Here is a 112678-nt window from a genome sequence, read left to right on the forward strand (position 1 = left end):
CCGCGGCCCGCGGAGCCGATGCCGATGTCGTCGCCGTCGTCACGCCGGCGCAGGCCGCGGCGTTCGGCGCCGCGGGGTTCGAGCTGTTCGAGGGCAAGGAGGCGACCGCCGAGCGCGCCTACGACTGCCGCGCCTTCGTGTGCCGCCTGCCGGTGAGCGATCCGGCCGCGGTCTCGCGCGCACGGTGAGCGCCCCTCCCCGGCGCAGCGCTGTGCATTCTGCCTACCGCGCGGCGTCCGTCTGCCCGTCGAGTGCGCGCGATGCGCAGCTTCGAGTGCACGGTTTGCCCAGCGCCCGCGATCCGTTCTAGGGTGACGCGACCCCTCTCGGATCACAGCAAGGATGCTCTGACGATGACTCTCTCCGCCCGCGCCGGTCTCGACGCCGTGCCCGCCTACCGACAGGGGCGCTCCGCCCCGGCCGGTGCCTCCAAGCTCTCCTCGAACGAGTCCCCGCATCCGCCGCTGCCCTCCGTCGTGCGCGCCGTGCAGGACCGGGTGGCCAGCATCCACCGCTACCCGGACATGAGCGCCTCCGCGGTCCGGGAGGCGCTCGCCGCCCGGTACGCCGTTGACCCGGCGCAGGTGACCGTCGGCGCGGGCTCGGTGGAGATCGCCGCCCAGCTCATCCACGCGGTCGCCGGCGAGGGGGACGAGGTCGTCTTCGCATGGCGGTCCTTCGAGGCCTACCCCTCGCTCGTCCGGATCGCGGGCGCGACGCCCGTCGCCGTGCCGCTGGATGCCGATCACGGACACGATCTCGACGCGATGCGCGCCGCGATCACCCCGCGCACACGTCTCGTGTTCGTGTGCAACCCCAACAACCCGACCGGCACGGTCGTCGACGCCGAGGCCCTGGAGCGCTTCGTCGCCGCGGTGCCGCACGACGTCCTCGTCGTCATCGACGAGGCCTACGTGCACTTCGACCGCACGGAAAGCCGCGGCGCCGGGATCGAGCTGTTCCGTCGCCACCCGCACGTCGCGGTGCTGCACACGTTCTCCAAGGCGTACGGCCTGGCCGGGCTCCGCATCGGCTACGCGATCGCCCCCACCGCGATCGCCGAGGCGCAGCGCAAGGTGGCCGTGCCGTTCGGGGTCACCGACCTCGCCCAGGCCGCGGCCCTCGCCTCGCTCGCCGCGGAGGACGAGCTCGCCGTCCGCATCGACGAGGTCGTGGCGCAGCGCGATCGGCTGTACACCGTGCTCACCGCCGCCGGCTGGCCCGCCGTCCGCTCGCAGGCCAACTTCGTCTGGGTCCCCGCGGGGGAGCGCACCGCCGAACTCGACGCCCTCCTGCATGCCGGCGACGTGGTCGCCCGCGCCTTCCCCGGCGAGGGCATCCGCATCTCGTCCGGCTCCGCCGCCGACATCGACCGGGTGGAAGCCGCCCTCGAGACCGAGCTCGCCGAGGTGAACGCATGACCAACGATCCCGTGACCGAGGTCCCCGTCACCACGACGACCACGAAGGGCCTGCACCCGGGCCTCACCCGCCGCCAGATCTCCATGATGGGGCTCGGCGGCGCGATCGGCGCGGGGCTGTTCGTCGGCTCCGGGCAGGCGATCAGCATCGCGGGACCCGCCGTGCTCATCTCCTACCTCGTCGCGGGCGGCATCGTCGTGCTCGTGATGGCGATGCTCGCCGAGATGGTGGCGGCCCGCCCCAGCTCCGGCGCCTTCAGCTCCTACGCCCAGAAGGCCATGGGGCGCAGCGCCGGCAGCGCGGTGGGCTGGCTGTACTGGATCCAGCTCGTCGTCGTGATCGCCGCCGAGGCGACCGGCGCGGCCGGGATCGTGGCGAACTGGGTACCCGGGATCCCCGCGTGGGTGTGGGTGCTCGTGTTCGTCGTGGCGCTCACCGCGGTGAACCTCTTCGGCGTGCGCAACTACGGCCGTTTCGAGTTCTGGTTCGCGGCGATCAAGGTCGCCGCGATCATCGCCTTCCTCGTCGTCGGCGTGTGCGCCATCGTCGGACTCATCCCCGGTGTGCCGGCGACCGGCATCTCGAACCTGGTGGATGAGGGCGGCTTCGCCCCGCACGGCATCACGGGCATCGCCGCGGCGCTCCTCATCGTCGTCTTCGCGTTCGGCGGCACCGAGGTCGTCGCGATCGCGGCCGCCGAGTCGGACGACCCCTCCCGCAACATCCGCCGGATCGTGCGCGAGGTGCTGGTGCGCATCCTCGTCTTCTACGTCGGCTCGATCTTCGTCATCGTCGCGGTGCTCCCGTGGGACGACCCCGCCGTGCAGGCCGGTCCGTTCTCGGCGGTCCTGGACACCCTGAACGTGCCGGGCGTCGGCCTCGTGATGGACCTCATCGTGGTGATCGCGCTGCTCTCGGCCATGAACGCCAACATCTACGGCGCCTCCCGGATGGCGTACTCGCTGGGGGAACGCGGGCTGGCGCCGCTGTCCGTCACCCGGACGAGCCTCAAGGGCGTGCCGTTCGTCGCCGTCCTCGCCTCGGTGGCCTTCGGCTTCGTGACCGTCGGACTCAACTGGGCCTTCCCGGACGTGGTGCTCCCGGCGCTGCTGAACGTCGTGGGGTCGACCCTGCTGGTGATCTGGACGGCGACGGCGATCTCGCAGATCGTGCTGCGCCGGCGGGCCGACCGTGCCGGCGAGGCGATGCCCATGCGGCTCTGGGGCTTCCCCTGGGTGTCGTGGCTGTGCCTCGTGCTGCTCGCCGCCGTGATCGCGCTCGCGATGATCGACCCGGCTGCGCGCATCCAGCTGCTGCTCACGCTCGGGCTCACCGCGGTGTTGCTCGTCGTCGCCCGCCTGACGCGGGGTGTCTCCCGCCCCGGCATCGTCAAGGAGTGACGTGCGGATCGATCGCCTCGACGCCGCGCTGATCCGGCTGCTGACGGAGTCGCCGCAGCTGCCCCTCCTGGAGTGCGCGCGCCGGCTGGGCATCGCGCGGGGGACGGCCACGAGCCGTCTCGCGCGCCTGCACGAGGGTGGGGTGATTGAGGCGATCGTGCCGCGCATCGACCCCGCCGGCTTCGGGTACGGCGTCGTGGCGTTCTGTCTCGTCGAGATCGATCAGAAGGTGGGGCATGACGACGTCGCGACCGCCCTCGCGGACGCGGTGCCGGAGATCGTCGACATGCACACGGTGACCGGCGCGAGCGACATGCAGCTTCGGCTCGTCGCCCGCGATGCGACCCGCCTCCAGGAGGTGCTGGACCGGGTCGCCCTCGTGCCGGGGGTCGCGCGGACCGCGTCCTCCATCGCGATGCGCACGCATCTCTCGGGTCGCGTGCTCCCGCTCGTGGAGCACGTGGCCGACGAGGTTTCCTGACCCGGGCTCGGAGTCCGGTCGGTCAGACGCCGGTCAGACCCAGCCCGGCAGCCAGTTGTGCAGGCGCCAGAAGTCGTAGGGAACGCTCATCCCCGTCCACAGCGGCAGGAAGAACGCCGAGACGAGGACGACGACGACGAGGAAGATCAGGACGGTCCGCTGTCCCGACTGGCGGCGCGGGAGCGGGTCCTCCCGGCGCCCGGCGATGATCCGCAGTGTGGCGGTGAGTGCGAGCACGAGGAACGGCATCATCACGACCGTGTAGAACTGGAAGATCGTCCGGTCGGGGAACATCAGCCAGGGCAGATAGGTCACCGCGAGCCCCACGAGCGGGAGGCTGAGCGCCGGGCCGACCGGCTGCCGCGTGATCCACCCGCGGATGAGGCGGTAGAGCAGGTACACGCTGGCCGCGACGCCGCCGTACCAGATGAGCGGGTTGGGGATCGCCGAGATCACGCCGATGCAGTGGTCGACGCCGCAGCCGGTGGGGTCGCTGTCGACCCACACCGCGGTGGGGCGGAGCAGGAAGGGCCACTCCCACGCCGGGCTCGCGTACGGGTGCCCGCGGGTGAGGCCCACGTGGAACCCGAGCATGGCCTCGTGGTAGTTCCATAGGGCGATGAGCGGGTTCGGGTCGCTGCCGCGGTCGTAGCCGTTCGCCGTCACCAGCCATCCGGTCCAGCTCGCGAGGTAGACCGCGAGGGCGGGCACGACGAGGAGGACGAACGACACCGGCCCCTGCCGGAAGACCGCGGACGCCGGCCACACGACGACCCCGCCGCGGCGCCGGGCGAGGGCGTCGGTGATGACGACGAAGAGTCCGAAGCCCGCGAGCACGTACAGCCCCGACCACTTCACCGCCGAGGCGGCGCCGAGTGCGAGCCCCGCGGCGACGAGCCAGGGACGGCGCCAGAGGATCGGTCCCCACAGCGGGTGCTCGTCGTCGGGGTTCCGACGTTCGAGCAGGGGGATCGTGTGCTGGCGGTCGATGAGCACGAACAGCACGCCCAGCAGCACGAAGAAGGTGAGGATGCCGTCGAGCAGCGCGATGCGGCTCATCACGATGCTGAGGCCGTCGATCGCGAGGAGCGTCCCCGCCACCGTCGCCGCCACGACGGAGCCGGTCAGGCGTCGCGCGATGAGGAAGACCAGCAGCACCGATCCCGCACCGAGGACGGCGGTCGCCAGACGCCAGCCGGCGCTGTTGTCCGGGCCGCCGATGGCCATGCCCAGCGCGATGAGCCACTTCCCGAGCGGCGGGTGCACGATGAAGGCGCCCTTGTTCGTCAGCGGGAGCTCCTGCAGGGTGATGAAGGCGTCGTTCGCGTTTTCGCCCCACACCCCCTCGTACCCGAGGCTCCACAGCGACCAGGCGTCCTTGACGTAGTAGGTCTCGTCGAAGGCGAGCTGGTGCGGATGTCCGACGTTCGCCAGGCGCAGCACCGCCGCGAGGGCCGTGACCAGCAGCGGGGCCAGCCAGCCGATCGCCCGGCCCCAGTCCGGAGCCTGCAGCACGCGGTCGCGGAGTCGCTCGTAGCGCGTGAGCCGCTCCTCGGGGAGGGGCAGGAGGGGCTCGGGCGCGGTCACCGGTCCAGTCTAGACACACTCCGCCCTGTGCTCCCGGTATGCCGGCTCCGGTCCCGCTGCCGGTCCACGCCTAAGCTGGGCGGGTGATCATCCTCGCCGCGACCCCGATCGGAAACCTGGGCGATGCGTCGCGGCGACTCGTGGAGGTGCTGGAGAACGCGGAGATCGTCGTGGCGGAGGACACCCGCACGACGCAGCGCCTCCTGCAGGCCCTCGCGATCGACAACCGGCCCCGCTTGATCGCGCTGCACGACCACAACGAGAAGCAGAAGGCCGCGGAATTGGCCGCGCTCGCCGCGGAGACCGACCTCGTGGTGCTGAGCGATGCGGGCATGCCGACCGTGAGTGACCCGGGATACGGCCTCGTCGCCGAGGCGGTGGCGCAGGGGGTCACGGTGACCGCGATCCCGGGGCCCAGCGCGGTGCTCATGGCCCTGGCGATCTCGGGGCTGCCGACGGACCGCTTCACCTTCGAGGGGTTCCTGCCGCGGAAGCCGGGGGAGCGCCGGGCGACCCTTTCCGCCCTCGCCGCCGAGCCGCGCACGATGGTGTTCTTCGAGTCGCCCTCGCGCCTGGCGACGACCCTGACCGACATGGGGGCCGCTTTCGGCGCGGACCGCCGGATCGCCGTGTGCCGGGAGCTGACCAAGCTGTACGAGGAGGTCCGTCGTGGCACCGCGTCCGAGCTCGCCGCCTGGGCCGCCGACGGGGTGAAGGGAGAGATCGTGGTGGTCGTCGAGGGGGCGCCGCGGCGGGAGGCCTCGCCGGAGGACGCCCTCGCCCAGGTGCAGGCCCTGGTCGCGGACGGCACCCGCCTGAAGGATGCGGCCTCCGAGGTCGCGGCCCTGACGGGCTTGTCCTCCCGGGATCTGTATCAGGCGGCCCTGGCGGCGCGGTCGCGGTGACCCCCGTCGCAGATTCGCACCCCGGTTGCGGGGATGCGGGGGGCGGCTGCGGCATGAGCCCGGATCTGCGGCCTCCCGCGGGACAGGACCCGGTCGCGCGCGCCTACGACGCGAGGGCCGCGGAGTACCGGGAGGTCGCGGGAGACCTGGGACTGATGGATCCCCGTGACCGCGAGCTCATCCGGCGGTGGCGCGAGGAGACCCCGGGGCGGCTGCTCGATGCGGGCTGCGGCCCCGGGCACTGGATGGCCTTCCTGCACGGGGGCGAGGGGCGGGACGTCGAGGGGATCGACCTCTCCTCGGCTTTCATCCACGGGGCGCGGGCGCAGTATCCGCACCTCTCGTTCCATCACGGGTCGTTCCGGACGCTGCCGCAGGCATCGGGCACCGTCGGCGGCGTCCTCGCGTGGTACTCCGTGATCCACACGCCTCCGGCCGAGCTCCCGGACGTGTTCGCCGAGTTCGCCCGGGTGCTCGCCCCCGGCGGGAGCCTGCTCCTCGGCTTCTTCGTCGGCGAACCCCGGGTCGCCTTCTCCCATGCCGTCGCCCCCTCCTTCTTCTGGACCGCGGAGGCCCTGTCCCCGCTGCTCGCCGCGGCCGGCCTCGAGCTGCACTGGTCCGAGACCCGCGAGCGCGAACCCGGCGAGATCAGCTCCCGCCCGCACGGAGCCCTCCGCGCCCTCCGCTCCTGACCCGCCCGTCCACGCACGCCCTCGCAGGTCTGCACCGTGTCGCAGACCTGCACCGTGTCGCAGAGACTGGCCCCATCCCTGCGACACCGACGCGAATCTGCGCCCGCGCGCGGGAGGGGAAGGGGACACCGGGGGAGACTGTCCTACGCTGACAGGACCAGGACCAGGACCAGGACCAGAACCAGAACCCGCGAGCGAGAGGAGTCCGCGTGAGCAAGGCCGCGACGGTGTACGACGTCGCCGACCGCGCCGGAGTGTCGATCGCGACCGTGTCGCGGGTGTTGCGCTCGCCGGAGGCCGTCCGTCCGGTGACCCGGGAGCGGGTGCTCGACGCGGTCGCCGCGCTGGGGTACGTCCCCAGTGGGAGCGCGCGGGGTCTCGCGGAGCGCCGGACCGGGGTGCTGGGGCTGTACTTCCCCGGATTCGACGCCGCCGAGGACGCTCCGCCCCTCGACGTGCTGTCCGCCGCCGCCCGCCCGCCGTTCACGGTCGTGTCGGACGAGCAGGACGCGCCGCACTCCTCCATGCTGTTCCTCGACGAAGTCCTCCGCGGCGCCGAGCTGGAGGCGTGGAAGCAGGGGTTCGTGCTCATGGTGGGCGTCGGCCGCGACGATCCCGACCGCTCCACCGTCCGCGACATGGCCGGCCGCGTGGACGGGCTCATGGTGCTCGCCCGCAGCGTGCCGGACGCCGTGCTCGCCCGGCTGGCCCGCCGTATCCCGGTGGTCGTGCTCTCCGGACCGCCGCGGGGCGATGCCTACGACCACGTCACGGTGAGCAACGTCGAGGCGATGGGGGAGCTGACCCGTCACGTGCTGTCCCAGGTCGGGGAGGGGGAGATCGCGTTCCTCGCCGGCCCGGCCGACTCGCCCGACGCCGAGCAGCGGTGGGAGGGCGTGTCGACCGCGCTCGCCGCCGCGGGGCGCGATCCGGCAGCGGTACGCATCCTCCGGGGCGATTTCACCCGCGCCTCCGGACGTCGGGCGGGGGAGCGGCTCGCGCACGAGGGCGTGCCCGCCGCGCTCATCGCCGCCAACGACCAGATGGCCCTCGGGGCGATGGACGTGTTCCGCGGGGCGGGCGTGCGGGTGCCGGACGACGTCCTCGTCACGGGGTTCGACGGCATCGAGGCGGCGACCCTGGTGTCGCCGCCGCTGACCACGATCCGGCAGCCGATGATCGAGCTCGGACGCGCGGCGGTGCAGGTGCTCGCGCGACGGCTGGAACAGCCGGACGCCCCGCCGCTCACGACGCGCCTGCCCCTCCAGATCCTGCTTCGCGAGAGCTCCACGCGCCCGGCCTGAGCCGACGCGACCGCACCGCCCCGGACGACCCCCTGGCTCATCACGGGGTTGCCGATTCAAAATGTATGCGCTTACAATCTCGTGTACGGCTTCGGCCGGCAGGACTCCCCACCCCCCGGGGCGCCCTTCATGACAGAGACGACATGAGGTCATCCAGTGGCAGAGACGCACACCTTCCGACGCTGGCGCCGCGCCGCCGTCGTGGGGCTCGCGGCCGCAGCGGTCGCGCTCAGCGGCTGCAGCATCCAGATCAGCTCGCAGCCCGACCCCTCGATCGGCGACGACACGATGCTCATCAACGCCGACAAGGGCAACCCGTTCTTCACGCAGAACTTCAACCCCTACCTCACGAACACCCGGACGGCCTCGCGGTGGATCTACGAGCCGCTCATCCTGGTGAACCCGCTCGACGGTGAGCTCACCCCGTGGCTCGCGTCCGAGTGGACCCAGCCCGACGCCCGCACGATCGTGATGACGGTCCGCGACGGCGTGGAGTGGAGCGACGGCGAGCCTTTCACCCCGGAGGACGTGGCCTTCACGTTCCAGCTCATCAAGGACGAGCCTTCGCTCGACATCAAGGGCGCGTGGCAGCACATCGACCGCATCGAGGTCGACGGCGACGACGTGGTGTTCCACCTCCAGGGCGAGGACGCGCCGTCGCTCTCGATCCTCGGGCAGACCATGATCGTCCCCGAGCACCTGTGGGCCGACGTGGAGGACCCGGCCACCTGGCGCAACGAGGAGCCGGTCGGCACCGGCCCGTTCGTGCTCGGGAACTACAACGACCAGCAGTACTCGATGGACCGCAACCCCGACTACTGGCAGGCGGACAAGATCGAGATCGAGCACATCATCCTGCCGGCCACGAACACCCAGCTCGACACCGTGACCCGCGGTTACGACTGGGGCTACTCCTTCATCTCCGACGTCGAGGGGACCTGGGGGGCGGCGAGTCCCGACAACACCTGGTGGTTCCCGCCGGGCGGCGTCATCTCGCTCGTGCCCAACCTCGAGGTCGCCCCGTTCGACGACGTGAACGTCCGTCGCGGCATCGCGCTCGCGCTCGACCGGGAGGAGATCGCCGAGACCGCCTCCGAGGGGTACATGCAGCCCGCAGGGCAGACCGGCCTCATCCTGCCCAACCAGGAGAAGTACCTCGACCCGGAGATCCCGGACCAGGGCATGCTCGCGCAGGACCGCGACGCCGCGCTCGCGGCGTTCGCCGAGTCCGGGTACACCCTGCAGGGCGATCAGCTCGTCGGCCCGGACGGCGGGCAGCTCGCGTTCTCGCTGACCACGGCCAACGGATACTCCGACTGGACGCGCGCCGCCCAGACCGTGCAGCGCCAGCTCGCGGACGTCGGCGTCAAGGTGTCGCTCAAGCTCCCGCAGCCCGCCGGCTACCAGAGCGCGATCGGCACCGGCGACTTCGAGATGGCGATCGGCGGCATGGGCAACGGCGACGTGTACCAGGCCTACAACAGCCTGCTCTCCAGCGACTTCTACGTGCCGGCCGGCGAGGTCACGACCAACAACTTCGAGCGCTACCGCTCCCCGGAGGCCGACGCCCTGCTGGAGGAGTACCGCGCCACGATCGATCCCGACCGCCAGACCGAGATCGTGCACGAACTGCAGAGCATCGTCTACGAGCAGGTCCCCGTGATCGGCCTGTACTACGGCGGGATCTGGGGTCTGTTCAACGACGCGAAGTTCACCGGCTGGCCCTCCGCGGACGATCCGTACATGATCCCGCAGAACTACGACTCGGCACCGCTGGGCATCTTCACCCACCTGAAGCGCACGGACGGGGGAGACCAGTGAAGTACGTCCTCCAGAAGATCGGCTTGTTCCTGCTCACCCTGTGGGCCGCGATCACCCTGAACTTCTTCCTCCCGCGACTCATGCCCGGCTCTCCCGCCGACGCCGCGATCGCGAAGCTCTCCCAGAACGGTCCGGTCTCCGACGCCACGCGCGCCGCGATCGAGGCGCAGCTCGGAGTGCCGACCGGATCGATGTGGGACCAGTACGTGGCCTACCTCGGCCAGGTCGTGCGACTCGACTTCGGCGTCTCGTACACGTTCTACCCGCAGACCGTGTCGAGCATGGTCTCCACCGCGCTGCCGTACACGCTCGGCCTCGTCGGCATCGTCACGATCCTCGCCTTCGTGATCGGCACCCTCATCGGCGTGATGGCCGCCTGGAGGCGCGGCACGTGGCTGGACTCCCTGCCGACGCTGACCGGGTCGTTCCTCAGTACGTTCCCGTACTTCTGGACGGCGCTGCTGCTGCTGTTCTTCCTCGGCTACGTGCTGCACTGGTTCCCGACCACCGGCGCCTACTCGGCGACGACCACCCCGGGCTTCACCTGGGACTTCATCGTCGACCTCGTCCGGCACGCGTTCCTGCCGGCGCTGACGATCCTGCTCACCTCCCTCGGCGGCTGGATCATCGGCATGCGCAACGCGATGATCAATACCCTCGGCGAGGACTACATCACCTTCGGCGAGGCGAACGGCCTCCGCGGCCGCACGATCGCCCTCCGCTACGCGGCCCGCAACGCGATCCTGCCGAACCTCACCGGCTTCGGGCTCACGCTCGGCGGCGTGGTGGGCGGCTCGATCCTCGTCGAGCAGGTGTTCGGTTATCCGGGCATCGGCTACCTGCTGTTCAACGCCGTGATCGGGCAGGACTACCCGCTCATGCAGGCGCTCTTCCTGATGATCACCGTGAGCGTGCTCATCGCCAACTTCCTCGTGGACATCCTCTACGGGGTTCTCGACCCGAGGACTCGCCGATGACGACCCCGAACCCCACCCCCAGCACCGTGACCGTCAAGGTCCCCACCGCCCGCATCGCGGCGCCCAGCCCGTGGCGCGCCTTCGGCCGCATGGTCGGCACCCTGTGGTCCAACGGCAAGGCCCGCATCGGCCTCTGCCTCCTCGCGTTCTTCGTGCTCGTCGCCGTGTTCGCCCCGCTCCTGGCTCCGTACGGCCCGAAGGAGAACGGGTTCCCGCGCAACGCCGACGCCTCGTGGGAGCACTGGCTCGGCACGACCGCGGCCGGGGAGGACGTGCTCAGCCAGCTCATCTACGGTGCCCAGGTCAGCCTCCTCGTGGGCTTCGCGGCCGGGCTCCTCTCCACGATCGTGGCCGTGCTGATCGGTCTGAGCTGGGGCTACATGCGCGGCTTCGCGGGCGAGGTCGTCGGGTTCATCGTGAACCTCTTCCTCGTGATCCCGGGCCTGCCGCTGATGATCGTGATCGCGGCCTACCTGCAGAACGGCGGCATCCTCATGATCATCGCCGTGATCGTCGTGACCGGCTGGGCCTGGGGTGCCCGCGTGCTGCGCAGCCAGACCCAGTCCCTGCGCGGCAACGACTTCGTCACCTCGGCGCAGTTCTCCGGCGACAGCAGGGCGCGGATCGTCTTCCGCGAGATCCTGCCGAACATGACGTCGATCATCGCCGGCACCCTCTTCGGGGCGGCGACGGCGGCGATCCTCGCGGAGGCGGGGCTGGAGTTCCTCGGTCTGGGCGACTCCAGCATCGTCAGCTGGGGCACGATGCTCTACTGGGCGCAGAACTCGAACTCCCTGCTCACCGGCCAGTGGCTGCTGCTGTTCGCGCCCGGTCTGTGCATCGCGCTGCTCGCCCTCAGCCTCACACTCATCAACTTCGGCGTGGACGGCATCTCCAATCCGCGCCTGCGCGAAGGGAAGGGCCGATGAGCGCCATGGAGCACGACGACATCCTCCTCGACGTCCAGTCACTGTCCGTGGAGTACGCCTCCCCGGGGCAGGAGCCGGTGCCGGCCGTGCGCGACGTGTCGTTCGCGCTCCGGCGCGGCGAGTTCGTCGGGCTCGTCGGCGAGTCCGGGTCGGGCAAGTCCACGCTCGGCTTCGCGCTCACGCGGCTGCAGAAGCCGCCGGCGCGCATCAGCGGCGGCCGCATCCTGTTCGACGGCCGCGACATCCGCGAGCTCGACGCCGAAGAACTGCGGCGTCAGCGGCAGGGCGGCTTCGCGATGGTGCTGCAGTCCGGCATGAACGCGCTGAACCCCGTGCGGACCGTGGGCAACCACTTCCGCGACATCTTCGCCGCGCACGGTCATGTGCCCGCCGAGCAGCGCCAGGCCAGGGCGCGGGAGCTCGTCGGCAAGGTGGGGCTCAAGCCGGAGGTGCTCGACCGATACCCCGGTGAGCTCTCCGGCGGCATGCGCCAGCGCGCGTCGATCGCCCTCGCCCTCTCGCTCGAACCCCAGCTGATGGTGTTCGACGAGCCCACCACCGCGCTCGACGTGCTCGTCCAGCACGCGGTCATGGACACGATCCAGGAGCTGCAGCGGTCCGAGCGCTTCACGGCGATCCTCATCAGCCACGACCTCGGGATCGTCCTCGAGGCGACCGACCGGGTGATGGTCATGCACGAGGGCCGCATCGTGGAGGACGCCCGCAGCCAGGACATCCTGCACCGCCCGCAGGACGAGTACACCCGGATGCTGCTGAGCCACTACGCCGACCCGCGCGCCGAGAAGATCGAGATCTCCGGGTTCGTCGATCTCGGCACCCGTCGCCGGGAGGGACGCAGCCGTACGGACGTCACCGAGACCCTGCCGACCGTGTCTCCGCGGGACGCCCGGCGGGCCGACGCCGCGATCGTGGTGGAGGGCGTGACCAAGCGCTATCCGGCACCGCGCCGCGGCCAGGATCCGGTCGTCGCGGTCGACGACGTGTCCTTCCGCCTGGAGCCGGGGGAGGCGCTGGCGCTGGTCGGTGCCTCCGGCTCGGGCAAGTCGACGATCGCGAAGATGCTCACCGGGGTCGAGAAGCCGACCTCGGGCCGCATCCGCTTCGGCGATGTCGATGTCGCGGCCCTGAAGCGCCGAGGACTCCGCGACCTCCGCAAGGACGTGCAGATGGTGTTCCAGGATCCGTACGCGGCCCTGAACCCGCTGCACACCGTCGAGTACGCCCTGACCCGTCCCGTCGTGAACTACACGAGGCTGCGCGGGGCGGAGGCCAGGGCCCGGGTGCTCGAACTGCTGGAGACGGTGGGCCTCACGCCCGTCGAGCAGTTCGCCGCCAAGCTGCCGCACCAGCTCTCCGGCGGGCAGCGGCAGCGCGTGGTGATCGCCAGGGCGCTCGCGAGCGACCCGCAGGTGCTCATCGCGGACGAGCCGGTGTCGATGCTCGACGTGTCGCTCCGCGCCGGCGTGCTCGCGCTGCTGGAGGACCTCCGCGAACGGTGGGGCATCAGCATGCTCTACATCACCCACGATCTGCTGAGCGCGCGGCTCGTCACCGAGAACATCCTCGTGCTCAACAGCGGCCGCGTCGTCGAGCGGGGCGAGACCTCGCAGGTGCTGCAGCATCCGGAGGACCCGTACACGGTCGAACTGCTCGACGCCGTGCCGAACCCCGCCCGCGCCCGCTGACGCGCACCGAACGACTGCAAGAAAGAGAGAGGAGCGCATCCGTGCTCGCATTCCCCGACGGCTTCCTCTGGGGCGCCGCGACCGCCGCCCACCAGGTGGAGGGCAACAACACCACGAGCAACTGGTGGGCGATGGAACACGCCCCCGACTCGCCCATGGTCGAGCCCTCCGGTGACGCCGCCGACCATTTCCACCGCTACCCGGAGGACATGCGGCTGCTCGCCGAGGCCGGGCTGAACTCCTACCGGTTCTCGGTCGAGTGGGCGCGGATCGAGCCGGAGCGCGGGTTCGTCTCGCGGGCGATGCTCGACCACTACCGCCGGATGATCGACACCGCCAGGGAGAACGGGCTGGACCCGACGGTCACCCTCATGCACTTCACGGTGCCGCAGTGGTTCCAGAAGGACGGCTTCTGGCGTGCCGGCGACGCCGTGGACCTGTTCTCCCGCTACGTGGAGTCCGTGCTGCCGATCCTCGACGGCGTGCGCTACGTGTGCACCATCAACGAGCCGAACATCGCGGCGATGCTGGCCGGAGGCGAGGACGCGGCGAACCTCGTCGCCTACGGCCTGCCGAATCCGGACCTCGGCGTCGCGGACACCCTGCTGACGGCCCACCGGCGCGCGGCCGAGATCCTGCACACGGTTCCCGGGGTGCAGGCGGGCTGGACGATCGCCACCCAGGCCTTCCACTCCACCGGCGAGCCCGGCGCCGACGAGATGCTCGCGACGTACGGCGACCCGCGCGACCACTGGTACCTGGAGCAGTCCGCCGGAGACGACTTCGTGGGCGTGCAGGCCTACACCCGCACGTTCATCGGTCCGGAGGGGCCACTGCCGGTGTCGCCGGACGTGGAGACGACGCTCACGGGCTGGGAGTTCTTCCCCGAGGCCCTCGAACTGGGCGTCCGGAGCGCGTGGGAGCGCAGCGGCGGCGTCCCCGTGCTCGTCACGGAGAACGGCATCGCCACGGCCGACGACACCCGGCGCATCGCCTACACGCAGGGCGCGCTGGAGGGGCTGCACCGCGCCATCAGCGACGGCATCGAGGTCCGCGCCTACCAGCACTGGAGCGCGCTGGACAACTACGAATGGGCGAGTGGATTCCGGCCGACGTTCGGTCTCATCGGCTTCGACCACGAGACCTTCGAGCGGTTCCCGAAGCCCTCGCTGGCCTGGCTCGGCGAGGTCGCCCGCCGCAATGGGCTCTGACGAGCCGCACGGCGTAACCACGGGCATGGGGGCACCTAGAATTGTCCCCATGCCCGCTGGCGACTCCTTCTACATCACCACGCCGATCTACTACCCCTCCGATGTGCCGCACATCGGTCACGGGTACACGACGGTGGCCGTCGACACGCTCGCACGGTGGCACCGCCAGGCGGGCGACGACACCTGGATGCTGACGGGCACCGACGAGCACGGTCAGAAGATGCTGCGGGCCGCGGCCGCCAACGGCGTCACCCCGCAGGAGTGGGTCGACAAGCTCGTCAGCGAGAGCTGGTTCCCGCTGCTGAAGACCCTCGACGTCGCGAACGACGACTTCATCCGCACCACGCAGGAGCGGCACGAGACGAACGTGCAGACGTTCTTCCAGCGGCTCTACGACCGCGGGTACATCTACGCGGGCGAGTACGAGGCGCTCTACTGTGTGGGCTGCGAGGAGTTCAAGCCGGAGTCGGAGATCGTCGACGGCACCGGTCCCTTCGAGGGGCTGAAGGTCTGCGCCATCCACTCCAAGCCGCTCGAGCTGCTGCAGGAGAAGAACTACTTCTTCAAGCTCAGCGAGTTCCAGGACCGCCTGCTCGAGCTCTACAAGACCGAGCCCGACTTCGTGCGGCCCGATTCGGCGCGCAACGAGGTCGTCTCCTTCGTGAGCCAGGGCCTCAAGGACCTGTCGATCTCCCGCTCGACCTTCGACTGGGGCATCCCGCTGCCGTGGGACGAGTCGCACGTCATCTACGTGTGGGTCGACGCGCTGCTCAACTACGCCACGGCCGTCGGCTACGGCTCCGACGAGGAGACCTTCGCGCGCCGCTGGCCCGCGTACCACGTGGTCGGCAAGGACATCCTGCGCTTCCACGCCGTGATCTGGCCGGCGCTGCTGATGGCGGCCGGGCTCGATGTGCCGAAGGGCGTCTTCGCGCACGGCTGGCTGCTCGTGGGTGGCGAGAAGATGTCGAAGTCGAAGCTCACCGGCATCGCGCCGACCGAGATCACCGACGTCTTCGGCTCCGACGCGTACCGCTTCTACTTCCTGTCGGCGATCGCGTTCGGCCAGGACGGCTCGTTCTCCTGGGAGGACCTCTCCGCGCGGTACCAGGCCGAGCTCGCGAACGGCTTCGGCAACCTCGCCTCGCGCACGACCGCGATGATCGAGAAGTACTTCGAGGGCATCGTGCCGCCGGCGGCCGAGTACACCGAGGCCGACCTCGCGATCCAGCGGATCGTCGCGGACGCCGCGACGAAGGCGGACGGCGCGATCGGCCAGTTCCGCATCGACGAGGCGATCTCCGCGATCTGGACCATCGTCGACGCGCTCAACGGCTACATCACCGAGAACGAGCCGTGGGCGCTCGCCCGCGACGAGGACCAGCGCGAGCGTCTGGGCACCGTGCTCTACACGTGCGCCGAGGGGCTGCGGGCGCTGGCCGTGCTGCTGTCGCCGGTGATGCCGCAGTCGACCGAGAAGCTGTGGATCGCGCTCGGCGCCGCGGAGGCCCTGGGGCGGCTGCAGGACCAGCCGATCCGCGAGGCGGGGGCCTGGGGCGTGCTGAAGCCGGGCACGAGCGTCAACGGCCTCGCGCCGCTGTTCCCGCGCGTGGAGTCCACGGCCTGACATCCGGGCAGGACACCATGGCGGAGACCTACGTGCGCGAGCGCTCGGGCGACGGGCGCAAGGACCGGACCTATCCGGCGGCCCCGGAGCCCCTCGCGGTGCCCGTGTACGACAACCACGCGCACCTCGAGATCGCCGATGGTGACCAGCCCATGTCTCTCAAGACCCAGCTCGACCGGGCGGAGGCCGTCGGTGTCATCGGCGTCGTGCAGGCGTCCGGAGACATCGAGTCGTCCCGCTGGGCGGTCGAGGCCGCCGCGTCCGACCCCCGGGTCCTCGCCGCGGTCGCCATCCACCCGAACGATGCCCCGACGTACGCGGAGGAGGGGCGCCTCGACGAGGCGCTCGCGGTCATCGACGAGCTCGCCGCCCATCCGCGCACGCGCGCGATCGGCGAGACCGGGCTCGACTTCTTCCGCACCGAACCGGAGCGCCGTGCGCCGCAGTTCGCCTCCTTCGAGGCGCACATCGCGCTCGCGAAGAAGCACGGCATCGCGATGCAGATCCACGACCGGGATGCGCACGAGGCCGTGCTGGAGACGCTGACGCGGGTCGGGGCCCCCGAGCGCACCGTGTTCCACTGCTTCTCCGGCGACGAGGCGATGGCTCGGGTGTGCGCCGACGCGGGCTACTACCTGTCGTTCGCCGGGAACGTGACGTTCAAGAACGCGCAGAACCTGCGCGACGCGCTGAAGGTCACCCCGCTCGATCGCCTCCTCGTCGAGACGGACGCTCCGTTCCTCACGCCGGTCCCGCTGCGGGGCCGCCCGAACGCGCCGTACCTCGTGCCTCTCACGGTGCGCTTCCTGGCCGCGGAGCTCGACCTGGACGTGGAAGAGCTCTCCGCGCAGCTCGCCGAGAACACGCTGCGGGTCTACGGCTCGTTCGCCGGCTGACCCTCCCGATCGACGTCCTCGGGCCCGGTCTCGGCGACGGGCTTGGCACTGACGATGTGCGAGATGGGCTTCCACACCAGCACCAGGGTGATCGCCGCCCCGCCGAAGGCGAACCACCACGGTGCCGTCAGGCCCCAGGTCTGCGCGATGACGCCGCCGAGGGCCTGACCGACGATCATGCCGCCGAAGACGCCGACCATGTTGACCGAGGCCACGCGCCCCTGGAGGGAAGCGGGGACGAGGCGCTGCCGGACGGTCGTGGAGATCGTGCCCCACACGAAGGCGTACGCCCCGAAGAAGAACATGATGACGAGGGCCACCGTGCCCGTGGTGGTCAGCGCGAACGCGAGATGCATGAGCACCTCGAGCGAGAGGACGATGCGCATCAGGCTCGCGAACGACACGTGCCGTTCCAGCCAGCCGAAGCTCAGAGTCGCGAGGATGCCGCCCGCCGCGGACGCCGTGGTGAGCGCGCCGTAACCCACGGGCCCCATCTGCAGGTGCTCGGTGGCGTAGAGCACGAGCACGCCCCACGGCGCGGCCCAGGTCACGTTGAAGACGAGGATGATGAGCACGAGCATGCGCACCGGCGGATTGCGCCACAGCCAGCGCAGACCCTCCGCGATGTCGGTGTGCACCGGCGGGTGGCTCTCGGTCTCCCGCGGCGGGACGGGCGTGCGGGCCATGCGGGAGATGAGGACGATCGCGAGCGTCACGCACAGCACCTCGACGAGGAACGGCCATGCGCTCCCGGCGGCGAAGAGGAACGCGCCCAGCGGCGGCCCGGCGAACTGGTTGGCGACGAGATACCCGGCCTGCAGGCGCGCGTTCCCGATACCGAGGTCTGCCGGCTTCACGAGCATCGGCAGCAATGTGCTCCCCGCGGTGTCGACGAAGACCTCGGCGGTGCCGTAGAGGAACGCGACGGCGAGGACGATCCCGATGTTCGCGGTTCCCGTCACGAGGAACACGCAGAGGGCCGCGAGCACGACGGCGCGCACGGCGTTGGCGGTCATCACCAGGCGCCGCCGATCGAAGCGGTCGGCGATGGCCCCTGCGTGCAGTCCGAAGAGCAGCCACGGTAGGAACTGCAGGATGGCGCCGGAGGCCACGAGGATCGGCGACGACGTCATCGACGCGATGAGCAGGGGAGCGGCGGCCAGCGCCACACCGTCTCCGATGTTGCTCGTCCACGACGACGCGAGCAGCCAGCGGAAATCCCTGCCCAGGCGCCGCGGAGCGATCAGTTCACCGAGGGAGGGCACCTCCGAAGGATAGCGATGATCACGGACATCACCCAGGAACCGGGCACGGCCCGTCATCCGGGAGAATGGGACCATGACCGTCACCTTGCTCGGGGCCACCGAGATCCGCCGTCTGGCCGCCGAGCTCGATGTCACCCCCACCAAGAAGCTCGGACAGAACTTCGTCGTCGACGCGAACACCGTCCGCAAGATCGTCCAGGCCGCCCGTGTACAGCCGGGGGAGCGGGTGGTCGAGGTCGGACCGGGACTCGGGTCGCTGACCCTCGCGATCCTCGAGGCGGGGGCCGCCGTCACCGCCGTGGAGATCGACCACCGCCTGGCCGCCCGCCTGCCGCAGACCGCCGACGAGCACGGCGTCCCGGAGGGGATGCTCACGGTGGTCGACGCGGACGCCCTCCGCGTGACGGAGCTGCCCGGCGAGCCGACCGTCCTCGTCGCGAATCTGCCGTACAACGTGTCGGTGCCGGTCCTGCTGCACTTCCTGGAGACGTTCCCGTACCTGCAGCGGGGCGTCGTGATGGTGCAGGCGGAGGTGGCCGAGCGGCTCGCCGCGAAGCCGGGGTCGAAGATCTACGGCTCGCCGAGCGTCAAGGCCGCCTGGTACGGCGAGTGGAAGCTCACCGGGAACGTCTCCCGCCAGGTGTTCTGGCCGGTGCCGAACGTCGACAGCCTCCTCGTCGGCTTCGACCGCTCCGAGGGCGAGCGCGGCCCGGTGGAGGAGCGCCGGCGCACCTTCGCCATCGTCGACGCGGCCTTCAACCAGCGGCGCAAGATGCTCCGGCAGGCCCTCTCCGGCCTCTTCGGCAGCTCCGCCGCGGCAACCGAGGTGCTCACCGCCGCCGGCGTCGCGCCGACCGCCCGCGGGGAGGACCTCACGGTCGACGACTACCAGCGGATCGCCCAGCACGCAACGGCGATCGAGGGTTCCGGCGTCAGCGGCTAATCTGGCACGGTGACCGACTCCCCCCGCTTCCGCCCCGACGTCCCCGAACTGCACCGTCCGTACGCCGCCGACGAGGGCCGCTACGGACGGTTCGCCTACCGTCAGGTGGGCGCCTCCGGCCTCTACCTGCCCCCGATCTCGCTCGGGCTCTGGTGGAACTTCGGCGACAACATCCCGCTCGACAACCAGCGGGCTCTCCTGCGTCACGCGTTCGACAACGGGATCACGCACTTCGACCTGGCGAACAACTACGGCCCGCCGTACGGCTCGGCCGAGAAGAACTTCGGCCGCATCTTCGCGGAGGACCTACGTCCGTACCGCGATGAGCTGATCATCTCGTCGAAGGCCGGCTGGGACATGTGGCCCGGACCGTACGGCGACTATGCGAGCCGGAAGTACATCCTCGCGAGCGCCGAGCAGTCGCTCACCCGCATGGGGCTGGACTACGTCGACATCTTCTACTCGCACCGCGTCGACCCGGTCACCCCGATCGCCGAGACGGTCGGCGCGCTCGACACCCTGGTGCGCCAGGGCAAGGCGCTGTACGTCGGCATCTCCTCGTACAGCGCGGAGCGCACGGCCGAGGCCGTCGCCGTGGCGAAGGAGCTGGGGACGCCCCTGGTCATCCACCAGCCCGCGTACTCGATCCTCAACCGCTGGATCGAGGACGGCCTCACGCAGACCCTGGAGGAGTCGGGCCTCGGCGCCATCGCCTTCACCCCGCTCGCCCAGGGGCTGCTCACCGACAAGTACCTCGGCGACGGCACGGCCGAACGCGCACAGCAGCGCGGTTCGCTGCCGAACGGCAAGCTGTCCGAGGACGCGGTCCAGACCCTCCGAGCGCTGAACGAGGTCGCGCAGGGCCGGGGGCAGTCGCTCGCGCAGCTCGCGCTGCAGTGGACGCTGCGCACCCCGGTCGTCGCCTCGGCGCTCATCGGCGCCTCCCGGACGGAGCAGCTCGACGAGAATCTCGCCGCCCTCGACGGTCCCGCGTTCACCGACGAGGAGCTCCGCCGCATCGACGAGCTCGCCGGCGCCATCGACGTGAACCTGTGGGCGACCTCCTCGGACCTGTGACCCGCTCATGAGCCTCGCCGCGTCCTCCGGGTCCGTGCACGTGCGCGCGCCGGGGAAGATCAACGTCTACCTCGGTGTCGGCGGGCGCCATGACGACGGCTATCACGCCCTCGCGACGGTCTTCCAGGCGGTCTCGCTGTACGAGGACGTGATCGCCAGGGACGCCGACGACTTCTCGATCACGGTGACCGGGGTGGAGGACGACGGCTCGGTTCCGCTCGACGACCGGAACCTCGCGATGCGGGCCGCCAAGCTGCTGGCGACGGCGACGGATCACCCCGGAGGGGTCGCGCTGCAGATCCGCAAGAGCGTCCCGGTCGCCGGCGGTATGGGCGGGGGCTCCGCGGACGCCGCGGCCGCCCTGGTCGCCTGCGACGCCCTGTGGGGCACAGGACTCTCGGCTGCGCGGCTGCACGACCTCGCCGCGCGACTCGGTGCCGATGTCCCCTTCGCGTTGCACGGCGGCACCGCCGTGGGCACCGGTCGCGGCGATCAGCTGAATCCGGCTCTCGCCCGCGGGCGCTTCGACTGGCTGCTGGTGACCAGCGACGAGGGGCTGTCCACGCCAGCCGTGTACACCCGGCTCGACGAGCTGCGCGAGGAGGAGGGGGCTCTCGCCGACGATCCGCCGCTCTCGCTCGACGTGCCGATCCCGGTGCTGCAGGCGCTGCGCACCGGAGACGCCTGGCAGCTCGCCGACGCACTCCACAACGACCTTCAGGCGGCCGCGCTCGACCTGCGACCGGATCTGGCGCAGACCATCGAACGCGGGGTCGCGGCCGGTGCGCTGCACGGTCTCGTGTCCGGCTCGGGGCCCACCGTGGCCCTCCTCTGCGCGGATCCCGAGTCCGCGCAGGCGGTGCAGACGGCCCTCCGCGAGGACGGTCTCGATCCGCTGCACGTGCACGGCGCCGTCCCCGGAGCCCGCATCATCGGCTGAGTCTGCCCGATTCCCTCGCGTCCGAGCGGCGAGGAGCGTACGCACGGTCGAGGTGCACCCGGCGGGTCATCGCAGACATAATGAAGTAGTCATGTGACCGTGCACACGCGAGGAGGCTGGATGTCCACCTCCTCCGAGCGTGCCCGTATGCCGAGCATCCGCGACGTCGCCCGTCTCGCCGGCGTCTCGCATCAGACCGTCTCCCGGGTGCTCAACGATCACCCCAGCATCCGCCCGGAGACCAAGGCGAAGGTGCTCGACGCGATCGCCGTGCTCGACTACCGTCCCAATCTCGCGGCGCGCGCGCTCGTGACGAGCAAGTCGAACATGCTCGGCATCCTCTCCGCGACGATCGGGGAGTTCGGGCCGACGTCGTCGATCGCCGGCATCGAGGACGCGGCGCGCGAGGAGGGGTACTCGGTCTCCACGCTCAACCTCCCCGCGACCACGCCGGAGGCGATCGGCAACGCCGTGCGCCAGCTCAAGCGCGAGCAGGTGGACGGCATCGTCGTGCTCGCCCCGCAGGTCCGCGTCTTCCATGTCCTGCGCGGCATGAACGTCACCATGCCCTTCGTGACCCTGCAGACCGCCTCGGGATCGGACGGCGTCAGCCTCTCCGCCGACCAGGTGGCGGGGGCGAAGGCGGCGACCGAGCACCTGATCGCGCTGGGCCACAGCGACATCCTCCATCTCGCCGGGCCGCAGGACTGGATCGAGGCGGAGTCCCGGATGCGCGGGTATCTGGATGCGCTCCGCGACGCCGACCTGCCGACGTTCCCGCCGATCCGCGGGGACTGGACGGCCGACTTCGGCTATTTCGCCGGCAAGGAGCTCTCGCTGCGGCGCGACTTCACGGCGGTGTTCGCGGCGAACGACCTCATGGCCATCGGACTGCTGCACGGCTTCCGCGACGCCGGGCTGCGCGTGCCGCATGACGTGAGCGTGATCGGCTTCGACGACATCCCGGTCGCGGCGCACGTGGCGCCGACGCTGAGCACGGTGCACCAGGACTTCCCCGAGCTCGGGCGGCGCGCCGTGCGCATCCTCCTCGCCGAGATCCGGGGCGAGAAGACCCCCGCGTTCGGCCCGCTGCAGACCCTCCTGCGGGCGCGCGAATCCGCTGCATCACGGTAGCGACACGAAAACACGCCGCGGACTTGACACCGCTCCCGCGGAAGACGACGATATACCGATGTGAACGGTCACATCGAAGGTGACCGCACGTCGCGAGGAAGATCCGTGAGCACCACAGCAACGTTGCCGACCGTGTCAGGCCCGATCCTGGAGATGCGCCGCATCACCAAGGAGTTCCCGGGAGTCAAGGCGCTCGCCGACGTCTCGATCACCGTCCGCGCCGGCGAGATCCACGCGATCTGCGGCGAGAACGGCGCCGGGAAGTCGACGCTGATGAAGGTCCTCTCGGGGGTGTACCCGTACGGCACGTACGACGGCGAGATCCTCCTGTACGGCCAGGAGCAGCGCTTCAAGGACATCGCGGCCAGCGAGCAGGCCGGCATCGTCATCATCCACCAGGAGCTCGCGCTCATCCCGGAGCTCTCGGTCACCGAGAACATCTTCCTCGGCAACGAGATCCGTCGCTTCGGCCGCATCGACTGGCAGGCGCAGAAGGAGCGCACCATCGAGCTCCTCGCCCGCGTCGGCCTGGACGAGGACCCGGACGTGCCGATCAAGACCCTCGGCGTCGGCAAGCAGCAGCTCATCGAGATCGCCAAGGCGCTGAACAAGGACGTCAAGCTGCTCATCCTCGACGAGCCCACCGCCGCGCTCAACGAGAACGACTCGCAGCACCTCCTCGACCTGATCCTCGGGCTCAAGGCCAAGGGCATCGCGTCGATCATGATCAGCCACAAGCTCAACGAGATCGAGCAGATCGCCGACGAGATCACGATCATCCGCGACGGCCGCACGGTGGAGACGCTGGACATCTCCCGCGGCGAGATCAACGAGGACCGCATCATCCGCGGCATGGTCGGCCGGTCGCTGGAGAGCCGCTACCCGGACCGCACGCCGGAGATCGGCGAGGTGTTCTTCGAGGTCAAGGACTGGTGGGTGCAGCACCCGACCGTCCCGGAGCGCATGGTCGTGAAGGGCTCGAGCATCAACGTCCGCCGCGGCGAGGTGGTGGGCATCGCCGGCCTCATGGGCGCCGGCCGCACCGAGCTGGCGATGAGCATCTTCGGCCGCTCCTACGGCACGTTCCTCTCCGGCACGCTCGTCAAGGACGGCCAGGAGATCGAGCTCCCCGACGTCGCCGCCGCGATCAAGCACGGCCTCGCGTACGTGAGCGAGGACCGCAAGGTGCTCGGGCTCAACCTGCTCGACACCATCAAGCGGTCCATCGTCGCGGCGAAGCTCTCCAAGATCGCGCACAACGGCGTCGTCGACTCCCGCGAGGAGTTCTCGGTGGCGGAGCGCTACCGCAAGACCCTGCGCATCAAGACCCCGTCGGTGGAGGAGGGCGTCGGCAAGCTCTCCGGAGGCAACCAGCAGAAGGTCGTCCTGGCGAAGTGGATGTTCACCGACCCCGACCTGCTGATCCTCGACGAGCCCACCCGCGGCATCGACGTCGGCGCCAAGTACGAGATCTACGCGATCATCAACGAGCTCGCCGCCCAGGGCAAGGGCGTGATCGTGATCTCCAGCGAGCTGCCCGAGCTGCTCGGCATCTCCGACCGCATCTACACCGTGTTCGAAGGCCGGGTCACCGACTGCATCCCGGCCGACCAGGCGACCCCCGAAGACCTCATGCGCAGCATGACCTCCGCGACCCAGAAAGCATCCGCATGACCACCGACTCGACCACCGCGAAGCGCGGCTTCCACTTCAAGGACATCACGAAGATGTTCGGGGGAGGGCAGTCGACCCTCCGTCAGTTCGGCATCCTCGGCAGCCTCGTCGTCATCCTCGTCGTCTTCCAGGTGCTGACCTGGATCTTCAAGGGCACCGGCCTCACGCTGTCCTCCGGCAACCTCATCAACGTCGTCAACCAGTACTCGTACATCCTGATCCTGGCGATCGGCATGGTGATGGTCATCATCATGGGGCACATCGACCTCTCGGTCGGATCCGTCGCCGCGTTCACGGGCATCGTCGTGGCGAAGGCCATGCAGGACTGGAACCTCCCCTGGCCGCTGGGCATCCTCCTCGGTCTCGGTGTCGGCGTGCTTGTCGGCGCCTGGCAGGGATTCTGGGTCGCCTACGTCGGGGTGCCGGCGTTCATCGTGACGCTGGCCGGCATGCTGTTCTTCCGCGGTGCGAACCAGGCGGTGGGCGACTCGCAGTCGGTGCCCGTGCCGGAGGGCTTCAAGATCATCGGCGCCGGCTACCTGCCGGAGATCGCCCTGCCGCTTCCGTTCAACATCCCGACCATGCTGCTGGCGCTCGCCGGCGTCGCATGGATCGTCTTCTGGGAGATCCGCACCCGGCGCATCCAGCGCAAGATGGGCTCCGACATGGCGCCGCTGTGGGTGAGCGTGACGAAGGTCGTCCTCATCTCGGCCGTCATCCTCGTCGCCGGCTGGCTGTTCGCCACCGGACGCGAGGGCACGAGCTTCCCGATCTCGGGCGTCATCCTCCTCGCTCTCGTCATCCTCTACTCGTTCATCACGAACAACACCGTCTTCGGCCGTCACATCTACGCGGTCGGCGGCAACCGCCAGGCGGCGCGCCTCTCGGGCGTGAAGGACCGCTGGGTCGACTTCTTCGTGATGATGAACATGTCGGTCCTCGCCTCGCTCGCCGGCATGATCTACGTCGCCAGGGCGACCGCGTCCGGCCCGCAGGACGGCAACGGGTGGGAGCTCGACGCGATCGCCTCCGTCTTCATCGGCGGCGCGGCCGTCTCCGGCGGCATCGGCACGGTGATCGGGTCGATCATCGGTGGTCTCGTGATGGCGTTCCTGAACAACGGACTCGCGCTGCTCGGCGCCGGTGCCGACGTCGTCTCGATGATCAAGGGCCTCGTGCTCCTCTTCGCCGTCGGCGTCGACGTGTGGAACAAGCAGCAGGGCCGTCCGTCGATCATCGGCTTCCTCACGCGCCGTCTCGGCCGCAAGCAGTATCCGGCCACCGACACGTTCGATCCCACGAAGACGAACTACCCCACCAGTCAGAAGTACGAAGCCCCCGCCGTCGAGGAGACGCGCGGAAAGTAAGGGCCGCGTCGCGCAACGCAGGCGCGACGGGACCTGCACACACCAGAGAAAGAGATCACATGAAGAAGATCCTTCTGTCGGCGACAGCGCTTGTCGTCGCGGGCGCATTCGCCCTCACCGGCTGCTCCTCGGAGCGCGGCGGTGACTCGGGTTCGGGGTCGGGCGATGAGGCCGCCTCGGGCTTCGACGCCGGCTCCACGATCGGTGTCGCTCTGCCCGACAAGACCTCGGAGAACTGGGTCCTGGCCGGTCAGCTGTTCACCGACGGTCTCGAAGAGGCCGGCTTCAAGGCGGACGTGCAGTACGCGCCCGCCAGCAACACGGTCGCCGAGCAGCAGAACCAGATCCAGGCGATGGTCACCGGTGGCGCCAAGGTCATCATCATCGGCGCCAAGGACGGCAAGCAGCTCACCACGCAGGTGGAGGCCGCGCGCGACGCCGGTGTCGCGGTCATCGCCTACGACCGTCTCATCGAGAACACCGACGCGGTGGACTACTACGTCGCCTTCGACAACTTCGAGGTCGGCAAGCTCCAGGGCCAGGCGCTGCTCGACGGGCTCGCCGAGCGCGCGGATCACGAGGCGCCGTACAACATCGAGCTGTTCTCGGGCTCGCCGGACGACGCCAACTCGGCGGTGTTCTTCAACGGGGCGATGGAGGTGCTGCAGCCGAAGATCGACGACGGCACGCTGAACGTCGTCTCCGGGCAGACCGAGATCTCCCAGACGGCGACCGAGGGCTGGAAGCCGGAGAACGCCCAGCGCCGGATGGACTCGATCCTCACGTCGAGCTACGGCTCGGAGACCCTCGACGGCGTCCTGTCCCCGAACGACACCCTCGCCCGCGCCATCATCACCTCGGCGCAGCAGGCCGGCAAGCCCGTCCCGGTGGTCACCGGTCAGGACTCCGAGGTCGAGTCGGTGAAGTCGATCATGGAGGGCGTGCAGTACTCCACGATCAACAAGGACACCACGCTGCTCGTGGAGCAGGCCATCAAGATGGTCGGTCAGCTCCAGAAGGGTGACGAGGTCGACGTCAACGACACCGACCAGTACGACAACGGCAAGAAGGTCGTCCCGGCCTACCTGCTCCCGCCGGTCATCGTGACCAAGGAGAACGCGGCCGAGGCCTACGCCAACGTCCCGAGCCTCCTCGAGATCGTGAAGTCGTACGAGTAAGCCGTAGCGCGAACATCCGGGTTCCCAGAGAACATCGGACACGACGAGCCGTCCGGACCCTCGGGTCCGGGCGGCTCGTCGCCGTTGCGGCGCGTCACCGTCCTGCCTTCAGTCGACGGGCTGCCATCGCCGCGTCGCCAGGGCGAGGAGGAGCGCGGCCATCGTCAGCGTGGCCGCGAGAGCGACGGGGGAGAGCGCGCCCGCCCCGCTCGCGAGGGTCCACGCTCCCGACGCCGGTCCGATCACAGCGCCGATGTTCAAGGCCGCGGTGGCGTAGGACCCTCCCATGGTCGGGGCGCCGGAGGCGGCATACAGCACCCGGGTGATCAGTGTGCTTCCGACGCCGAACGAGGCCATGCCCTGCGCGAAGACGAGGAACAGCAGGGGTATCGGCTGCGTCGCGACCGCCGCCAGGACGATCCAGCCGCCGAGGAGCAGCGGGCCGCCGACCGCGAGGAGGACACCGGCATGTCGATCGGCGAACCGACCCGCGATGGTCACGCCGAGGAACGAGCCGATGCCGAACAGGACCAGCGCGAGCGGGACCGCAGCGTCGGGCAGGCCCGCGACCTCGGTGACGATCGGCGCGAGGAACGTGAAGACCGCGAAGGTCCCCGCGTTCACCAGGGCCGCCAGGGTCATCGCGAGGGCCAGGCGCGGTGTCCCCAGGAGCGCGAGCTCCGTGCGGAGGGCCGGTTCCTTCCGGGGGAGTGGTGCCGGGGCGGGGTCAGGCTCCGTGCCCGGGATCGTCGTCGGCACGCCGCGGAGGATTCCGAGCAGCGCAGGGAGGCAGAGGAGCGCGACAGCGGCGAAGGTCGCCCGCCAGCTCAGCGCGGTGCCGAGGATGGCGCCCACAGGGACGCCGACGATGGTGGCGACGGTCGTCCCGGAGAGCAGCACCGCGAGCGCTCGTCCGGTGCGCTCGCGGGGGACGAGGAGGGTCGCCGTGCGCAGGGCGACGGCGAGGAAGCCGGCGTTCGCGAGGGCGCTGAGTACGCGCGTGACGAGCAGAAGCTCGAACAGGGACGTCACCGCGCCGACGGCATGGCAGGCGGCGAAGAGCACGAGGCAGGCGACGAGTGTGCGGCGTGGGGGCCAGCTGCGCGCGAACGCGGCCATGGCGGGTGCGCCGATGACCATGCCGACCGCGAAGGCGGAGGTGAGGAGGCCCGCCGTGCCGACCGGGACGTCGAGCTCGTGCGCGATCGCGGGGAGGAGTCCCGCGAGCATGAATTCGGAGGTGCCCATGACGAAGACCGCCAGGGCAAGGGCATAGAGGGGGAAAGGCATCGAGTGCTCCGAGGTGAGAGGGAAGAGGAATGCTTCTCGTCACCACGGTCAGCGCCCGGGTCACCGGCGCGCGCCCGCCGGCAGGGCGGACGAAGGGATCAGCGGTTCGCGGGGCTGACGGTGTGACCGGCAGCCCCCGACCTGTCTGATTCGGGGCTCGACATGCCCTCCACTCTAGGGCTGACGGCGGGAGACCACGGAGGTTCCTCGGCGAAGGTGACGGTGTGCGGAGGCGGCGGTCGGTCGATGTAGGTCCGGCCGGTGGGGCTCGTCCACTCCAGAACGCCGCCCGGCCCCTGCTCGACGTGCCACGGGGAGTGGTGTTTGAGCATGTGATGTCGTCGGCAGAATGTCGCGAGGTTGTCGTGCGCGGTCTCTCCGCCGAGCGCCGCATCGTGATTGTGATCGAGGTCACACTTCCGCGGTGCGAGGCCGCAGCCCGGGAAGCGGCAGCGTTGATCGCGGGCCCGCAGGTGTCGGCGGAGGTCTTCGCTCGGGCGATACCGGTCGACGGCCAGCAGCGCCCCGCTGATCGGGTGGGTGAGCACCCGGTCCCAGCCGCTCGCCGCGCCGGCCAGACGGCGGGCCGTGGCCGGATCGATCGGGATGACCCCGTCCAGCTCGGCGGCGAGGATCCGAGTGCCCTCTGTCGTCCGTTCCTGCTCGCCGTGCATCAGTTCGCCGTGCATCAGCGTCAGCACCGGCACGGTGACCTCGACGCGCGCCCGAAGCTCCGAGAGCAGTCCCTCTTCCGAGTCATGGCCCGCCGGAGCGCCGGTCAGGACGAGGTCGGCGAGCAGATCCGCGCGCAGCTGATCCACGGTCCTGTCGTCGAGGATGCTCTCCTCCGCCTCCCGACGCCGTGCCTGCGCGTTCTCCTCCCGCACGGCATGCGCCATCTGGGAGAGCCGGTCGTACATCCCGTGCACGAGCGCCGCGGGGCCACGCGCGCCGAGCTCGGCCATGCCGTCCTCGAGATCGGTCACCCAGACGCGGCGCAGCTCCCTGGCGTCACGATGTCGCTCGACGAGGGTCCGCTCCCGGAACCGGTCGGCCAGTCGGCGCACGAGTCGGCGTATCCGGTTCGGAGATTCCGCAGCGGCCACCTCGATCGCCTCCGCCGCGAAACGCGAACGGTCGTCCGGGTCATGGAGGTGAGCCCCCGCCTCCACGATCACGCGTGCATGCGCGGCGCTGATCCGCCCGGCGCCCTGAGCCTCCCAGACGGCGGGGAACCGTTCGACCAACCAGGACGCATCGGACATCCGCCGCTCGATCGTGCGGTCGCTGACGCGCTGTGCGGCCCCGATCTCCGCGGCGACCGTGCGGATCGCCATGTCGCCGCCGTCCGGATGCCGAGCCTGCCGGGCGATGTCGACCGCCAGTCGCCCCGCCATCGCGAGCAGTCCGTCGCGGGCCGCCTGCATGCTGCTCAGCGTCTTCTCCGCCGCTTCCAGCCCCTCCACCAGATCGGCGAGCATCGCCATCTGGGAGTCGGTCGCGTCGAGCAGTGCGGGCATGACGGCAGTCCATCACCGACCACCGACATTCGAACGAAGATTCGAAGGATTCTGGCCGAAAGTCGTATCACGAAAGGATAACGACCGTGGTTGACTGGCTCCGTGCTCCTGAACGTCATCGAAGCCGGGGAGGGCGACCGCGTCGCCGTGCTGCTGCACGGCATGATGGGGTCCGCCGAGAGCTGGCACCGCGTGGTCCCGCTGCTCGTGGAACGCGGCTTCCGCGTGCTCGCGCTCGATCTGCCCGGCCACGGCCTCTCTCCGCGTGACCCGGAGCTCACGATCGAGACGGCGGCCGATGCCGTCGTCGCCACGCTCGCGCAGACGGCGCTCCCTCCGGGGGCAGGTTCCGCAGCGGGGGACGGGGCGGCCTCGCCGCTCGCCGTCGCCGTCGGGCACTCCTTCGGCGCCACCGTGCTCGCCGCCGCCGCGCCCCGCCTCGATCCGAGTCTCGCGGTCTACGTCGACGCGCCGCTCGCCCTCCAGGGCGGCCAGGACCGCGCCTCTCTCATCTCGCAGTACGAGCACGACCGCCGCGCGCGCATGTCGCCCGCCGAGCTCCGCCGGCTCCGGCCCTTCTACTCCGTCGACGATGCCACGGTCGAGGCGCGGGCGGCCGAGCGCTTCGATCCGCCGACCGCGGCCTCCGTCTCCTGCGGGGAGGACGGTCATTGGACCGCCGCCCCCGGCTCCATCGTCGTCCGCGCGGAACCCAGTGCCTGGGTCACCGACGAGGACGCGCGGCGGTTCGAGCATGGCGGGGTCACGGTGCGCAGCATCCCCGGGGCCGCTCACACCGTCTGGTACAGCCACTTCGAGGTCTTCACCGCCGCGCTGCCGGAGCTCTTCGCCCCGTCGCTGGTCTGACCGGGAGACCGTCCGACGCGGCGCGACTACCCTGGAGAGGACATGGCACATCTTCTCGGGGCCGAAGCCCTGCACCTCGAATACCCGACCCGCGTCGTCTTCGACGCCGTGACCCTCGGCATCGAGGAGGGCGACCGCATCGGCATCGTCGGCCGGAACGGCGACGGCAAGTCGAGCCTTCTCGGCATGCTCGCCGGCACGAAGCAGCCGGACTCCGGTCGGGTGACCGTCCGCGGCGGCACCCGCATCGGCGTGCTGGACCAGGCCGACACCCTCCCCGACGACATCACGATCGGCGCCGCCGTGGTCGGCGACATGGCCGAGCACGAATGGGCCGGTGACGCCCGCGTCCGCGACGTGATCGAGGGGCTGCTGACCGATCTTCCCTGGGACGCGCAGGTCGGCTCCCTCTCCGGCGGTCAGCGCCGCCGCGTGTCGCTCGCGAATCTGCTCACCGGGGACTGGGACGTCATCGCTCTCGACGAGCCGACGAACCACCTCGACGTCGAGGCGATCACCTGGCTCGCCGGGCACCTCAAGAAGCGCTGGCCCGCGAACGCCGGAGCCCTCCTCGTCGTGACCCATGACCGGTGGTTCCTCGACGAGATCTGCACCGAGACGTGGGAGGTGCACGACCGCATCGTGGAGCCCTTCGAGGGCGGCTATGCGGCGTACATCCTGCAGCGGGTCGAGCGCGACCGCATGGCGGCGGCGACCGAGGCGAAGCGGCAGAACCTCGCCCGCAAGGAGCTCGCCTGGCTGCGCCGCGGTGCCCCGGCCCGCACCAGCAAGCCCAAGTTCCGCATCGATGCGGCCAACGAGCTCATCGCCGACGTGCCCGAGATCCGCGACAAGGTCTCGCTGCAGTCGCTCGCCGTCTCGCGGCTGGGCAAGGACGTCGTCGACCTGCTCGATGTGGGGGTGACGTACCCTTCGACAGGCTCAGGGACCCAGGCTTCGGCAGGCTCAGGGACCCAGGCGGGATCCGGAACCGGTGGGAAGACCGTGCTGAAGGATGTGGAGTGGCGGATCGCCCCGGGCGAGCGCACGGGCATCCTCGGCGTGAACGGCGCCGGGAAGTCCACACTCCTGGGGCTCATCTCCGGCACGGTCGAGCCCACCGAGGGGCGGATCAAGCGGGGGAAGACCGTGCAGGTGCGCACGCTCACGCAGCGCCTCGACGAACTCCTCCCGCACTGGAACGACCCCGTGCGCGTGGTCATCTCGGGTCTGCGCACGTCGTACACGCTCGGCGCCGGGTCGAAGGCGCAGGACCTCACACCAGGACAGCTCCTGGAGCGGCTCGGGTTCTCCTCGGCTCAGCTCTCGACGCCGGTGAAGGATCTCTCCGGCGGTCAGCAGCGCCGGTTGCAGCTGCTGCTCGTGCTGCTCGACCAGCCGAACGTGCTCATCCTCGACGAGCCCACGAACGACATGGACACCGACATGCTCGCCGCGATCGAGGACCTCCTCGACTCCTGGTCGGGCACCCTCCTCGTCGTGAGCCACGACCGGTACTTCCTGGATCGGGTGACGGATCAGCAGTACGCGATCCTTCCCGGTCCGGACGGCGCGGGGCGCCTGCGCCATCTCCCGGGCGGCGTCGACGAGTACCTTCGTCTGCGGCAGCGCGTCGAGAGCGCCTCGACGACCTCGACGGCGGCATCGGCCCCCGCAGCGAGCGGTCTCGACGGCGCGGCTCTCCGGGCGGCGCAGAAGGAAGCCGCCGCCCTCGAGCGTCGCATCCAGAAGCTCACGCAGCAGGTCGACGCGGCCAAGCACGCCCTCGCCGACCACGACCAGTCCGACTATGCGGGCCTCGGCGAGCGGATGAAGGCGATCACGGCGCAGGAGGCCGAGATCGAGGAGCTGGAGCTGCGCTGGTTCGAACTCACGGAGCAGATCGGCTGACGGAGGAATATCCTTCTCCCACGACTGTTGGGAGTAGCGATGGAAGGCCTCGAAGTAACCGTCCTGCTCGGACTCACGATCCTCGCCGGAACCCTGATCGCCCCGCGCGTGCGTCTCGCGCTGCCCCTCGTCCTCGTCATCCTCGGACTGTTGCTGGGATTCATCCCGCCGCTGCGCGAGGTCCAGCTGCCGCCGGAGACCGTCCTGCTGCTGTTCCTGCCGGTGATGCTGTTCTGGGAGAGCCTCACGACATCGCTGCGGTCTATCCGCCGCGACTTCCGCTACATCGTGCCGATGAGCACGCTCCTCGTCGTCGCCTCCGCGTTCGCGGTGGCCGGCATCGGCGTGCTGTTCGGCATGCCCTGGGAGATCGCCCTCATCCTCGGGGCCGCGGTCGCGCCGCCCGACGCCACGGCCGTCGCCGCCCTCGGCCGGCTGCTGCCTCGTCGGATGTTCATGAAGCTCAAGGCCGAGAGCCTGACCAACGACGGCACCGCGCTCGTGCTCTACGCCATCGCGGTGTCCCTCGCGCTGGGCGGCCAGGTCACGCCGCTCTCGGTCACCTGGGACGTGCTGGTGTCGTACGTGGGCGGGATCGCCGCGGGGATCGTCGTCGCGGCCCTGGCCACGCTGCTGCTGCGCCGCATCTCCTCCACCATCGTCATCAACGTCACGCTGCTGCTCGTGCCGTTCTCCGCGTTCCTGCTCGCCGAACTCGTCCACGCGTCCGGGGTGCTCGCCGTGGTCGTGGCCGGACTCATCGTCGCCTGGGTGTCGCCGCGCGTGACGACGGCGGCCTCGCGCCGACAGGCCGACGCGGCCTGGCCGTTCGGCGTCTTCCTGCTGAACGGGGCGCTGTTCGTGCTCATCGGCCTCGAGGTGCAGTTCGTCGCCCACGAGATCTCCGCCGCCGCCATCGGCCGCCTGGTGCTCGTGACGCTCGCCGTGTGGGCGACGCTCTTCGCCGTGCGGTACGTGTTCCAGCTCCTCAACGTGCTGTTCCAGCGCCGCCCGGCCGAACGCCCGCCGCGCGGCGCCCGCTCCCGCGCCCGACTCGTGTCCACGGTCGCCGGCATGCGCGGCGCGGTGTCGCTGGCGATCGCGCTGTCGGTGCCGACCGGTGTCTCCGCAGGGAGCATGGTGGGCGGGCGTGACGAGATCGTCTTCGTGACCGCCGGGGTGATCCTGCTCAGCCTCCTCGTGCAGGCGCCTCTCCTTCCGGCGCTCGTGCGCTGGGCGCGATTCCCGGTCGACCATGCCGAGGACGAGGAGTACGAGCTCGCCGAGCGGGCGATCTCGGGTGCGGCCCTGGCCGCGCTCGACGACCTCGCCGCGGAGCACGGCATCGGCCAGGAGGTGCGCGATCGGGTGCGCGCCGAGGGGTACCAGGCGCTGGAGTTCGCGAACGCCCGGACGCTCGCGCGGGAGCAGGCGCTCATCGACGCCGAGGCCGACGCCCTGGACGAGATGCTCGGCGCCCCCGATCCCTACGGCACCGGGGGAGAGGCGCGCAGCCGCGAGGACGATGACGAGGACGCGGGTAACGTGGCGGTGTCGGCAGGGACCGCCCCCGACCCCGAGGCGACGGACGGCACGACGCTGCAGATGATCGCGACCTCCGCCGACGTGGACCTCGCCCAGCGCTCGCCGCTCGTGCGGCACGAGGAGCACACCCGGCTCAAGCTCGCGCTGCTCGACCGCAAGCGCGAGGTGCTGCTCGGGCTCCGCGGCGCCGGCACCGTGGACGACATGGTGGTCCGCCGGATCTCCGCCCGTCTCGACCTGGAGCAGGTGCGTCTGCAGGGCATCGAAGAGTTCGACTGATCCGATCCCGCACGGCTGTGACGCCGTGTGACATCCCGATTCCGCGACAGCGCGCCCTCCTGCCTAACGTTGTCGAGTCCCGCCAGGAAGGAACCCTCATCATGTCCCGCCGCACCACCTCCGCCCTCGCCGCGCTCGCCGTGGTCCCGCTGTTCGTCGCCCTCGCCGGGTGCGCCACCTCGTCCGACGCGGGTTCCGGCGACGGCGGCTCCGAGAACGAGACCGTCAAGATCGGTGTCGTCGGGAAGGGCGACGCGCAGTGGGCGCCCTTCGTCGAGGCCGCCGCCGACGAGGGCATCACGGTCGAGCTCGTCGACTTCGGGTCCTACGAGCAGCCGAACCCGGCGCTGACCGAGGGCGAGATCGACCTCAACCAGTTCCAGCACATCGTGTACCTCGCGGAGTACAACAACGCCTCGGGTTCCGACCTCACGCCCATCGGCTCGACCGCCATCTACCCGCTCGGCCTGTACTCGACGAAGTACGACGACGTCGACGACATCAAGAAGGGCGACACGGTCGCGGTTCCCGACGACGCCTCGAACCAGGCACGCGCGCTCAACGTGCTGCAGCAGGCGGGCCTGCTCGAGCTCAAGAGCGGCGGCACGCCGTACTCCGACCTCGCCGACATCGATGCCGACAAGTCGAAGGTGAAGGTGACGGCCCTCGAAGGTGCGCTCATCCCGACCTCGCTCCCGGACGTCGCGGCCGCGATCATCAACAACGACTTCGTCGAGGACGCCGGACTGACGTTCGACGACGCGATCGCGCAGGACGACCCGGAGGACCCGAACGCCCTCCCGTACGTCAACATCTTCGCCGCGCGCGCGGAGGACGCGGACAACGAGACGTACCAGAAGCTCGTCGAGATCTTCCAGACGAACGAGGATGTGCAGGCGGGGCTGCTCGAGTCCTCCGGCGACACCGCGGTGGCGCTGCGCACGCCGGTGGAGGACCTCGTGGCCTCGCTGGAGAAGGTCCAGAAGGACGCCGCAGAGAAGTAGTCGGCCGCGGGGCGTCATCTGCCCCCTGTTCGATGAGGGAGAATCGGGTGGCGCTTCGTGCGCCGCCCGATTCTCCGTTTCCCGAGAACCAGACCGGAGCACCACATGCCGATCGTCACCCTGACGAACGTCTCCAAGACCTACCCCTCCCGCAGCCAGGGCGATCGCGAGATCGTCGCCGTCGACGACGTCACCCTCTCCATCGACAAGGGCGACGTCTTCGGCATCATCGGATACTCCGGTGCGGGGAAGTCGACGCTCGTGCGTCTCATCAACGCGCTCGAGCCGGCCACCCGCGGCACCATCACGGTGGACGGAGTCGACATCACGGCGCTCAAGGAGAGCGAGCTGCGCGCCGTGCGCGGCGGCATCGGGATGATCTTCCAGCAGTTCAACCTGTTCTCCTCGCGCAGCGTCAAGGCCAACATCGCGTACCCGCTCAAGCTCGCCGGCTGGTCGAAGCCGGACATCGAGGCGCGCGTCGCCGAGCTGCTGTCGTTCGTGGGGCTCGCCGACAAGGCGAAGGCATACCCGGAGCAGCTCTCCGGTGGACAGAAGCAGCGCGTCGGGATCGCCCGCGCGCTCGCCACCAAGCCCGCCATCCTCCTCGCGGATGAAGCGACGAGCGCGCTCGATCCGCAGACCACGCACGAGGTCCTCGACCTGCTCAAGCGCGTCAACGAGGAGCAGGGCGTCACGATCGTCGTCATCACCCACGAGATGGATGTGATCCAGACCATCGCCACCCGCGTCGCCGTCATGGAGAACGGGCGGGTCATCGAGCAGGGCGACGTCTTCGATGTCTTCTCCGCCCCGCGGAATCCGGCGTCTCAGCGGTTCGTCGGCACGGTGGTGAAGGGGGTGCCCTCGCCGTCGGAACTCGCGGTGCTGCGGGACCGGCATACCGGACGCCTGGTGACCCTGTCGTTCCGCGACGGCGACTCGTCGCAGGCCCAGGTGTTCCTCGACCTCGCCTCGGCGGGTCTCGACTTCGAGCTCGTCTACGGCGGGATCAACGACATCCGGGGTCGTGCGTTCGGCCACCTCACGCTCGCCATCCGGGGTGACCGCGCGGCGATCGACAGGGCCCTGGCGCGTATCGCGGAGCGTGTCGAAGTCACCGTCATCGCTGGAGAGGAGGGTCGCTGATGGATCGTCTGAACGAACTGTGGCCGGAGTTCTGGCAGGCCGCGCTCGAGACCCTGTACATGACGTCGTTCGCGCTCGTGCTCGGGGGGATCCTCGGGCTGGCGGTGGGCGTCCTGCTGTACGTGACGCGCCCCGGCGGACTGATGCCGAACCGCGTCGTCTCCGGGCTCATCAACTTCGTGGTGAACTTCTTCCGACCGATCCCGTTCGTCATCTTCATGGCGGTGGCGCAGCCGTTCGCGCGCCTGGTCGTCGGCAGCGGCATCGGCACCACCGCCGGAGCCTTCATCATCGGTCTCGCGGCGGCGTTCGCGATCGGCCGCATCGTCGAGCAGCATCTCGTCTCCGTGTCGCCGGGCGTGATCGAGGCGGCGCGGGCGATGGGCGCCGGGCCGTGGCGGATCCTCTTCACCGTCGCGATCCCCGAGTCGCTCGGCCCCCTCATCCTCGGTTACACCTTCATCGTCGTCGCGCTCATCGACATGACCGCGATGGCCGGGCTCATCGGCGGCGGCGGGCTCGGTGCCTTCGCGCAGATCTACGGTTTCCGGCAGTTCGAGCCGCTCGTGATGTGGGCGGCGATCATCCTCATCGTGGTGTTCGTGCACCTCGTGCAGCTCCTCGGCACCCGGCTCGCGCGGAAGGTCATGCGCCGCTGAGGCCGATCAGCGTGCCGGGGCCTCCTGCAGGCTCCGGCGCGTGGTGAACGTGCGCTCCTGCCCGTTCAGCGGATCGGTGAACCGGAGCTCGCGTGCGAGGAGCTGGAGCGGGCGGGTGAAGTCGTCCGGACGCTCCGGCTGCAGCACGGGGTAGAAGCCGTCGTGGAGGATGCCGAGGCCCAGCGCGGCGAGGTGCACGCGGAGCTGGTGCATCTTCCCGCTGTGCGGACGGAGAAGCGTGTGCACGACGCGATCGTCGGCGGCGATGACCTCGATGAGCGTCTCGGAGTTCGGCTCGCCGTCCTCATCCACCTGCACGCACACCTGACCGCGGAGCTTCTCGATCCGGTTGCGGTAGACGAGGGGGAACCGCGACGGATCCCAGTCCGCCGGGCGCGCGGAGACCGCCTCGTACACCTTCTCCACACGACGGTCCTCGAACAGCAGCTGGTAGGCGCCGCGGGTGGCAGGGCGGGCGGAGAACATCAGCAGCCCCGCCGTGGCCCGGTCGAGGCGGTGGATGGGCGTGAGATCCGGGTTGCCGAGGCGATTGCGCAGCCGGACGAGGGTGGAGTTCTGCAGGTACTTGCCGCCCGGCGTGGTGGGGAGGAAGTGCGGCTTGTCCACCACCACCAGATGCTCGTCCTGGTGCAGGATCTCCTCGGTGAACGGGATCTCCTTCTCGACCGGAGGCTCCCGGTAGTACCAGACGAACTCCTCGGCGCCGAGAGGCGTGTCCCGGGAGAGCGGCCGGCCATCGCGCGCGACGATCTCCTCGCGGTCGAAGCGCACGAGCAGCCGCTCCGGATCGAGGTGGAAGAACCGCTCGACCATGTAGGCGGCGATGGTCGGCCACGCACCCGTCATCGGCACGTGCAGCCGGGTCGCGCCGACCCCGTCGCGCACGGGAAGCGGGGAGGGCATGCCCATGTCTCGGCCTTCGGAGCGGGGGTCGCGGGGCTGCGACCGGGTGCTCCCAGCCTAGGCGACCGCTCGGGCAGGGTCCGTGGGCCGCGGCCACTCCTGCCTCGGTTGCACGATCCCGTTGCGCCTGCACGACCGTTCCGGGGTTCTCGTCCCACGTCTCAACCCTGGTCGTGCATTCGGAGCGAGGGGGCCGGACAGGAGGCCCCGGAACCGGCGGGGTGTCAGCGGGTTTCGGCGGCGAGCCAGTCGTCGAAGGTCGTCGCCGCCGTGCGCGCGTCGTCGCCGGGAAGCAGCACCTCACCCGCGAACTCGACGCCGAGTGCGGCACCCTCCCACGCGGCGCGCAGCGGAAGGTCGCGACCCCACGCCGCGAGAGTGCGGCGCGCCATGTCGACGGCGTCCTCCGTGCGGGGTCCGGCGATGTCGAACGAGCCGCCGAGCGCCGGCGACTCCGCCGCGTCGACGAGGGTGACGGCCACGTCCGCGGGCGCGATGGGCTGCAGGAGCAGCGGGGGCACGACGCCCTCGCCGTCCTCGATGCTCCACTCGGCGATCATCGCGGGGAAGTCGTGGAACTGCGTCGCCCGCACGATGGTGAACGGAACGGGGCCACGAGTGACCTCTCGCTCCTGGGCGCGTTTGCCTGCGTAGTGGGGGTTCCCGCGCACGCGATCGAGCGCCGCGATCGAGAGGGCCACGTGGTGGTCAACCCCGGCTTCGTCCTCGGCGGCGAGCAGCGTGCGGCTGAGCGTGGTGAACACCCGCTCGGCCTCGGCCACATCGGATACCGGGGGATTCGTCGCGTCGACGACCGCGTCCACTCCGCGCAGCAGCGTCGCGAGACCTTCGCCCGCGGTCAGGTCGACCCCCTCGCTGCGGCTGAGCGACAGCGGATCGTGGCCCCGACGCCGGGCCTCCTCGACGACCAGTCGCCCGATCCGGCCCGTTCCTCCTGCGACCGCGATGCGCATGCCCACTCCTTCAATCATGGATATTGTGTGTCCACAATAGGGCGCCCGGATACGATGGGCAAGTGAAACTCCCGGAGACCTCGGAATGGGTGCTGCACACCGTCGCGGTGATCGCTCAGCTCCCCGCGGGGTCGACGGTGTCCGGAGCACAGCTCGCCGAGCACTTCGGCGTGCCGGGGCCGTACCTCTCGAAGCAGCTCGCGAAGCTCGTCCGCGCCGGCATCCTCACCGGGAGCACGGGGCCCCGCGGCGGCTTCCGCCTGGCCAGGGAGCCCGAGAGCATCACCATCCTCGACCTCGTCACCGCGGTGGACGGCGCCGCCGACCCCTACATCTGCCGCGAACTCCGTCAGCAGGGGAGAGGGGCCGCCCGTCCGGAGGACTGCGCCGCGCCGTGCGGACTCGCCGTCGTCATGCGCCGTGCCCACGAGGCCTGGCGGGCTTCTCTGGAGGCGGTGTCGATCGCGGAGGTCGTCGGCACGCTCCCCGACACCGTCCCGGCCAAGAACCGGCGCCTCCTCCTCGGACCCTGACCTGCCCGTTCGCACGATCCGTGCCGGGTCGGTCCTGCGACGCCTGCACGACCCGGGTCCGGATGCACGACCAGGTGACCACTTCTCCCGGGCAGCCGTGCGCGGATCGTGCGGGCGGAACAGGCCGGACGGAACAGACGGAACGGACCGATCCGGACCGAACCACACAGGGTGCGGGTCAGGTGTCGAAGCTGAGACTCAGCTTCCGCAGCAGGGCGGCCAGTCGGTCCCGGTCGGCGCGGGAGAGGGCGCGCAGGAGGTCGGCCTCGGCGTCCACGAGCCGGGTGATCGCGGCGTCCACCCGGACCCGGCCGTCGTCGGTCAGGGTCACGAGCACGCTGCGGCCGTCCGCCGGGTCGGCTTCACGGCGAACGAAGCGACGGCCGACGAGACGGTCGATGCGGTTGGTCATGGTGCCGCTCGACACGAGGGTCTGCTGCAGGAGCTGCTTGGGGGAGAGCTGGAACGGCGACCCGGCCCGGCGCAGCGCCGACAGCACGTCCCACTCCCACGGTTCGAGGTCGCTTCGGCGGAACACCTCGCGGCGCGCGCGGTCGAGGTGTCGGGAGAGGCGGTCCATGCGGGACAGCACCTCGAGGGGGGAGAAGTCGAGGTCGGGGCGCTGCGTGTTCCACGCGCCGACGATCCGATCGACCTCATCCGCCTCGCTCATCCGTTCATTATCGCGTGCGGCGAGATCGTGGCCGCGGAGGACGCGGGGAGGAGCATCGTGAGGAACGCGCTGTGCGGGTCGGGGAGGTAGGAGCCGAACGGGGCGCCCTCGCGGAACCCGGCGGCGGCGTACATCGCGCGCGCGGGGGCGAAGAAGGGGTCGCGGCCGGTCTCGAGTGAGAGCCGCCGGACGCCCCGCGCGTCGGCGTCGTCGAGGAGATGACCGAGCATCGTCCGCCCGAACCCGCGTCCGCGGAAGGCGGGATCGGTTCGCATCGACTTCAGCTCCTCATGTCCGTCCTCCACGACCGCGAGGGCGCCCGTCGCAGCGATCCGTCCGTCGACCCGTCCCGTGAAAAACCGGACGCGCGGAGTCAGCAGCCGGTCGAGCGGGAGCGCATGCTGGCTCTCGGGTGGAGCGGTGCCGTCCATCTCCGCGTGGTGGGCGGCGACGAAGGCCGCGATCTCGGGGGTGGCGACGGTGACACGGTCGATCACGAGGCTCATCGTCCCAGCATCGCAGAGCGGTGTTTCGGGCGGATGACGGGCCGGTGCGACGCGGGTCGCACACACAGGAACGGACACCGGGACGTGGCAGACTTATCGGGCGGCGCCCCCGGGGTGCCGCGGTCCGCCGTGGTGTAATGGCAGCACGACAGCCTTTGGAGCTGTGAGGTCTAGGTTCGAGTCCTGGCGGCGGAGCATGACTGGGAACAACCTCGCCATCGTCGTCCTCGCCGCGGGCCAAGGCACGCGCATGAAGTCGCGCCTGCCGAAGGTGCTGCACCGGATCAGCGGGCGGCCTCTGGTCGGACACGTGCTGACGACGGCCACGCGTCTGCAGCCGGCGCACATCGAGGTGGTCGTGCGTCATGAGCGCGATCAGGTCGTGGCGGCGCTGCGCGAGGACTACCCGGACGCGGTCTTCGTCGACCAGGACGACGTGCCGGGCACGGGCCGCGCCGTCCAGGTCGCGGTCGACGCGCTGCCCGCGGACTTCGACGGCGATGTGCTCGTGCTCTCCGGCGACTGCCCGCTGGCCGATGCCGAGACGCTCTCCACGTTCCTCGACGAGCACCGCGCCTCCGGAGCCCCGGCCACCCTCATGACCGCCCTCGTCGACGACCCCACCGGCTACGGGCGGGTCATCCGCGACGCCGACGGCACGGTCGACCGGATCGTCGAGCAGAAGGACGCCACGGCGGAGGAGGCGGCGGTCAGCGAGATCAACGCCGGCATGTACGTGTTCCGCGCCGCCACGCTGCGCACCTACCTGCCGCGGATCGGCGTGGACAACGCCCAGGGCGAGATGTACCTGACCGACGTGCCCGGCCTCGTGCGTCGGGACGGCGACCGGGTCGCGGCGTCGATCGTGTCGGACGTCGAGGTCACGTTCGGGGTCAACGACCGCGCCCAGCTCGCCGAGGTCGGCCGTCGTCTGAACGCCCGCATCGTCCGTCGCTGGCAGCTCGAGGGCGTCACGATCGTCGACCCGGCGACCACCTGGATCGACGACGACGCCACGCTCGCCCCCGACGTCACGATCCTGCCGAACACGCAGATCCTGCGCGCGACGACGATCGCCGCGGGGGCGACGATCGGTCCGGACACCACGCTCGTCGACTGCGAGGTCGGGGAGGATGCGGTCGTCCGCCGGACCGACGCGACCCTGGCCGTGATCGGCGCCGAGGCGACCGTCGGCCCGTTCTCCTACCTCCGCGCCGGCACCGTGCTCGGCCCGAAGGGCAAGATCGGCGCTTACGTCGAGACGAAGAACGCGGAGATCGGCGAGGGCAGCAAGGTCCCGCACCTGTCGTACGTCGGTGATGCGACCATCGGCCGCGGGGTGAACCTCGGGGCGAGCACAATCACCGCCAACTACGACGACGTCAACAAGCACCGCACGGAGATCGGCGACGAGGTGCACACCGGCTCGCACACGGTGCTGGTCGCGCCCGTTAGGCTTGGTCCTGGTGCGAAGACCGGCGCCGGCGCCGTCGTCCGCAAGGACGTCCCGGCCGGTGCCCTGGCCATGAGCGTGGCCCCCCAGCGCAACATCGAGGGGTGGGTCGAGAAGAACAGAGCAGGGACGGGCGCGGCGGATGCCGCGGCCCGGGAGAATTCGGCGGAATAGGCGGAGCATGGCCCGGAAGAAGAAGACGGTCGACCTGGATCGCGACAACGGCGTGGCCCCCGGCCTCGTCGCCAAGACGAAGAAGCGTCTGGTCATCGCGGGTGGTCGATCGCATCCTGAGCTGACGGCGGCCGTCGCCGCGTCGCTCGGCACCGAGATCGCTCCGGTCGAGCACCGCACCTTCGCCTCCGGCGAGATCTACGCCCGCTTCGAGGTCTCGATCCGCGGCTGCGACCTCTTCCTCGTGCAGACCTTCGGCGAGCCGGTCAACGAGTGGCTCATGGAGACGCTCATCATGATCGACGCCGCCAAGCGCGCCTCGGCGAAGCGCATCACCGTCGTCGCCCCGTACTATCCGTACTCGCGTCAGGACAAGAAGGGCCGCGGCCGCGAGCCCATCAGCGCCCGCCTCGTCGCCGATCTGCTGAAGACGGCGGGCGCCGACCGCGTCATGAGCGTCGACCTGCACGCCGCCCAGATCCAGGGCTTCTTCGACGGCCCCGTCGACCACCTGTTCGCCAAGCCGGTGCTCCTCGACCACTTCGAGCGCACCCTCACGCCGGAGGACCGGGAGATCCTCACGGTGGTCTCCCCGGACATGGGCCGCGTGCGTGTGGCCGACACCTGGTCGGACAGCCTCGGTGCGCCGCTCGCGATCATCCACAAGCGCCGCGACCCGAAGGTCGCCAACCAGGTCTCCGTGCACGAGATCGTCGGCACCGTCGAGGGGCGCACCTGCCTCCTCGTCGACGACATGATCGACACCGGCGGCACGATCGTCAAGGCCGCGCAGGCGCTGAAGGCGAACGGCGCGCACCGCGTGATCGTCGCGGCGACCCACGCGATCTTCAGCGACCCGGCCTCCGAGCGGCTGCAGGACGCGGCGATCGACGAGGTCGTCGTCACGGACACCATCCCGCTCTCCGCGTCGCGTCGTTGGGAGAACCTCACGGTGCTGCCGATCGCGCCGCTGCTCGCGCGGGCGATCCATGAGGTCTTCGAAGACGGCTCCGTCACGAGCATGTTCGGCGGGGACGCGTAACTCATCGGGACGGCACAGCCCGCGCATAGCCCTGGTGCTTACGGTCGAGTCATCGACGGAAGAGTCGACCGACGACGACCACGGAGGACCCCATGATCCGCACGACCGTTCCGACCTCTGTCCGCACGGGCTCCGCCCTTCTCGGGATCGCGGGGCTGTTCGTCCTCGCCGGATGCTCGTCGACCGGCGACGCCGCAGACACCTCGACCGGCACCGACGAGACCGCGGGGTCGAGCACCTCGTCCTCGTCGAGCGGGGGTGACGCATCCGGCACCTACACCGACGGCACGTACACCGCCGACGGCTCGTACCAGACCCCGGAGACGGTGGAGGAGATCACCGTCACGCTCACCCTCGCCGACGGCGTCGTGACGGAGGTCGAGGTGACCGGAGACCCGAAGGCTCCGGAGACCGAGCGGTACCAGGGCGAGTTCATCGACGGGATCGCCGACGAGGTCGTGGGAAAGCCGATCGACGAGCTGAACGTCAGCCGGGTCGCCGGGTCGTCGCTCACGAGCGGCGGCTTCAACGACGCCGTGGCCTCCATCAAGGAGCAGGCCGCCGCCTAGGCGCGAGGCGTCCTCATGGGGGAGTGGCGATTCGAGGCGATCGGCACCGGGTGGGAGATCGAGACCGGTGCCGCGCTCACGGATGACGTCCGCGCGGCCGTGACCGCCGAGATCGAGCGCTTCGATCGCCTCTGGTCCCGCTTCCGAGACGACTCCGACGTGGTGCGTCTCGGACGCTCCGGCGGTCGCCTGTCCTCGCCGGACGCGGGGCCGATGCTTGACGCCTATCGCGATCTCGACGCGGCCACGGCCGGTGCGGTGAATCCGCTGGTCGCCGACAGCCTTGTCGCCCTCGGCTACGACGCCACCTACTCGCTGCAGGCCGGCGATCCCCGCCCGGCTCCCGCGTCCTGGACCTCGCGGCTCACGTGGTCCGCCGGGGCGATCGACGCCCCTGCGCCCGCCCTGCTCGATGTCGGCGCCCTCGGCAAGGGGCGTCTCGTCGACCGGGTGATGGCGGTGCTGGCCGACGTCCCCGGGGACGTGGTCGTGGATGCCGGCGGAGACATCCGGGTGCGCGGCGCCGGCGTGCGCGTCGCTCTCGAGCACCCGTTCGATGCGCGGAAGGCGATCGGCGTCGTCGAGGTCACCGACGGCGCGCTGTGCGCCTCGGCCGTCAATCGACGGGCCTGGGGCGAGGGCCTCCACCACGTGCTCGATGCGCGGACAGGACAGCCCGTCCGCACCTGGGCCGCGACGTGGGCACTCGCCCCGGAGGCGATGAGGGCGGATGCCGCGGCCACCGCGCTGTTCTTCGACGGCGGCCCGGAGCTGGCCGCCCGCTGGGGCGTCGAATGGGTGCGCATGACCACCGACGGCCGTGTGCAGCGCTCGCCCGGCTGCCAGGCCGAGCTCTTCACCGCAGCTCCTGCGCGAGCCGCCGGAACCGTGGGAGACAGGACACCATGACCACCGCCTTCGCCGCCGCCCGCCAGCGCGTCCTCGCCGTGCTCGGCTCACTGTCGATGTACCGTCTCGTGCTGTTCGCGCTGACGGCCCTCGCGCTCATCGCGCTCGTGCTCTCCCTGCTCGGGGTGATCGTCTCTCCGACGCCGGTGGAGCTGGTGGCGTCCTTCCTCGTGCTCGCGGTCGTGATCTCGGCCGTGGACGCGGTCGCGCAGCGCCTGCTCCGCCTGCCCTGGCGCGTGGAGTCCTCACTCGTCACGGCCCTCATCCTGCTGTTCGTGCTGCGTCCCGGCATCGAGCCGTCGGCACTGCTCGGCCTCGCCATCGCGGGCGCGGTGGCCAGCGTGTCCAAGTACCTCATCGCCTGGCGAGGACGCCACATCTTCAACCCGGCGGCGTTCGGTGCCGCGGTCGTGTCGATCCTGGGGGCGTTCGGGGCGTTCAGCTGGCTCGGCACCTCGTCCTCCTGGTGGGTCGGCACGCCGGTGCTCGTTATCCCCGTCGTCCTCCTCGGGCTCGCCGTGCTCTGGCGTACGGAGAAGGTCGGGGTCGTCCTGCTCTTCCTCGTCGTCGCCGTCGCCACCTCGATCGTGCGGCAGGCGGTGCAGGCCGTGCAGTTCGACGTGGCCTTCGACGTCGTGACGGCGCTGTCGTTCGCGGTGCTCCAGTCGCCGTTCCTCTTCCTCGGCGCGTTCATGCTGTCGGAGCCCTTGACGCTCCCGCCGCGTCGTCGGCAGCAGCTCGTCGTCGCCGCCGTGGTGGGCGTGCTCGCGGGCTGGCCGATCTCGGTGGCCGGTCTGTTCACGCTCGGGCAGGAGCGCGCACTGCTCATCGGGAACCTCGTGGCCTTCGCGTTCGCGCTCCGCGGGTCCGTGCGTCTCGTCCTGGAGAGCCGCACCTCCGTGACGCCGACCGCCCAGGAGCTCACCTTCCGGGCGAAGGGCCGCGTGCGGTTCCTCCCCGGGCAGTATCTCGAGCTCGACGTGCCGCACCGACGGCCGGACGCGCGCGGGACGCGCCGCGAGTTCAGCATCGTGTCCGCTCCGGCCGACCTTCCGACCCTTCGCATCGCGTACAAGAACGGCGACCAGCAGCACCCGTCGAGCTACAAGCGGGCTCTTGCGGCGGCCGAGCCCGGTGCGACGTTCGCCGTGACCGGAACCTGGGGCGACTTCATCCTCCCGCGCGGCGAGCAGCCGGTGCTCATGGTCGCGGCCGGCATCGGTGTGACCCCGTTCGTGTCGCAGCTCCGGCAGCTCCAAGCGACGGGGGAGCGGCGCGACATCGTCCTCGTCTACGTGGCGTCCTCGGCGGAAGAGCTCGCCTTCCGTGACGAGCTCGCCGCGACGGGTGTGCGAGCGGTCGTGTTCACCCGCGACGAGCCGGACGACCTCCCCGCGCACTGGACCTGGGCGCAGGGGGCCCGCCTGGACGCGGAGACGCTGGAGCACGCGGTGGGGGACCTCTCGGCGCGGCACGCCTTCATCTCCGGGCCGCCGCGGCTCATCGCCGACCTCGCGCCCGCGCTGCAGAAGGCCCGTTCCCTCACCACGGACGCCTTCGCCGGCTACTGACCCGGATCGTCCTCCGTCCCCCGGCCCGGGGACGCTGCGACACCTGCACGACCCCGCGACACCCGCACGACGGAATCCCCGGTCTCGTCGTGCATCCGCCCCCGGACCGTGCCGATGGGATGGGTGCACGGCCGGGGGACGGGTACACGACCGGGGGCCACCTGCACGGCCGGGGGACGGGTGCACGAGGGTGTGGAACGGATCAGTCGTGCGGGCGGGTTCCGGTCGTGCAGCTGAACGGGGTAGAAGGAACCCCCGGGTCAGGCGTCGGGGGTCTCGCCGGGAGGAGTCATCGGGATCCGGACCGTGAAGGTCGTGTCGCCGGGCTCGCTGTCGACCGAGATGCGGCCGTGGTGGCCCTCCACGATGGCCTTGACGATCGCGAGACCGAGCCCGGTCCCTCCGGTCTGCCGGGCGCGGGAGCTGTCCCCGCGGGCGAAACGGGCGAAGAGCTCGTCGCGGAGGGCGGGATCGATCCCCGGGCCGTCGTCATGCACGCGGAGCACGGCCTCGTCGCCCTCCCGGGCCACGCTCAGCGTCACCGTGGTCCCCGCGGGGGTGTGGGTCCTGGCATTGGCCAGCAGGTTCGCGACGACCTGATGCAGCCGCCCGGCATCCCCGACGACGGTGACCGGCTCGTCCGGCACCTCGATGTTCCAGTGGTGATCGGCCGCGGTCGGTCGCGCATCCGAAAGGCCTTCGAGGGCGAGCTGGGTGAGGTCGACCGTGCCGTACACGAGTTCGCGTCCCTCGTCGAGACGGGCGAGGAGCAGCAGGTCCTCCACGAGCCGTGTCATCCGCAGCGACTGAGCCTGGATACGCTCCAGCGAGGAGGTCGTGCCTTCGATGACCGCGTCTTCCTTCGTCGCCTCCGGCGCTTGACGCAGGGCCCGCAGCGAGAGCTCCGAGTAACCGCGGATCGAGGCCAGGGGCGTGCGCAGCTCGTGGCTCGCGTCGGCGACGAACCGGCGCATCTGCTCCTCGTTCTTCTGCCGCGCCGAGAGGGACGTGTCCACGTGGTCGAGGAGCTTGTTCAGCGCGGCGCCGACGAGCCCGGTCTCCGTCCGCGGATCGGCCTCGCTCGCCGGCACGCGCTCGGTGATGCTGACCTCGCCGCGATCGAGCTGCTGATTGGCGACCCTCGTCGCTGTCGCCGCAACCGCCCGCAGCGGCCGCAGCCCGACACGGATCGTGACCGCCGTCGTCAGGGCGAGGAGGATCAGGCCGCCCGCCGTCGCGAGCAGGATCACGGTGAGGAGCTGGGTGAGCTGATTCTGGATTCCGTCGCGCGGGAGTCCGGTGACGACGACGACGCCGTTGCTCGCGGTCGTCGCGAAGATCCGATACGAGCCGAGCCCGTCGAAGGAGACAGTCGCAGGGGTGCCGAGTGCGACCGTTCCGTACAGCCTCTGCAACTGCTCGGGCGTGAGCGTCTGGGACGAACTGGTGAGGTCGCCGCGGTTGTCGTCGAAGACGAGACCCGTCGGGCCCACCACCGGGCTGGCCACGGAGAACAGCAGGCCGGGCACCTTGACGTCGCGGCCGTACAGGATGTTCTCCGCTGTCGCCTCCGAGGGGTTGGAGCGCGACACCCACTGGTCCCGGATGGTGACCGCGTAGCCTTTCACCTCGTCGTCGAGCTGGCGCTCCAGCGTGCTGCCGAGGGTGGCGCTGGTGATGACGGCGACGATGACGAGGATCAGCGACACGAACCCGATCACCGCGGTCATCAGCCGCGTCTGCAGGCTCATGGGCCGTCGCGTCACCGTCGCTCCGCTCACTGCGGGGCCTTGATCATGTAGCCGACGCCGCGCACGGTGTGCAGGAGGGGCGTGCGCCCGGCGTCGATCTTCTTCCGGAGGTAGGAGATGTAGAGCTCCACGACCGACGACTTGCCGCCGAAGTCGTAGCTCCAGACGCGGTCCAGGATCTGCGCCTTGGACAGCACCCGGCGCTCGTTGCGCATGAGGTAGCGCAGCAGTTCGAACTCGGTCGCGGTCAGCTCGATCTCCACGCCGTCCCGGACGACCTCGTGGCTGTCCTCGTTGAGCGTGAGATCGGCGACCCGGAGGATCGACTGCCCGTCGTCGGCGCTGGCGTGTCCGGTGCGCCGGATGATCGCGCGGAGCCGGGCGATCACCTCCTCCAGGCTGAAGGGCTTGGTCACGTAGTCGTCGCCCCCGGCGGTGAGCCCGGCGACGCGGTCGCCCACGGCATCCTTCGCCGTCAGGAACAGGACGGGGACGAGATTGCCCGCTTCGCGGAGACGCTTGAGCACGGCCATCCCGTCGAGGTCGGGCATCATGATGTCGAGCACGAGGGCGTCCGGCTCGAACTCCTTCGCGACCTGGATCGCCTCGAGACCGGAGGAGGCGGTGCGCACCTCCCAGCCCTCCATGCGCAGGGCCATCGCGAGCAGATCGGTGAGCATCTGCTCGTCGTCCACGGCGAGGATGCGCAGAGGGGAGCCGTCGGGGCGGCGCAGTTCGGGCAGGTCGCTGGTCATGCCTCTATTCTGCGGAACTTCCTATGTGATTTCTATGGAGCGGGCTATGGGTTCTCTGGGAGATGTCCGCCTCATAGAACCCTCATCATCCGTCCCTCGAATCCGCATAACGGCCGTCCCTAGCGTCGGTTCCGCGCCGCGATCGTCGCGGCGGGAGGAGAGACATGTACGGACGATATCTGCGGCGCGAACTCGCGGGCCGCAAGAAGCAGACGGCGATCGTGGCCATCGGTCTGGCGGTCGCGATCGGACTCGTGATCGTGGTGAACGCCCTGACGACCGGTGTGCGCGACGCCCAGGCGCAGTCGCTCGCGGCGGTGTACGGGGTCGGGACGGATCTCACCGTCACGGGTGCCGCCGCGGAACCGGGCGACGGGACGGGGCCGCGGTTCGAGTTCGACGAGGACGCGGGGGAGAGCGACGGCGAGACCACGACCCTGGAGCAGTCGACCCTGCGCACGGACTTCGGCCGGACGACGCTCGATGCGGCGGTGCTGGACACGGTGGCCGGTACCGACGGCGTCGCCGCCGCGACCGGTGCGCTGAGCCTGACGAACTCGACCTTCTCCGGTGAGCTGCCGAGCGGCGGCTTCGGCGGGCAGGACGGTGCGGAGGGCGGCGAGGCGCCCGCGGAGGGCCAGGCTCCTCCGCAGGGTGGCGGCGGGGGTGGAGGCGGTGCTTTCGGCATCGACTCGTTCACCGTCCTGGGCATCGACCCGTCCGCGTCGGAGGTCGGCCCGCTGGCCTCCGCCGCGATCGGCGAGGGGCGTGGGCTGGACACCGATGACAGCGGAGCGCTCGTCGCGCTGGTGGACAGCACGTACGCCGCGAGCGAGGACATCGCCGTCGGCGACACCCTGGACGTCGCGGGCTCCGTCGTCGAGGTAGTCGGCCTCCTCACGTCGGCGTCGGATGCCGCAGACACCGCGGCGGATGTCTACCTCCCGCTCGACACCGCGCAGGAGCTGGCCGGGGTGGAGGACGTGATCTCCACGGTGTACGTGCAGGCGGATTCGGCGGCGTCCATCGACGAGGTGCAGACGGACCTGGCGGAGGAGCTTCCCGACGCCACAGTCTCCTCGCAGTCCGAGCTCGCCGCGACCGTGTCCGGCTCGCTCTCGAACGCGACGGCGCTCGTCACGAACCTCGGCACCTGGCTGTCGATCATCGTCCTCGCCGTCGCCGTGCTGCTCTCGGTGCTCCTCACCCTCTCCGGTGTCGGCCGCCGCACCCGCGAGTTCGGCACCCTGAAGGCGATGGGGTGGTCGAACGGCCGCGTCGTGCGCCAGGTCGCCGGGGAGTCGATGGTGCAGGGACTCCTCGGAGGAGCGGCAGGTCTCGTGCTCGGCCTCGCCGGGATCCTGATCATCACCGTCGCGCAGCCGACCGTGGCCGCCGGCTCCGCCGCCGTCGGCGGAGGCCCGGAGGGAGGAGGCGGCTTCGGTGGCCCCGGCGGCATGGCCCCGGGCGCGGAGACCGCCACCGACATCGTGCTGCAGGCACCGCTGACCCCCTGGGTGCTCGTCGCCGCCGTGGGCCTCGCGGTGCTGGGCGGGCTCGTCGCCGGCGCCTTCGGAGGCTGGCGGGCGGCGCGACTGAGCCCCGCCGAGGCCCTGCGGTCCGTCGCATGAGCGGCGTCGCGAACCACATAGGAGAGAAGGAGACCGAGATGACCACGATGACGGATTCCGAGGCCCGCGTTCCGGCCTCGTCGGCGGCGACCCCGCTGTACCGGGCGACGGGCGTCACCCGCACCTATACGCGGAGGGGACGGACGGTGACGGCACTCACCGGCGTCGACCTGGAGATCATGCCCGGCGCCTTCGTCACGATCCAGGGGCCGACCGGAGGGGGCAAGTCGACGCTGCTGCAGCTGCTGGGGGCGCTCGACACCCCGACCTCAGGGACGCTGCAGCTGGACGGCCGTGAACTGTCGTCGGCCTCGCCGTCGGAGCTGGGACGGATCCGCGCGCAGGAGATCGGATTCGTCTTCCAGGGGTTCAACCTGATCCCGACGCTGACGGCGGCGGAGAACGTCGACATGGCCCTGGAGCCGCTCGGCATCGACCCGGCGGAACGACGCACCCGGGTCGCCGCCGCTCTCGCCCACGTCGGCCTGGCGGACCGCGGAGACCATCGTCCGGCGGAGCTGTCCGGCGGACAGCAGCAGCGTGTCGCGATCGCGCGGGCGATCGTCAAACGCCCCCGGGTGCTGCTCGCGGACGAGCCGACGGGCAACCTCGACGAGAGGATGCGCGACGAGATCCTCGACCTGCTGGAACGCCTCTGCGCGGAGGGCATCACGATGGTCGTCGTCACGCACGACTCCGCGGTGGCGCGGCGGGCGACGAAACGGCTGCGTCTGACGCAGGGGACGGTGAGGGACATCACCCGATAGCGGGCGGCGCGGGGGAGGGGTGGACGGTGGGCCGCCCCTCTTCCGCGATGTCCGACCCCGGGTCTACCGTGTGCTCATGGTCGACCACGTCGAATCCGCTCAGCCCACCGTCCATCGTCCCTCCACCGTCTCCGAGGTCGCCGCGCTCGTCCGCGCCGCCGCGCAGGAGGCGGTCCCCCTGACCGTCGTCTCCGGCGGCCATGGGCCCTGGTCCCATGCCTCCGCTTCCGGTCTGCGGCTCGAACTCGGGGAGCTCTCCTCGATCGAGGTCGACGGCACCGCCGTGCGCATCGGCGGCGGTGCGGTCTGGGGCGATGTCGCGACAGCCCTCGCCGGCCACGGCCTCGCCCTGAGCTCCGGCGACACGGCCAGCGTCGGTGTCGGCGGTCTCACGCTCGGCGGCGGCATCGGCTGGATGGTGCGCGCTTGGGGCCTCGCCGTCGATCAGCTCGTCGGCGCCCAGGTCGTCACCGCGAGCGGAGACGTGGTGGAGGTCTCGGCCACGCAGCATCCCGACCTGTTCTGGGCGCTGCGCGGCGGTGGCGGCAACTTCGGCATCGTCACCCGCTTCGACTTCGACGCGCATCGCCTGCCGGGGATCGCGCTGGCCGAGTCCGTCGTCGACGGCGACGCGACCGCCGTGCTCCGGGCCGCGCGCGAACTCCTCCGCGACGCCCCGCGCGAGCTCACCGTCACGTACATGGACGTGCCGCCCATGGACCCGAGTGCTCCGGCCGGTGCCCGGCTGACCGCCGTGTGGGCGGGGCCCGACCCGGAGGCGCTGCGCGTGGAACTCGCGCCGATCACCGCGCTCGACGGTGTCACGACGGAGATCACCGAGCCTGCCTACCGGGGCATCCTGATGGAGATGCCGCAGCCCGAGGGCGGCGAGGCCCCCGCCCCTCCCGGGTTCCTCGGCGGGAACGGTCTCGTCGCCGATCTCGACGACGAGACGATCGATCGCCTGGTGGCCTATCGGCGGGAGTACCCCGCCTCGGTCGTGTTCCTCCGGTCCCTCGGTGGGGCGTTCAGTGACGTGCCGCAGGAGGAGACAGCCTTCCCGGCACGCACCGCGACGTGGTTCGTCATGGCCGGTGCCTTCGACGTCCCCGGGCTGGTCGACGAGCAGGGGCGCGAGAAGGCCGCGGCCGACGCGCAGCGGATCGTCGGGGGCCGCCTCGCCGAGTACAGCAACTTCGTCGACCGCGAGCGCCCGGACGCGGTGTCCGGGATGTACGATGGCGACGCCTACGAGCGTCTGCGGGCGGTGAAGGCGCAGTGGGACCCGCAGAACGTGTTCCGCCGCAACCACAACATCCTCGTCTGACGCACGAAGGGCCGGGCACCCTGCGGTGCCCGGCCCTTCGAAGACCCGAGGTCAGTGCGTGTCTTCGGCCTCGATCTCGGAGCGGTCGCCCGACCACAGCGTGTGGAAGGTGCCCTCCTTGTCGATGCGCTTGTAGGTGTGCGCACCGAAGAAGTCGCGCTGGCCCTGCACGAGAGCGGCCGGGAGGCGGTCGGCGCGGATGCCGTCGTAGTACGACAGCGACGACGAGAAGGCGGGAGCCGGGATGCCGGACTGCGCCGCCGTGACCACCACGCGGCGCCATGCCGCCTGGCCGCGGGTGAGCGCCTCGGCGAAGTACGGAGCCGTCATCAGCACCGGCAGGTCGGGGGTCTCGGCGTAGGCGTCCGCGATCCGGTTCAGGAACTGTGCACGGATGATGCAGCCGCCGCGCCAGATCTTGGAGATCGCACCGAGATCGATGTTCCAGCCGTACTCGGCGGCACCGGCGCGGATCTCGTCGAAGCCCTGCGAGTAGGCGACGATCTTGGAGGCGTAGAGCGCCAGGCGGACGTCCTCGACGAACGCGTCGACCTCGTCGGCCGGGACCGTGAACTCCTCGTCCGGGCCGGGAAGCGCGGCGGCGACCGCGCGCTGCTCGGGGTGCGAGGAGAGGGAGCGGGCGAAGGTCGCCTCGGCGATACCCGAGACCGGCACGCCCAGGGAGAGCGCGGTCTGCACGGTCCAGGCGCCGGTGCCCTTCGCGCCGGCCTGGTCCAGGATGACGTCGACGAGCGGCTTGCCGGTGGACGCGTCGACCTGCCGCAGCACCTCGGCGGTGATCTCGATGAGGTACGACTCCAGCTCCCCGCGGTTCCACTCGGCGAAGATCTCGGCGATCTCCGCGGGCGTCTTGCCGGTGCCACGCCGGATGAGGTCGTACGCCTCGGCGATGAGCTGCATGTCGGCGTACTCGATGCCGTTGTGCACCATCTTGACGAAGTGGCCGGCGCCGTCGTGTCCGACGTGCGTCACGCAGGGCTCGCCCTCGGCGACCGCGGCGATGGACTTCAGGATGGGCCCGAGCGTGACCCAGGACTCGTCGGAGCCGCCCGGCATGATCGAGGGACCGGTGAGGGCCCCCTCCTCGCCGCCGGAGATGCCGGCGCCGACGAAGTTGATGCCGGTCTCGCGGACGGCCTTTTCGCGGCGGATGGTGTCCGGGAAGTAGGCGTTGCCGCCGTCGACGATGATGTCGCCCGGCTCGAAGACCTCGACGAGGGAGTCGATCACGGCGTCGGTCGGAGCTCCGGCCTTGACCATGATGATGGCGGTACGCGGCTTCTGCAGCGAATCGGCGAACTCCTGGTAGGTCTTCGCCGGGATGAAGCCCGCCTCGGGATGCTCGTCGAGGAGGGTCTGCGTCTTCTCGTAGCTGCGGTTGAAGATCGCCACGGTGTTGCCCTCGCGGCTCGCGAGGTTGCGGGCGAGGTTCGACCCCATGACGGCGAGTCCGACGACTCCGATGTTCGCTGATGCTTCGGGCACGGAAGGCTCCTCGATCGTGAAGAAGGGTTGAGTTCAGCGTATCGCTGTAGGGCGGATCGAGGCGCACCCGTGACGCGACCCGGTCATCGTCCGCGGTGCCGGGCGGCCGGGACGCTCGGGACCTCTACGCTGAGGAGAGCACAGGAGCTGGAGGGAGTCGGTCGTGACGGAGTCCGAGAAGAAGGTCCGCGCCGTCGTCGCGGTGCCGTTGGCGGAGGAGCTGTGCGGGCTCATCGAAGAGCTCGAGCCGCGTCTCGAGGTCGTCCACGATGCGGCGCTCGTGCCTCCTATGCGCGGCCCTGCCGACTGGTCGGGAGACCCGGAGTTCAGCCGGACCCCGGAACAGCAGCGCGCGTTCGACGATCTCGTCGACTCTGCGGACGTGCTCTTCGGCATCCCCGATGTCGACCCGCAGGCGCTGGCGCGGACGGTATCCGCCAATCCGGGACTGCGCTGGGTCATGACCACGGCGGCCGGGGGCGGCAGTACTGTCAAGGCGGCGGGACTCGACCGCGCCGACCTCGACCGCATCGTCTTCACCACCAGCGCGGGCGTCCACGGCGGAACGCTGGCCGAGTTCGCCCTCTTCGCGGTGCTCGCCGGGGCGAAGGGCCTCCCGCGGCTGCTCGACGACCAGCGGAAGCGCACCTGGCCCGACCGCTGGGAGATGCGTCAGGTCGACGAGATGACCGTGCTCGTCGTCGGACTCGGCGGGATCGGCGCGGAGTGCGCCCGCCGTTTCCACGCGCTCGGCGCCCGGGTGTGGGGAACCAGCCGCTCCGGCCGCGCGGTCGAGGGCGTCGACCGTCTCATCGCGCCCGACGAGCTCGTGGACGCGGTGGGCGAGGTCGACGCGATCGTCGTCACGCTGCCGGGCACGGAGCAGACCAGGCACCTCATCGGAGAGGAGGTCCTCCGGGCCGTGAAGCCCGGGGCCATCCTCACCAACGTCGGGCGCGGCAGCGTCGTCGACGAGACGGCGCTTCTCGCCGCGCTCGATGACGGCCGCGTCGGCTTCGCCGGGCTGGACGTCTTCGAGCAGGAGCCGCTGCCCGCCGACTCGCCGCTCTGGACACACCCCCGCGTCCTCGTCAGCCCGCACACGGCGGCTCTGAGCTCGAAGGAGGAGGAGCGCATCGCACGGAGGTTCGCCGAGAACGCCACCCGGCTGCTCGACGGCCGGGAGCTGCGTGCAGTGGTCGACACGGTCGAGTTCTACTGAGCCGGGAGGCGACGGGCATGAGCGTGCGCATCGTCGTGATGGGGCCCAGCGGCTCCGGGAAGTCGACGGTGGGCGCGGCGCTGGCCGAGGAGCTCGGGGCGCGCTTCGTGGACGGGGACGACCTGCATCCGCTCACCAACGTCGAGAAGATGGCGGCGGGCATCCCTCTCGACGACGACGACCGGATGCCGTGGCTCCGCGTGGTCGGACGGACGCTCGCCGCCGAGACGCGCATCGTCGTCGCCTGTTCGGCGCTGCGCCGGCACTACCGGGATGCCATCAGGGCGGAGGCACCGGACGCCGTCTTCGTCGAGCTCGGCGTGGCACGGGAGACGCTCGCACGACGGCTGGGCGATCGGCCCGATCACTTCATGCCGGCCTCGCTGCTCGGTTCCCAGCTCGACGAGTGGGAACCGCTGCGGGACGACGAGGTCGGGCTCCGCGTCGATGCCGCGCTTCCGCTGAGGCGCGAGGTGGCGGCGATCCGGAAGGCGCTCATCGCGATCACGAGAGCGCCGGGGGACGCTCAGTCCTTGCGGTAGCCCGAGCGGCCGAGGGAGAACAGGGCGGCGCCGGTCGCGACGGCGGCGCACAGCGACATGGCGCCGATCACCCAGAGGAGGACGTGAGAGAGGAACGCGGCGTCGAGCATGGAGGTACTCCGAATTTCTGCAGAGGGGACCGGTGTCCTCAGCCTATCGGGTCATCCGGTACCATGGAGTCGTACCTCGGCGAGGGACGCTTCTGCGCGTGCGCGGACGTCCGTGATCGACGCGGCGAAGCAAGCCCGGTGGCTTTCCTCACGCGTCCGCGTTCGAGTCCACAATTCCAAGACCACCGCGCGGCGCCTTCGCTGCGTGCCCGAAGGAGAACCTCATGTCTGAAGACACCACGGTCCACGCCGAGCTGCGCAGCAGCTTCGGCAAGGGCTTCGCCCGTCGTCTGCGCGCCGCCGGCAAGATCCCCGCGGTCATCTACGGCCACGGCACCGAGCCCGTGCACGTCGCGCTGCCGGGTCACCAGGTCTCCCTGATCATCCGCCGCGCCAACGCGCTGCTCGACCTCGACATCGAGGGCACCTCGCAGCTCGCCCTCGTCAAGGACGTGCAGAAGGACCCGGTGCACCAGATCATCGAGCACATCGACCTCCTGGTCGTGAAGAAGGGCGAGAAGGTCGCCATCGACGTCCCCGTCGTCGTGACCGGCGAGCCGGCCCCCGGCACCATCGTCAACCTCGACGCCACGACCATCCAGGTCGAGGCCGAGGCCACGCACATTCCCGAGAACATCGAGGTCTCGGTCGAGGGTCTCGAGGAGGGCGCGCACATCACCGCCGCCGACGTCACCCTCCCGAAGGGCTCGACGCTCCTCACCGACGCCGAGGTCCTCGTGGTCGCCATCTCCGTCCCGGCCGCTCCGGTCGAGGACGAGGAGACCGAGGGCGAGTCCGCCGAGGGTGCCGCCGAGGCGTCCGAGGAGGCCGCCGCGGAGTGATCTCCGCCTGCTTCATCACGGAGGGGACGCGATCGGATCGCGTCCCCTCCGTCGTATCCTGACCGGGGCGACGGCTCCGGCGAGAGAGGACGAGGAATGGCAGCGACCTGGCTCGTGGTCGGTCTCGGCAACCCCGGACCCCGCTACGAAGCGACCCGCCACAACATCGGCCAGATGGTCGTCGACGAGCTCGCAGCCCGCCGCGGCGAGAGCTTCCGGGAGCACAAGGGGGGCGCGCGGGTCGTGGAGACCTGGCTCCGCCCCGGCGCCGACAAGCTCGTGCTCGCGAAGCCGAACACGTTCATGAACGTCTCGGGCACGCCCGTCGCGGCGCTCGCCCGGTTCTACTCCGTCCCCCTCGATCACGTGGTCGTCGTGCACGACGAGCTGGACATCCCGTTCGACACGGTCAAGCTCAAGACCGGGGGAGGCCACGGCGGGCACAACGGCGTCCGCGACATCGCGCGAGCGCTCACGAGCCCGGACTTCCCCCGGGTGCGCGTGGGCATCGGTCGCCCGGTGGGGCGTCAGGACCCGGCCGACTGGGTGCTCTCCCCGTTCGGCAAGGACGAGCGCGCGAACCTGCCCCTGCTCGTGGGCGACGCGGCCGACGCCGTCGAGCTCCTCGTCGACGAAGGACTTCTTGCCGCACAGCAGAAGCACCACGCCCCCCGCTGAGGTTCCGGCGCGCGCCGCGCGTCAGGTGGTGAAGGTGGCGTACCCCGCCGCCCCGCCGACGGCGAAAGCGGTGAAGACGGCGACGAAGAAGATGATCGCGCCGAGGACGGCGACGATGAGCGCGGCGATGCCCGCTCCGCGCCCCCGCTTCCGGCGGATCGCGATGATGCCGAGCACGATCGCGGCGATGCCGAACACCGTGCCGGCCCAGAAGGACAGCTCCGTCCACAGCACCTGGTCCCGCGCGGGGGACAGGAACCCGAGATCGCTCGTGGAGCCGCTGACGCCCTGCGGGATGCGGCGGCCGACCTCGAAGGCGCTGACGCCGCCGATGATCGGCATGACGACGGCCGCGAGGATCGAGAGGCCGAGAGCGATCAGGCCGAGGAACCCCGAGGGCTTCGGCGCGGCATCCGGTGCGGTGTACGAGCCGGACGGTGCCGCGTAGCCGCCCACAGGCACCTGATACGCGCCGGGAGGCGCGGCAGGGGGTGCCGGCGGATACGCGGGCGGGTACGGTGCCGGAGCGGCCGGCGGTGTCGACGGATACGCGGGCGGCGGGACCGCACCGGATACCGGCTCCTGCGGGACCGAGGTCGCCGGGGGTAGGGGCGGCACGGCGCCGGGCGGAGGGGGCAGCTGCGGGTCGGTCACGATGCCATCCTAGGGTCGGCCGCGGCTCACACCCGGCGCAGCAGTCCGACGCGGTCGTACACGTCGGACAGCGTGCGATCGGCCACGGCGTCGGCGCGGGCGGCGTTCTCGGCGAGGATCCGGTCCAGCTCCGCCGGGTCGTCGAGGAGCTCGAGGGCACGGCTGCGCACCGGAGCGAACTCCTCCACGACGACCTCGGCGAGGCCCTTCTTGAAGTCGCCGTATCCGCGGCCCGCGTACTCGTCCTCGATCGCGGGGATCTGGCGTCCGGTCAGCGCGGCGTAGATGGTGAGCAGGTTCGAGACGCCCGGCTTGGCCTCGCGATCGAACCGCACGGTGCCCTCGTTGTCGGTCACCGCGCGCATGATCTTCTTCGCCGACTTCGCCGGGTCGTCGAGCATCCACAGCACACCGGCGTCGCTCTCGGCCGACTTCGACATCTTGGCCGTCGGGTTCTGCAGGTCGTAGATGCGCGCCGTCTCCTTCTGGATGACCGGGACGGGCACCGTGAAGGTCTCGCCGAACCGCGAGTTGAAGCGCTCCGCGAGGTCGCGGGTGAGCTCGACGTGCTGCTTCTGGTCGTCTCCGACCGGCACGACATCGGTCTGGTACAGCAGGATGTCGGCGGCCATGAGCACCGGGTAGGTGAAGAGGCCGACGCTGGTCGCATCAGCGCCGTAGCGGGCCGACTTGTCCTTGAACTGGGTCATCCGTCCGGCCTCGCCGAAGCCGGTGATCGTGCTGAGGATCCAGGCGAGCTCGGCGTGCGCACGGACGTGCGACTGCACGTACAGCGTCGACTGCGACGGCTCGATGCCCGCGGCGATGTACTGCGCGGCGGTCCGGCGGGTCTTCTCGCGCAGCTCGGCCGGGTTCTGGGCGACCGTGAGGGCGTGCAGGTCGACGACGGAGAAGAACGCGTCATACGAGGTCTGGAGCTCCCGCCACTGCAGGAGCGCGCCGATGTAGTTGCCGATCTGGAGGGAGTCGGCGGAGGGCTGCATTCCGGAGTAGAGGCGAGGCTTGTTCACCCGTCAATCCTATGCGCCCGCGCCGCGGTGCCCGGCGCCGTCGCATCCCCTACGCTGACGTCATGACGGACGGCATGCCCCTGAGACGCGGACAGGTGTTCCTCGACGCCCTGGGCGCGGAGGCGGAGCGCCTCCACCCGGAGATCCTCGCGCAGTACCGTGCTCCCGTCTCGGCGGGGCACGCGGAGGGCGTGTTCGCGGTCGCGGGGAGCCGGTTCGGCCGCTGGGCGGCCCTCGCGCGTCCGATCGTGGGACCGGGGCTGCTGGTGCCGACGTCGGGGCGGGACGTGCCGTTCGTGCTGCGCACGACGACCGGGCGCGCGGCGTCCGGCCGCGCGACGCTCGACTCCACCCGCGAGTTCCTCTTCCCGGGTCGGACGGCACGGATCGTGGACCGGCTGACGGTGAGCGTGCGACCGGGGCTGGTGCGGAATCTCCTCGGCGCCCGTGGCCGCGTGGAGCTCATCGAGGAGTGCAGTGTGACGGCGGAGGGCTTCCTGCGGATGCGTACCGTCCGGGTCGCCTTGCGGCTGTTCGGGCGGCGGTTCGCTCTGCCCGGACCGCTCGGCGTGCGCGTGGACCTCGTCGACGGCTGGGACGCCGAGCACCGCCGGCGCACGATCGACATGCGCGCCGTGAACCCCATGCTCGGCACCGTGCTGGAGTACCGAGGATGGTACCGGGAGTCGGATCCGTCGCCCTCCGAGCGGCCGGAACCGGGTCAGTAGGTGTAGTCGACGACGACCGGCGCGTGGTCGCTCCAGCGCTGGTCGTACGCGGCCGCACGGGCCACGTGGTACGCCTGCACGCGCTCGGCGAGAGCGGGCGTGGCCAGGTGGTAGTCGATGCGCCATCCCGAGTCGTTGTCGAAGGCCTTCCCGCGCATCGACCACCAGGTGTACGGCCCGTCCACCTCGCCGTGGAAGCGACGTCCGACGTCGACCCAGCCCAGGCCCGTGCCGACCGAGCCGTCGACGCCGGTGACCGATGTCCCGGCCTCACCGAGGAAGCGATCGAAGTAGGCGCGCTCGCGCGGCAGGAAGCCGGCCTTGGTGCGGTTGCCGCGCCAGTTCTTGATGTCGAGCTCGCGGTGCCCCACGTTGAGGTCGCCGGTGACGAGGGCGAGGGCGCCGTCGGTGTTCAGGCTCGCCAGTCGAGCCTCGAACGCGTCGAGGAACTTCCACTTCTCGTCCTGCTTGGGGGTGTCGGCCTCGCCGGAGTGCACGTAGGCGCTGACGACGGTGAGCGGACGGTCGCCGATCAGGAAGTCGGCCTCGATCCAGCGTCCCTTGGAGTCGAAGTCCTCCGGGCCGAAGTCCGCCCGGGAGGCAAGCGCGGGGAGGCGGCTGGCGATCGCGACGCCCGCGCGCCCCTTGGCCGTGGCCTCGTCGTGCACGAAGCTCCAGCCGGGGAGGGCGGCCTCGACGTGCTCGTCCTGCCCGCGCACCTCCTGAAGGGTGAGGATGTCGATGTCCGCGGCGTCCAGCCACGTGCTCATCCCGTTGCGGGCGGCCGCCCGGATCCCGTTGACATTGACCGAGGCGATACGCAGGTGAGGCATTCCTCCAGCCTAACGAGCACCGCCGACATCGCGGTTCTGACGGTGATCGAGCTCGGAGAGCAGGCGCTGCGCGAGAGGGGAGGTCGGGGGTGCGGGCGGGGGAGCGGAGGCCTCCAGCCGTGCGACCTCGTCCTCCGCCGCGCGGACGGCGTGCCCGGCCGCCCAGCTCTGGTACCACGGGGCCTCGTCGCGCGCGGCGCGGGCGTCGCGCAGTCGGATCCGTGCCGCGGAGAGCAGCGTGGCGTGCTCCGCCACCCGCCGCTCGGCCTCGGTCGGCAGCAGGAGCGGGAGGTCGCGGTCCTGGGCGGCGACGGCGATCCACGAGGCGGCGACGAGCATGACCACCCCGTTCACCCGGAACCACAGCAGCAGTCCGACGAAGATCGCGAAGGTCGCCAGCAGCGGGTTCGACGGCGTGTAGCTCAGCAGGAACCCGACCCCGAACTGCAGCACCGTCATGGCCGCGCCGCCGAGGAGGGCTCCCGGCCAGATCGTGCTCCAGTGCAGCGAGGTGCCGGTGAGGAAGCGCACCATCGCCGCCAGCGCTCCCGTCAGCAGGACGAACGACACCAGGACGGTGCCGATCCGGATGCTGATGTTGACTCCGTCGGAGCCGGCATCCCAGCCCAGCAGCGACAGCACCCAGCTGAGGACCGCGGCGCTGGCGGAGCTGAGGGCAGAGCCGACGATGAGCGCGACGCCGAAGATCAGGGCGGCGAGCAGGTCGCGCGCCTTGAGGAGGAGGTAGCTGCGGCGGTCGGGCTCGAGGCCGAAGATGTCGCGCACGGCCCGCCGCGAGAAGGTCACCCACCCGATCGCGGTCCAGATCACCGTGCCGAGGGCGATGAGACCGGTGATTCCGAGGAACCCGCTGGTGTTCGAGGCGATCTCCTGCACCTGCGCGGGAGTGAAGACGCCGCCCTCGTCGAGGATGAGGTTCGGGATGTAGTTGTTGATGATGTCGATGAGGCCGTTCACCGCCTCCTCACTGCCGCCGAGCCAGAGGCCCGCGATGGCGAACGCGAGGTAGATCGCGGCGAAGATGGCGAACAGCGCCTGATAGCTCACCCCGGCGGCGAGCAGGAAGCCGTTGTGCTGCAGGAAGTGCCGCCACACCCGCACCGGGAAGAGGCCGAGGGTGCGCCGGGTCAGCGCGGTCGCGCGCTCGACCGCGGCATCGAGGCGACCGTCGGTCGCTGAACCGGGCTCGGACACGCCCCCACCCTACCCAACACCCAAGCGCGGGACCCGCCCTCGCGCGCCCGGCCTGCCTCAGCGAGAACAGGCGCAGACGCGAGAACAGGCGGCCCCGTCCGGGACCGCCTGTTCTCGCGTGGTTGCCTGTGCCGGCGCGTCAGGGACGCCCGCGGAGGACTGCCTGCTTGACCTCGGCGATGGCCTTGGTGACCTCGATGCCGCGGGGGCACGCCTCGGAGCAGTTGAAGGTCGTGCGGCAGCGCCAGACGCCCTCCTTGTCGTTGAGGATGTCGAGACGCACCGCGGCGTTGTCGTCGCGCGAGTCGAAGATGAAGCGGTGCGCGTTGACGATCGCGGCCGGACCGAAGTACTGGCCGTCGGTCCAGAACACGGGGCACGACGAGGTGCACGCGGCGCAGAGGATGCACTTGGTGGTGTCGTCGAAGATCTCGCGGTCGGCGATGGACTGGGTGCGCTCCTTGCCCTTCTCCGGCACGGAGTTCGCGACGAGGAACGGCTGCACCTCGCGGTACGACGCGAAGAACGGCTCCATGTCGACGACGAGGTCCTTCTCCAGCGGCAGGCCCTTGATGGCCTCGACGTAGATCGGCTTCGAGATGTCGAGGTCCTTGATCAGCGTCTTGCAGGCCAGGCGGTTGCGGCCGTTGATGCGCATGGCGTCGGAACCGCAGATGCCGTGGGCGCAGGAGCGGCGGAAGGTCAGCGAGCCGTCGACCTCCCACTTGATCTTGTGCAGGGCGTCGAGCACGCGGTCGGTGGAGTAGAGCTCCACGTCGTAGTCGACCCAGTGCGGCTCGGCGTCGACCTCGGGGTCGAACCGGCGGATGTTGAAGGTGACGATGAAGGACTGGATCCCGGTGTCTTCGGTCGTCTCGGCCGGCGCTTCGGCGATGGCGTTCGACATGCTCAGTACTTCCTCTCCATCGGCGGGTAGTTCAACTCGCCCTTGTCGTTCTTGGTGAAGACGACCGGCTTCCAGTCGAGCTTGATGTGGTCGCTCGGGTCGGAGGAGTGCGGGTCGCCCGTGAGGTACGCCATGGTGTGCTTCATGTAGTTCTCGTCGTCACGCTTCGGGAAGTCGTCGCGCATGTGTCCCCCGCGGCTCTCCTCGCGGTTCTGTGCGGCGTAGACGACGACCTCGGCGATGTCGAGCAGGAAGCCCAGTTCGACGGCCTCGAGCAGGTCGGTGTTGAACCGGTGGCCCTTGTCGTCGACGTGCACGTTCTTGTAGCGCTCACGGAGCTCCGCGATCACGCCGAGGACGTGCTGCAGCGACTCGTGCGTGCGGAACACCTGCGCGCCCTTGTCCATCTCGTCCTGCAGCGTCTTGCGGAGGATCGCGATCCGCTCGGTGCCCTGGTTGTTGCGCAGGCCCTCGAGCATGTCGGAGACGAACCCGGCGGGGTTCTCCGGCAGCGGGACGAATTCGGCCGTCTTGACGTACTCGACGGCGTTGCGGCCGGACCGCTTGCCGAACACGTTGATGTCGAGCAGCGAGTTCGTGCCGAGGCGGTTGGCGCCGTGCACCGAGACGCAGGCGCACTCGCCGGCCGCGTAGAGGCCGGGGACGACGGTGTCGTTGTCCGCGAGCACCTCGCCGTTGTTGTTCGTGGGGATGCCGCCCATGGCGTAGTGCGCGGTCGGCATGACGGGGACCGGCTCGACGACCGGGTCGACGCCCAGGTAGGTGCGGGCGAACTCGGTGATGTCGGGGAGCTTGGTCTCCAGCACCTCGGCGCCCAGGTGCGTGCAGTCCAGCAGCACGTAGTCCTTGTGGGGACCGGCGCCGCGGCCTTCCGCGACCTCCTGAACCATGCAGCGCGCGACGATGTCTCGGGGCGCCAGGTCCTTGATCGTCGGGGCGTACCGCTCCATGAAGCGCTCACCCGAGGCGTTGCGCAGGATCGCACCCTCGCCGCGGGCGCCCTCGGTGAGGAGGATGCCGAGGCCGGCGAGGCCGGTCGGGTGGAACTGGAAGAACTCGAGGTCCTCGAGGGGGAGGCCCTTGCGCCAGACGATGCCGACGCCGTCGCCTGTGAGGGTGTGCGCGTTGGAGGTCGTCTTGAAGATCTTGCCGAAGCCGCCGGTCGCGAAGATCACGGCCTTGGACTGGAAGACGTGCAGCTCGCCCGTGGCGAGGTCGTAGGCCACCACGCCGGCGATCTGCGTCGCGCCCGCCGCGTCCTTCACGGTGATGAGGTCGAGCACGTAGAACTCGTTGAAGAAGTTGATGCCGAGCTTGACGCAGTTCTGGAACAGCGTCTGCAGGATCATGTGACCGGTGCGGTCGGCGGCGTAGCAGGCGCGGCGGACCGGGGTCTTGCCGTGCTCGGCCGTGTGGCCGCCGAAGCGGCGCTGGTCGATCTTGCCCTCGGGGGTGCGGTTGAAGGGGAGGCCCATGTTCTCGAGGTCGATGACCGCGTCGATGGCCTCCTTCGCGAGGATCTCCGCCGCGTCCTGGTCGACGAGGTAGTCGCCGCCCTTCACGGTGTCGAAGGTGTGCCACTCCCAGGAGTCCTCCTCGACGTTCGCGAGGGCCGCCGCCATACCGCCCTGCGCGGCACCGGTGTGCGAGCGCGTCGGGTACAGCTTGGAGATCACGGCCGTCTTCGCGCCGGGGCCGGCCTCGATGGCCGCCCGCATGCCGGCGCCGCCGGCGCCCACGATGACGATGTCGAACTGGTGGTAGTGCACGCCGTCACGGACGACGGAATCCTGCGTCTGGGTAGTCACTTCTCGTTTGCCTCTTCTTCTAGCCCTGCGCCTGGCAGGTCTCCCACAGCGTGCTCGACTCGGTCACACCCAGGCACGGGTCGAACGTGAAGACGACCAGGGTGCCGAGGAGGATGAGCAGGCCCGCGGCCAGGCCGAGGGCCCAGACGAGCGCCTTGCGCGCGGTCGGGTTGGTCACGTAGTCGTTCACGATCGTCCGCATGCCGTTGGCACCGTGGATGAGTGCGAGCCAGAGCATCAGCACGTCCCACCACTGCCAGAACGGCGTGGCGAACTTGCCGGCGATGAAGGCGAAGTCGAGGGCGTGGATGCCTTCGCCGACCATGAGGTTGACGAAGAGGTGGCCGAAGATCAGCACGACGAGCACGACGCCCGAGACGCGCATGAAGACCCAGCCCCACTTCTCGAGGTTGACGCCGCGCTGGCGACGGGCGGGGGCGGCGACGGTCTGGGCGGTCATCAGTGTCCTCCTCCGAAGCCGGCGAACGCGAGCATCAGGTGGCGCGGGACGAAGCCGGCCATGATGATGCCCCACACGAGCAGCACGCCCCAGAACAGCTGGCGCTGGTACTTGGCGCCCTTCGACCAGAAGTCGACGGCGATGATGCGCAGGCCGTTCATGGCGTGGAAGACGATGCCCGCCACGAGGACGACCTCGCCGATCGCCATGACCGGGTTCTTGTATGTGCCGATGACCGCGTCGTACGCCTCCGGCGACACCCTGATCAGCGCCGTGTCGAGCACGTGCACCAACAGGAAGAAGAAGATGGCGACTCCGGTGATGCGGTGAAGCACCCACGACCACATGCCTTCGCGACCCCGGTAGAGGGTGCCGCGGGGGGTCTTGGACGTGGTTTCCGAAATCGACGGTGTCAAGCGAGCGCTTGTGGACACGGTCGTCCTCCCTGGATCGATGTGTTTCGGTCGCGTGCGCTGCTTCGTCCACATCTGGCCTGGAGGAGGGTCAGGCACGCCCGATCGGTGTCCATCCTATTCCCGCGCGGACGCCCCGGGCGACGAAGGGGAGCCTAAGTCGGGCCCGCCGCTACGCTGGCCTGCATGAGCGAGCCGATCGAAGACTTCTACGCGGTCATCCCTGCCGGCGGCATCGGCAGTCGGCTGTGGCCGCTGTCCCGGGCGGACGCCCCGAAGTTCCTGCACGATCTCACCGGGTCCGGGCATTCGCTGCTGCGCGACACGTGGGACCGTCTGGAGCCGCTCGCCGGTCCGGACCGGATCGCGGTGGTCACCGGGCGCGCGCACCGGGCGGCGGTGGAGGCGGAGCTGCCGGGGATCGCCGACCTCAACGTCTTCCTGGAATCCGAGCCCCGCGAGTCCGCGGCGGCGATCGGGCTGGCGGCGGCCGTGCTGCACCGGCGCAACCCGGACGTCATCATCGGCTCGTTCAGCGCCGACCACGTCATCCGGGGCACGCGGGTCTTCGAGTTCGCCGTCCGCGACGCCGTCGAGGTCGCGAGGGAGGGCTACATCTGCACGATCGGCATCGCGCCGACCGAGCCGGCGGTCGGCTTCGGCTACATCAAGAAGGGGCCGGAGCTGGTCGTCGAGCGCGCCAGGGAGGCGGCCCTCGTCGAGAGCTTCGTCGAGAAGCCGGATCTGGAGACGGCCAAGGCCTACCTCGCCGAGCGCACCTATCTGTGGAACGCGGGCATGTTCATCGCGAAGGCGAGCGTCCTGCTGGACGAGCTCGCGGCCAACGAGCCTGCTCTGCACGCCGGTCTGCTCGAGCTCGCCGAGGCCTGGGACGACCGGGAGCTCCGCGGGCCGGCCGTCGACCGCATCTGGCCGCGGTTGAAGAAGATCGCGATCGACTACGCCGTCGCGGAGCCGGCGGCGCGGCGCGGGCGCCTCGCCGTGGTCCCCGGGCACTTCGACTGGGATGACGTGGGGGACTTCGCGTCACTGACGAAGCTCATCACGAACGGCCGCAAGAACGACCTCGCCGTCCTCGGACCCCGCGCCCGGGTGCTCACCGACGCGGCCAGCGGCATCCTCGTCAGCCAGACCAGCCGCGTGATCAGCCTCGTCGGCGTGCAGGACATCGTCGTGGTCGACACCCCCGACGCGCTCCTGGTCACGACGGTCGAGAACGCGCAGCGGGTGAAGGGCGTGGTGGAGTCGTTGAAACTCAACGGACAGGGCGACGTGCTCTGATGAGCATCGGTCCGTGCTCATCGGCAGGGTTGATTTCAGCTTTGTAACCATTGGCCCGGCCGCCCGGGGCCGACGTGCACGAACGTCGAAACACTAGGTAACTTTGATCGATCCGCGATGGCCGCGGGTTCGTTGAGGGAGGCATCCGTGACCATCTCCACCACCAAGAAGCTGCTCGGCGCGACGGTCGCCGCCGGTGTCGTCTTCGCTCTTGCCGGCTGCGGTCAGGCGCCGACCGACGAGTCCGAGGGCGGATCCGCCCCCGTCGACTCCGACTTCAAGCCCTGCCTCATCTCCGACGCCGGCGGCTGGAACGACAAGTCGTTCAACCAGTCGGCCAAGGAGGGCATGGACAGCGCCGCCGACGAGCTCGGCATCAAGCCGCTGGAGTTCGAGTCCGCGAACGACAACGACTACGCGCCGAACCTCGAGACCGCCGTCTCCGAGGGCTGCTCGCTCATCGTCTCGGTCGGCTTCAAGCTGTCCGCCGCCACGGTCGAGTCCGCGCTCGCGAACCCCGACATCGACTACGCGATCATCGACGACTGGGCCGACAACGACTTCGACGGCACCACCGACGCGCCGAACATCAAGCCCCTCGTCTTCGACACCGCCCAGGCCGCCTACCTCGGTGGCTACGCGGCGGCCGCCTGGTCCGCGGAGGCCGGCGTGAACAAGGTCGGCACCTTCGGCGGCATGCAGATCCCGTCGGTCGCGGTCTTCATGGACGGCTACCAGCTCGGCGTCGAGAAGTACAACGAGGACAAGTCGGCCGACGTCCAGGTCTTCGGATGGGACGCCGAGACCCAGAAGGGCTCCTTCACGGGTGGCTTCGACGCCAACGACACGGCCAAGCAGACCGCCCAGGGCGTGCTCGACCAGGGTGTCGACGTCATCCTCCCCGTCGGCGGCCCGGTCTACCAGAGCGCCGCAGCGGCGATCAACGACAGCGGCAAGGACACGCTGATGCTCGGTGTCGACAGCGACCTCGCCGTCGCTGACCCCAGCGTCGCCGACATCACGCTCGTCTCGATCATGAAGGCCATCGACGTGGCCGTCCGCGACGCGACGCTCGCGGCCGCCGCCGGCGAGTTCGACCCGGAGCCCTACATCGGCACGCTCGAGAACGAGGGCGTCAAGCTCTCCGGCTTCGGCGACTTCGAGGCAGACCTGCCCGAGGGCCTGACGGACGAGCTGTCCGCTCTGCAGGAGCAGATCATCTCCGGTGACATCACGGTGGAGTCCGAGAACTCTCCCACCCGCTGAGTCGGAGCCGTACCCAGCACGGGGCGAGTGGCGCAGGCTGCCACTCGCCCCGCACTGTGGGCGGCGACGATTCTCCTCGGTGACTCTTCTGGATAAGGTGCAGATATGAAGCTCGAACTTCGCGGCATCACCAAGCGATTCGGCAGCCTCGTGGCGAACGACCACATCGATCTCGTGGTCGAACCCGGTCAGATCCACGCTCTCCTCGGCGAGAACGGCGCAGGCAAGTCGACGCTGATGAACGTGCTCTACGGCCTGTATCAGGCCGACGAGGGCGAGATCCTCCTCGACGACGTCGTGCAGCACTTCCGCGGCCCGGGCGACGCGATGGCCGCCGGCATCGGCATGGTGCACCAGCACTTCATGCTCGTGCCGGTGTTCACGGTGGCCGAGAACGTCATGCTCGGGCACGAGCAGACCAAGGGCCTCGGCACGCTGGACATCGCGAAGGCCCGCGAGCACGTGCGCGCGGTCGCCGCGCGGTTCGGGTTCGACATCGATCCGGACGCCGTCGTCGGCGACCTGCCGGTGGGTGTGCAGCAGCGCGTCGAGATCATCAAGGCGCTGTCCCGCGACGCCAAGGTCCTCGTCTTCGACGAGCCGACCGCGGTGCTGACGCCGCAGGAGACCGACGAGCTCATGGCCATCATGCGCCAGCTCCGAGACGAGGGCACCGCGATCGTCTTCATCACGCACAAGCTGCGCGAGGTGCGCGAGGTCGCCGACCGCATCACGATCGTCCGGCTCGGTCGGGTGGTGGGGGAGGCCTCGCCGACCGCCACCAACGCCGAACTGGCCTCGCTGATGGTCGGCCGCGCGGTCGAGCTGACCGTGCACAAGGAGGCTCCGCGGCTGGGCGAGGGCGGCCTGGAGGTCCGCAACCTCCGCGTACTCACCGCCACCGGAGCGATCGTCGTCGACGACGTCGACTTCACCGTGCGACCCGGCGAGGTCCTCGCCGTCGCCGGTGTGCAGGGCAACGGCCAGACCGAGCTCGTCGAGGCCATCGTGGGCCTCGCCGCACGCGTCGAGGGGAACGTCATCCTCGACGGCACCGAGCTCGTGGGCAAGAGCGTCCGCGGCATCCTCGACGCCGGCGTCGGGTTCGTCCCGGAGGACCGCACCGAGGACGGCCTCGTCGCCGGATTCTCGGTCGCCGAGAACCTCATCCTCGACCGCTCAGACGATCCCGCGTTCAGCCGGGCCGGGACGCTGCGCCGCGGCGCCCTGGAGGACTTCGCCAAGGAGCGCATCGCGGAGTACGACATCCGCACGCAGGGCCCGGACACTCCCGCGGGCACTCTCTCCGGAGGCAACCAGCAGAAGGTCGTGATCGCCCGCGAGATGAGCCGCGAACTGCGGCTCTTCGTCGCGGCGCAGCCGACCCGCGGGGTGGACGTGGGCTCGATCGAGTTCATCCACAAGCGCATCATCGAGACGCGGGACGCGGGCATCCCCGTGATCGTCGTCTCTACCGAGCTCGACGAGGTCGCCGCCCTCGCCGACCGGATCGCGGTCATGTACCGCGGCACCATCGTCGGCATCGTCCCCGGTGACACGCCCCGGGAGACACTCGGACTCATGATGGCCGGAGCGGCCGATGCGGAGGTGACCGCGTGAGCGGCGCGACACCCGGTGCAGGAGACGTCACGAAGGGGCTGCCTCCCGAGCAGCTCCCGCCCAGCACGGGCCTCGCGGACGAGGTACCCCCGCCTCCGCGCGGCAACGTCGTCCTCAAGGAGATCCTCCGCGGCAGCGCCGTCACGACGATCCTGGCGATCGTCCTCGCGCTCATCGTCGGCGGCATCCTCATCGCCTTCACCAACGAAGACGTGCAGAAGGCCTCCGGGTACTTCTTCGCCAAGCCGAGCGACACGTTCGTCGCGGCCTGGAACGCGGTCTACAACGGCTACGAGGCGCTGTTCCGCGGAGCGATCTTCAACGCCCGCGGCGCCGACTTCGCCGCGCAGATCCGTCCGCTGACGAACACGCTGGGCTTCGCGGCTCCGCTGATCGCCGCCGGTCTGGGCGTCGCGCTCGCCTTCCGCGTCGGTCTGTTCAACATCGGCGCCCGCGGTCAGATGCTCGTCGGCGTCGCGATCGCGGCCCTGCTGACCTTCAACCTCGACCTGCCGATCTGGTTCCACCTCCCCGTCACGCTGCTGGCCGGTATCGCCGGCGGGGCGCTCTGGGGCGGCATCGCCGGTCTCATCAAGGCACGCACGGGCGCGCACGAGGTGATCCTCACGATCATGCTCAACTACATCGCGTACTACCTGCTGCTGTGGATGATCCGCACGCCCGGGCTCCTGCAGAAGCCGGGGACCAACCAGGCGCTCGGCTCGGCCACGCCGGAGAGCGCGCAGTTCCCGACCCTGCTCGGCCCGCAGTTCCCGCTGCTGGATCTCGGCTTCGTCATCGTGGTCATCGCGACGGTGTTCGTGTGGTGGCTCATCGAGCGCTCCTCGCTGGGCATGCGCATGCGCGCGGTGGGGGAGAACCCGCACGCCGCTCGCGCCGCGGGCATCAGCGTCAAGCGCGTCTACGTCTACGCGATGCTCTTCGCGGGCGCCCTCGCCGGCCTCGCCGGGATGAACCAGCTCCAGGGCGCCGTCACCACCGGCGTCACCGAGACCATCGACGCCGGCATCGGCTTCGACGCCATCACGGTCGCCCTCCTCGGGCGCAGCCGCGCCTGGGGGACCTTCGCGGCCGGAATCCTGTTCGGTGCCCTCAAAGCGGGCTCGTTCTCGATGCAGGCGCAGGACATCCCCGTCGACATCGTGCTCGTCGTGCAGTCGCTCGTCGTGCTGTTCATCGCCGCGCCGCCGCTGCTGCGCACGGTGTTCTTCCTCCCCAAGTCCGACGCAGAGAAGGCGGCCAAGGCGAGAGCCAAGGCCGCGAAGAAGGCGGTGACGGCATGATGTCGCTCGTGCAGACCGAAGCCGCCGACGGCACGGTGCAGCTCGCCACCGTCCGGGAGCGCCACCTCAAGGCGCCGATCAGCCTCGCGGTCGTCACCGCGCTGCTGGCGGTGCTCTTCCTCGCCGTGCCGCGCAGCGGCACCAGCACCTTCCGCCTCGGGGACCGCACGTCGGCCTTCGAGCTCCCCGACGTGGGGCTGCCCACCGCGCCGACCTTCTGGGTGGTCTTCGCCGTGCTCGTCGTCCTCACGGTCGGGGCCTTCCTCCGGGCATGGACGTACCGTGCGCCGTCGATCTGGCTCATCGTCGCCTATGGCGTGCTCGCCGTCTTCGCGTTCCTCGTCTGGGCCGCGGCCGGGGGCCTGGTCCCCGTCACGAGCCTCCTCTTCGGTGCGGTGTCGCTGTCGGTGCCGCTCGTGTTCGGCGCGCTCGGCGGTGTCATCGGCGAGCGGGCCGGTGTCGTCAACGTGGCCATCGAGGGGCAGCTGCTCCTCGGCGCGTTCTCGGCGGCGCTCCTGTCCAGCATCACCGGCAACGCCTTCGTGGGCCTCATCGGCGCCATGATCGGCGGCGTTCTCGTCGCGAGCGTGCTGGCGGCGTTCGCGATCAAGTACCTCGTCGAGCAGGTCATCGTCGGTGTCGTCCTCAACGTCCTCGTCACCGGCCTCACGGGCTTCCTCTACGGCGCGCTCCTCGCCCCGAACGAGGCCGAACTGAACACCCCGGTGCGCTTCTCCCGCATCGAGATCCCGGTGCTGAGCGACATCCCGATCATCGGTCCGGTGCTCTTCAACCAGACCTTCATCGTGTACCTCATGTTCATCACCGTGGCCGTCGTCGCGTGGGGCCTGTACCGCACCAAGTGGGGCCTGCGCCTCCGCGCCGTGGGCGAGCACCCGCAGGCGGCCGACACGGTCGGCATCCGGGTCAACCCGACGCGGTTCTGGAACGTGCTGCTCGCGGGCGCGATCGCCGGCATCGGCGGCGCGTACTTCACCCTCGTCTCGGTCCCGCAGTTCGGCAAGGAGATGACGGCCGGGCTCGGCTTCATCGCCCTCGCCGCGGTGATCTTCGGACGCTGGGACCCGATCCGCGCGACGCTCGCCGCCCTGCTCTTCGGATTCGCGACGAACCTGCAGAACCTGCTCTCGATCCTGAAGACGCCGATCCCCGGCGAGTTCATGCTCATGCTGCCGTACGTGGTCACGCTGCTCGCGGTCGCCGGGTTCGCCGGACAGATCCGGGGTCCTGCCGCCAGCGGCAAGCCGTACATCAAGTCGTAGAACCCGCAGGGAAGAAGGAACCATCACCATGACGGACATCGACTGGGACGAGCTGCGCCAGGTCGCCGCTGAGGCCATGACCAAGGCGTACGCGCCGTACTCGCGCTACCGCGTGGGGGCGGCGGCGCTCGTCAGCGACGGGCGGATCGTGGCCGGCTGCAACGTCGAGAACGCCTCGTACGGCGTCACGCTGTGCGCCGAGTGCGCGCTCGTGGGCGACCTGTTCATGTCCGGCGGCGGCCAGCTCGTCGCCTTCGTGTGCGTGAACAACGACGGCGAGACCATCATGCCCTGCGGCCGATGCCGGCAGCTGCTGTTCGAGCACGCCGTACCCGGCATGCTGCTGGAGACGGTCTCCGGCATCCGCACGATCGACGAGGTGCTGCCCGATGCGTTCGGGCCGCGCGACCTGGAGGAAGCACGATGACCGCTGGACAGGCTCAGGGAGCCATCGAGCCGTTCGACGCGGTCGATGTGATCCGGGCCAAGCGCGACGGGGGCGTCGTGCCCGAGCCCGCTCTGCGGTGGATGGTCGACGCCTACACGCGCGGCTATGTGTCCGACGCGCAGATGGCCTCCTTCGCGATGGCGATCTTCCAGCGCGGCATGGAGCGCGACGAGATCCGCGTCCTCACCGATGCGATGATCGCGTCCGGCGAGCGGATGAGCTTCGCGACCCTCGGCAAGAAGACCGTGGACAAGCACTCCACGGGCGGCGTCGGCGACAAGATCACCCTGCCGCTCGCGCCGCTTGTCGCCTCGTTCGGCGTGGCGGTCCCGCAGCTCAGCGGCCGCGGTCTCGGCCACACCGGCGGCACGCTCGACAAGCTGGAGTCGATCCCCGGCTGGCGCGCGGCGCTCAGCAACGAGGAGATGTTCGCGCAGATGCAGGGTGACGTCGGGGCCGTGATCTGCGCCGCGGGCTCTGGTCTCGCTCCCGCCGACAAGAAGCTCTACGCGCTCCGCGACGTGACCGGCACCGTGGAGGCCATCCCGCTGATCGCCTCCAGCATCATGTCGAAGAAGATCGCCGAGGGGACCGACGCCCTCGTCCTGGACGTGAAGTTCGGCTCCGGCGCCTTCATGCAGGACATCGACCGCGCCCGCGAGCTCGCCCGCACGATGGTCGCGCTCGGCACCGACTCCGGCGTCGCCACCACGGCGCTGCTGACCGACATGAACGTCCCGCTGGGCCGCGCGATCGGCAACGCCAACGAGGTCCGCGAGTCGGTCGAGATCCTCGCCGGCGGGGGACCCGCCGACGTGCGGGAGCTGACCATCGCGCTCGCCAGGGAGATGCTCGCCCTGGCCGGCCGGCCCGATGCGGACGTGGAGGCGGCGCTGGACGACGGCCGCGCCATGGACACCTGGAAGGCGATGATCCGCGCCCAGGACGGCGACCCCGACGCGGCCCTCCCGCTCGCGAGGGAGACGCACGTCGTCACGGCGCCCGCGGACGGCGTCGTGACCCGGATGGACGCGCTCCCCTTCGGCATCGCCGCGTGGCGTCTCGGCGCCGGCCGCGCGCGGGCCGAGGACCCGGTGATCTTCGAGGCGGGCATCGACCTGCACGCGAAGCCCGGTGACCGGGTCGCCGCCGGGCAGCCGCTGTTCACGCTGTCGGCGGCGGACGAGGCGCGCTTCCCCCGGGCCATCGAGGCACTCGAAGGGGCCTGGGAGCTCGGCGACGAGGCGCCGACCGTGGGTCCGATCGTCCGCGAGCGCATCACGGCGTGAGGCCCGGGCGCTAGCCTGGACGGACACCCCGCGACCGAGAGGATCCCCATGTCGATCGATGCGAACGGCGACGTCGCCATCCAGGGCGTCTCCCTGCGGAGTCTGCCGAAGGTGTCGCTGCACGACCACCTGGACGGCGCCGTGCGTCCGGCCACGATCATCGAGCTCGCCGACGCGATCGGTCTCGACCTCCCGGCCTCCGACCCGGCGGCGCTCGGCTCCTGGTTCGCGAAGAAGAGCGACGCAGGGTCGCTGGAGGAGTACCTGAAGACCTTCGAGCTCACCACCGCGGTCATGCAGACCCGGGAGGGACTGACCCGCGTGGCGCGCGAGTTCGTGCAGGACCTCGCGGCCGACGGCGTCATCTACGGCGAGGTGCGCTGGGCACCGGAACAGCACCAGGCCGGCGGTCTCTCGCTGGAGGACGCCGTCGAGGCCGTGCAGCAGGGGATCGAGGAGGGCGAGGACGCGGCGGACCGGGACGGTCGCAGCATCCGCGTCGGACAGCTCCTCACCGCCATGCGGCACACCGACAGGGCCAGGGAGATCGCCGAGCTCGCTGTGGAATTCCGCGGACGGGGGGCCGTCGGCTTCGACATCGCCGGACCCGAGGACGGCTTCCCGCCGTCCGACCACCGCGCGGCATTCGACTACCTCTCCGAGAACTTCTTCCCGGTGACCGTGCACGCGGGGGAGGCGGCGGGCCTCGCCTCGATCCGCTCGGCGCTGCTGGACGGTCGTGCGCTCCGCCTCGGACACGGCGTCCGCATCGCGGAGGACCTCGAGGTCGTCACTCAGGAGGGCGACGAGGTGCAGGTGCGCTTCGGCGACCTCGCGCGCTGGGTGCGCGACCGGGAGATCCCGCTGGAGCTCTCCCCGTCGTCGAACCTGCAGACGGGGGCGGTCGCCGCGTGGGGCAAGACGCTCGCCGATCACCCGTTCGACCTGCTCTACCAGCTCGGCTTCGCGGTGACCGTGAACGTGGACAACCGCACCATGAGCGCCACCTCGCTCACTAGGGAACTGGCGCTGCTCGTGCAGACCTTCGAGTACGACCTCGACGACCTCGAGGCCTTCCAGTTCAACGCCGCCGCCGCGGCCTTCCTCCCCGTCGAGGAACGGGAGGAACTCGTCGAGATGATCGCCGAGGGCTTCGACGCCTGACATGCGCTCCGGGGGGAGGTCGTCGCGGTCACGAGCCGGAGTCGTCGGCGCGCTCGTCGCCGTCGTGATCGTCGGAGGGGCCGTCGCGGCGTTCGCGGGGCTCCATCGCACGCCGGAAGAGCGGATTCCGAAGGCCCAGGGCAGCGTCACGGCGCCTCCGCTCACGCCGTCGCAGCAGATCCTGGCGGACGCGGACGATCCCCGCGCGTGCGCGGTCACCTTCCGCGGCGAGGGGGCGCCGACCGCGCCGATGCTGCAGCTCCAGGACGAGCCGTATCGGGGGCTGCCGATCCCTCGGCTCGACGGTCGGGTGTTCGCGGGCTGGTACGCCAGCGCCGACGCTGCCGCCGCCTTCACGGTGGAAGCACGGGTGAACGGCGCGGATCCCGTCGCGTGCCAGCAGCAGCAGACGGAGCTCTTCGCCGCCTGGAAGACGCCCGAGGAGAACGCGGCCGAGGGCGTGCGCGTGCCCATCCTGATGTACCACCAGTTCACGGCCGACCCGGCGGGGGAGAAGGGGTGGCTGCGCGGCAACTACGCGTACATCGGCGACTTCGAGGCGCACATGGCGCACATCGCGAGCACCGGCTTCTATCTGCCCACCTGGGACGAGCTCAGCGCGTTCATCGACGGGCGGCTCTCCCTCCCGGCGCGAAGCGTGATCATCACCGACGACGACGCCGATCAGACGTGGTTCGACCTCGCGGTGCCGGTGGTGGACGCGCACCGGCTCCTCAGCACCTCGTTCATGGTCACGGCCTATCGTCAGGACCCCGCGCCCTCGCCGTGGGTCCAGCGGCGCTCGCACACCCATGACATGCATCAGGCCGGCGACGACGGCAGGGGACGCATGGTCAACGGGACGCCCGCGCAGATCGCCGCCGATCTCACCACGTCGGGGGACGTGCTCGGCGTCCGCGAGGTGGTGGCCTACCCGTTCGGCCACTACGACGACACGGCGAAGGAGGGCGTCCGGCAGGCGGGCTACGAGCTGGCGCGGACCATCGATCCCGGATACGTGGTGATCGGGACGGACAAGCTGGCACTCCCCGTCGTGCGCATCGACTACGGAATGGGCCTGGATGCCCTGGTGTCGCGCATCGGGTGACCCCTCACGAGGCGCGAGGATGAGGGCATGCCCGCTTCCGTCTTCCTCGCCGGTCCCGCCTCCTGGAACCGCATGGTCCTCCTCGACCGACTCCCCGAGCCCGTGCCGCACATGCAGTTCGCGCAGGCGAGCTGGGAGACGGTCGGCGGCACGAGTGCGGGCAAGGCGCTGAGCCTGACGGCGCTCGGCCGATCCGTCGTGCTGCATGCCGTCGCCGGGGAGGACGAGGAGGGGCTCCGGGTGCGTGCGGCACTGGAGGCGGCCGGGGTGGTCGCGCAGTGGACGGATGGAACCACGGAGCGGCACCTCAACCTCATGACGGCGCAGGGCGACCGGGTGTCGCTGTACCTCTCCACTCCAGCGGAGACGACAGGCACGGACGATGCCGCGCATGCCGCCGAGATGGCCGCAGCCGACGCCGTCGTACTCGATCTCGCCGCCGAGCCGCGGCGGCTGCTCCCGCTCGCGGCGGCCAGTGGCACGCCGCTCTGGGTCGACGTGCACGACTATGACGGCGTCGACGGGTACCACCGGCCCTTCCTGGCGGCGGCCGCGGCGGTCTTCTGCAACGCGGATCGGCTGGCCGCGCCGGTGGAGTTCCTCCGCGCCGTCGTCGCGGAGGGAGCGGCGTTCGCGGTGTGCACGCTCGGCGCGGAGGGAGCGGTCGCGGTCGGAGCGGACGGCGCCGAGCTGCGGGTGCCCGCGCTGCCGATCACCGTCGTCGACACCAATGGCGCGGGCGACGCGTTCCTGGCCGGAGTCCTCGACGCGCGGCTGGCGGGGGCGGACCTGGCATCGGCGCTCTCGGCGGGTGCGCGCTCGGCGGCCGGAGTGCTGACCACCCGGCACCTGCATCCGCTGCTCGACCCCATCCTCGGGGATCCGCGGGCGGCCTAGGGAGCGACCTGCTCCAGGAAGCCGCCGACGACCTCGGTGATCTCGGCGTGCATCTCCTCGTCGTCGATGGTCGGGGTGCCGTCACCGGACTGCGGCCCGTAGTCGCCGAAGGAGGCGTGGGAGGCGCCGTCTATCTCGACGAACTCGGCGTCCGCGGGGAGCTCGGATCGGGCGTCCGCGATCTTCTCGGGTGTGGAGAGGCCGTCCTCACCGCCGGAGACGCTGAGCACCGGGAGGTCGGTTCCGGCGAGGTCGGTCGCGCAGTAGGAGGCGAAGAGGACGAGGGCATCGGCGTCCGTCGCGAGCTGACAGGCGCGCACCCCGCCGAGGGAGTGGCCGCCCACGGCCCAGGTGTCCACGTCGGGCGCCGCGCTCGTGAACGAGCCGAGGCCGCGGGGATCGAAGAAGGCGAGGTTGAGCCAGGGCCGCGTGATCACGACCGTGGTGCCCTCCTCCGCGATCCCCTGGAGGATCGAGGCGTAGGCCCACGGGTCGACCTTCGCCCCCGGGATGAAGACGAGTCCGCGGTCCGAGGCGCCGTCCGCCGGCTCCAGGACGATCCCCTCCTCGGCATCGTTCACCGTGATCGCGGGGTTCTCCCGGACGGCGGCGAGCGGTTCGGGCTCCGCGGCCATGACGCCGACCTGGCTCCACACGAGGATCCCGCCGACGGCGAGCACGAGGACGATCACCACACTCCACAGGACTCGTCTCAGGACGCGGCGTCGGGGCTTCTGCTGCACAGCAGCAACGCTACTCCGCCCGGACGCCGCGTCCGCTCAGCCGGCGAGTGCCGCCTGACGGAGCGCCACCGCGTCGCGGACGGCGGGGAAGAGCGGGTGCTCCGGATCGAGCCCCGTGGCGCGGACGGTGAAGCCTGCCGGGTCTTCGGAGCGGAGGAGCGTCTGCAGCTCGACCGCCTGCTCGTCGGCAGGGTCGTCGAACTCCAGCGCGGCGGCGACGGCCGCCACGAGCGCGTCCGTCGACATCCCGTGCTCGGCGGCCATCGCCGCGGGACCGATGAAGCGCTCGTGCCGGGAGATCTTCCGCAGCGGCTGCCGGCCGACGCGCTGCACGGTGTCCACGAGCGCGGGATTGCGGAACCGCTCGAGGATGGTCGCGCGGTACTGCGCGAGCTCCGCGGGGTCGAGACCGTGTTCGACGACCAGCACCGCAGAGGTCTCCTCCAGCGCCGCGGAGACCTGCGCGGCGATCGCCTCGTCCGCGAGGGCGTCCGAGATCCGCTCGATGCCCGCCCGTGCACCGAAGTACGCGGTGGCGGCATGACCGGTGTTCACAGTGAAGAGCTTGCGCTCGATGTACGGAGCGAGGTCGTCGACGAAGTGGGCGCCGGGGATGCGCGGCGGGGTGTCGCCGAACGGCCGGGCCTCGATCGCCCACTCGAAGTACGGCTCCACCGTGACGTCGATGCCGCCGCCCTCCGGCTGCGCGGGCACGATCCGGTCGACGGCGGTGTTCGCGAACACGGCGCGGCCGAGCAGCGTATCGGCATCCGGCCCCGCCGCGGCGACGATCTCCTGCCGCAGCTGATCGGTGGCGCCGATGGCGTTCTCGCAGGCCATCACCTGCAGCGGCGCGGCCTCGGGGGAGCGCAGCGCGAGTCCGGCGACGATCGACGGGGCGACGAACCGCAGCACGGTGGGGCCCACGGCGGTCGTGACGACGTCGGCCGTCGCCACCTCCTCCGCGACCACGGCGGGGTCCGTGCGGCTGTTCACCGCACGGAACCCGGAGACGACGTGGTCGGTCCCTCCGGGGCCGGCTTCGTGCACGGTGTACGAGTCCGCCCGGTCGATCGCCTCCACGAGCGCGTCCGCGACGTCGCTGAACACGACCTCGTAACCGCCCTCGTGCAGGAGCAGGCCGACGAAACCGCGCCCGATGTTGCCCGCCCCGAAGTGGACCGCCTTCATCCCTCGTTCACCTCCGAGAGGAGAGCGAACAGCTCGTCCGGCGTCGCCGCCGCTTCCAGCCGGGCGACGTCGTCCTCATCGGAGAAGAGGATCGCGATGCGCGACAGGATGTCGAGGTGCTCGTCGCCGACGCCGGCGATGCCGATCACGAACCGCGCCTGCTCGCCGTCCCAGTCGACGCCGCCGTCGTACCGGACGACGGAGAGGGCGGAGGCGAGGATGGCGTCCTTCGCCTCGTTCGTGCCGTGCGGGATGGCCAGGCCGTTGCCCATGTACGTCGACACCGTCTCCTCGCGCTGGCGCATCGCGTCGACGTACGCCGGGGTCACCGCACCGGCGGCGACGAGGATGTCCGTCGCCTCCTGGAGGGCGTCGTCGCGCGACGCGCCTCCCGGGTGGATGCGGACCTGCTCGGCAGTGAGAACGCTCATTCTTCGTCCTTTCGCTGTTCCTTGACCATCTCGACGACCTCGTCGTACTTCGGCGAGTTCATGAAGTTGTCCACCGACACGTGCAGGGAGTCCGGCGACTTCGCCGTGGCCCGGTCGGTGAGCTGCTGCTGCGTGATGACCACGTCGGCGGCGCCGTCGAGGTTGGCGATCGCGGCGTTCGTGACGGTGACGCCCTCGATTCCGGCCTTCTTCAGCTTGTTGCGGAGCACGCTGGCACCCATGGCGGACGAGCCCATGCCGGCGTCGCACGCGAACACGATGGTCTCGATCGGGGCCGCCGCGACGGCGGTGGTGGCGGGAGCCGGCGTGCTCTCCGGAGCCGTCGTCGCGGTCGAGGTGCGCAGGGCGTCCATCGCCGCGGACGACTTGCCCTTGTTCGCCTCGGTCTGCGCGATGGCCGCGCCGAACGCGTCGCCCTCGGCGGCGAGGTCGCGCTTGCGCGAGGCCCGCAGGATGACGCCGGTGATGAGGAACGTCACGGTCGCCGCGATGATGACCGACAGGTAGACGACGAGGAGGTTGGCGACGCCGAGGCCGATGGCCGCGGCGGTCACGGCGATGATGCTGCCCGGGGCCGCCGGGAAGGCGAGCCCGCCGCCGAGGACCATGTTGGTGGTCACACCGGCCGCTCCACCCGCGATGAGCGCGAGGATCGTGGTCGGCTTGCTGAGCGCGTACGGGAAGTAGATCTCGTGGATGCCGCCGAAGAACTGGATGATGGCGGCACCGGGAGCGGAGGCCTTCGCCGCGCCGACCCCGAAGAAGGTGAAGGCGAGCAGCAGACCGAGGCCGGGGCCGGGGTTCGCCTCGATGAGGAAGAGGATCGACTTGCCTGTCTCGGCGGCCTGCTCGATCCCCAGCGGGGTGAACACGCCGTGGTTGATGGCGTTGTTGAGGAACAGCACCTTGGCCGGCTCGACGATGATCGACACAAGCGGCAGCAGGTTGAGCGAGACGAGCCAGTCGACGGCCGCCCCCAGCGCGGCGCTGATGCCGAGCATGACCGGGCCGAAGGCGAAGAACCCGACGATGGCGAGGATCATGCCCAGGATGCCGGCGGAGAAGTTGTTGACGAGCATCTCGAAGCCGGGGCGGATCTTGCCGTCCCACAGCTTGTCGACCTGCTTCATGATCCACGCGGCGATCGGGCCCATGATCATGGCGCCGAGGAACATCGGGATGTTCGTCCCGACGATCACGCCGACGGTCGCGATCGTGGCCACCACGCCGCCGCGCTCGCCGTAGACCATTCGTCCGGCCGTGTTCGCGATCAGGAGGGGCAGCAGGTAGGTGACCATCGGGCCGACCAGGCCCACGTAGGCCAGGATGTTGCCGTCCGCGCCCTCGGCGACCGCGGTCATCGCGCCCTGCCAGCCGAGGACGGCGGAGTCGCCGCCGCCGCCGATGATCTCGGCGACGCCGGCCCAGTGCCAGCCGAACGGGCTCTCGGCCCCGAAGAAGCCCTTCGGGATGAAGAGCATCGTGATGAAGCCCCAGGCGATGAAGGCCGCGATGTTCGGCATGATCATGCCGGAGAGGAACGTGCCGAAACGCTGCACGCCCACGCGGAGGCCACCGGGGGCGGTGGCGGCGGGTGACGTCGTCGTCATGATGTGGTCTCTTTCTGATGAGGGGGGAGTGCCGCGGCGAGGGTCGCCGCAGCGGTGCGGGCGGAGGGGGCGTCGTCCGCGTCGAGCGCGGCTTCCGCGAGACGGAGGGCATCGTCGCGAGTCCGGGCGGCGAGCGCCTGGCGGACGTCGGCGAGGGCGGACGGTGCCATGGACAGGCTCGTCGCACCGAGGCCCACGAGGACGACGGCGAGCAGCGGATCGGCCGCGGCCTCGCCGCAGATGCCGACGGGCTTGCCGAGACGGGCACCGGCCGCGCCGACCTCGCGCACCAGGCGCAGCACCGCGGGGTGCCAGGGGTCCTGGAACGACGCGACGGAGCCGAGGAGGCGGTCCGCAGCCATCGTGTACTGCGTGAGGTCGTTGGTGCCGATGGACGCGAAGTCGGCGTGCGCGAGCACCCGGTCGGCGAGCAGGGCGCTGGAGGGCACCTCGACCATGACGCCGGCCGTCTTCAGTCCGTACTCGCGGGCGAGGCCGGTGAAGTACACGGTCTCCTCGACGGTGGCCACCATGGGTGCCATGACCCACAGGTCGGCGTCGGTCGCGGCCTCGGCTTCGGCCAGCGCGGTCAGCTGCTCGCGGAGGATGTCCTCGCTCGCGCGGAGCGCCCGCAGGCCGCGCAATCCCAGGGCCGGGTTCTCCTCGTGGGCGTCGTTGAGGAAGGCCAGCGGCTTGTCGGCCCCGGCGTCGAGCATCCGCACGACGACCTTCTTGCCGGGGAAGGCCTCCAGGAGTTCGCGGTAGGCGTCCCGCTGCTGGGCGACCGTCGGGGCCTGCGACGCGGAGAGGAACAGGAACTCCGTCCGGAACAGGCCGACGCCCTCGGCTCCCCGCGCGACCGCGTCGGCGGCGTCGGCGGGCTTCCCCAGGTTCGCGAGCAGCGCGACCGGAATGCCGTCGGCGAGCGCGCCGGGGGTGAGCGGGGCGTCGTCGGCGGCGCGGCGGGCGGCGGCGCGCTCGGCGGCGCGGGCGCGCTCGTCATCGGTCGGCTCACGGGTGATGACTCCCGCGGCCGCGTCGACGATCACGGTCTCCCCGGTCGTCAGGGCGTGGCCGTCGCCGACGCCGACCACGGCCACGATGCCCTTCTCCCTGGCGAGGATCGCCGTGTGGGAGGTCGGGCCGCCGTCGATGGTGACGAGGGCGAGCACCTGGTCGAGGTTCAGCAGCGCGGTGTCGGCGGGCGCGAGGTCGCGCGCCACGAGGACGAACGGGTGCCCAGGGTCGGGCACGCCGGGGGCCTCCACGCCGCGCAGCCGGGCGAGCACCCGCTGCGCGATGTCGTCGAGATCGGCGGCGCGCTCACCGAGGTAGCCGCCGACGGCTTCGAGCGTGGCCCGGAAACCCGCGAAGGCGTCGTGCACGGCCCACTCCGCGGTGGCGCCGGCGTCGATCCTGCTGTCGACCTCGTCCTGCAGGGTGGGGTCCTCGGCGATCATCGCCTGCGCCTCGAGCACCTCCTGCGCCGCACCACCGGCGGCCTCGCCGCGCTGGGTCAGCTCCTGCGCCACGACGGCGACGGCCTCGCGGACCCGCGCACGCTCGGTGTCCGCCCCCGCGGTGCTCGGCGTGTTCTCGGGCGCGGGCAGCGCCTCAGTCATGCGGACGACCGGTCCCTGCGCGACGCCGAGACCGATGCCCACCCCTCGCAGCGCGCTCATCCGGCGGCGTCCTGGTCGTGGTCGGTGGTCAGCAGCTCGGTGAGCGTGTCCAGGACCCCCTCTGCGCCGTCGCCGTCGGCCGTGAGCGTCACGTAGTCGCCGTGCTCGATCGCCAGGGCGATCACCCCGAGGATGCTCGCGGCGTTGACCGGCTTGCCGGAGTCCTTGGCGATCGTGACCGCGAGGCCGGAGTCCTTCGCGGCCTGCGCGAAGATCTTGGCGGGCCGGGCGTGCAGTCCATGCGAGGAGCCGATGCGGACGGTGCGGGTGGCGGTCATGGTGTTCCTTTCGGGGCCCCGCCGGCAGCGGCGAGGGTCGACTGGGCGAGGAGAAGCGTGCGGCCGCCGTCGCGATCGGCGAACACGTCATCCGGCAAGACCGCGACGGGCGCGCGGGTCAGGTCGCGGATGGCGCCGAGGCGCTCGCGGAGGTGTGGGCCCACGAGGACGAGGTCGTGCCCTCCGAGGGAGACGGTGCTCTCGACGCCGGCGTCCGCGTCCCAGTCCAGTCCCGCCGCGGCGGCGGCGGTGCGCAGGCGCTGGGCGACGAACGTGCTCGACGCCCCGGCGCCGCAGACCACGAGAATCCTCATCGATGTCACCTTCCTGAGAACAGTCTGGGAAACCAGGCCGCGGTGGCACCAACACGTTCTCTTCCGCCCCTGCGGAACCCTGCTCGCCGCGCCCCTGTCGCCGGAGGCTGTCATCATGGAGAGCAGTCGGACAGTGCCGTCAGCACGGGAACTCGGAGGGATCATGTCGCGCCAGCGTCAGGACCAGCTCCTCGCCGCCCTGCTGCGCGAGGAGGGCTGGGCGACCGCGGGCACGCTGGCCGACCTCCTCGGCGTGACGCCCCGCAGCATCCGTTCCTACGTCGCGGCCCTGAACGCCCGCACGCCCGGCGCCGCGGTCGTCGAGTCCGGCCCGGCGGGCTATCGGGCGGGCCCCGGTGCCCGCGGTGCGCTCCGGGTGCGGCAGGGCGGCGACTCCGCGCCCCGCGAACGGCTGCACGCCCTGGTCCGGCTGCTGCTGGACGCGGAGGAGGGGATCGACGTCTTCGACACCGCGGACGCCCTGCATGTGAGCGAGGCGACGCTGGAGGCGGACCTCGTGCGGGTGCGCGGCCTCCTCGACGGCACGGACCTCACGCTCGAACGCGCACGGGAGCGGGTGCGGCTCCGCGGAGACGAGGCCGCCCAGCGCCGGCTGCTCAGCCGCCTCGCGCACGACGAGATGGACGACGCCTCCTTCCACCCCGAGATCTTCCGGCGGGCCCTCTCCGGCACGGCGGTGGATGCGCGGGCGGTGGGACCCTTCAAGTCCGCCCTGGTGGGAGAGCTCGGCGAGCTCGGCTACTACGTCAACGAACTCGCGATCGCCGACGTGCTGCTGCACATCGCGATCGCCGCCGAGCGGGTGGCCGCCGGGCGCGCCCTCGACGCGCCGCCGGTGGGAGCCCGACCGGAGATCCCGCGGGTGGGCGCGGTGATCGCCCGCCTCGCGGCCGAGCACTTCACTGTGGTCCTGGGCGAGGGCGACAGCGGTCACCTCGCCTCCCTGGTCCTCACCCGGATCGTCGCCCCCGGTGGCGAGGCGGCGCAGGAGCTCGCCCGCAGCGGCGTCGCCCCGGACGTGGAGGCGGCGGTCCGCGCGGAGATCGCGCGGGCCGCGGAGGACTACCGCGTCGACCTCGTCGACGAGACCTTCGTGCTCCGTCTCGCGCTGCACGTGCAGAACCTCCTGCGCCGCGCCGAGGAGAGCGCCCTCACCCGCAATCCGCTGACCCGCTCGCTGAAGACGACCTACCCGATGATCTTCGAGGTCGCGGTGTCGATCGCGAGCGGTCTGCACGACCGGCTCGGCACGCCCATCCACGACGACGAGATCGCCTACATCGCCATGCACGTCGGGGGCCGGCTGGAACGGAGCCGCAAGGCGGAGTCCATCCTCACCGCGACCATCGTCTGCCCCGGCTACTACGAGCTCCACGAACTCCTGCGCTCGAGCGTGGACCGTTCCCTGGGCTCCGCGATCGAGGTCACCAGCGTCGTCACGAACGTCGACCCGGACTGGGCGTCGTTCGACACCGCCCTGGTGCTGAGCACGATCGAGCCCGGGGCCTCGGGCGACCGGTTCGTGCGCATCCAGCCGTTCCTCACGGACGCGGACGTCGACCGCATCCAGCAGGCCGCCGGGCGCCTGCGCCGGGGGCGGCGGCTGGCACGGCTCCGAGAGGAGCTCGCGCGCTACTTCCACCCCGACGCCTTCGTGCATCCTCTTCCGGACGAAGGGGAGGAGGCCATCATCCGGCGGCTCGGCGCGCCGCTCGTGCGGGCCGGCCTGATCGGCGACGACTACGTGGAGAACACGATCGTCCGGGAGCGCATGTCCTCCACGGCATTCACCGACGCGCTGGCCGTGCCGCACGCGCTGCAGATGACCGCGGCCCGCACGGCGATCGCGCTCGGCGTGGCGGAGGGGTCGGCGGCCTGGGGCGAGGGACGCGTGCAGGTCGTCGCGCTGGCCGCCTTCAGTGAGAGCGACCGCGCCGCCTTCCAGACCGTGTTCGAGCAGCTCGTGGAGGTGTTCAGCGAGCGCGAGAGCGTGCAGCGGATCGTCCGGCGCAGCGCGACCTTCGAAGGCTTCCTCGACGAGCTCGTCGCCGTGATCGACGGCTGAGGCTCAGGCGTCGGGGGCCAGCACCAGGGCGAGCTGGTCGAGGACGCTCTCCGATGCCGGGCCGGCCGGCGTCTCCAGCGTCACGGCGTCTCCGGGGGCGAGGGCCAGGTCCATCACCGCGAGGACGCTGCGCAGATCCACCGCCGCACCGTCCGCGGTGCGCAGCGTGACCGGGAGCTCGTGCGCCTGCGCGAGGCGCACGAGCTCCGCGACCGGTCGTGCGTGCACGCCGTTGTGGGCGCTGACGACGACGTGGCGGACGGGCATGGTCAGGAGCGCTCGTCCAGGAGGATCCGGACGCCCGCCTCCAGCTCGGCGACGGCCGCTGCGGCCGCCTCGGCGGAATCACCCGTGGCGTCGATGTACACCTTGAGCTTCGGCTCCGTGCCGCTCGGCCGGACGATCACCCGCGAGCCGTCCGAGAGCCGGTACCGCAGCACGTCTCCGGAGGGCTGCCCCGGAGCGCTCTGCAGCAGGTCCTCGGCCGACGCGATCGAACGCCCTGCGATCTGCGTGGGCGGAAGCGAGCGCAGCGACAGCATCACCGTGCCGATGAGCGACAGATCCGCCACCCGGACCGACACCTGCGCGCTCGCGAAGTGCCCGTACGTGTCGCCCACCTCGCGGACGAGGTCGGCGAGGGTGAGCCCGCGCTCCTGGGCCTCGGCGGCCAGGCCGAGCACGGCGACCGCGGCGGAGATGCCGTCCTTGTCGCGCACGGTCTCGGGGTTGACGAGGTAGCCCAGGGCCTCCTCGAAGCCGAAGACGATGCCAGGGGCCCGGGAGATCCACTTGAACCCGGTGAGCGTCTCGTGGAAGTCCAGCCCGTGCTGCGCGGCGATGGCGCCGAGCCCGGGGGAGGAGACGAGCGAGCAGGCGAGCGAGGCGCCCGGGGTGCCGTCCGCGGCGCGCGCGGCGCGGGCACCGAGCAGCAGGCCGACCTCGTTGCCCGTGAGACGGCGCCAGCCGTCCGCGGAGGTCTCGTCCGGGATGGCCACGGCGAGGCGGTCGGCGTCCGGATCGTTCGCGAGGATGAAGTCCGCCTTCGCCCTCCTGGCCCTGGCGAACGCGAGATCCATGGCCCCCGGCTCCTCCGGGTTCGGGAAGGAGACCGTGCGGAACGTCGCGTCCGGATGCAGCTGCTCGTCGACCACGATCGGTCGCGGGTAGCCGGCGGCATCGAGGATGCGGGCGACCGTCTCCCAGCCGACGCCGTGCATCGCGGTGTAGACCCAGCGCAGGCGGCGGGCCCCCGCGGGCGCCGGGGCGACGGCGGCGGTGGCGGCGACGTAGGCCTGGACGAGATCCTCGCCCGCGGTCTCGTAGGCGGTGGACCGCGGCAGAGCCCGCACGTCGCCGCTGTTCGCGGCCCGCTGGATGTGGGCGGCGATCTCGGCGTCGGCGGGAGCGACGATCTGCGAGCCGGCATCCGCGCCGCCGAGGTACACCTTGTAGCCGTTGTCGTCCGGCGGGTTGTGGCTCGCGGTCACCATCACGCCCGCATCGGCGCCGAGGTGCCGCACGGCGAAGGCCAGCACGGGCGTCGGCAGCAGGCGGGGGAGCAGGATCGCGCGCAGGCCGGCCCCGGCGAACAGTTCCGCGGAGTCCTGGGCGAACACCCGGGAGTTCCGGCGTCCGTCGTAGCCGATCACGACCGTCGGCGTCGCCCCGGCGGCCCGCTCGCGCAGGTACGCCGCGAAGCCCGCCGCGGCCTGGGAGACGAGCACCCGGTTCATCCGGTTGCTCCCAGCCCCGAGGGCGCCGCGCAGTCCCGCCGTCCCGAACGCGAGACGGCTGCCGAAGCGGTCGTCGAGCTCCGCCACGGCGGCCTCGTCCCCGGAGGCGGCCCGGGTGACGATGCCGGCGAGCTCGTCGCGGGTCTGCGGATCCGGGTCCTGGCGCAGCCAGGCGCGGGCCTGGGCGAGCCGCTCCTCGCTCACAGGGCCTCGACCACCCGGGCCAGCAGGGCGGAGATCACCGGCTCCGCCTCGCGTCCGGCTTCGATGACCTCGGCGTGGCTGAGCGGCGTCTGCTGGATGCCGGCGGCGAGGTTCGTGATGAGCGAGAACCCGAGGATCTCCATGCCGGCCTCGCGCGCGGCGATCGCCTCGAGCGCGGTGGACATGCCGACGATGTGCCCGCCGATGTGCTTCGCCATCTGCACCTCGGCCGGGGTCTCGTAGTGCGGGCCGCGGAACTGCGTGTAGACGCCCTCGTCGAGCGTGGGGTCGACCGTGCGGGCGATGTCGCGCAGGCGCTTCGCATACAGGTCGGTGAGGTCGATGAACGTCGCGCCCTCGAGCGGGGAGTCGGCGGTGAGGTTGATGTGGTCGCTGATGAGCACGGGCTGACCGGGCTTCCACGTCTCGCGGATGCCGCCGGCGCCGTTGGTGAGGACCATGATCTTCGCCCCGGTCGCCGCGGCGGTGCGGACGCTGTGCACGACCCGGCGCACGCCGTGGTTCTCGTAGTAGTGCGTGCGGGCGCCGATGACGAGGACGTTCTTCCCGCCCGGCGTCCGGATGCTGCGCAGGGTGCCGACGTGGCCCTCCAGAGCGGGCTTCGAGAATCCGGTGACCTCGGTCGCGGGGATGGTCGCGACGGTCTCGCCGATGAGGTCGGCCGCCTTGCCCCAGCCGCTGCCGAGCGTGAGGGCGATGTCGTGCTTCTCGACGCCGGTCAGCCGCGCGATGTCGGCGGCGGCTTCGGCTGCGACCTCGAACGGGTTCGCAGCGGGGTCGTCGAGGGGGTTGCTGTGGGTTTCAGGCATGGATCCACTCTAGGAAGTGGCAGGCTCCGGTGCCAGGATTGCGGAAGAATGGAGAGCATGTCTTCCACCACTTTCGAGCGCACTCAGCGCGTCGCCGTCCTCGGCGGCGGACCCGGCGGTTACGAGGCGGCCCTGGCGGCCGCCCAGCTCGGAGCGGAGGTCACCCTCGTCGAGCGCGTCGGTGTCGGCGGTTCGGCCGTGCTCACCGACGTCGTGCCGTCGAAGAGCCTCATCGCGACGGCGGACGCCGCTGTCGCCATCTCCGAGGCCAGCGACCTGGGCGTGAACTTCTACGCCAAGGGCGAGAACGGCAAGCCGCTCAAGCCGGAGATCGCCATCAACCTCGCCGCCGTGAACAAGCGCCTCGTGGCGCTGGCCGGTCAGCAGTCCGAGGACATGCGCACCACCCTCCTCGACGCGGGCGTGCGGATCCTCTCCGGTCACGGCCGGCTGGAGGGTCCGAACGCGATCGTCGTCTCCACGGGCGAGCGGGGCACGGACTTCGACCGCGTCGAGGCTGACACCATCGTCGTCGCGGTCGGCGCCTCGCCGCGCGAACTCGACTCCGCCAAGCCCGACGGCAAGCGCATCCTCACGTGGACCCAGCTCTACGACATGAAGGCGCTGCCCGAGCACCTCATCGTCGTCGGCTCCGGCGTGACCGGCGCGGAGTTCGCGTCCGCCTACATGAACCTCGGGGCGAAGGTCACGCTCGTCTCCAGCCGCGAGCAGGTCCTCCCCGGCGAGGACCAGGATGCGGCGCGGGTGCTGGAGAAGGTGTTCAAGCGCGGCGGCATGCAGGTGCTGTCCAAGTCGCGGGCCGAGAAGGTCGAGGTCACAGGCGACGGCGTCACCGTGACCCTGTCGGACGGTCGCACCGTCGAGGGCAGCCACTGCCTCATGGCTGTCGGCTCCATCCCGAACACCGCGGGCATCGGCCTGGAGGAGGCCGGCGTCGAGCTCGACGATTCCGGTCACGTCCGGGTGAACCGCGTCGCGCGCACCTCGGTGCCGAACGTGTACGCGGTCGGGGACTGCACGAACTTCTTCCCGCTGGCCTCGGTGGCCTCGATGCAGGGGCGGACGGCGGTGTTCCACGCGCTGGGGGACATCGTCATCCCGCTCGAGCTCATCAAGATCACCTCCAACATCTTCACGGCGCCGGAGATCGCGACCGTCGGATACGGCGTCAAGGACGTGGAGGACGGCCTCGCCGACGGCATGGTCTACAAGCTCCCACTCGCCGCTAACCCGCGCGCGAAGATGATGGGCATCAAGGACGGCTTCGTCAAGCTCATCGCCCGCAAGGGCTCCGGCACGGTGATCGGCGGCGTGATCGTGGCGCCGAAGGCCTCGGAGCTGATCTACCCCATCGCGATCGCGGTCGAGCGTCGCCTCACCGTGGACCAGGTCTCCCGCGTGTTCGCCGCGTACCCCTCGCTCTCGAGCAGCATCACCGACGCGAGCCGCGCGATGCACCTCGTGAACATCTCCTGACCGAGACCCCGCGCAATCGCCGAGACCCCGGGCTGCAGACATCTGCAGCCCGGGGTCTCGGCGTGAAAGCGGGGTCTCGGGGTCAGGAGATCGTGAGGAGCTGGTGGCCGGCGGAGACCGTGGTGCCCGCGGCGGCGTCGATGTTGCCCACCACGCCGTCCTTGTGCGCCTGCAGCGGCTGCTCCATCTTCATCGCCTCGAGGACGACGACGAGGTCGCCCTTGACGACCTGCTGCCCCTCCTCGACCGCGACCTTGACGACCGTGGCCTGCATCGGCGACTTCACCGCGTCACCGGACGCACCGGCGTTGGCGACCGTGGCGTGGCTGCGGCGCGACGGCGGCACGGCCGCCGGGCGGCCGGTGGTGCCGGGCGCGACCGCGACGCGATCGGGCAGGCTGACCTCGAGGCGCTTGCCGCCGACCTCGACGACCACGGTGTGCCGGGCGTTCGCCGGAGCCGGCGCCTCGAGCTCGCCGTCCCACGCGGGGATGTCGTTGTCGAACTCGGTCTCGATCCAGCGCGTGTACACCCCGAACGTCCCGTCCTCGGCCGTGAAGGCGGGGTCGCGGACGACCTTGCGGTGGAAGGGGATGACGGTGGGCAGACCGGCGACCTCGAACTCGTCGAGGGCCCGACGCGCGCGCTCCAGGGCCTCGGCGCGGTCCTTGCCGGTGACGATGATCTTCGCGAGCAGCGAGTCGAACGCGCCGGAGACCGCGTCTCCGGCCGTCACACCGGAGTCGAGGCGGATGCCGGGGCCGCCGAAGGTCTTGAAGACGTGGATGGGGCCCGGCTGGGGGAGGAACCCGCGACCCGGGTCCTCGCCGTTGATGCGGAACTCGATGGAGTGGCCCTGCGGCTGGGGGTCGTCGTAGTCGATCGTGCCGCCGGCGGCGATGCGGAACTGCTCGCGGACGAGATCGATGCCGGTGACCTCCTCGGACACCGGGTGCTCGACCTGGAGGCGGGTGTTCACCTCGAGGAAGGAGACCGTGCCGTCGGCGCCGATGAGGAATTCGCACGTGCCCGCGCCGACGTAGCCGACCTCCTTGAGGATGGCCTTGGACGCCGAGTAGAGCTTCTCGTTCTGCTCGGGCGTGAGGAACGGGGCCGGTGCCTCCTCCACGAGCTTCTGGTGCCGGCGCTGCAGCGAGCAGTCGCGAGTCGAGATGATGACGACGTTGCCCTCGGCGTCGGCGAGGCACTGGGTCTCGACGTGGCGGGGCTTGTCGAGGTACTTCTCCACGAAGCACTCGCCGCGGCCGAAGGCGGCGACGGCCTCGCGGGTGGCGGATTCGAACAGCTCCTCGACCTCGTCGAGCTCGCGGGCGACCTTGAGGCCGCGTCCGCCGCCGCCGTAGGCCGCCTTGATCGCGATCGGCAGACCGTACTCCTGGGCAAAGGCGACGACCTCGTCGGCACCGGAGACCGGGCCGGCGGTGCCGGGCGCGAGGGGCGCGCCGACCTTCTCGGCCACGTGGCGGGCGGTGACCTTGTCGCCGAGCGCCTCGATCGCCTCCGGGGAGGGGCCGATCCAGATCATCCCGGCGTCGATCACCGCGCGCGCGAATTCGGCGTTCTCCGCGAGGAAGCCATAGCCGGGGTGCACGGCGTCGACACCGGCGCGGCGGGCGACGGAGAGGATCTTCTCGATCTGGAGGTACGTCTCGGCGCTGGTCGCGCCACCGAGCGCGTACGCCTCGTCGGCCAGGCGCACGTGCAGCGCGTCCCTGTCCTGGTCGGCGTAGACGGCGACCGAGGCGATCCCGGAGTCACGAGCGGCACGGACGATGCGGACGGCGATCTCGCCGCGGTTGGCGACGAGCACCTTCGCGATTTCAGGCATGGTTGCCAGCCTAGCGAGTAGCATCCCGATACTTTTGACGACTCTCGACAAGAAAGAGGGAAAAACGTGGAGGGGAGTCTACGACCACAGATCCGTCCACCGGACCCCGAGGTCGGCGGTGAGGCGGCGCACGGTGGACAGCGACATGCCCACCACGGTGGAGGGATCGCCCTCGACCCGGGTGATGAAGGCGCCGCCGAGGCTGTCCACGGTGAAGGCCCCGGCGACGTGCAGCGGTTCCCCCGATGCCACGTACGCGGCGATCTCCTCATCGCCGATGTCCTCGGCGAACGTCACGGCGGCCTCCGCGACCGCGGTCGCCTCGACGAGAGCCGCGCCGGGGGAGACACGGAACACGGAGTGCCCGGAGTGCAGCACGCCCGTGGCACCGCGCATCTCCTGCCACCGGCGTGTGGCCTCCTCCGGCGTGTAGGGCTTGCCGTACACCCGCTCCCCGAGCGCGAACATCGAGTCCCCGCCGATGACGATGCCGTCGAACGCGCCCTCGGCGGCCAGCCGCTCGGCGACGGCCGCGGCCTTGGCGCGGGCGAGCAGCAGCACCAGGTCGGCGGGTGCGACGGGACCCATGCGCTCCTCGGCCGCGGCGGCGAGGGCGTCCTCGTCCACCTCCGGCGACAGCGTGAGGGGTTCGATGCCGGCCTGACGCAGCAGCATGAGCCGGGCGGGGGAGGTGGAGGCGAGGCAGACGCGCATGGAGACCACCGTATCCTCGAAGGATGACTTCCTCCGCAGCCGACGTGCTCGATCTCGACATCACCGGCATCGCCCACGGAGGCACCTTCATCGCCCGTCACGAAGGCCGCGTGATCTTCGTCTCGGACGCGATCCCGGGCGAGCGCGTCCGTGCCCGCCTGCTGGATCCGTCCCCCGCCGCCGGGGAGCCGGACACCCGGAGCTTCTGGCGCGCCGAGACGCTCGAGGTCCTCGACGCCTCACCGCATCGCCGGCCGCACATCTGGCCGGAGGCGGACGTCGCGCACGACCCCGCCCAGCGACCCGGCGGCGCCGACCTCGGGCACATCGAGCTCGACCACCAGCGCGCGCTCAAGCGACAGGTGCTGGCGGAGGCGTTCGACCGCTTCGCCGGTCCCGGACTCGACGCCCCGGAGATCGAGGCCGTGGAGTCCGGCGACGGGACGGGGTGGCGCACGCGGGTGACCCTGCACGTCGACGATGCCGGGCGGATCGGTCCCTTCGCCGCCCGCAGCCACCGCGTCGTGCCGGTGTCGACCTACCCGCTCGCCCGCCCCGCGATCGCCGAGGCCGCCCTGGCCCTGCAGGGCGAGAAGCCCGGGCGCATCGAGCTCGTGGAGCCCGCGGACGGTCGCGTGCGCATCCTCCGGCACCCCGAAACCGAGCGCCGGGCGCCCAGGGACCGCCGCCCCCGGCCGAAGCCCGAGGTGGTGCAGGAGCGCGTCGGCGACCGCACGTTCGACGTCGACGCCGGCGGGTTCTGGCAGGTGCACCCCCGCGCCGCCTCCGTCCTCGACGGCGCCGTGTACGGGCTGCTCGACGGACACGTGGAACCGGACGCGACGCACTACGACCTGTACGGCGGAGTGGGCCTGTTCGCGCGGACTCTCGCGGATCTCGGCGGCACCGACGTCGTGACCGTCGAATCCAGCCGCCGCGCGACGCAGCACGCCGCCGCGAACCTCGCCCCGCTCGACGTGACCGCCGTCACGGCCCGGGTCGACCGCTTCCTGCAGCAGCCGCGGCGCGGGGGCGCGACGGGGGCGGTGGTGCTCGACCCGCCCCGATCCGGCGCCGGGCGCGCGGTCGTGGAGGGCGTGCATGCGCTGGCTCCGTCCGCGATCGCCTACGTCGCCTGCGACCCTGTCGCCCTCGCGCGCGACCTCGGTACCTTCCGGGGCCTGGGGTGGCAGGTCGACGCGCTCCGCGGGTTCGACCTCTTCCCGCATTCGCATCACTTCGAGGTCGTCGCCCTGCTCACCCGGTGAGCGCATTCCCGGCCCCCGGTCCGCGACTCACTAGGCTGTGGGCATGAGCACCGTCGCCCTCATCGACGACCACGAGTCCGTCCGCCTCGGCCTCGAGGCCGCGTGCGCCAGGGACGGGCAGACCGTCGTGTTCACCGGGAGCACGGTCGGCTCCTACCTCGTGTGGCGGTCCTCCACGGGTGCCCCGCCGGCCGACGTCGTCGTGCTCGACCTGACGCTGGGGGACGGGACGACGGTGACGGAGAACGTCGTGTCCCTCGTCGCCGACGGCGCCAGCGTCGTGATCCACAGCGTCGCCGACCGGCCCGCAGCGGTACGGGAGGCGCTGGCGGCGGGGGCGGCCGGTGTCGTCAGCAAGTCGTCGGCCCTCGACGACGTGCTGGACGCGATCCGCACCGTGGCCCAGGGCGAGGCGCTGAACAACGTCGAATGGGCGAGTGCGGTCGACGGCGACCGCGCGTTCGCCGATGCCCAGCTGTCCAGCCGCGAGCGGGAGGTGCTGCGTCTGTACGCGACGGGCCTGCCGCTGAAGGCCGTGGCCGAGCGTCTCGGCGTCGCGTACTCCACGGCGAAGGAGAACATCACCCGGATCCGGGTGAAGTACGTCGAGGTCGGTCGGCCGGCGCCCACCAAGGTCGATCTGCTGCGGCGCGCGATGGAGGACGGCATCGTGACGGCCGACGGGGCGCCGAGTGCCCGCTGAGCCGCTGAGCGTCCGCGACGCCTGGAGCAAGATCCCTTCTCCCGGCAGCGCGGAGAACGGCTTCGAGCGGTTCACCGGCAAGCGGATGGAGCGCATCCTCGCGATCGTCGTCGCCCTGGGGTCGGCCGTGCTCGGAGCGCAGGCGCTGATCGCGGCCGTGCAGACGATGTCCCGCGCGGACGCGCCCCACATCTCGATGCTCGTCGCCGTCTTCGTACCGCTGACCGCGATGCTCGTCGCCTGTCTGGTCGGACGCGGCGTGCGCCTGGCCGCGGGGGTGTTCGCCGTCGTGTACGTGCTCGCGCTCGCGGCGTGGCCCGTCGTCGTCGACCCCACGGACAAGGTGGCGGGCGACCAGCCGTGGATCTTCTTCCTCGTGAACGTGGGCGTGGTGGCGGCGATGCTGGCCTTCCCCGTGCGGTTGCAGTTCGCATGGGCCGTCGGCGTGCCCTTCGTCTACGGGTACGTGCGTCTGGTGCAGGGGGAGTTCTCCCGGGAGTTCTGGGTGACGACGGCGTTCGACGTCTCCTTCACGCTGATCCTCGGCGTCGTGATCGTGTCGCTCGGCTGGATGTTCCGTTCGGTCGCCGCGGGCGTGGACGAAGCGCGGGGGACGGCCGTGGCCTCGTATGCCACGGCGGCCGCGGCCGCGGCTGCGGAGGAGGAGAGGGTCGCGATGTCGGCCCTCATGCACGACAGCGTCCTCGCGGCTCTCATCGCCGCCGAGCGCGCGGAGGGCGAGCGGGCACGGGAGCTCGCCGTGGCGATGGCCAGGGAGGCCCTCACGCGGCTCGCGAACACCGAGGCGGCGGTCGCGGAGGAGGGCAGCGACGAGCCGGTGGGGGCCGCGCAGATCGTCGTGGAACTGCGACGAGCACTCTCCGAGCTGGGCGCGGACGCCATCGTGGAGGAGCGCGGCGGCAGCGGCCTCATCCCGGGACGGGCCGCGCGGGCCCTCGTGCTCGCCGCCCGCCAGGCGATCGGGAACGCCGTCGCGCACGCCCACGGTCGTGGTCTGCACATCCTCGTCGTCGGTCACGGTGACGAGGGCATCGCCGTGACGATCTCGGACACCGGCGGCGGCTTCGACGTCGACGCCATCGGTCCCGACCGGCTCGGCATCCGCGCCTCGATCCTCGCCCGCATGGCCGGTGTGGCCGGGACCGCGCACATCTCCTCGGATGCGGAAGGCACCGTCGTGACCCTGGGGTGGGAGCGCTCATGAACCGGACCGTCCGCAGCGTCGCCACCTCGCTCGCCGTCGGCTTCGCGCTGTACTTCGTCGCCCGGGGGATCTGGTGGATCGAGCAGCCGACGGCTCCGCTGCTCATGGTCCTCGCCATCGCCGTGTACCTCGTGGTGGTGAACATCGCGATCCTCGGGAGTCCGGTCACGGTGCGCATGCCGTTGTGGTCGGCGCTCCTCGCCCTCGGAGCGAGCGCGGTCATCCCGGTGCTGGTCACCCTCTCGCTGGATCCCGACGATCGGACGGCGCCCTTCGCCACCTGGTACATCGGAGCCCTGGGGCTGCTCGGCATCGTCTGCGTGGTCCGTCGCCGCGCGTGGGCGGGCTGGGCAACGCTGGTCGTGCTCGTCGTCGCCGCCTCCGCCGCCCTCGGGTTCGGAGTGGCGTTGAACCTCGGCGTCGTGGGGTCGATCATGTGGGTCGCGGTCGCCCAGCTCCTGGTGATGTTCTGGGACCGCGCCGTGAGCGACACGGAGCGTCTGTCGGAGATCCAGCAGGCGGTGTCGGCCTGGCACGCGACGCAACGGGTGCGCCAGCGCGAGCGCCGCCTCCGTACCCAGTTCGCCCTCGCGGTCGCCGGCCCCGTCCTCAGCCGGGTGGTGGCGTCACGCGGCCAGCTCGACGAGGACGAGCGGCTGGAGGCGCGGCTCGCCGAGGGGCGCCTCCGCGACGAGCTGCGCGGGGCGGACCTGCTGAACGACGACGTCCGCAACGCGATCGATGCCGCCCGCCGTCGCGGCGCCTCGGTGACCGTGTTCGACGAGGGCGGACTCGACGGCGTCGACGAGGGCCGCCGCATGGAGATCCGCGACGAGCTCGCGTCGGTGCTCCGCAGCGCCGGGACGGGGCGCATCATCATCCGCTCCGCACGAGACCCGCTCGTCGCCGTCACCGTCGTCGGTCGCGCGGGTCTGCGGGCATCGGACGACGATTCCGTAGACCTGTGGCACGAGATCACGAGGGAGCGGCGCGGGACGACGTCTGACGCGCGGAGATGAGAGTGGGCGAGGGGCGGCGAATCCGCCTGCCCCTCGCCGTGCGGACAGTTACCCGAAAACCGTCCGCTGGTGGCCGATCAGCGTCTGTCTACCCTGGGACAGAGAGACCAGCCGAACGCGAAGCGTCTCCTCTAGTCTGCGGTCCCGAGCAACGGTTGTCTGTAGGTATTTTGGGGGACAAGATCCGGGCCGGAACTCAGCCGGCGAAACGTCCCCAGGGGATGTCCCGGCGCAGGGGCCGGCGCAGCGGACGCTGGGTGCGGGTCCACGCGGAGACCCGCGGCTCCTCGACCGTCGCCTCCGCCTGCTCGTTCGCATAGGCGTCCCCCAGCACCGCGATGAGGGCAGCGAGCTCCTCCTCGGTCGCGGTGCCGCGGGTGACCTCCAGCATCACGGGCGCAGGCGCCGCCCCGTCGACGGCGGGTTCCTGGCCGCTCACAGCGGGATGTTCCCGTGCTTCTTCGGGGGCAGCTCGGCACGCTTGCCCCGCAACGCCCGGAGAGCCTTCGCGATGGCCACCCGCGTGTTCGCCGGCTCGATGATCCCGTCGAGCTCGCCGCGCTCGGCCGCGAGGAAGGGCGAGGCCACGTTGTACGTGTACTCGTTCGCGAGGCGCGTGCGGACCGCCGCCACGTCTTCGCCCGCTTCCTCCGCCTTGCGGATCTCCCCGCGGTAGAGGATGTTGACGGCGCCCTGTCCGCCCATCACGGCGATCTCGGCGGTCGGCCAGGCGAGGTTCACGTCGGCGCCGAGCTGCTTCGACCCCATGACGATGTACGCGCCGCCGTAGGCCTTGCGGAGGATGACGGTCACGAGCGGCACGGTGGCCTCCGCGTACGCGTAGAGGAGCTTGGCGCCGCGGCGGATGACGCCGGTCCACTCCTGGTCGGTGCCCGGGAGGTAGCCGGGGACGTCGACGAGGGTCACGATGGGGACCGAGAACGCGTCGCAGAAGCGCACGAACCGGCTCGCCTTCTCGCCGGCCTCGATGTTGAGCGTTCCCGCCATCTGGGACGGCTGGTTGGCGATGATGCCGACCGAGCGGCCCTCGATGCGTCCGAAGCCGATGACGATGTTCGGGGCGAACAGCGGCTGCACCTCGAGGAAGTCGCCGTCGTCGACGACGTGCTCGATCACGGTGTGGATGTCGTACGGCTGGTTCGGGGAGTCCGGGATGAGCGTGTTGAGCGTGCGGTCCGCGTCGGTGGTCTCGAACTCGAACGCGCTCTCGTAGGAGGGCAGCTCCGCCATGTTGTTGTCCGGCAGGAAGCCGAGGAGCGTGCGGGCGTAGTCGATCGCGTCGTCCTCGTCCTCGGCCAGGTAGTGCGCGACACCGGAGCGGGTGTTGTGCGTGTAGGCGCCGCCGAGCTCCTCCATGCCGACGTCCTCGCCGGTGACGGTCTTGATCACGTCGGGTCCGGTGACGAACATCTGGCTGGTCTTGTCGACCATGATGACGAAGTCGGTGAGGGCGGGGGAGTAGACCGCGCCGCCGGCCGCCGGGCCCATGATGATCGAGATCTGCGGGATCACGCCCGAGGCGCGGGTGTTGAGGCGGAAGATCTCGCCGTACTTGCCGAGGGCGACGACGCCCTCCTGGATCCGCGCGCCGCCCGAGTCGAGGATGCCGATGCAGGGCATGCCGCCCGCCAGGGCGAACTCCATGATCTTGACGATCTTCTCGCCGGCGACCTCGCCGAGCGACCCGCCGAAGGTGGAGAAGTCCTGCGAGTACACGGCGACCGTGCGGCCGTGGATGGTGCCGACGCCGGTCACCACGGAATCGCCGTACGGACGCGAGCGATCCATGCCGAACGCGGTGGTGCGGTGCCGCACATACTCGTCGAACTCGACGAAGCTGCCGGGATCGACGAGGAGTTCGATGCGCTCGCGGGCGGTCATCTTGCCCTTGGCGTGCTGCTTCTCCTTCGCCTTGGCCTCGGCGTCGACGACGGCCTCGGTGTAGCGAGCGCGCAGGTCCGCGATCTTTCCGGCGGTGGTAAAGGGGTCGGGCTTGTCCGTCACGGATTCCACCCTAGCGTCGGCTCCGCGCCGTCCGTTGGATGATCGGCACAACGGGGCGGCGGATCCTTTGGCGAGGTGCGCGCTCGCTCACCCCGCGGTCGTGTCGGAACCCGGTCGCGGCGGCAACCCGTGATCGCCATCGGCGGGACCGGCGTCGAGCTCTTCCGTGGGGTGCTCGCGTCGGCGACCGGCGATCTCGCCGACCCGGTGCCCGACCCATCCCGCGCCGCGCGCCACGGTGCCCGCGGCTCCCGCGACGGCGTTGCCGGCGTAGCGCGCTCCGCGCAGCATCCGCAGCTCGACCTTCTCGGCGCCGGGCACGGGCTCCAGCTCCGCGGGGAGGGTGAGCGGTGCGGCTCCGAAGGCCCGGTGCGAGGTGGTGAGGACCCGGCGTCCGAGGATGTGGTTGCCCGCGCCGCCGATCGCCGCGCCGATGCCGAACGGCATCGCCTTGCCGAGGAACGATGCCCCGCCCTTGGCCGCGAACTGCTTCACGAACATCCCCTTGAGCTGGTCCACGAGCGGTCCCACGGCGGCGCGGGGGAGCGACTTCGTCACCAGCTCGCCCCAGTACGCGGATCGGCTGCTGCCGCGGCCGGTGACCTGCCGGGCGAGCTGTCCGACGAGGTCGACGCCCTCCTTGCCGAGCATGAGGGTCATGACGAGAGCGCGTGCGCGGTCGGGGTTGCCGACGGCGATGCCGTGCACCTCGGCGACCGACTGCGCGAAGAGGGCGGTGGATTCCACGAATCCCACCGTCTCGACCCCGGAGAGGGCGAGCGTGATGCCCGTGCCGATACCGGGGACCACGGCGGTCGCCCCCACCGCGGCCCCGCCCGTCGTGACGGCTGCGAGATAACGGCGCTCCAGGATCCGGATGATCTCGTCGGGGGTCGCGTGCGGGTTGCGCAGCCGGATGCTGCGGATGTGAGCGAGGACCAGCGGGCGCTGGATCGAGAGCACCCGATCGAGCCCGCGGACCATCATCGGGTGCTCGGGGGAGCCGACCGGGGGCACGCCCTTGTCCCACGGGGCGTCGTCCGGCAGGGAGTGGATCTTGTGCACCTTGGGGGCCATGTGCCGATCCTATGAAGCGCGACCGCGAAAACACCGAGAGCCCCGGTCCGTGGCGGAACGGGGCTCTCGGAGGGGAGCGTCACACGAAGAGGTTCGCGCGCTCCAGGTCTTCCGCGAAGTCGACCTCGACCGCGTACAGGTCGGAGACGTCCATCGGCTCGAGCAGCAGGCCGTCCTCGGCGATCGCCAGCTCGAGACCGCGCTCGAAGTAGTCCTGATCCTCGACCCGCTGCAGCTGGCGCATGAACGCCTTCTTGAAGCCGGAGGAGATGTAGTTGATGCCGACCGCCTCGCCGAGGCCGCCCTTGACGGACTTCGACAGCTCCTTGATGAAGCCCTCCGCGGTGACGGTGTACTTCACCTCTTCGTCGCTGACCTTGGCGGTGTTGACGGTGACGAACGACTGGTCGCGCTCGATGTACGCGGCGGCGCGGCCGAGGATCATCGGGTCGAAGACGACATCGCCGTTCATCCACAGCACACCGCTCCTGCCGGTGGCGCCCAGGGCGCGCAGGAGGCTCTTCGAGGTGTTCGTCTCGTCGTAGCGGTCGTTGTGGACGTAGTTCACGGAGGGGAAGGCCTCGATGATCGTCTCCGCGCGGTAGCCCACCACCGTGGTGATGCGGGCGTCGGAGCCGAAGGCGGCGCGGATGTTGTCGTGCTGCTGGCCCATGATCGTGCGGCCGTCGCTGAGCTCGGTGAGCGGCTTGGGCAGCGCGCGGCCGAGGCGGGAGCCCATGCCCGCGGCGAGGATGACGGTCTGAAGAGTCACGAATACTCCTAAAGGAAGTTGTGTTCACGGCCGGTTCACCGACCAGACACTTCGTCGTGCCGGGAATCATGGTAGCGATTCCCCCTGGAAAGCCCGGGGCCAGGTGGGCCCCGTTGCCATTTCGTGACCGAGTACACACACAACGCACAGGGACGACAACCCCCTTGCAAAACCGGCGGACAAGGGGTTCAGGTGGCGGAATCGCGCGTGGGGCCTTGGCTCTCAGCCACCCGTTGATACCGTAGGACGGTGACTTCCTCCCCTGATGACCCCACCCCCCAGGCAGAGGGAGCCGAGACTCCGGCCGAGGCCCCCGCGCCCGTTCGGAAGCCGGCAGCCAAGAGGCCTGCCTCGTCCTCTGCCGCCGCGAAGAAGGCGGCCGCGACCTCGACCGCGGGCACGTCCGCCGCGGACGCGTCGACGGCGAAGAAGAAGACCGCAGCGAAGACCCCTGCGGCGAAGACCCCTGCGGCGAAGACCACGAGCGCGAAGTCGACGAGCGCGAAGACCGCGGCCTCGACGTCCACCGCTGCGAAGTCCCCGGCGGCGAAGACCACGGCGGCGAAGTCCCCGGCGGCGAAGACCACGAGCGCGCAGTCGCCTGCGGCGAAGACCGCCGGTGCGACGTCGAGCGCAGGCAAGACCGCGGGTGCGAAGGCCGCTTCGGCGAAGACCACCACGACGAAGTCCTCCACGACGAAGTCGTCCGCGGCGGCGAAGTCTCCCGCGGCGAAGTCTCCCGCGGCGAAGAAGCCGGCCGGCGCGCCGACCAAGGCTGCGGCCGAGAAGGCGGCCCCCTCGTCCGAGGTCGTGGTGGAGCCCACGCCCGCAGCGAGCGTGGATCCCGCCGCTGCGCGCACGGCCTCCGCAGCCCGAACGGCCGCGATGAAGAACACCGCGGCGCGCACCACCGGCTCTAAGCGTCCGTCCGCGACGACCACGAAGCCGAGTACGGCTGCCGCCAGGACGGCGGCCGCCAAGACGGCTGCGGCCAAGGCCGCGGCGGCGAAGACGGCCGCCGCGAAAGCATCGGCGGCCAAGACGACGGCCAAGACCACCGCCGCCAAGACCGCGGCGGCGAAGGCGGCCGCGGCCAAGGCGGCTGCCGCGAAAGCCGCGGAAGCAGAGGCGGCGGAAGCAGAGGCTGCGGAAGCACAGGCCGCGGACGCCGAGGCCGCTGCGGAGACGCAGCCGGAGGACTCCGGCCCCGTGTCGTCGCCGACCGCGTCCGCAGTGGCCACCGACACCGCCTCGGCCGAGACGGCGTCGGACGACGGCATCACCGAAGCTGCGACGCTCGTCGAGGACCCCGCGGTCACCGAGGACCGTGCCACGGAGCCCGCCGTCGAGGTGTCCGACACTGCTCTGCCGGTGACGACGGAGCCTGCACCGGAAGACGGCCGCGTCGCGGAGGTCGAGATCGTCGAGGTGGTCGACGCGGTGATCGCCGAGGAGCCGCCGGCGGAAGCCGATGACGACGCGGCGGCGGAGCCCGGCACCGAGGCCATCCGCATCCGCGGCCTCGTGAAGCAGTTCGGCGAGAACCGCGCGGTCGACGGCATCGACCTCACGGTGCCCGCGGCCTCCTTCTACGGCATCGTGGGGCCGAACGGCGCCGGCAAGACCACGACCCTGTCGATCGTCGCCGGCCTCCTGCGCGCCGACGAGGGCAGCGTCCTCATCTGCGGCATCGACCAGGCGACCGACCCGCTCGCTGCGAAGCGCGTGATGGGCGTGCTGCCCGACCGGCTGCGCACCTTCGACCGCCTCACCGGGCGTCAGCTGCTCTATTACTACGGACTGCTCCGCGGGCTCGCCGCCGACGTCATCGAGAAGCGCACCGGCGACCTCGCCAGGGCCTTCGACCTCGGCGACGCCCTGAACCGGGTGGTGTCCGATTACTCGGCCGGCATGACGAAGAAGATCATGCTCGCGGGCGCGATGATCCACTCGCCCCGCGTGCTCGTCCTCGACGAGCCGTTCGAGTCCGTCGACCCCGTGTCGTCCGCCGTGATCCTCGACATCCTGCGGGCGTACGTGTCGCACGGTGGCACGGTGATCCTGTCGAGCCACGGCATGGACCTCGTGGAGCGCGTGTGCTCCCGGGTGGCGATCATCGTGAACGGCGAGGTGCTCGCCGAGGGCACGATCGACGAGGTGCGCGCGGGCCAGACGCTCGAGTCCCGATTCGTGGAGCTCGCGGGCTCCAGCGGCGAGGTGGAGGGGCTCGAGTGGCTGCACACGTTCTCCGACTGAGGTTCGCGCTCCTCCTGGGCGCTCTGCGCGGGGAACACCGGGTGCGCACCCTGCTCTCCTTCGGCGCGGTGATCGCGGTCACCGTGGTGGTGTGCGTGGCGGTGTTCAGCCTCGGCGGCGCCCCCGTCCCGGTATCCAAGGCGGTGACGGTGCTCGGCGGGGCGGCCGTCCTGCTCGGCTTCCTCGTGGGGCCGCTGCTCGTGGGGGCCGTCGACCAGCTCGATCCGCGGCGCTTCGCGGTGTTCGGCGTCGACGAGCGGAAGATGCCCTGGGTGCTCGCGATCGCGTCGCTCGTCAGCGTCCCGAGCCTCGCACTCCTCGCGGTCTACATCAGCGTGACCGTCGTCGCGATCAGGGCCGGCGCGCCGTGGCTCCAGGCCGTCCTCCTGGCGCTGATGGGGCTGCTGTCGACCATCCTCCTCTCGCGGGTGGGGATGGCGCTCAACGCGCTCCTGCTTCCGGAGCGCCGCTCCCGGGAGCTGACCGCGTTGTTCGCCCTCGCCCTGATCGTCATCGCGTTCCCCGTCGCCGTGTTCCTCGGCTCCCTCCGCTGGGACGGCGAGGTGCCGGCATCGCTGGCGACCCTGACCTCCGTGATCGGCTTCACCCCGCTCGCCGCCTCCCCGGCGGCGATGTTCGCGGCGGCGGAAGGGGAGACGGCCGCGGCCTGGGTCAGCGGCCTCGTGGCCGTCGTCACCCTGGCCCTGCTGTGGCTCGCCTGGACCTGGTTCGTGCGTCGCCTGCTCACCACGACCGAGCGTCCGGTGGCGGCACGGGAACGGAGCGGACTCGGCTGGTTCGGTCTCCTGCCCTCGAACGCCTTCGGCGCCATCGCGGCGCGGAGCCTCGTGTACTGGCTGCGCGACCGCCGGTACATCATGAACATCATCGTGGTGCCGGTGGCCGGCGTGCTCACCGTGTTCCCCCTCATCGTCGCGGGTGTGCCGGTCGAGATCGCCGCCCTCGTGCCCGTGCCCGTCATGGCCCTGTTCTTCGGCTGGCTGCCCCACAACGACGTCGCCTATGATTCCACGGCCCTGTGGACCCACGTCGCGAGCGGCGTCCGCGGTCTTCCCGACCGTCTCGGGCGCCTCGTGCCGGTGCTGCTCGTCGCCGTCCCCGTGCTGGCGATCGCGGTGCCGCTCTCGCTGCTCCTCGCCGGTCGGTGGAGCCTCCTCCTGCCGCTCGTCGGTCTCGGAGCGAGTCTGCTTTTCAGCGCCCTCGGGATCTCGAGCGTGGTGTCCGTGGTCGCGCCCTACGCGGTCTCCCGCCCGGGGGACAGCCCGTTCCAGCAGCCGCAGCGGCCGACGTCCCGCGGCGTGTACGGGCCTGCGGCGGCGTTCCTCGGCGCGATCATGCTGAGTGTGCCGACGATGTGGCTGTTCGCGGCGAGCATCGTCGCCGATTCCGGCTACGCGCCCGCGGCGTTCTGGGTCGGCATCCTCACCGGGATCGCGGTGTTCCTCGGGGGAGCCGTGCTCGGCGGCCGCATCTTCGAGCGCAGTGGCGAACGTCTGATGGAGTTCGTCGAGACCGCGTGAGACCGCCCCGCCGAGGGGGAGACGCGGCTAGAATCGCGGGATGAGTACTCCGCTGGACAGCCCCGATCAGGGCGGCGTGGCAACGCTTGATCGCGAACTGGAAGAACTCCTCCGCGAGGAGAACATCGAACCGGGCGACCACGAGCGCTTCTCGCACTACGTCAAGAAGGACAAGATCCTCGAGTCGGCGATCACGGGCAAGCCCGTCCGCGCCCTCTGCGGCAAGAAGTGGACGCCGGGCCGCGACCCCGAGAAGTTCCCGATCTGCCCGACGTGCAAGGAGATCTACGAGTCGATGGTCCGCTGACCCCGGTCAGTCGGCCTCGACGTAGACCGTCGGGATCGCGGGGTCGGACTTGCTGAGCGCGAGGGCGCGCACCGGCAGCTCTTCGCGGACGCGCAGGTGGTGTGCGCGGGCAGCGGCGGTCCCTGCAGCACCCTCGAAGGCGCTGTCGATCTCCCCGCCGTCGACGAGGGTCACCTGGAGCGGGCGTCCGTCCGGGTGCTCGGCAGGCGTGTCGAGTGCTTCGAACCCGTCGGAGACGACGACCGTCTCCGCCGCGGCGACTCCGTCGCTGAGCGTGCGGAACGCCGCCTTGCGGCCGCCGAACGAGGCCTTGTCGGCGGACGCCTTGGCGACCCCGATCCACGAGCCGTCGGCATCCTGCCGGGCCACGAGCTTGTAGACCATGCTCGCGGTGGGATAGCCGGAACCCGTCACGACGGACGTGCCCACGCCGTACGCGTCCACGGGCGACGCGGCGAGAGCGGCGATCGCGTACTCGTCGAGATCGCTCGTGACCGTGATGCGGGTCTCGGTGGCGCCGAGCTCGTCGAGCTGTGCGCGCACCTCTGCGGCGACGATCGGGAGGTCACCGGAGTCGATGCGGACGCCGCCCAGCCCGGTCCCGGCCACCCGGATCGCGGTCTCGACGCCGGTGCGGATGTCATAGGTGTCCACGAGGAGGGTGGTGTCCACGCCCATGCTCTCGACCTGCGCGCGGAAGGCGTCCTCCTCGCTGTCATGCAGCAGGGTCCACGAGTGGGCGGCGGTGCCCATGGTCGGGATGCCCCAGGAGCGACCGGCCTCGAGGTTGCTCGTAGCGCCGAAGCCGGCGATGTATGCCGCCCGCGCCGCGGCCACGGCGGAGCGCTCCGCCGCGCGGCGCGAGCCCATCTCGGCGAGCGGTCGCTCCCCGGCGGCGATGCTCATGCGCGCGGCGGCGGTGGCGACGGCGGAGTCGTGGTTGAGTACGCTCAGCGCCAGCGTCTCCAGGACCACCGCGTCCGCGAACGAACCCTCGACCGTGAGGATGGGCGACCCGGGGAAGTAGAGCTCGCCCTCGCGGTAGCCGCGGACGGTCCCGGTGAAACGGTAGCGCTCCAGGGAGGCGAGGGTCTCGGCGTCGACGACGCGCTCGTCGCGGAGGAAGCGCAACTCGTCGTCCCCGAAGCGGAAGTCACGGAGCAACCCGAGCAGCCGCCCGGTGCCGGCCACGACGCCGAAACGGCGTCCGCCGGAGAGACGCCGGGAGAAGAGCTCGAAGACGCTCGGTCGGGACGCGGTGCCGTCCCGGAGCGAGGCGGCGAGCATCGTGAGCTCGTAACGGTCGGTGAGCAGCGCCGTCGACGTGGTCATGCGCTCAGCTTAGTGAGCGCCGCGATGCACGCGGCGCCGCGCACGCGGGTAGGCTTGGGGGTCATGAACGACGCGCCGATCGGGATCTTCGACTCCGGTGTCGGCGGGCTCACGGTGGCCAGGGCCATCCGGGCCCAGCTGCCCCGCGAATCGTTCGTCTACATCGGCGACACCGCGCACTCGCCGTACGGCCCCAAGCCCATCGCCGACGTGCGCCGCTACGCGCTCGAGGTGCTGGACACGCTGGTCGACCAGGGCGTGAAGATGCTCGTGATCGCCTGCAACACCGCGTCCGCGGCCATGCTGCGCGATGCGCGCGAGCGCTACGACGTGCCCGTCGTCGAGGTGATCGGTCCGGCCGTGCGACGCGCGGTCTCGACGACGAGGAACGGCCGGGTCGGCGTGATCGGCACCGTCGGCACCATCGGCTCGCGGGCCTACCAGGACATGCTCGAGGTGAACGAGCGCCTGCAGGTGTTCACGGCGGCCTGCCCCCGGTTCGTCGAGTTCGTCGAGGCCGGCGTGACCGGGACCCCCGAGGTGCTCGCCGTGGCCGAGGAGTACCTCGCGCCGCTGCGGGAGGCCGACGTGGACACGCTCGTCCTCGGCTGCACGCACTATCCGTTCCTCCGTGGTGCCATCAGCTACGTCATGGGGGAGGGCGTGACCCTGGTCTCCAGCGACGACGAGACCGCGGGCGACGTGTACCGCCAGCTCGTGCGCGGCGATCTGCTGGCGCCGCCCGACGCCACCGCGACCTACGTGTACGAGGCCACTGGCGCCTCCGCCGACGACTTCACGGCGCTCGCGAACCGGCTCATGGGCCGCGAGGTGCGCGACGTGCAGCTCGTCCAGACCGGCGTCATCACGCTTCCCGATTCCGCCCTCGACGCGCGCTGAGCCCGTCGCTCCATCCCCGACCGAGAGAAGCACATGACCGACATCGTCCGCGCCGACGGCCGTTCCACCTCGCAGCTCCGCGAGATCACCATCGAGCGCGGCTGGAGCGCGCAGGCCGAGGGCTCGGCTCTCATCAGCTTCGGCGGGACGAAGGTGCTGTGCACCGCCTCGTTCACGAACGGTGTGCCGCGCTGGCTCACCGGCAAGGGCAAGGGCTGGGTCACGGCGGAGTACGCGATGCTCCCGCGCGCGACGAACAGCCGCAACGACCGGGAGAGCGTGAAGGGGCGCATCGGCGGCCGCACGCACGAGATCTCCCGCCTCATCGGTCGCGCTCTCCGCGCCGTCGTCGACACCAAGGCGCTGGGCGAGAACACCATCGTCATCGACTGCGACGTGCTCCAGGCCGACGGCGGCACTCGCACGGCGGCGATCACCGGCGCCTACGTCGCCCTGGCCGATGCCATCGAATGGGGCCGGGACAAGAAGTTCATCGGCAAGAACTCGACGCCGCTGCTCGACTCGGTCTCCGCGGTGTCGGTCGGCATCGTCGACGGGGAGCCGATGCTCGACCTCGCCTACGTCGAGGACGTGCGGGCCGAGACCGACATGAACGTCGTCGTGACCGGCCGCGGCCTGTTCGTCGAGGTGCAGGGCACGGCCGAGGGAGCGCCGTTCGACAAGCGCGAGCTCGACGCGCTCCTCGACCTCGGGGTCGCCGGCTGCGCGGAGCTGAAGGACCGGCAGCTCGCCGCTCTGGCGGGAGCCTGAGCATGCGCGTCGTCCTCGCGACCCACAACCCGCACAAGGTCGGGGAGTTCCAGCAGATCGTCCAGCAGACGCGGCCCGACCTGGAGGTCGTCGGCTATGACGGTCCCGAGCCGGTCGAGGACGGGGTGACGTTCGCCGAGAACGCGCTCCTCAAGGCGCGAGCGGCCGCCGCGCACACCGGCCTCGCGGCGCTCGCCGACGACTCCGGCATCTGCGTGGACGTGCTCGGCGGGTCGCCCGGGGTGTTCTCGGCGTACTGGGCAGGACAGAAGAAGGACGCCACGGCGAATCTGGAGCTGCTGCTCGACCAGCTGCGTGACATCGCCGACCCGCATCGCTCGGCGCACTTCACCTCGACCATCGCCCTCGTCCTCCCGGACGGTCGCGAGCACGTCGTCGAGGGGATCTGGCCCGGACGCCTCGCCCACGACGCCTCCGGGGGCGGCGGTTTCGGCTACGACCCGATCTTCATCCCGGACGGCCAGCCCGACGGCGCGGAGCGCACCGTGGGGGACTTCACGGCCGAGGAGAAGCAGTCGCAGTCGCATCGCGCCCGCGCCTTCGCGGCGCTCGTGCCGCTGCTCGCCGCGCTCTGAGGATCCCGCGGAAGAACCCCTGCTGACGGTGAGAATCGTTACTGTTCCCGACTAGGCGGAAACGGCCTCTCCGCACCCGATGCCGGGCTAGCCTGGGGGCATGCACGATCACGCGCCCGCGCCCGGCGGTCTCCGTTCGGCGAGCAGCCGTCGCCTGCTCGCGATCTCGTTGACCCTCACGGCGACCGTGATGATCGTGCAGGTCGTCGGAGCCCTCCTCACGGGCTCGCTCGCGCTGCTCGCGGACGCCGCGCACATGTTCACGGACGCCTCGGCGCTCGTGATCGCCCTCATCGCCGCGACCGTGGCGGCGCGGCCCGCGGACGACCGGCGGACGTTCGGCTATCAGCGCGCGGAGGTCTTCGGAGCGCTCATCAACGCGGTCATCCTCATCGCCCTCGCCACGGTCGTCGCCGTGCAGGGGGTGCAGCGGCTGCTGAACCCTTCCGAGATCGAGGTCGCGGGCGGGCTCATGCTCGTCGTCGCGGTCGTCGGCTTGCTCGCGAACGCGGTGTCGATGTGGCTGCTCAGCCGGGCCCAGCGCACGAATCTCAACGTGCGGGGCGCCTACCTCGAGGTGATGGGCGACCTGCTCGGGTCGCTCATGGTCATCATCGCGGCGGGCGTGATCCTCGTGACGGGCTGGATGCCGGCCGACGCGCTCGCCTCGCTGTTCATCGCGGCGATGATCATCCCGCGGGCGTTCGTGCTGCTCAAGGAGGTGTTCTCCGTGCTCGCCGAGTCGGCGCCGAAGGGCATGGCCGTCGGCGAGATCCGCACCCACCTGCTCGGCTACGACGGCGTCGTCGGGGTCCACGACGTGCACGTGTGGCAGCTCACCCGCGGGGCGCCCGTCTTCACCGCGCACGTCAGCGTGCGACCGGACCTGCTGGCGGACGGCCGTTCGGCGGCCCTGTTGTCGGAGATGCAGGCGTGCCTCGCGGATCACTTCGACGTCGCGCACTCCACGTTCCAGATCGAGCCGGCCGAGCAGAGCGACTGCGAACCGCACCACGCGTGAGCAGCGTGCCGCTCACGCCTCGACGGTGATCTCGTCGACGGTCTTGTCCGGGCGCAGACCTCGCCAACGCGCGTGCCGGAGGATGCCGTCCGGCGTCCAGTTCGCGAACTCTACCTCGCCCACGAGCTCGGGTCGCACCCACAGGGCGTCGGAGGCATCGGGTCGGGGCACGCCGTCGAGCGGTGCCCGCGGCACGTGCAGCGGCTTCAGGCGCGCGAGGAGATCGCGAAGGATCCGGTCGGTGAATCCAGTGCCCACGCGGCCGATGTAGCGGAGGTCGCCGCCCTCCGGGACCGCGAGGAGGAGAGAGCCGAGGGTGCCCTCCCGCTCGCCCTTTCCCGGGCGGATGCCGACGATCACCGCCTCCTGCATGCGGGTGTTCTTGAGCTTGAGCCAGGAGGGCGAGCGCTGGCCGGCGCGGTACCGCGACGCCGGATCCTTCACGACGACGCCCTCCAGACCGAACTCCTCGCTCGCGGCCAGCGCCGCGTCCACGTCGTCGAAGACGGGTGGGACCTGGATGGGCGCGTCGACTCCCGCCACGATGTCGCCCAGGAGCGTGCGGCGCTCGCGGAGCGGCATCCCGGTGAGGTCGTGGCCGTCGAGGCGGAGCAGGTCGAACAGCATGTACACGACCGGTGTGCGCACCACCTCGCGCTCGATCTCCCGGGGCCGGGTGAGGTGCATGCGGTTCTGCAGCAGGGAGAAGCTCGGCCGGGCGGCGCTGTCGAAGGCGACGATCTCCCCGTCGACGATCGCCTCGTCGACCGGGAGGAACGGGGCGCCGTCGGCCGTCAGCTCGGGGTAGCGGGCGGTGATGTCGGTGCCGCGACGGGCGTGCAGCGACATGTGCCCGTCGCGCCAGGTGCCGATCGCACGGATGCCGTCCCACTTCACCTCCACCCAGGACGGGGTGCTGAGGTTTCGAGCGATCGCGGGGGTGCCGTTCTCGGCGAGCATCGGGGCGAGGGAGGGGAGGGTGGCCCCGGCGGGTGACGGTGCGGGCGCGGCGAGCGGCCGTCCGCGGCGGGTGGGGGCGGGGGCCGCCGCCCGGATCGCGGGAGCCGGGGGCGAGGCGGGCGCGTTCGAGGGCAGTGCCGGAGCGTCGGGGCGGAGCGACGAGAGCGGGTCGAACCCGGCAGCCGCGCGTGCGAGCACGTCGTCCAGTTCGAGGTGGGCGAGCCCCGGGTCGTCGAGCTCCTCCCACGTGCGCGGCGCCGCGACGCCGGGGCGGGCGCGCCCGCGCAGGGAGTACGGGGAGATCGTCGTCTTCTTGCCGTTGTTCTGGCTCCAGTCGAGGAACACCTTGCCCCCGCGCACGGCCTTGGACATGACGCTCGTCGCGAGGTCCGGGTGGTCGTTCTCGATGATGCGGGCCAGTTCTTTGACCACGGCGGAGACCTCGGCGCTGGTCTGCTCGCCGGGCAGGGACGCGTAGAGGTGGATGCCCTTGCTGCCGCTCGTCACGGGCAGGGGGTCGAGGCCCATGCCGGTGAGGAGCGTCCTGGCGATCCGGGCGACCTCGGCGCACTGTGCGAGCTCGGCGCCGGGTCCGGGGTCGAGGTCGAGCACGAGACGGTCCGGGCGACCGGGCAGGCCCTCCGGGGTGAACCGCCATTGCGGCACGTGCAGCTCGATCGCGGCGACCTGCGCGAGCCACACGAGCGTGGGAACGTCCTCCACCAGCGGATACGCCTTGGGACCGTCGGAGTGCTGGATGTCCTGCCGCGGGATCCAGTCCGGAGCCCCGGGCTCGAGCTGCTTCGTGAAGAAGGAGTCTTCCGGGGCGGCGGCGGTGCCGACCCCCTCGACCCAGCGCTTGCGGGTGACCGGGCGGCCGTCGAGGAGGGGCAGGAGCAGGGGCGCGATGGCGGTGTAGTAGGCGATGACCTCGCCCTTGGTCGTGCCCGTCTCCGGATAGACGACCTTGTCGAGGTTGGTCACGCGCAGTCGTCGGCCGTCGACCTGCACGACCTGCGCCTCTCCCACCATGGAGCCAGCGTAGTCAAGGGGTGGTCGTGACGGGTGGGGCTGGTGTCTACTGGTGTGATGAGGACGATCTGGAAGGGCGCCCTGACGTTCGGGCTGGTGAACGTGCCGGTCAAGGTGTACTCCGCGACCGAGGACCACGACGTGCCGCTGCATCAGGTGCACGACAAGGACGGCGGCCGCATCCGCTACCAGCGGACGTGTGAGGTGTGCGGCGAGACGGTCGCCTACTCCGACATCGACCGCGCCTACGTCGACGACGGGCAGACGGTCGTGCTCACCAAGGACGACCTCGCCGCGCTGCCGGCGGAGAAGAGCCGCGAGATCGACGTGGTGGAGTTCGTGCCCTCCGAACAGGTCGATCCGCTCACCCTCGACAAGCCGTACTACCTGGAGCCCGACTCGAAGTCGCCGAAGGCGTACGTGCTGCTGCGCAAGACTCTGGAGCAGACCGACCGCACCGCGATCGTGCGGTTCACGCTGCGCCAGAAGACGCGGCTCGCCGCCCTGCGCGTGCGGGGCAAGGTGCTCGTGCTCCAGACGCTCCTGTGGTCGGACGAGGTCCGGGAGGCGGAGTTCCCGTCCCTCGACGAGGACGTGCGGATCTCGAAGAAGGAGCTGGAGCTGTCGTCTTCGCTCGTGGACAGCTACTCGGCCGACTTCGATCCCGAGGAGTTCGTCGACGAGTACCAGAAGGAGCTCCGCACCCTCATCGACGCGAAGATCGAGGCCGGGGAGACGTTCGATGTGGCCGAGACGTTCGGCGGCGACGGCGAGAAGGCGGCGGACGGCGGCGAGGTCATCGACCTGATGGAGGCGCTGCGCGCGAGCGTGGCCCGCTCCAAGGAGAAGCGCTCGAAGAACGCGGGCTGACCCGCGACGGGATCAGTGCTTGCCGTCGCCGTCGAGGTCGGGGGCCCGGTCGAACACGTCGGCGTCGAGGACGAGCTCCTCCGCCTCCTCGTGGTCGGTCACGACGTCTTCGCCCGCGGCCGCGGCCTTCTTCGCCTTGTGGCGCTCGGTGAGGTAGTGCCACAGGGTGACGATCGCTGTGCCGCCGACGGCGATGAGCAGGATGATGTCGATGTACTCGACGACGAGGTCTCGCACCCACGGGATGTAGGCGATGAGGTAGCCGACCATCGTGAGGCCGAAGCCCCAGATCATCGCCCCGATGAAGTTGTAGAGCGAATAGCGCCGCCAGGGCATGTGGCCCACGCCGGCGGCGACCGGAGCGAACGTGCGCACGATCGGAACGAAGCGCGCGAGGATCACGGTGAGGCCGCCGAAGCGCTCGAAGAACGCGTTGGTGCGCTCGACGTTCTTCTTGCTGAACAGGCCGGATTCCTTGCGTTCGAACACCGCGGGGCCGCCCTTGTGCCCGATGACGTAGCCGACCTCGCCGCCGATGAACGCCGAGAGGGCGATGAGCAGCGAGACGACCCAGATGTTCACGCCGAAGACGTTGCTCGTGTGGGTCAGCAGGCCCGCGATGATGAGCAGCGTGTCACCGGGCAGGAGGAAGCCGACCAGCAGACCGGTCTCGGCGAAGATGATGAAGCAGACCACGAGGAGCGCCCACGGACCCGCCGCCCCGATGATCGTCTGCGGATCGAGCCACGGGATGAGCGCGGTGGGGGCGTGCAGCATGCTTTCGAGCACTGGCGGGATTCCCGTCGGTCGTGAGGTGTCGGCGGTGGAGCGATGCGGGCGCCGAAGCA

The 112678-nt window shown here is 70.8% G+C and carries 104 protein-coding genes, 1 tRNA gene and 1 pseudogene; 66 read left to right on the forward strand and 40 right to left on the reverse strand.

The window, feature by feature from the left end:
• The 4 genes and pseudogenes from D8M34_RS18960 to D8M34_RS07080 all read left to right on the forward strand — a co-directional run.
• Positions 1-188, forward strand: a pseudogene (locus tag D8M34_RS18960) (thioredoxin domain-containing protein); the annotation flags it as partial.
• A gap of 165 nt (positions 189-353) precedes the next feature.
• Positions 354-1421: a histidinol-phosphate transaminase gene (hisC, locus tag D8M34_RS07070; RefSeq protein ID WP_126893575.1), complete on the forward strand. Its 1068-nt coding sequence runs from the start codon at positions 354-356 to the stop codon at positions 1419-1421.
• Positions 1418-2821, forward strand: coding sequence for an amino acid permease (locus D8M34_RS07075; protein WP_126893576.1), 1404 nt, complete (start codon positions 1418-1420; stop codon positions 2819-2821). The genes hisC and D8M34_RS07075 overlap by 4 nt, the downstream gene beginning before the upstream one ends.
• Position 2822: 1 nt before the next feature.
• Positions 2823-3302 (forward strand): Lrp/AsnC family transcriptional regulator, encoded by a 480-nt coding sequence (locus D8M34_RS07080; protein ID WP_025105602.1) that lies wholly within the window; start codon positions 2823-2825, stop codon positions 3300-3302.
• Between the two features lie 33 nt (positions 3303-3335).
• Here D8M34_RS07080 and D8M34_RS07085 read toward each other — a convergent pair whose 3' ends face one another.
• Positions 3336-4889, reverse strand: a complete 1554-nt coding sequence (locus D8M34_RS07085; protein WP_126893577.1) for a dolichyl-phosphate-mannose--protein mannosyltransferase — start codon at positions 4887-4889, stop codon at positions 3336-3338.
• Between the two features lie 83 nt (positions 4890-4972).
• On the opposite strand from D8M34_RS07085, the gene rsmI reads away from it, so the two are divergent.
• From rsmI to D8M34_RS07135, 10 genes are all read left to right on the forward strand, one after another.
• Positions 4973-5794, forward strand: coding sequence for a 16S rRNA (cytidine(1402)-2'-O)-methyltransferase (rsmI, locus tag D8M34_RS07090; protein ID WP_025105604.1), 822 nt, complete (start codon positions 4973-4975; stop codon positions 5792-5794).
• Between the two features lie 53 nt (positions 5795-5847).
• Positions 5848-6486, forward strand: a complete 639-nt coding sequence (locus D8M34_RS07095; RefSeq protein ID WP_126893578.1) for a class I SAM-dependent methyltransferase — start codon at positions 5848-5850, stop codon at positions 6484-6486.
• A gap of 209 nt (positions 6487-6695) precedes the next feature.
• On the forward strand, positions 6696-7790 hold the full coding sequence (locus D8M34_RS07100; protein WP_025105606.1) for a LacI family DNA-binding transcriptional regulator: 1095 nt from the start codon (positions 6696-6698) through the stop codon (positions 7788-7790).
• 156 nt (positions 7791-7946) lie between these two features.
• Positions 7947-9611 carry an ABC transporter substrate-binding protein gene (locus tag D8M34_RS07105; protein ID WP_126893579.1) on the forward strand — a complete coding sequence of 555 codons (1665 nt, stop codon included), beginning with the start codon at positions 7947-7949 and terminating at the stop codon, positions 9609-9611.
• Complete coding sequence (locus tag D8M34_RS07110) at positions 9608-10588, forward strand: ABC transporter permease (protein ID WP_025105608.1); 981 nt, start codon at positions 9608-9610, stop codon at positions 10586-10588. The genes D8M34_RS07105 and D8M34_RS07110 overlap by 4 nt, the downstream gene beginning before the upstream one ends.
• Positions 10585-11517 (forward strand): ABC transporter permease, encoded by a 933-nt coding sequence (locus D8M34_RS07115; RefSeq protein ID WP_025105609.1) that lies wholly within the window; start codon positions 10585-10587, stop codon positions 11515-11517. The genes D8M34_RS07110 and D8M34_RS07115 overlap by 4 nt, the downstream gene beginning before the upstream one ends.
• Before the next feature lie 5 nt (positions 11518-11522).
• Positions 11523-13223 carry an ABC transporter ATP-binding protein gene (locus D8M34_RS07120; protein ID WP_126893647.1) on the forward strand — a complete coding sequence of 567 codons (1701 nt, stop codon included), beginning with the start codon at positions 11523-11525 and terminating at the stop codon, positions 13221-13223.
• Between the two features lie 41 nt (positions 13224-13264).
• Positions 13265-14434 carry a glycoside hydrolase family 1 protein gene (locus D8M34_RS07125; RefSeq protein WP_126893580.1) on the forward strand — a complete coding sequence of 390 codons (1170 nt, stop codon included), beginning with the start codon at positions 13265-13267 and terminating at the stop codon, positions 14432-14434.
• 49 nt (positions 14435-14483) lie between these two features.
• The gene (metG, locus tag D8M34_RS07130) at positions 14484-16061 is read left to right on the forward strand and encodes a methionine--tRNA ligase (protein WP_126893581.1); all 1578 of its coding nucleotides are present in this window, start codon (positions 14484-14486) and stop codon (positions 16059-16061) included.
• Positions 16062-16078: 17 nt separating this feature from the next.
• On the forward strand, positions 16079-16957 hold the full coding sequence (locus D8M34_RS07135; RefSeq protein ID WP_126893582.1) for a TatD family hydrolase: 879 nt from the start codon (positions 16079-16081) through the stop codon (positions 16955-16957).
• Here D8M34_RS07135 and D8M34_RS07140 read toward each other — a convergent pair.
• Complete coding sequence (locus tag D8M34_RS07140) at positions 16936-18222, reverse strand: MFS transporter (RefSeq protein WP_126893583.1); 1287 nt, start codon at positions 18220-18222, stop codon at positions 16936-16938. The two genes, D8M34_RS07135 and D8M34_RS07140, sit on opposite strands and share 22 nt — an antisense overlap.
• Before the next feature lie 73 nt (positions 18223-18295).
• Between D8M34_RS07140 and rsmA the strand changes: the two genes are divergently transcribed.
• The 7 genes from rsmA (at position 18296) to D8M34_RS07175 (ending at position 26535) form a co-directional block, all read left to right on the forward strand.
• Complete coding sequence (gene rsmA / locus D8M34_RS07145; RefSeq protein ID WP_126893584.1) at positions 18296-19165, forward strand: 16S rRNA (adenine(1518)-N(6)/adenine(1519)-N(6))-dimethyltransferase RsmA; 870 nt, start codon at positions 18296-18298, stop codon at positions 19163-19165.
• 9 nt (positions 19166-19174) lie between these two features.
• Positions 19175-20242: an L-glyceraldehyde 3-phosphate reductase gene (mgrA, locus tag D8M34_RS07150; protein ID WP_085606093.1), complete on the forward strand. Its 1068-nt coding sequence runs from the start codon at positions 19175-19177 to the stop codon at positions 20240-20242.
• A gap of 7 nt (positions 20243-20249) precedes the next feature.
• Positions 20250-21182, forward strand: a complete 933-nt coding sequence (locus tag D8M34_RS07155) for a 4-(cytidine 5'-diphospho)-2-C-methyl-D-erythritol kinase (RefSeq protein WP_126893585.1) — start codon at positions 20250-20252, stop codon at positions 21180-21182.
• A 120-nt stretch (positions 21183-21302) separates the two neighbouring features.
• Positions 21303-22316 carry a LacI family DNA-binding transcriptional regulator gene (locus tag D8M34_RS07160; RefSeq protein ID WP_126893586.1) on the forward strand — a complete coding sequence of 338 codons (1014 nt, stop codon included), beginning with the start codon at positions 21303-21305 and terminating at the stop codon, positions 22314-22316.
• A gap of 132 nt (positions 22317-22448) precedes the next feature.
• Positions 22449-23990 carry a multiple monosaccharide ABC transporter ATP-binding protein gene (gene mmsA / locus D8M34_RS07165; RefSeq protein WP_085606086.1) on the forward strand — a complete coding sequence of 514 codons (1542 nt, stop codon included), beginning with the start codon at positions 22449-22451 and terminating at the stop codon, positions 23988-23990.
• Positions 23987-25357, forward strand: coding sequence for a multiple monosaccharide ABC transporter permease (gene mmsB / locus D8M34_RS07170; RefSeq protein WP_126893587.1), 1371 nt, complete (start codon positions 23987-23989; stop codon positions 25355-25357). Before mmsA ends, mmsB begins: the two co-directional genes overlap by 4 nt.
• Before the next feature lie 59 nt (positions 25358-25416).
• Positions 25417-26535, forward strand: a complete 1119-nt coding sequence (locus tag D8M34_RS07175) for a substrate-binding domain-containing protein (RefSeq protein ID WP_126893588.1) — start codon at positions 25417-25419, stop codon at positions 26533-26535.
• A gap of 108 nt (positions 26536-26643) precedes the next feature.
• Here the strand turns inward: D8M34_RS07175 and D8M34_RS07180 are convergent, their stop codons facing one another.
• Both D8M34_RS07180 and D8M34_RS07185 read right to left on the reverse strand, forming a co-directional pair.
• The gene (locus D8M34_RS07180) at positions 26644-27825 is read right to left on the reverse strand and encodes a Cmx/CmrA family chloramphenicol efflux MFS transporter (RefSeq protein WP_085606084.1); all 1182 of its coding nucleotides are present in this window, start codon (positions 27823-27825) and stop codon (positions 26644-26646) included.
• A gap of 98 nt (positions 27826-27923) precedes the next feature.
• Complete coding sequence (locus D8M34_RS07185; protein WP_126893589.1) at positions 27924-29345, reverse strand: HNH endonuclease signature motif containing protein; 1422 nt, start codon at positions 29343-29345, stop codon at positions 27924-27926.
• 102 nt (positions 29346-29447) lie between these two features.
• Between D8M34_RS07185 and D8M34_RS07190 the strand changes: the two genes are divergently transcribed.
• The 6 genes from D8M34_RS07190 to D8M34_RS07215 all read left to right on the forward strand — a co-directional run bounded on the left by D8M34_RS07190 (position 29448) and on the right by D8M34_RS07215 (position 36759).
• Positions 29448-30212, forward strand: a complete 765-nt coding sequence (locus D8M34_RS07190; RefSeq protein WP_025105624.1) for an alpha/beta fold hydrolase — start codon at positions 29448-29450, stop codon at positions 30210-30212.
• Positions 30213-30254: 42 nt separating this feature from the next.
• Positions 30255-32123, forward strand: a complete 1869-nt coding sequence (locus D8M34_RS07195) for an ABC-F family ATP-binding cassette domain-containing protein (RefSeq protein WP_126893590.1) — start codon at positions 30255-30257, stop codon at positions 32121-32123.
• Positions 32124-32162: 39 nt separating this feature from the next.
• Positions 32163-33947 carry a Na+/H+ antiporter gene (locus D8M34_RS07200; protein WP_126893591.1) on the forward strand — a complete coding sequence of 595 codons (1785 nt, stop codon included), beginning with the start codon at positions 32163-32165 and terminating at the stop codon, positions 33945-33947.
• Positions 33948-34048: 101 nt separating this feature from the next.
• Positions 34049-34951, forward strand: a complete 903-nt coding sequence (locus tag D8M34_RS07205; protein ID WP_025105627.1) for a MetQ/NlpA family ABC transporter substrate-binding protein — start codon at positions 34049-34051, stop codon at positions 34949-34951.
• Positions 34952-35056: 105 nt separating this feature from the next.
• Positions 35057-36100 (forward strand): methionine ABC transporter ATP-binding protein, encoded by a 1044-nt coding sequence (locus D8M34_RS07210; protein WP_025105628.1) that lies wholly within the window; start codon positions 35057-35059, stop codon positions 36098-36100.
• Positions 36100-36759: a methionine ABC transporter permease gene (locus D8M34_RS07215; protein WP_025105629.1), complete on the forward strand. Its 660-nt coding sequence runs from the start codon at positions 36100-36102 to the stop codon at positions 36757-36759. The genes D8M34_RS07210 and D8M34_RS07215 overlap by 1 nt, the downstream gene beginning before the upstream one ends.
• A gap of 6 nt (positions 36760-36765) precedes the next feature.
• Here D8M34_RS07215 and D8M34_RS07220 read toward each other — a convergent pair whose 3' ends face one another.
• Positions 36766-37689, reverse strand: a complete 924-nt coding sequence (locus D8M34_RS07220) for a pseudouridine synthase (RefSeq protein ID WP_126893592.1) — start codon at positions 37687-37689, stop codon at positions 36766-36768.
• Positions 37690-37907: 218 nt separating this feature from the next.
• Positions 37908-38657, reverse strand: coding sequence for an SDR family oxidoreductase (locus D8M34_RS07225; RefSeq protein WP_126893593.1), 750 nt, complete (start codon positions 38655-38657; stop codon positions 37908-37910).
• Between the two features lie 62 nt (positions 38658-38719).
• On the opposite strand from D8M34_RS07225, the gene D8M34_RS07230 reads away from it, so the two are divergent.
• Positions 38720-39190 carry an RrF2 family transcriptional regulator gene (locus tag D8M34_RS07230; protein ID WP_126893594.1) on the forward strand — a complete coding sequence of 157 codons (471 nt, stop codon included), beginning with the start codon at positions 38720-38722 and terminating at the stop codon, positions 39188-39190.
• A 178-nt stretch (positions 39191-39368) separates the two neighbouring features.
• Here the strand turns inward: D8M34_RS07230 and D8M34_RS07235 are convergent, their stop codons facing one another.
• Complete coding sequence (locus D8M34_RS07235; RefSeq protein WP_025105633.1) at positions 39369-39863, reverse strand: MarR family winged helix-turn-helix transcriptional regulator; 495 nt, start codon at positions 39861-39863, stop codon at positions 39369-39371.
• Entirely contained in the window at positions 39860-40369 is a 510-nt protein-coding gene (locus D8M34_RS07240) for a GNAT family N-acetyltransferase (RefSeq protein ID WP_025105634.1), read from the reverse strand. Before D8M34_RS07240 ends, D8M34_RS07235 begins: the two co-directional genes overlap by 4 nt.
• A gap of 123 nt (positions 40370-40492) precedes the next feature.
• Here D8M34_RS07240 and D8M34_RS07245 point away from each other — a divergent pair.
• The 6 genes from D8M34_RS07245 to D8M34_RS07270 all read left to right on the forward strand — a co-directional run bounded on the left by D8M34_RS07245 (position 40493) and on the right by D8M34_RS07270 (position 46087).
• Positions 40493-40564, forward strand: a tRNA-Gln gene (locus D8M34_RS07245).
• A gap of 1 nt (position 40565) precedes the next feature.
• A complete protein-coding gene (glmU, locus tag D8M34_RS07250; RefSeq protein ID WP_025105635.1) occupies positions 40566-41996 on the forward strand; it encodes a bifunctional UDP-N-acetylglucosamine diphosphorylase/glucosamine-1-phosphate N-acetyltransferase GlmU in 1431 nt (476 codons plus the stop codon).
• A gap of 7 nt (positions 41997-42003) precedes the next feature.
• Positions 42004-43038, forward strand: coding sequence for a ribose-phosphate diphosphokinase (locus D8M34_RS07255; RefSeq protein WP_025105636.1), 1035 nt, complete (start codon positions 42004-42006; stop codon positions 43036-43038).
• Positions 43039-43130: 92 nt separating this feature from the next.
• Positions 43131-43607: an FMN-binding protein gene (locus D8M34_RS07260; RefSeq protein WP_062636521.1), complete on the forward strand. Its 477-nt coding sequence runs from the start codon at positions 43131-43133 to the stop codon at positions 43605-43607.
• Between the two features lie 15 nt (positions 43608-43622).
• Entirely contained in the window at positions 43623-44516 is an 894-nt protein-coding gene (locus D8M34_RS07265) for an FAD:protein FMN transferase (protein WP_126893595.1), read from the forward strand.
• Positions 44513-46087 (forward strand): FAD-dependent oxidoreductase, encoded by a 1575-nt coding sequence (locus tag D8M34_RS07270; RefSeq protein WP_126893596.1) that lies wholly within the window; start codon positions 44513-44515, stop codon positions 46085-46087. The genes D8M34_RS07265 and D8M34_RS07270 overlap by 4 nt, the downstream gene beginning before the upstream one ends.
• Positions 46088-46347: 260 nt before the next feature.
• Here D8M34_RS07270 and D8M34_RS07275 read toward each other — a convergent pair whose 3' ends face one another.
• Positions 46348-47838, reverse strand: a complete 1491-nt coding sequence (locus tag D8M34_RS07275) for a sensor histidine kinase (protein ID WP_126893597.1) — start codon at positions 47836-47838, stop codon at positions 46348-46350.
• A gap of 26 nt (positions 47839-47864) precedes the next feature.
• On the reverse strand, positions 47865-48593 hold the full coding sequence (locus D8M34_RS07280; protein WP_025105641.1) for a response regulator transcription factor: 729 nt from the start codon (positions 48591-48593) through the stop codon (positions 47865-47867).
• Between the two features lie 164 nt (positions 48594-48757).
• Between D8M34_RS07280 and D8M34_RS07285 the strand changes: the two genes are divergently transcribed.
• The 3 genes from D8M34_RS07285 (at position 48758) to D8M34_RS07295 (ending at position 52318) form a co-directional block, all read left to right on the forward strand.
• A complete protein-coding gene (locus D8M34_RS07285) occupies positions 48758-50224 on the forward strand; it encodes an ABC transporter permease (protein WP_126893598.1) in 1467 nt (488 codons plus the stop codon).
• Positions 50225-50271: 47 nt separating this feature from the next.
• Positions 50272-50991: an ABC transporter ATP-binding protein gene (locus D8M34_RS07290; RefSeq protein ID WP_174235374.1), complete on the forward strand. Its 720-nt coding sequence runs from the start codon at positions 50272-50274 to the stop codon at positions 50989-50991.
• 76 nt (positions 50992-51067) lie between these two features.
• Complete coding sequence (locus D8M34_RS07295; RefSeq protein ID WP_126893599.1) at positions 51068-52318, forward strand: FAD-binding oxidoreductase; 1251 nt, start codon at positions 51068-51070, stop codon at positions 52316-52318.
• Between the two features lie 51 nt (positions 52319-52369).
• Here D8M34_RS07295 and gndA read toward each other — a convergent pair whose 3' ends face one another.
• Complete coding sequence (gene gndA / locus D8M34_RS07300) at positions 52370-53824, reverse strand: NADP-dependent phosphogluconate dehydrogenase (protein WP_025105645.1); 1455 nt, start codon at positions 53822-53824, stop codon at positions 52370-52372.
• Positions 53825-53987: 163 nt separating this feature from the next.
• On the opposite strand from gndA, the gene D8M34_RS07305 reads away from it, so the two are divergent.
• Both D8M34_RS07305 and D8M34_RS07310 read left to right on the forward strand, forming a co-directional pair.
• Complete coding sequence (locus D8M34_RS07305) at positions 53988-55046, forward strand: D-2-hydroxyacid dehydrogenase (RefSeq protein WP_126893600.1); 1059 nt, start codon at positions 53988-53990, stop codon at positions 55044-55046.
• A gap of 17 nt (positions 55047-55063) precedes the next feature.
• Positions 55064-55588 (forward strand): gluconokinase, encoded by a 525-nt coding sequence (locus D8M34_RS07310; protein WP_025105647.1) that lies wholly within the window; start codon positions 55064-55066, stop codon positions 55586-55588.
• Here the strand turns inward: D8M34_RS07310 and D8M34_RS19755 are convergent.
• On the reverse strand, positions 55573-55698 hold the full coding sequence (locus D8M34_RS19755; protein ID WP_255218687.1) for a hypothetical protein: 126 nt from the start codon (positions 55696-55698) through the stop codon (positions 55573-55575). The genes D8M34_RS07310 and D8M34_RS19755 overlap by 16 nt on opposite strands.
• Positions 55699-55922: 224 nt before the next feature.
• On the opposite strand from D8M34_RS19755, the gene D8M34_RS07315 reads away from it, so the two are divergent.
• Both D8M34_RS07315 and pth read left to right on the forward strand, forming a co-directional pair.
• On the forward strand, positions 55923-56540 hold the full coding sequence (locus D8M34_RS07315) for a 50S ribosomal protein L25/general stress protein Ctc (RefSeq protein WP_025105648.1): 618 nt from the start codon (positions 55923-55925) through the stop codon (positions 56538-56540).
• Positions 56541-56636: 96 nt separating this feature from the next.
• Positions 56637-57218 carry an aminoacyl-tRNA hydrolase gene (pth, locus tag D8M34_RS07320; RefSeq protein ID WP_025105649.1) on the forward strand — a complete coding sequence of 194 codons (582 nt, stop codon included), beginning with the start codon at positions 56637-56639 and terminating at the stop codon, positions 57216-57218.
• A gap of 21 nt (positions 57219-57239) precedes the next feature.
• Here pth and D8M34_RS07325 read toward each other — a convergent pair whose 3' ends face one another.
• Positions 57240-57872: a hypothetical protein gene (locus D8M34_RS07325; RefSeq protein ID WP_126893601.1), complete on the reverse strand. Its 633-nt coding sequence runs from the start codon at positions 57870-57872 to the stop codon at positions 57240-57242.
• A gap of 26 nt (positions 57873-57898) precedes the next feature.
• Positions 57899-58903, reverse strand: a complete 1005-nt coding sequence (gene trpS / locus D8M34_RS07330) for a tryptophan--tRNA ligase (protein ID WP_025105651.1) — start codon at positions 58901-58903, stop codon at positions 57899-57901.
• Between the two features lie 62 nt (positions 58904-58965).
• Between trpS and D8M34_RS07335 the strand changes: the two genes are divergently transcribed.
• Positions 58966-59631, forward strand: coding sequence for a DUF4166 domain-containing protein (locus D8M34_RS07335; protein WP_238695615.1), 666 nt, complete (start codon positions 58966-58968; stop codon positions 59629-59631).
• Here the strand turns inward: D8M34_RS07335 and D8M34_RS07340 are convergent.
• The 6 genes from D8M34_RS07340 to sdhC form a co-directional block, all read right to left on the reverse strand.
• Positions 59625-60464 (reverse strand): exodeoxyribonuclease III, encoded by an 840-nt coding sequence (locus D8M34_RS07340; protein ID WP_126893603.1) that lies wholly within the window; start codon positions 60462-60464, stop codon positions 59625-59627. The genes D8M34_RS07335 and D8M34_RS07340 overlap by 7 nt on opposite strands.
• 9 nt (positions 60465-60473) lie before the next feature.
• Positions 60474-61679 (reverse strand): YihY/virulence factor BrkB family protein, encoded by a 1206-nt coding sequence (locus tag D8M34_RS07345; protein ID WP_126893604.1) that lies wholly within the window; start codon positions 61677-61679, stop codon positions 60474-60476.
• 139 nt (positions 61680-61818) lie between these two features.
• Entirely contained in the window at positions 61819-62586 is a 768-nt protein-coding gene (locus tag D8M34_RS07350; protein WP_025105655.1) for a succinate dehydrogenase iron-sulfur subunit, read from the reverse strand.
• A 2-nt stretch (positions 62587-62588) separates the two neighbouring features.
• On the reverse strand, positions 62589-64415 hold the full coding sequence (gene sdhA, locus D8M34_RS07355) for a succinate dehydrogenase flavoprotein subunit (RefSeq protein WP_126893605.1): 1827 nt from the start codon (positions 64413-64415) through the stop codon (positions 62589-62591).
• A gap of 19 nt (positions 64416-64434) precedes the next feature.
• On the reverse strand, positions 64435-64875 hold the full coding sequence (locus D8M34_RS07360) for a succinate dehydrogenase hydrophobic membrane anchor subunit (protein ID WP_025105657.1): 441 nt from the start codon (positions 64873-64875) through the stop codon (positions 64435-64437).
• Entirely contained in the window at positions 64875-65309 is a 435-nt protein-coding gene (gene sdhC / locus D8M34_RS07365; protein WP_082758508.1) for a succinate dehydrogenase, cytochrome b556 subunit, read from the reverse strand. Before sdhC ends, D8M34_RS07360 begins: the two co-directional genes overlap by 1 nt.
• A gap of 165 nt (positions 65310-65474) precedes the next feature.
• Here sdhC and D8M34_RS07370 point away from each other — a divergent pair, with 165 nt between their 5' ends.
• From D8M34_RS07370 to D8M34_RS07415, 10 genes are all read left to right on the forward strand, one after another.
• On the forward strand, positions 65475-66590 hold the full coding sequence (locus D8M34_RS07370; protein WP_025105659.1) for a mannose-1-phosphate guanylyltransferase: 1116 nt from the start codon (positions 65475-65477) through the stop codon (positions 66588-66590).
• Positions 66591-66737: 147 nt separating this feature from the next.
• Positions 66738-67856, forward strand: coding sequence for a BMP family lipoprotein (locus tag D8M34_RS07375; RefSeq protein WP_025105660.1), 1119 nt, complete (start codon positions 66738-66740; stop codon positions 67854-67856).
• 105 nt (positions 67857-67961) lie between these two features.
• A complete protein-coding gene (locus D8M34_RS07380) occupies positions 67962-69476 on the forward strand; it encodes an ABC transporter ATP-binding protein (protein WP_062764749.1) in 1515 nt (504 codons plus the stop codon).
• Positions 69473-70780, forward strand: a complete 1308-nt coding sequence (locus D8M34_RS07385) for an ABC transporter permease (protein ID WP_025105662.1) — start codon at positions 69473-69475, stop codon at positions 70778-70780. Before D8M34_RS07380 ends, D8M34_RS07385 begins: the two co-directional genes overlap by 4 nt.
• On the forward strand, positions 70780-72063 hold the full coding sequence (locus tag D8M34_RS07390) for an ABC transporter permease (protein ID WP_082758340.1): 1284 nt from the start codon (positions 70780-70782) through the stop codon (positions 72061-72063). The genes D8M34_RS07385 and D8M34_RS07390 overlap by 1 nt, the downstream gene beginning before the upstream one ends.
• Positions 72064-72091: 28 nt before the next feature.
• Positions 72092-72490: a cytidine deaminase gene (locus tag D8M34_RS07395; RefSeq protein WP_025105664.1), complete on the forward strand. Its 399-nt coding sequence runs from the start codon at positions 72092-72094 to the stop codon at positions 72488-72490.
• Positions 72487-73800, forward strand: a complete 1314-nt coding sequence (locus D8M34_RS07400) for a thymidine phosphorylase (RefSeq protein WP_126893606.1) — start codon at positions 72487-72489, stop codon at positions 73798-73800. Before D8M34_RS07395 ends, D8M34_RS07400 begins: the two co-directional genes overlap by 4 nt.
• A 48-nt stretch (positions 73801-73848) precedes the next feature.
• The gene (locus D8M34_RS07405) at positions 73849-74964 is read left to right on the forward strand and encodes an adenosine deaminase (RefSeq protein ID WP_126893607.1); all 1116 of its coding nucleotides are present in this window, start codon (positions 73849-73851) and stop codon (positions 74962-74964) included.
• A 1-nt stretch (position 74965) separates the two neighbouring features.
• Positions 74966-76072: a polysaccharide deacetylase family protein gene (locus D8M34_RS07410; protein ID WP_126893608.1), complete on the forward strand. Its 1107-nt coding sequence runs from the start codon at positions 74966-74968 to the stop codon at positions 76070-76072.
• 27 nt (positions 76073-76099) lie between these two features.
• Complete coding sequence (locus D8M34_RS07415) at positions 76100-76969, forward strand: carbohydrate kinase family protein (RefSeq protein WP_126893609.1); 870 nt, start codon at positions 76100-76102, stop codon at positions 76967-76969.
• Here D8M34_RS07415 and D8M34_RS07420 read toward each other — a convergent pair.
• From D8M34_RS07420 to D8M34_RS07450, 7 genes are read right to left on the reverse strand one after another with little or no spacing between them, the layout of a single operon-like run.
• Positions 76966-77712 (reverse strand): alpha/beta hydrolase, encoded by a 747-nt coding sequence (locus tag D8M34_RS07420; RefSeq protein WP_126893610.1) that lies wholly within the window; start codon positions 77710-77712, stop codon positions 76966-76968. The two genes, D8M34_RS07415 and D8M34_RS07420, sit on opposite strands and share 4 nt — an antisense overlap.
• 36 nt (positions 77713-77748) lie before the next feature.
• Positions 77749-78903, reverse strand: coding sequence for a mannitol-1-phosphate 5-dehydrogenase (locus D8M34_RS07425; RefSeq protein WP_126893611.1), 1155 nt, complete (start codon positions 78901-78903; stop codon positions 77749-77751).
• Positions 78900-79334 carry a PTS sugar transporter subunit IIA gene (locus tag D8M34_RS07430; protein ID WP_126893612.1) on the reverse strand — a complete coding sequence of 145 codons (435 nt, stop codon included), beginning with the start codon at positions 79332-79334 and terminating at the stop codon, positions 78900-78902. Before D8M34_RS07430 ends, D8M34_RS07425 begins: the two co-directional genes overlap by 4 nt.
• On the reverse strand, positions 79331-80965 hold the full coding sequence (locus tag D8M34_RS07435; RefSeq protein WP_126893613.1) for a PTS mannitol transporter subunit IICB: 1635 nt from the start codon (positions 80963-80965) through the stop codon (positions 79331-79333). The genes D8M34_RS07430 and D8M34_RS07435 overlap by 4 nt, the downstream gene beginning before the upstream one ends.
• On the reverse strand, positions 80962-82647 hold the full coding sequence (gene ptsP, locus D8M34_RS07440; RefSeq protein ID WP_126893614.1) for a phosphoenolpyruvate--protein phosphotransferase: 1686 nt from the start codon (positions 82645-82647) through the stop codon (positions 80962-80964). Before ptsP ends, D8M34_RS07435 begins: the two co-directional genes overlap by 4 nt.
• On the reverse strand, positions 82644-82925 hold the full coding sequence (locus D8M34_RS07445) for an HPr family phosphocarrier protein (protein ID WP_062636567.1): 282 nt from the start codon (positions 82923-82925) through the stop codon (positions 82644-82646). The genes ptsP and D8M34_RS07445 overlap by 4 nt, the downstream gene beginning before the upstream one ends.
• A complete protein-coding gene (locus tag D8M34_RS07450; protein ID WP_025105675.1) occupies positions 82922-83239 on the reverse strand; it encodes a PTS sugar transporter subunit IIB in 318 nt (105 codons plus the stop codon). Before D8M34_RS07450 ends, D8M34_RS07445 begins: the two co-directional genes overlap by 4 nt.
• A 163-nt stretch (positions 83240-83402) precedes the next feature.
• Between D8M34_RS07450 and D8M34_RS07455 the strand changes: the two genes are divergently transcribed.
• Positions 83403-85325 (forward strand): BglG family transcription antiterminator, encoded by a 1923-nt coding sequence (locus D8M34_RS07455; RefSeq protein WP_126893615.1) that lies wholly within the window; start codon positions 83403-83405, stop codon positions 85323-85325.
• Between the two features lie 3 nt (positions 85326-85328).
• Here D8M34_RS07455 and D8M34_RS07460 read toward each other — a convergent pair whose 3' ends face one another.
• From D8M34_RS07460 to D8M34_RS07470, 3 genes are read right to left on the reverse strand one after another with little or no spacing between them, the layout of a single operon-like run.
• On the reverse strand, positions 85329-85592 hold the full coding sequence (locus D8M34_RS07460) for an HPr family phosphocarrier protein (protein ID WP_062636571.1): 264 nt from the start codon (positions 85590-85592) through the stop codon (positions 85329-85331).
• A gap of 2 nt (positions 85593-85594) precedes the next feature.
• Complete coding sequence (locus D8M34_RS07465) at positions 85595-87265, reverse strand: phospho-sugar mutase (protein ID WP_126893616.1); 1671 nt, start codon at positions 87263-87265, stop codon at positions 85595-85597.
• On the reverse strand, positions 87262-88095 hold the full coding sequence (locus D8M34_RS07470; protein ID WP_025105679.1) for a purine-nucleoside phosphorylase: 834 nt from the start codon (positions 88093-88095) through the stop codon (positions 87262-87264). Before D8M34_RS07470 ends, D8M34_RS07465 begins: the two co-directional genes overlap by 4 nt.
• A gap of 48 nt (positions 88096-88143) precedes the next feature.
• On the opposite strand from D8M34_RS07470, the gene D8M34_RS07475 reads away from it, so the two are divergent.
• Complete coding sequence (locus D8M34_RS07475; RefSeq protein ID WP_025105680.1) at positions 88144-89592, forward strand: NAD(P)H-quinone dehydrogenase; 1449 nt, start codon at positions 88144-88146, stop codon at positions 89590-89592.
• Positions 89593-89674: 82 nt separating this feature from the next.
• On the opposite strand, the gene D8M34_RS07480 is transcribed toward D8M34_RS07475, so the two are convergent.
• On the reverse strand, positions 89675-91441 hold the full coding sequence (locus tag D8M34_RS07480; protein WP_126893617.1) for an ATP-binding protein: 1767 nt from the start codon (positions 91439-91441) through the stop codon (positions 89675-89677).
• Positions 91442-91519: 78 nt separating this feature from the next.
• Positions 91520-92155 carry a Maf family protein gene (locus D8M34_RS07485; RefSeq protein ID WP_126893618.1) on the reverse strand — a complete coding sequence of 212 codons (636 nt, stop codon included), beginning with the start codon at positions 92153-92155 and terminating at the stop codon, positions 91520-91522.
• Positions 92156-92178: 23 nt separating this feature from the next.
• Between D8M34_RS07485 and D8M34_RS07490 the strand changes: the two genes are divergently transcribed.
• Genes D8M34_RS07490 through D8M34_RS07505 form a run of 4 tightly spaced genes read left to right on the forward strand, consistent with a single transcriptional unit; the run spans position 92179 to position 96370 of the window.
• Positions 92179-93423 carry a class I SAM-dependent RNA methyltransferase gene (locus D8M34_RS07490; RefSeq protein ID WP_126893619.1) on the forward strand — a complete coding sequence of 415 codons (1245 nt, stop codon included), beginning with the start codon at positions 92179-92181 and terminating at the stop codon, positions 93421-93423.
• Between the two features lie 43 nt (positions 93424-93466).
• Positions 93467-94126: a response regulator transcription factor gene (locus D8M34_RS07495; protein ID WP_060923517.1), complete on the forward strand. Its 660-nt coding sequence runs from the start codon at positions 93467-93469 to the stop codon at positions 94124-94126.
• A complete protein-coding gene (locus tag D8M34_RS07500) occupies positions 94116-95351 on the forward strand; it encodes an ATP-binding protein (RefSeq protein ID WP_126893620.1) in 1236 nt (411 codons plus the stop codon). Before D8M34_RS07495 ends, D8M34_RS07500 begins: the two co-directional genes overlap by 11 nt.
• A complete protein-coding gene (locus D8M34_RS07505; protein ID WP_025105328.1) occupies positions 95348-96370 on the forward strand; it encodes a hypothetical protein in 1023 nt (340 codons plus the stop codon). The genes D8M34_RS07500 and D8M34_RS07505 overlap by 4 nt, the downstream gene beginning before the upstream one ends.
• Before the next feature lie 196 nt (positions 96371-96566).
• Here the strand turns inward: D8M34_RS07505 and D8M34_RS07510 are convergent, their stop codons facing one another.
• The 5 genes from D8M34_RS07510 to D8M34_RS07530 form a co-directional block, all read right to left on the reverse strand.
• Positions 96567-96809, reverse strand: a complete 243-nt coding sequence (locus tag D8M34_RS07510) for an acyl-CoA carboxylase subunit epsilon (RefSeq protein ID WP_306304915.1) — start codon at positions 96807-96809, stop codon at positions 96567-96569.
• Positions 96806-98395: an acyl-CoA carboxylase subunit beta gene (locus D8M34_RS07515; RefSeq protein ID WP_374209026.1), complete on the reverse strand. Its 1590-nt coding sequence runs from the start codon at positions 98393-98395 to the stop codon at positions 96806-96808. The genes D8M34_RS07510 and D8M34_RS07515 overlap by 4 nt, the downstream gene beginning before the upstream one ends.
• Positions 98396-98482: 87 nt before the next feature.
• A complete protein-coding gene (locus D8M34_RS07520) occupies positions 98483-99472 on the reverse strand; it encodes a hypothetical protein (protein WP_238695616.1) in 990 nt (329 codons plus the stop codon).
• Positions 99473-99551: 79 nt separating this feature from the next.
• Positions 99552-100244: a phosphocholine cytidylyltransferase family protein gene (locus tag D8M34_RS07525; protein ID WP_025105324.1), complete on the reverse strand. Its 693-nt coding sequence runs from the start codon at positions 100242-100244 to the stop codon at positions 99552-99554.
• Positions 100245-100432: 188 nt separating this feature from the next.
• The gene (locus tag D8M34_RS07530) at positions 100433-101155 is read right to left on the reverse strand and encodes a hypothetical protein (protein WP_126893621.1); all 723 of its coding nucleotides are present in this window, start codon (positions 101153-101155) and stop codon (positions 100433-100435) included.
• On the opposite strand from D8M34_RS07530, the gene D8M34_RS07535 reads away from it, so the two are divergent.
• From D8M34_RS07535 to D8M34_RS07545, 3 genes are read left to right on the forward strand one after another with little or no spacing between them, the layout of a single operon-like run.
• Positions 101130-102500, forward strand: a complete 1371-nt coding sequence (locus D8M34_RS07535) for an ABC transporter ATP-binding protein (protein ID WP_126893622.1) — start codon at positions 101130-101132, stop codon at positions 102498-102500. The genes D8M34_RS07530 and D8M34_RS07535 overlap by 26 nt on opposite strands.
• Complete coding sequence (locus tag D8M34_RS07540; RefSeq protein WP_126893623.1) at positions 102476-104041, forward strand: hypothetical protein; 1566 nt, start codon at positions 102476-102478, stop codon at positions 104039-104041. The genes D8M34_RS07535 and D8M34_RS07540 overlap by 25 nt, the downstream gene beginning before the upstream one ends.
• Positions 104042-104081: 40 nt before the next feature.
• Positions 104082-104348: a DUF3039 domain-containing protein gene (locus D8M34_RS07545; RefSeq protein WP_025105320.1), complete on the forward strand. Its 267-nt coding sequence runs from the start codon at positions 104082-104084 to the stop codon at positions 104346-104348.
• 6 nt (positions 104349-104354) lie between these two features.
• Here D8M34_RS07545 and D8M34_RS07550 read toward each other — a convergent pair whose 3' ends face one another.
• Positions 104355-105680, reverse strand: a complete 1326-nt coding sequence (locus D8M34_RS07550; protein WP_085606003.1) for a nicotinate phosphoribosyltransferase — start codon at positions 105678-105680, stop codon at positions 104355-104357.
• A 63-nt stretch (positions 105681-105743) separates the two neighbouring features.
• On the opposite strand from D8M34_RS07550, the gene murI reads away from it, so the two are divergent.
• From murI to D8M34_RS07570, 4 genes are all read left to right on the forward strand, one after another.
• The gene (gene murI, locus D8M34_RS07555; protein WP_126893624.1) at positions 105744-106580 is read left to right on the forward strand and encodes a glutamate racemase; all 837 of its coding nucleotides are present in this window, start codon (positions 105744-105746) and stop codon (positions 106578-106580) included.
• A 33-nt stretch (positions 106581-106613) separates the two neighbouring features.
• Positions 106614-107351 carry a ribonuclease PH gene (rph, locus tag D8M34_RS07560; protein ID WP_025105317.1) on the forward strand — a complete coding sequence of 246 codons (738 nt, stop codon included), beginning with the start codon at positions 106614-106616 and terminating at the stop codon, positions 107349-107351.
• 2 nt (positions 107352-107353) lie between these two features.
• Positions 107354-107947, forward strand: a complete 594-nt coding sequence (gene rdgB, locus D8M34_RS07565; protein WP_126893625.1) for an RdgB/HAM1 family non-canonical purine NTP pyrophosphatase — start codon at positions 107354-107356, stop codon at positions 107945-107947.
• A gap of 100 nt (positions 107948-108047) precedes the next feature.
• Complete coding sequence (locus D8M34_RS07570) at positions 108048-108968, forward strand: cation diffusion facilitator family transporter (RefSeq protein ID WP_060923535.1); 921 nt, start codon at positions 108048-108050, stop codon at positions 108966-108968.
• 12 nt (positions 108969-108980) lie between these two features.
• Here D8M34_RS07570 and ligD read toward each other — a convergent pair whose 3' ends face one another.
• Positions 108981-110960 carry a non-homologous end-joining DNA ligase gene (gene ligD, locus D8M34_RS07575; RefSeq protein ID WP_126893626.1) on the reverse strand — a complete coding sequence of 660 codons (1980 nt, stop codon included), beginning with the start codon at positions 110958-110960 and terminating at the stop codon, positions 108981-108983.
• Between the two features lie 57 nt (positions 110961-111017).
• Here ligD and ku point away from each other — a divergent pair, with 57 nt between their 5' ends.
• Positions 111018-111830, forward strand: a complete 813-nt coding sequence (ku, locus tag D8M34_RS07580) for a non-homologous end joining protein Ku (RefSeq protein WP_025105313.1) — start codon at positions 111018-111020, stop codon at positions 111828-111830.
• Between the two features lie 12 nt (positions 111831-111842).
• On the opposite strand, the gene D8M34_RS07585 is transcribed toward ku, so the two are convergent.
• Entirely contained in the window at positions 111843-112607 is a 765-nt protein-coding gene (locus tag D8M34_RS07585; RefSeq protein WP_029989973.1) for a DedA family protein, read from the reverse strand.
• Positions 112608-112678: the final 71 nt, after the last annotated feature.

This window comes from Microbacterium sp. HSID17254 (assembly GCF_003989315.1).
Lineage (GTDB): Bacteria > Actinomycetota > Actinomycetes > Actinomycetales > Microbacteriaceae > Microbacterium.

What these genes read in the sequence shown, in the direction of transcription:
- D8M34_RS07135 (WP_126893582.1), top strand. Translation starts at nt 16,079, where the DNA reads ATGGCGGAGACCTACGTGCGCGAGCGCTCGGGCGACGGGCGCAAGGAC.
- D8M34_RS07340 (WP_126893603.1), bottom strand. Translation starts at nt 60,464, where the DNA reads ATGCCTCACCTGCGTATCGCCTCGGTCAATGTCAACGGGATCCGGGCG.
- D8M34_RS07455 (WP_126893615.1), top strand. Translation starts at nt 83,403, where the DNA reads ATGTCGCGCCAGCGTCAGGACCAGCTCCTCGCCGCCCTGCTGCGCGAG.
- D8M34_RS07270 (WP_126893596.1), top strand. Translation starts at nt 44,513, where the DNA reads ATGACCACCGCCTTCGCCGCCGCCCGCCAGCGCGTCCTCGCCGTGCTC.
- D8M34_RS07535 (WP_126893622.1), top strand. Translation starts at nt 101,130, where the DNA reads ATGAAGAACACCGCGGCGCGCACCACCGGCTCTAAGCGTCCGTCCGCG.
- D8M34_RS07380 (WP_062764749.1), top strand. Translation starts at nt 67,962, where the DNA reads ATGAAGCTCGAACTTCGCGGCATCACCAAGCGATTCGGCAGCCTCGTG.
- metG (WP_126893581.1), top strand. Translation starts at nt 14,484, where the DNA reads ATGCCCGCTGGCGACTCCTTCTACATCACCACGCCGATCTACTACCCC.
- D8M34_RS07370 (WP_025105659.1), top strand. Translation starts at nt 65,475, where the DNA reads ATGAGCGAGCCGATCGAAGACTTCTACGCGGTCATCCCTGCCGGCGGC.
- glmU (WP_025105635.1), top strand. Translation starts at nt 40,566, where the DNA reads ATGACTGGGAACAACCTCGCCATCGTCGTCCTCGCCGCGGGCCAAGGC.
- D8M34_RS07200 (WP_126893591.1), top strand. Translation starts at nt 32,163, where the DNA reads ATGGAAGGCCTCGAAGTAACCGTCCTGCTCGGACTCACGATCCTCGCC.
- D8M34_RS07415 (WP_126893609.1), top strand. Translation starts at nt 76,100, where the DNA reads ATGCCCGCTTCCGTCTTCCTCGCCGGTCCCGCCTCCTGGAACCGCATG.
- D8M34_RS07315 (WP_025105648.1), top strand. Translation starts at nt 55,923, where the DNA reads ATGTCTGAAGACACCACGGTCCACGCCGAGCTGCGCAGCAGCTTCGGC.
- D8M34_RS07430 (WP_126893612.1), bottom strand. Translation starts at nt 79,334, where the DNA reads ATGAGCGTTCTCACTGCCGAGCAGGTCCGCATCCACCCGGGAGGCGCG.
- D8M34_RS07095 (WP_126893578.1), top strand. Translation starts at nt 5,848, where the DNA reads ATGAGCCCGGATCTGCGGCCTCCCGCGGGACAGGACCCGGTCGCGCGC.
- D8M34_RS07545 (WP_025105320.1), top strand. Translation starts at nt 104,082, where the DNA reads ATGAGTACTCCGCTGGACAGCCCCGATCAGGGCGGCGTGGCAACGCTT.
- D8M34_RS07570 (WP_060923535.1), top strand. Translation starts at nt 108,048, where the DNA reads ATGCACGATCACGCGCCCGCGCCCGGCGGTCTCCGTTCGGCGAGCAGC.
- D8M34_RS07210 (WP_025105628.1), top strand. Translation starts at nt 35,057, where the DNA reads ATGCCGATCGTCACCCTGACGAACGTCTCCAAGACCTACCCCTCCCGC.
- D8M34_RS07205 (WP_025105627.1), top strand. Translation starts at nt 34,049, where the DNA reads ATGTCCCGCCGCACCACCTCCGCCCTCGCCGCGCTCGCCGTGGTCCCG.
- D8M34_RS07275 (WP_126893597.1), bottom strand. Translation starts at nt 47,838, where the DNA reads ATGAGCCTGCAGACGCGGCTGATGACCGCGGTGATCGGGTTCGTGTCG.
- D8M34_RS07480 (WP_126893617.1), bottom strand. Translation starts at nt 91,441, where the DNA reads ATGCCTGAAATCGCGAAGGTGCTCGTCGCCAACCGCGGCGAGATCGCC.
- D8M34_RS07505 (WP_025105328.1), top strand. Translation starts at nt 95,348, where the DNA reads ATGAACCGGACCGTCCGCAGCGTCGCCACCTCGCTCGCCGTCGGCTTC.
- D8M34_RS07285 (WP_126893598.1), top strand. Translation starts at nt 48,758, where the DNA reads ATGTACGGACGATATCTGCGGCGCGAACTCGCGGGCCGCAAGAAGCAG.
- D8M34_RS07185 (WP_126893589.1), bottom strand. Translation starts at nt 29,345, where the DNA reads ATGCCCGCACTGCTCGACGCGACCGACTCCCAGATGGCGATGCTCGCC.
- D8M34_RS07335 (WP_238695615.1), top strand. Translation starts at nt 58,966, where the DNA reads ATGACGGACGGCATGCCCCTGAGACGCGGACAGGTGTTCCTCGACGCC.
- D8M34_RS07350 (WP_025105655.1), bottom strand. Translation starts at nt 62,586, where the DNA reads ATGTCGAACGCCATCGCCGAAGCGCCGGCCGAGACGACCGAAGACACC.
- D8M34_RS07310 (WP_025105647.1), top strand. Translation starts at nt 55,064, where the DNA reads ATGAGCGTGCGCATCGTCGTGATGGGGCCCAGCGGCTCCGGGAAGTCG.
- D8M34_RS07445 (WP_062636567.1), bottom strand. Translation starts at nt 82,925, where the DNA reads ATGACCGCCACCCGCACCGTCCGCATCGGCTCCTCGCATGGACTGCAC.
- D8M34_RS07390 (WP_082758340.1), top strand. Translation starts at nt 70,780, where the DNA reads ATGTCGCTCGTGCAGACCGAAGCCGCCGACGGCACGGTGCAGCTCGCC.
- D8M34_RS07495 (WP_060923517.1), top strand. Translation starts at nt 93,467, where the DNA reads ATGAGCACCGTCGCCCTCATCGACGACCACGAGTCCGTCCGCCTCGGC.
- D8M34_RS07075 (WP_126893576.1), top strand. Translation starts at nt 1,418, where the DNA reads ATGACCAACGATCCCGTGACCGAGGTCCCCGTCACCACGACGACCACG.
- mmsB (WP_126893587.1), top strand. Translation starts at nt 23,987, where the DNA reads ATGACCACCGACTCGACCACCGCGAAGCGCGGCTTCCACTTCAAGGAC.
- D8M34_RS07220 (WP_126893592.1), bottom strand. Translation starts at nt 37,689, where the DNA reads ATGGGCATGCCCTCCCCGCTTCCCGTGCGCGACGGGGTCGGCGCGACC.
- D8M34_RS07155 (WP_126893585.1), top strand. Translation starts at nt 20,250, where the DNA reads ATGAGCCTCGCCGCGTCCTCCGGGTCCGTGCACGTGCGCGCGCCGGGG.
- D8M34_RS07240 (WP_025105634.1), bottom strand. Translation starts at nt 40,369, where the DNA reads ATGAGCCTCGTGATCGACCGTGTCACCGTCGCCACCCCCGAGATCGCG.
- D8M34_RS07255 (WP_025105636.1), top strand. Translation starts at nt 42,004, where the DNA reads ATGGCCCGGAAGAAGAAGACGGTCGACCTGGATCGCGACAACGGCGTG.
- D8M34_RS07175 (WP_126893588.1), top strand. Translation starts at nt 25,417, where the DNA reads ATGAAGAAGATCCTTCTGTCGGCGACAGCGCTTGTCGTCGCGGGCGCA.
- D8M34_RS07475 (WP_025105680.1), top strand. Translation starts at nt 88,144, where the DNA reads ATGGAGAGCATGTCTTCCACCACTTTCGAGCGCACTCAGCGCGTCGCC.
- D8M34_RS07425 (WP_126893611.1), bottom strand. Translation starts at nt 78,903, where the DNA reads ATGAAGGCGGTCCACTTCGGGGCGGGCAACATCGGGCGCGGTTTCGTC.
- D8M34_RS07360 (WP_025105657.1), bottom strand. Translation starts at nt 64,875, where the DNA reads ATGACCGCCCAGACCGTCGCCGCCCCCGCCCGTCGCCAGCGCGGCGTC.
- D8M34_RS07520 (WP_238695616.1), bottom strand. Translation starts at nt 99,472, where the DNA reads ATGGCCCCCAAGGTGCACAAGATCCACTCCCTGCCGGACGACGCCCCG.
- D8M34_RS07585 (WP_029989973.1), bottom strand. Translation starts at nt 112,607, where the DNA reads ATGCTGCACGCCCCCACCGCGCTCATCCCGTGGCTCGATCCGCAGACG.
- D8M34_RS07550 (WP_085606003.1), bottom strand. Translation starts at nt 105,680, where the DNA reads ATGACCACGTCGACGGCGCTGCTCACCGACCGTTACGAGCTCACGATG.
- rph (WP_025105317.1), top strand. Translation starts at nt 106,614, where the DNA reads ATGACCGACATCGTCCGCGCCGACGGCCGTTCCACCTCGCAGCTCCGC.
- D8M34_RS07460 (WP_062636571.1), bottom strand. Translation starts at nt 85,592, where the DNA reads ATGCCCGTCCGCCACGTCGTCGTCAGCGCCCACAACGGCGTGCACGCA.
- D8M34_RS07395 (WP_025105664.1), top strand. Translation starts at nt 72,092, where the DNA reads ATGACGGACATCGACTGGGACGAGCTGCGCCAGGTCGCCGCTGAGGCC.
- rsmA (WP_126893584.1), top strand. Translation starts at nt 18,296, where the DNA reads ATGACCGTCACCTTGCTCGGGGCCACCGAGATCCGCCGTCTGGCCGCC.
- ptsP (WP_126893614.1), bottom strand. Translation starts at nt 82,647, where the DNA reads ATGAGCGCGCTGCGAGGGGTGGGCATCGGTCTCGGCGTCGCGCAGGGA.
- ligD (WP_126893626.1), bottom strand. Translation starts at nt 110,960, where the DNA reads ATGGTGGGAGAGGCGCAGGTCGTGCAGGTCGACGGCCGACGACTGCGC.
- D8M34_RS07115 (WP_025105609.1), top strand. Translation starts at nt 10,585, where the DNA reads ATGACGACCCCGAACCCCACCCCCAGCACCGTGACCGTCAAGGTCCCC.
- D8M34_RS07225 (WP_126893593.1), bottom strand. Translation starts at nt 38,657, where the DNA reads ATGCGCATCGCGGTCGCAGGAGGAACGGGCCGGATCGGGCGACTGGTC.
- D8M34_RS07280 (WP_025105641.1), bottom strand. Translation starts at nt 48,593, where the DNA reads ATGACCAGCGACCTGCCCGAACTGCGCCGCCCCGACGGCTCCCCTCTG.
- D8M34_RS07435 (WP_126893613.1), bottom strand. Translation starts at nt 80,965, where the DNA reads ATGACGACGACGTCACCCGCCGCCACCGCCCCCGGTGGCCTCCGCGTG.
- hisC (WP_126893575.1), top strand. Translation starts at nt 354, where the DNA reads ATGACTCTCTCCGCCCGCGCCGGTCTCGACGCCGTGCCCGCCTACCGA.
- D8M34_RS07215 (WP_025105629.1), top strand. Translation starts at nt 36,100, where the DNA reads ATGGATCGTCTGAACGAACTGTGGCCGGAGTTCTGGCAGGCCGCGCTC.
- D8M34_RS07180 (WP_085606084.1), bottom strand. Translation starts at nt 27,825, where the DNA reads ATGCCTTTCCCCCTCTATGCCCTTGCCCTGGCGGTCTTCGTCATGGGC.
- D8M34_RS07400 (WP_126893606.1), top strand. Translation starts at nt 72,487, where the DNA reads ATGACCGCTGGACAGGCTCAGGGAGCCATCGAGCCGTTCGACGCGGTC.
- D8M34_RS07295 (WP_126893599.1), top strand. Translation starts at nt 51,068, where the DNA reads ATGGTCGACCACGTCGAATCCGCTCAGCCCACCGTCCATCGTCCCTCC.
- D8M34_RS07410 (WP_126893608.1), top strand. Translation starts at nt 74,966, where the DNA reads ATGCGCTCCGGGGGGAGGTCGTCGCGGTCACGAGCCGGAGTCGTCGGC.
- ku (WP_025105313.1), top strand. Translation starts at nt 111,018, where the DNA reads ATGAGGACGATCTGGAAGGGCGCCCTGACGTTCGGGCTGGTGAACGTG.
- D8M34_RS07490 (WP_126893619.1), top strand. Translation starts at nt 92,179, where the DNA reads ATGACTTCCTCCGCAGCCGACGTGCTCGATCTCGACATCACCGGCATC.
- D8M34_RS07195 (WP_126893590.1), top strand. Translation starts at nt 30,255, where the DNA reads ATGGCACATCTTCTCGGGGCCGAAGCCCTGCACCTCGAATACCCGACC.
- D8M34_RS07120 (WP_126893647.1), top strand. Translation starts at nt 11,523, where the DNA reads ATGGAGCACGACGACATCCTCCTCGACGTCCAGTCACTGTCCGTGGAG.
- pth (WP_025105649.1), top strand. Translation starts at nt 56,637, where the DNA reads ATGGCAGCGACCTGGCTCGTGGTCGGTCTCGGCAACCCCGGACCCCGC.
- D8M34_RS07405 (WP_126893607.1), top strand. Translation starts at nt 73,849, where the DNA reads ATGTCGATCGATGCGAACGGCGACGTCGCCATCCAGGGCGTCTCCCTG.
- D8M34_RS07485 (WP_126893618.1), bottom strand. Translation starts at nt 92,155, where the DNA reads ATGCGCGTCTGCCTCGCCTCCACCTCCCCCGCCCGGCTCATGCTGCTG.
- D8M34_RS07260 (WP_062636521.1), top strand. Translation starts at nt 43,131, where the DNA reads ATGATCCGCACGACCGTTCCGACCTCTGTCCGCACGGGCTCCGCCCTT.
- D8M34_RS19755 (WP_255218687.1), bottom strand. Translation starts at nt 55,698, where the DNA reads ATGCTCGACGCCGCGTTCCTCTCTCACGTCCTCCTCTGGGTGATCGGC.
- rdgB (WP_126893625.1), top strand. Translation starts at nt 107,354, where the DNA reads ATGCGCGTCGTCCTCGCGACCCACAACCCGCACAAGGTCGGGGAGTTC.
- D8M34_RS07265 (WP_126893595.1), top strand. Translation starts at nt 43,623, where the DNA reads ATGGGGGAGTGGCGATTCGAGGCGATCGGCACCGGGTGGGAGATCGAG.
- D8M34_RS07290 (WP_174235374.1), top strand. Translation starts at nt 50,272, where the DNA reads ATGACGGATTCCGAGGCCCGCGTTCCGGCCTCGTCGGCGGCGACCCCG.
- D8M34_RS07235 (WP_025105633.1), bottom strand. Translation starts at nt 39,863, where the DNA reads ATGAGCGAGGCGGATGAGGTCGATCGGATCGTCGGCGCGTGGAACACG.
- D8M34_RS07470 (WP_025105679.1), bottom strand. Translation starts at nt 88,095, where the DNA reads ATGCCTGAAACCCACAGCAACCCCCTCGACGACCCCGCTGCGAACCCG.
- D8M34_RS07450 (WP_025105675.1), bottom strand. Translation starts at nt 83,239, where the DNA reads ATGAGGATTCTCGTGGTCTGCGGCGCCGGGGCGTCGAGCACGTTCGTC.
- D8M34_RS07160 (WP_126893586.1), top strand. Translation starts at nt 21,303, where the DNA reads ATGTCCACCTCCTCCGAGCGTGCCCGTATGCCGAGCATCCGCGACGTC.
- murI (WP_126893624.1), top strand. Translation starts at nt 105,744, where the DNA reads ATGAACGACGCGCCGATCGGGATCTTCGACTCCGGTGTCGGCGGGCTC.